Annotated in this window: 95 protein-coding genes and 2 riboswitches; of the genes, 87 read left to right on the top strand and 8 right to left on the bottom strand. The window is 41.7% G+C overall.

All coding sequences use genetic code 11. The annotated features are described in order from the left end of the window. Positions 1 to 239: 239 nt before the first annotated feature. Entirely contained in the window at positions 240 to 770 is a 531-nt protein-coding gene (locus tag CSV80_RS12915) for a helix-turn-helix domain-containing protein (RefSeq protein ID WP_099671061.1), read from the bottom strand. Positions 771 to 1,276: 506 nt separating this feature from the next. Between CSV80_RS12915 and CSV80_RS12920 the strand changes: the two genes are divergently transcribed. After that, positions 1,277 to 2,122 (top strand): VOC family protein, encoded by an 846-nt coding sequence (locus CSV80_RS12920; RefSeq protein WP_099671062.1) that lies wholly within the window; start codon positions 1,277 to 1,279, stop codon positions 2,120 to 2,122. Positions 2,123 to 2,418: 296 nt separating this feature from the next. Here CSV80_RS12920 and CSV80_RS12925 read toward each other — a convergent pair whose 3' ends face one another. Further along, complete coding sequence (locus CSV80_RS12925) at positions 2,419 to 3,648, bottom strand: CynX/NimT family MFS transporter (RefSeq protein WP_099671063.1); 1,230 nt, start codon at positions 3,646 to 3,648, stop codon at positions 2,419 to 2,421. A 116-nt stretch (positions 3,649 to 3,764) separates the two neighbouring features. Here CSV80_RS12925 and CSV80_RS12930 point away from each other — a divergent pair, with 116 nt between their 5' ends. From CSV80_RS12930 to CSV80_RS12940, 3 genes are all read left to right on the top strand, one after another. After that, positions 3,765 to 4,652, top strand: a complete 888-nt coding sequence (locus CSV80_RS12930; RefSeq protein ID WP_369822896.1) for an AEC family transporter — start codon at positions 3,765 to 3,767, stop codon at positions 4,650 to 4,652. A 390-nt stretch (positions 4,653 to 5,042) separates the two neighbouring features. Continuing rightward, positions 5,043 to 5,144: riboswitch (purine riboswitch) on the top strand. Between the two features lie 130 nt (positions 5,145 to 5,274). Further along, positions 5,275 to 5,862, top strand: a complete 588-nt coding sequence (locus tag CSV80_RS12935; protein ID WP_099671065.1) for a xanthine phosphoribosyltransferase — start codon at positions 5,275 to 5,277, stop codon at positions 5,860 to 5,862. Beyond that, positions 5,859 to 7,214 (top strand): nucleobase:cation symporter-2 family protein, encoded by a 1,356-nt coding sequence (locus CSV80_RS12940; protein ID WP_099671066.1) that lies wholly within the window; start codon positions 5,859 to 5,861, stop codon positions 7,212 to 7,214. The genes CSV80_RS12935 and CSV80_RS12940 overlap by 4 nt, the downstream gene beginning before the upstream one ends. Positions 7,215 to 7,255: 41 nt before the next feature. Here CSV80_RS12940 and CSV80_RS12945 read toward each other — a convergent pair whose 3' ends face one another. Next, positions 7,256 to 8,158 (bottom strand): aldo/keto reductase, encoded by a 903-nt coding sequence (locus CSV80_RS12945; RefSeq protein WP_099671067.1) that lies wholly within the window; start codon positions 8,156 to 8,158, stop codon positions 7,256 to 7,258. A gap of 72 nt (positions 8,159 to 8,230) precedes the next feature. Between CSV80_RS12945 and CSV80_RS12950 the strand changes: the two genes are divergently transcribed. From CSV80_RS12950 to CSV80_RS13005, 12 genes are all read left to right on the top strand, one after another. Beyond that, positions 8,231 to 8,764, top strand: a complete 534-nt coding sequence (locus CSV80_RS12950) for an NUDIX hydrolase (RefSeq protein WP_099671068.1) — start codon at positions 8,231 to 8,233, stop codon at positions 8,762 to 8,764. A gap of 64 nt (positions 8,765 to 8,828) precedes the next feature. Then, positions 8,829 to 9,341, top strand: coding sequence for a hypothetical protein (locus CSV80_RS12955; protein ID WP_099671069.1), 513 nt, complete (start codon positions 8,829 to 8,831; stop codon positions 9,339 to 9,341). 96 nt (positions 9,342 to 9,437) lie between these two features. Continuing rightward, a complete protein-coding gene (fur, locus tag CSV80_RS12960; RefSeq protein ID WP_099671070.1) occupies positions 9,438 to 9,914 on the top strand; it encodes a ferric iron uptake transcriptional regulator in 477 nt (158 codons plus the stop codon). 44 nt (positions 9,915 to 9,958) lie between these two features. Continuing rightward, complete coding sequence (xerD, locus tag CSV80_RS12965; RefSeq protein ID WP_099671071.1) at positions 9,959 to 10,849, top strand: site-specific tyrosine recombinase XerD; 891 nt, start codon at positions 9,959 to 9,961, stop codon at positions 10,847 to 10,849. Between the two features lie 23 nt (positions 10,850 to 10,872). Continuing rightward, positions 10,873 to 12,066: a phosphopentomutase gene (deoB, locus tag CSV80_RS12970; protein ID WP_099671072.1), complete on the top strand. Its 1,194-nt coding sequence runs from the start codon at positions 10,873 to 10,875 to the stop codon at positions 12,064 to 12,066. 7 nt (positions 12,067 to 12,073) lie between these two features. Continuing rightward, the gene (locus CSV80_RS12975; protein ID WP_099671131.1) at positions 12,074 to 13,366 is read left to right on the top strand and encodes a pyrimidine-nucleoside phosphorylase; all 1,293 of its coding nucleotides are present in this window, start codon (positions 12,074 to 12,076) and stop codon (positions 13,364 to 13,366) included. 503 nt (positions 13,367 to 13,869) lie between these two features. Beyond that, the gene (locus tag CSV80_RS12980) at positions 13,870 to 14,223 is read left to right on the top strand and encodes an STAS domain-containing protein (RefSeq protein WP_167693452.1); all 354 of its coding nucleotides are present in this window, start codon (positions 13,870 to 13,872) and stop codon (positions 14,221 to 14,223) included. Beyond that, the gene (gene spoIIAB / locus CSV80_RS12985) at positions 14,213 to 14,659 is read left to right on the top strand and encodes an anti-sigma F factor (protein WP_029053083.1); all 447 of its coding nucleotides are present in this window, start codon (positions 14,213 to 14,215) and stop codon (positions 14,657 to 14,659) included. The genes CSV80_RS12980 and spoIIAB overlap by 11 nt, the downstream gene beginning before the upstream one ends. A 3-nt stretch (positions 14,660 to 14,662) precedes the next feature. Beyond that, complete coding sequence (locus CSV80_RS12990) at positions 14,663 to 15,451, top strand: SigF/SigG family RNA polymerase sporulation sigma factor (protein ID WP_029053082.1); 789 nt, start codon at positions 14,663 to 14,665, stop codon at positions 15,449 to 15,451. 1 nt (position 15,452) lies between these two features. Beyond that, positions 15,453 to 16,910 carry a spore germination protein gene (locus CSV80_RS12995; RefSeq protein ID WP_099671073.1) on the top strand — a complete coding sequence of 486 codons (1,458 nt, stop codon included), beginning with the start codon at positions 15,453 to 15,455 and terminating at the stop codon, positions 16,908 to 16,910. Between the two features lie 86 nt (positions 16,911 to 16,996). Beyond that, complete coding sequence (gene lysA, locus CSV80_RS13000) at positions 16,997 to 18,322, top strand: diaminopimelate decarboxylase (RefSeq protein ID WP_099671074.1); 1,326 nt, start codon at positions 16,997 to 16,999, stop codon at positions 18,320 to 18,322. 180 nt (positions 18,323 to 18,502) lie between these two features. Further along, positions 18,503 to 18,877, top strand: a complete 375-nt coding sequence (locus CSV80_RS13005; RefSeq protein WP_099671075.1) for a GNAT family N-acetyltransferase — start codon at positions 18,503 to 18,505, stop codon at positions 18,875 to 18,877. On the opposite strand, the gene CSV80_RS13010 is transcribed toward CSV80_RS13005, so the two are convergent. Continuing rightward, positions 18,874 to 19,392, bottom strand: coding sequence for a DUF309 domain-containing protein (locus CSV80_RS13010; RefSeq protein WP_233208489.1), 519 nt, complete (start codon positions 19,390 to 19,392; stop codon positions 18,874 to 18,876). The two genes, CSV80_RS13005 and CSV80_RS13010, sit on opposite strands and share 4 nt — an antisense overlap. 27 nt (positions 19,393 to 19,419) lie before the next feature. Between CSV80_RS13010 and CSV80_RS13015 the strand changes: the two genes are divergently transcribed. The 12 genes from CSV80_RS13015 (at position 19,420) to CSV80_RS13070 (ending at position 31,482) form a co-directional block, all read left to right on the top strand. Then, positions 19,420 to 20,151 carry a segregation/condensation protein A gene (locus tag CSV80_RS13015; protein ID WP_099671077.1) on the top strand — a complete coding sequence of 244 codons (732 nt, stop codon included), beginning with the start codon at positions 19,420 to 19,422 and terminating at the stop codon, positions 20,149 to 20,151. Positions 20,152 to 20,164: 13 nt separating this feature from the next. Further along, positions 20,165 to 20,776: an SMC-Scp complex subunit ScpB gene (gene scpB, locus CSV80_RS13020; protein ID WP_029053076.1), complete on the top strand. Its 612-nt coding sequence runs from the start codon at positions 20,165 to 20,167 to the stop codon at positions 20,774 to 20,776. Further along, positions 20,773 to 21,777, top strand: coding sequence for a D-alanyl-D-alanine carboxypeptidase family protein (locus tag CSV80_RS13025; RefSeq protein ID WP_233201590.1), 1,005 nt, complete (start codon positions 20,773 to 20,775; stop codon positions 21,775 to 21,777). The genes scpB and CSV80_RS13025 overlap by 4 nt, the downstream gene beginning before the upstream one ends. A gap of 107 nt (positions 21,778 to 21,884) precedes the next feature. After that, positions 21,885 to 22,616, top strand: coding sequence for a pseudouridine synthase (locus tag CSV80_RS13030; RefSeq protein ID WP_029053074.1), 732 nt, complete (start codon positions 21,885 to 21,887; stop codon positions 22,614 to 22,616). A gap of 104 nt (positions 22,617 to 22,720) precedes the next feature. After that, entirely contained in the window at positions 22,721 to 23,257 is a 537-nt protein-coding gene (gene resA, locus CSV80_RS13035) for a thiol-disulfide oxidoreductase ResA (RefSeq protein WP_099671078.1), read from the top strand. Positions 23,258 to 23,272: 15 nt separating this feature from the next. After that, the gene (resB, locus tag CSV80_RS13040) at positions 23,273 to 24,931 is read left to right on the top strand and encodes a cytochrome c biogenesis protein ResB (RefSeq protein WP_099671079.1); all 1,659 of its coding nucleotides are present in this window, start codon (positions 23,273 to 23,275) and stop codon (positions 24,929 to 24,931) included. After that, positions 24,922 to 26,106, top strand: a complete 1,185-nt coding sequence (gene ccsB, locus CSV80_RS13045) for a c-type cytochrome biogenesis protein CcsB (protein WP_099671080.1) — start codon at positions 24,922 to 24,924, stop codon at positions 26,104 to 26,106. Before resB ends, ccsB begins: the two co-directional genes overlap by 10 nt. Before the next feature lie 104 nt (positions 26,107 to 26,210). Then, the gene (locus CSV80_RS13050) at positions 26,211 to 26,930 is read left to right on the top strand and encodes a response regulator transcription factor (protein WP_083035563.1); all 720 of its coding nucleotides are present in this window, start codon (positions 26,211 to 26,213) and stop codon (positions 26,928 to 26,930) included. Beyond that, positions 26,927 to 28,729 (top strand): ATP-binding protein, encoded by a 1,803-nt coding sequence (locus CSV80_RS13055; RefSeq protein WP_099671081.1) that lies wholly within the window; start codon positions 26,927 to 26,929, stop codon positions 28,727 to 28,729. The genes CSV80_RS13050 and CSV80_RS13055 overlap by 4 nt, the downstream gene beginning before the upstream one ends. A 47-nt stretch (positions 28,730 to 28,776) precedes the next feature. Beyond that, complete coding sequence (locus CSV80_RS13060) at positions 28,777 to 29,301, top strand: RNA polymerase sigma factor SigX (protein WP_099671082.1); 525 nt, start codon at positions 28,777 to 28,779, stop codon at positions 29,299 to 29,301. Positions 29,302 to 29,305: 4 nt separating this feature from the next. Further along, the gene (locus tag CSV80_RS13065; protein WP_099671083.1) at positions 29,306 to 30,505 is read left to right on the top strand and encodes a GerMN domain-containing protein; all 1,200 of its coding nucleotides are present in this window, start codon (positions 29,306 to 29,308) and stop codon (positions 30,503 to 30,505) included. 72 nt (positions 30,506 to 30,577) lie between these two features. Beyond that, a riboswitch (FMN riboswitch) is annotated at positions 30,578 to 30,712 on the top strand. Positions 30,713 to 30,900: 188 nt separating this feature from the next. Continuing rightward, on the top strand, positions 30,901 to 31,482 hold the full coding sequence (locus CSV80_RS13070) for an ECF transporter S component (RefSeq protein WP_099671084.1): 582 nt from the start codon (positions 30,901 to 30,903) through the stop codon (positions 31,480 to 31,482). Positions 31,483 to 31,751: 269 nt separating this feature from the next. On the opposite strand, the gene CSV80_RS13075 is transcribed toward CSV80_RS13070, so the two are convergent. Continuing rightward, positions 31,752 to 32,009 carry a ferredoxin gene (locus CSV80_RS13075; RefSeq protein ID WP_029053065.1) on the bottom strand — a complete coding sequence of 86 codons (258 nt, stop codon included), beginning with the start codon at positions 32,007 to 32,009 and terminating at the stop codon, positions 31,752 to 31,754. 114 nt (positions 32,010 to 32,123) lie between these two features. On the opposite strand from CSV80_RS13075, the gene CSV80_RS13080 reads away from it, so the two are divergent. The 39 genes from CSV80_RS13080 (at position 32,124) to CSV80_RS13270 (ending at position 66,224) form a co-directional block, all read left to right on the top strand. Then, positions 32,124 to 33,152: a YpbB family protein gene (locus CSV80_RS13080; RefSeq protein WP_099671085.1), complete on the top strand. Its 1,029-nt coding sequence runs from the start codon at positions 32,124 to 32,126 to the stop codon at positions 33,150 to 33,152. Continuing rightward, on the top strand, positions 33,152 to 34,591 hold the full coding sequence (locus tag CSV80_RS13085) for a RecQ family ATP-dependent DNA helicase (protein WP_099671086.1): 1,440 nt from the start codon (positions 33,152 to 33,154) through the stop codon (positions 34,589 to 34,591). Before CSV80_RS13080 ends, CSV80_RS13085 begins: the two co-directional genes overlap by 1 nt. 148 nt (positions 34,592 to 34,739) lie before the next feature. Then, on the top strand, positions 34,740 to 35,054 hold the full coding sequence (locus CSV80_RS13090) for a hypothetical protein (RefSeq protein WP_099671087.1): 315 nt from the start codon (positions 34,740 to 34,742) through the stop codon (positions 35,052 to 35,054). Positions 35,055 to 35,154: 100 nt separating this feature from the next. Further along, on the top strand, positions 35,155 to 35,919 hold the full coding sequence (locus CSV80_RS13095; protein ID WP_099671088.1) for a metallophosphoesterase: 765 nt from the start codon (positions 35,155 to 35,157) through the stop codon (positions 35,917 to 35,919). Between the two features lie 27 nt (positions 35,920 to 35,946). Next, on the top strand, positions 35,947 to 36,909 hold the full coding sequence (locus CSV80_RS13100; protein ID WP_099671089.1) for a YpdA family putative bacillithiol disulfide reductase: 963 nt from the start codon (positions 35,947 to 35,949) through the stop codon (positions 36,907 to 36,909). A gap of 80 nt (positions 36,910 to 36,989) precedes the next feature. Continuing rightward, positions 36,990 to 37,658, top strand: coding sequence for a glutamic-type intramembrane protease PrsW (gene prsW / locus CSV80_RS13105; protein ID WP_099671090.1), 669 nt, complete (start codon positions 36,990 to 36,992; stop codon positions 37,656 to 37,658). A 109-nt stretch (positions 37,659 to 37,767) separates the two neighbouring features. Further along, positions 37,768 to 38,565 carry a spore cortex-lytic enzyme gene (gene sleB, locus CSV80_RS13110; RefSeq protein WP_099671091.1) on the top strand — a complete coding sequence of 266 codons (798 nt, stop codon included), beginning with the start codon at positions 37,768 to 37,770 and terminating at the stop codon, positions 38,563 to 38,565. Between the two features lie 22 nt (positions 38,566 to 38,587). Continuing rightward, on the top strand, positions 38,588 to 39,871 hold the full coding sequence (locus CSV80_RS13115; RefSeq protein ID WP_099671092.1) for a PepSY1/2 domain-containing protein: 1,284 nt from the start codon (positions 38,588 to 38,590) through the stop codon (positions 39,869 to 39,871). A 66-nt stretch (positions 39,872 to 39,937) separates the two neighbouring features. Beyond that, positions 39,938 to 40,579 carry a flagellar brake protein gene (locus CSV80_RS13120; protein WP_158231901.1) on the top strand — a complete coding sequence of 214 codons (642 nt, stop codon included), beginning with the start codon at positions 39,938 to 39,940 and terminating at the stop codon, positions 40,577 to 40,579. Between the two features lie 76 nt (positions 40,580 to 40,655). Next, positions 40,656 to 41,333, top strand: coding sequence for a (d)CMP kinase (gene cmk, locus CSV80_RS13125; RefSeq protein ID WP_099671094.1), 678 nt, complete (start codon positions 40,656 to 40,658; stop codon positions 41,331 to 41,333). Then, positions 41,330 to 41,914 (top strand): lysophospholipid acyltransferase family protein, encoded by a 585-nt coding sequence (locus tag CSV80_RS13130; protein ID WP_099671095.1) that lies wholly within the window; start codon positions 41,330 to 41,332, stop codon positions 41,912 to 41,914. The genes cmk and CSV80_RS13130 overlap by 4 nt, the downstream gene beginning before the upstream one ends. An 80-nt stretch (positions 41,915 to 41,994) precedes the next feature. Next, positions 41,995 to 43,143, top strand: coding sequence for a 30S ribosomal protein S1 (gene rpsA, locus CSV80_RS13135; RefSeq protein WP_099671096.1), 1,149 nt, complete (start codon positions 41,995 to 41,997; stop codon positions 43,141 to 43,143). 130 nt (positions 43,144 to 43,273) lie between these two features. Then, on the top strand, positions 43,274 to 44,584 hold the full coding sequence (der, locus tag CSV80_RS13140) for a ribosome biogenesis GTPase Der (protein WP_029053052.1): 1,311 nt from the start codon (positions 43,274 to 43,276) through the stop codon (positions 44,582 to 44,584). A gap of 26 nt (positions 44,585 to 44,610) precedes the next feature. Further along, on the top strand, positions 44,611 to 45,630 hold the full coding sequence (locus CSV80_RS13145; protein ID WP_099671097.1) for an NAD(P)H-dependent glycerol-3-phosphate dehydrogenase: 1,020 nt from the start codon (positions 44,611 to 44,613) through the stop codon (positions 45,628 to 45,630). Positions 45,631 to 45,641: 11 nt separating this feature from the next. Beyond that, entirely contained in the window at positions 45,642 to 45,854 is a 213-nt protein-coding gene (locus CSV80_RS13150; RefSeq protein ID WP_369802829.1) for a DUF2768 domain-containing protein, read from the top strand. A 4-nt stretch (positions 45,855 to 45,858) separates the two neighbouring features. Then, positions 45,859 to 46,569, top strand: a complete 711-nt coding sequence (locus CSV80_RS13155) for an LptM family lipoprotein (RefSeq protein ID WP_099671098.1) — start codon at positions 45,859 to 45,861, stop codon at positions 46,567 to 46,569. A gap of 339 nt (positions 46,570 to 46,908) precedes the next feature. Beyond that, positions 46,909 to 48,387, top strand: coding sequence for a stage IV sporulation protein A (gene spoIVA, locus CSV80_RS13160; protein ID WP_051210463.1), 1,479 nt, complete (start codon positions 46,909 to 46,911; stop codon positions 48,385 to 48,387). Between the two features lie 216 nt (positions 48,388 to 48,603). Then, positions 48,604 to 48,876, top strand: coding sequence for an HU family DNA-binding protein (locus CSV80_RS13165; protein WP_037561579.1), 273 nt, complete (start codon positions 48,604 to 48,606; stop codon positions 48,874 to 48,876). 178 nt (positions 48,877 to 49,054) lie between these two features. Then, complete coding sequence (folE, locus tag CSV80_RS13170) at positions 49,055 to 49,624, top strand: GTP cyclohydrolase I FolE (RefSeq protein WP_029053046.1); 570 nt, start codon at positions 49,055 to 49,057, stop codon at positions 49,622 to 49,624. Between the two features lie 65 nt (positions 49,625 to 49,689). Continuing rightward, positions 49,690 to 49,911, top strand: coding sequence for a trp RNA-binding attenuation protein MtrB (gene mtrB / locus CSV80_RS13175; RefSeq protein ID WP_029053045.1), 222 nt, complete (start codon positions 49,690 to 49,692; stop codon positions 49,909 to 49,911). Then, complete coding sequence (locus CSV80_RS13180) at positions 49,908 to 50,654, top strand: heptaprenyl diphosphate synthase component 1 (RefSeq protein WP_099671099.1); 747 nt, start codon at positions 49,908 to 49,910, stop codon at positions 50,652 to 50,654. Before mtrB ends, CSV80_RS13180 begins: the two co-directional genes overlap by 4 nt. 36 nt (positions 50,655 to 50,690) lie before the next feature. Continuing rightward, entirely contained in the window at positions 50,691 to 51,386 is a 696-nt protein-coding gene (locus tag CSV80_RS13185) for a demethylmenaquinone methyltransferase (RefSeq protein ID WP_099671100.1), read from the top strand. Between the two features lie 26 nt (positions 51,387 to 51,412). Next, positions 51,413 to 52,387, top strand: coding sequence for a polyprenyl synthetase family protein (locus CSV80_RS13190; RefSeq protein ID WP_099671133.1), 975 nt, complete (start codon positions 51,413 to 51,415; stop codon positions 52,385 to 52,387). Positions 52,388 to 52,477: 90 nt separating this feature from the next. Further along, on the top strand, positions 52,478 to 52,924 hold the full coding sequence (gene ndk / locus CSV80_RS13195) for a nucleoside-diphosphate kinase (RefSeq protein WP_029053042.1): 447 nt from the start codon (positions 52,478 to 52,480) through the stop codon (positions 52,922 to 52,924). 115 nt (positions 52,925 to 53,039) lie between these two features. Continuing rightward, positions 53,040 to 53,813, top strand: a complete 774-nt coding sequence (locus CSV80_RS13200) for a CheR family methyltransferase (protein ID WP_099671101.1) — start codon at positions 53,040 to 53,042, stop codon at positions 53,811 to 53,813. A 23-nt stretch (positions 53,814 to 53,836) separates the two neighbouring features. Continuing rightward, positions 53,837 to 55,018, top strand: a complete 1,182-nt coding sequence (aroC, locus tag CSV80_RS13205) for a chorismate synthase (protein WP_099671102.1) — start codon at positions 53,837 to 53,839, stop codon at positions 55,016 to 55,018. Between the two features lies 1 nt (position 55,019). After that, complete coding sequence (aroB, locus tag CSV80_RS13210; RefSeq protein ID WP_099671103.1) at positions 55,020 to 56,126, top strand: 3-dehydroquinate synthase; 1,107 nt, start codon at positions 55,020 to 55,022, stop codon at positions 56,124 to 56,126. Next, a complete protein-coding gene (gene aroH / locus CSV80_RS13215; protein ID WP_029053038.1) occupies positions 56,123 to 56,494 on the top strand; it encodes a chorismate mutase in 372 nt (123 codons plus the stop codon). The genes aroB and aroH overlap by 4 nt, the downstream gene beginning before the upstream one ends. Positions 56,495 to 56,508: 14 nt before the next feature. Continuing rightward, on the top strand, positions 56,509 to 57,600 hold the full coding sequence (gene hisC / locus CSV80_RS13220; protein ID WP_099671104.1) for a histidinol-phosphate transaminase: 1,092 nt from the start codon (positions 56,509 to 56,511) through the stop codon (positions 57,598 to 57,600). A gap of 12 nt (positions 57,601 to 57,612) precedes the next feature. Beyond that, the gene (locus CSV80_RS13225) at positions 57,613 to 58,725 is read left to right on the top strand and encodes a prephenate dehydrogenase (RefSeq protein WP_099671105.1); all 1,113 of its coding nucleotides are present in this window, start codon (positions 57,613 to 57,615) and stop codon (positions 58,723 to 58,725) included. Positions 58,726 to 58,740: 15 nt separating this feature from the next. Beyond that, complete coding sequence (gene aroA, locus CSV80_RS13230; protein WP_099671106.1) at positions 58,741 to 60,036, top strand: 3-phosphoshikimate 1-carboxyvinyltransferase; 1,296 nt, start codon at positions 58,741 to 58,743, stop codon at positions 60,034 to 60,036. Between the two features lie 27 nt (positions 60,037 to 60,063). Then, positions 60,064 to 61,326 carry a tetratricopeptide repeat protein gene (locus tag CSV80_RS13235; RefSeq protein ID WP_099671107.1) on the top strand — a complete coding sequence of 421 codons (1,263 nt, stop codon included), beginning with the start codon at positions 60,064 to 60,066 and terminating at the stop codon, positions 61,324 to 61,326. A gap of 1 nt (position 61,327) precedes the next feature. Further along, entirely contained in the window at positions 61,328 to 61,888 is a 561-nt protein-coding gene (locus CSV80_RS13240) for a ReoY family proteolytic degradation factor (protein WP_099671108.1), read from the top strand. An 85-nt stretch (positions 61,889 to 61,973) separates the two neighbouring features. Continuing rightward, entirely contained in the window at positions 61,974 to 62,423 is a 450-nt protein-coding gene (locus tag CSV80_RS13245) for a DUF2487 family protein (protein WP_029053032.1), read from the top strand. A gap of 342 nt (positions 62,424 to 62,765) precedes the next feature. Next, positions 62,766 to 63,269: a Rieske (2Fe-2S) protein gene (locus CSV80_RS13250; protein WP_083035598.1), complete on the top strand. Its 504-nt coding sequence runs from the start codon at positions 62,766 to 62,768 to the stop codon at positions 63,267 to 63,269. Between the two features lie 22 nt (positions 63,270 to 63,291). After that, positions 63,292 to 63,966 (top strand): menaquinol-cytochrome c reductase cytochrome b subunit, encoded by a 675-nt coding sequence (gene qcrB / locus CSV80_RS13255; RefSeq protein ID WP_029053030.1) that lies wholly within the window; start codon positions 63,292 to 63,294, stop codon positions 63,964 to 63,966. A gap of 51 nt (positions 63,967 to 64,017) precedes the next feature. Continuing rightward, entirely contained in the window at positions 64,018 to 64,785 is a 768-nt protein-coding gene (locus CSV80_RS13260; protein ID WP_099671110.1) for a menaquinol-cytochrome c reductase cytochrome b/c subunit, read from the top strand. Positions 64,786 to 64,877: 92 nt separating this feature from the next. Then, positions 64,878 to 65,489, top strand: coding sequence for a lipoprotein heptaprenylglyceryl N-acetyltransferase LhaT (gene lhaT, locus CSV80_RS13265; protein WP_199083973.1), 612 nt, complete (start codon positions 64,878 to 64,880; stop codon positions 65,487 to 65,489). 60 nt (positions 65,490 to 65,549) lie between these two features. Next, positions 65,550 to 66,224: a zinc metallopeptidase gene (locus CSV80_RS13270; RefSeq protein WP_099671111.1), complete on the top strand. Its 675-nt coding sequence runs from the start codon at positions 65,550 to 65,552 to the stop codon at positions 66,222 to 66,224. Positions 66,225 to 66,268: 44 nt separating this feature from the next. Here the strand turns inward: CSV80_RS13270 and CSV80_RS13275 are convergent, their stop codons facing one another. Next, positions 66,269 to 67,141 (bottom strand): YitT family protein, encoded by an 873-nt coding sequence (locus tag CSV80_RS13275; RefSeq protein ID WP_099671112.1) that lies wholly within the window; start codon positions 67,139 to 67,141, stop codon positions 66,269 to 66,271. Positions 67,142 to 67,322: 181 nt separating this feature from the next. Between CSV80_RS13275 and CSV80_RS13280 the strand changes: the two genes are divergently transcribed. The 14 genes from CSV80_RS13280 (at position 67,323) to CSV80_RS13345 (ending at position 80,639) form a co-directional block, all read left to right on the top strand. Next, a complete protein-coding gene (locus tag CSV80_RS13280) occupies positions 67,323 to 67,655 on the top strand; it encodes a nucleotide pyrophosphohydrolase (RefSeq protein ID WP_029053025.1) in 333 nt (110 codons plus the stop codon). Further along, positions 67,652 to 68,452 carry a 4-hydroxy-tetrahydrodipicolinate reductase gene (gene dapB, locus CSV80_RS13285; RefSeq protein WP_099671113.1) on the top strand — a complete coding sequence of 267 codons (801 nt, stop codon included), beginning with the start codon at positions 67,652 to 67,654 and terminating at the stop codon, positions 68,450 to 68,452. Before CSV80_RS13280 ends, dapB begins: the two co-directional genes overlap by 4 nt. A gap of 25 nt (positions 68,453 to 68,477) precedes the next feature. Beyond that, positions 68,478 to 69,617, top strand: a complete 1,140-nt coding sequence (bshA, locus tag CSV80_RS13290; protein WP_099671114.1) for an N-acetyl-alpha-D-glucosaminyl L-malate synthase BshA — start codon at positions 68,478 to 68,480, stop codon at positions 69,615 to 69,617. Further along, complete coding sequence (locus tag CSV80_RS13295; RefSeq protein ID WP_099671115.1) at positions 69,614 to 70,789, top strand: CCA tRNA nucleotidyltransferase; 1,176 nt, start codon at positions 69,614 to 69,616, stop codon at positions 70,787 to 70,789. The genes bshA and CSV80_RS13295 overlap by 4 nt, the downstream gene beginning before the upstream one ends. Next, complete coding sequence (locus CSV80_RS13300; protein WP_029053021.1) at positions 70,767 to 71,750, top strand: biotin--[acetyl-CoA-carboxylase] ligase; 984 nt, start codon at positions 70,767 to 70,769, stop codon at positions 71,748 to 71,750. Before CSV80_RS13295 ends, CSV80_RS13300 begins: the two co-directional genes overlap by 23 nt. 246 nt (positions 71,751 to 71,996) lie before the next feature. Beyond that, positions 71,997 to 72,836 carry a 3-methyl-2-oxobutanoate hydroxymethyltransferase gene (gene panB, locus CSV80_RS13305; RefSeq protein WP_029053020.1) on the top strand — a complete coding sequence of 280 codons (840 nt, stop codon included), beginning with the start codon at positions 71,997 to 71,999 and terminating at the stop codon, positions 72,834 to 72,836. Beyond that, positions 72,833 to 73,714, top strand: a complete 882-nt coding sequence (gene panC, locus CSV80_RS13310) for a pantoate--beta-alanine ligase (RefSeq protein ID WP_369802830.1) — start codon at positions 72,833 to 72,835, stop codon at positions 73,712 to 73,714. Before panB ends, panC begins: the two co-directional genes overlap by 4 nt. Then, a complete protein-coding gene (gene panD / locus CSV80_RS13315; protein ID WP_099671116.1) occupies positions 73,707 to 74,090 on the top strand; it encodes an aspartate 1-decarboxylase in 384 nt (127 codons plus the stop codon). Before panC ends, panD begins: the two co-directional genes overlap by 8 nt. Before the next feature lie 199 nt (positions 74,091 to 74,289). Beyond that, complete coding sequence (gene dinG, locus CSV80_RS13320) at positions 74,290 to 77,115, top strand: ATP-dependent DNA helicase DinG (RefSeq protein WP_099671117.1); 2,826 nt, start codon at positions 74,290 to 74,292, stop codon at positions 77,113 to 77,115. 72 nt (positions 77,116 to 77,187) lie between these two features. Next, the gene (locus CSV80_RS13325) at positions 77,188 to 77,667 is read left to right on the top strand and encodes a cell wall elongation regulator TseB-like domain-containing protein (protein WP_099671118.1); all 480 of its coding nucleotides are present in this window, start codon (positions 77,188 to 77,190) and stop codon (positions 77,665 to 77,667) included. 38 nt (positions 77,668 to 77,705) lie between these two features. After that, a complete protein-coding gene (locus tag CSV80_RS13330; protein ID WP_233201591.1) occupies positions 77,706 to 78,899 on the top strand; it encodes a pyridoxal phosphate-dependent aminotransferase in 1,194 nt (397 codons plus the stop codon). A 44-nt stretch (positions 78,900 to 78,943) separates the two neighbouring features. Next, entirely contained in the window at positions 78,944 to 79,651 is a 708-nt protein-coding gene (locus tag CSV80_RS13335; RefSeq protein WP_099671120.1) for a DnaD domain-containing protein, read from the top strand. Between the two features lie 8 nt (positions 79,652 to 79,659). Beyond that, a complete protein-coding gene (gene nth / locus CSV80_RS13340) occupies positions 79,660 to 80,307 on the top strand; it encodes an endonuclease III (RefSeq protein WP_099671121.1) in 648 nt (215 codons plus the stop codon). Continuing rightward, complete coding sequence (locus CSV80_RS13345; protein WP_099671122.1) at positions 80,304 to 80,639, top strand: YpoC family protein; 336 nt, start codon at positions 80,304 to 80,306, stop codon at positions 80,637 to 80,639. The genes nth and CSV80_RS13345 overlap by 4 nt, the downstream gene beginning before the upstream one ends. Before the next feature lie 44 nt (positions 80,640 to 80,683). Here CSV80_RS13345 and CSV80_RS13350 read toward each other — a convergent pair whose 3' ends face one another. Beyond that, entirely contained in the window at positions 80,684 to 83,380 is a 2,697-nt protein-coding gene (locus tag CSV80_RS13350; protein WP_099671123.1) for a transglycosylase domain-containing protein, read from the bottom strand. 24 nt (positions 83,381 to 83,404) lie between these two features. Continuing rightward, entirely contained in the window at positions 83,405 to 84,016 is a 612-nt protein-coding gene (gene recU, locus CSV80_RS13355; RefSeq protein WP_099671124.1) for a Holliday junction resolvase RecU, read from the bottom strand. Positions 84,017 to 84,217: 201 nt separating this feature from the next. Between recU and CSV80_RS13360 the strand changes: the two genes are divergently transcribed. The 6 genes from CSV80_RS13360 to CSV80_RS13385 all read left to right on the top strand — a co-directional run bounded on the left by CSV80_RS13360 (position 84,218) and on the right by CSV80_RS13385 (position 92,207). Next, the gene (locus tag CSV80_RS13360) at positions 84,218 to 84,595 is read left to right on the top strand and encodes a YppE family protein (protein ID WP_099671125.1); all 378 of its coding nucleotides are present in this window, start codon (positions 84,218 to 84,220) and stop codon (positions 84,593 to 84,595) included. Continuing rightward, complete coding sequence (locus CSV80_RS13365; protein WP_099671126.1) at positions 84,588 to 86,852, top strand: DEAD/DEAH box helicase; 2,265 nt, start codon at positions 84,588 to 84,590, stop codon at positions 86,850 to 86,852. Before CSV80_RS13360 ends, CSV80_RS13365 begins: the two co-directional genes overlap by 8 nt. A gap of 173 nt (positions 86,853 to 87,025) precedes the next feature. Beyond that, positions 87,026 to 89,221 carry a 5'-nucleotidase C-terminal domain-containing protein gene (locus CSV80_RS13370; RefSeq protein WP_158231903.1) on the top strand — a complete coding sequence of 732 codons (2,196 nt, stop codon included), beginning with the start codon at positions 87,026 to 87,028 and terminating at the stop codon, positions 89,219 to 89,221. Between the two features lie 157 nt (positions 89,222 to 89,378). Continuing rightward, on the top strand, positions 89,379 to 89,732 hold the full coding sequence (locus tag CSV80_RS13375; RefSeq protein WP_099671128.1) for a hypothetical protein: 354 nt from the start codon (positions 89,379 to 89,381) through the stop codon (positions 89,730 to 89,732). 231 nt (positions 89,733 to 89,963) lie between these two features. Beyond that, positions 89,964 to 90,332 carry a DUF488 domain-containing protein gene (locus tag CSV80_RS13380; protein ID WP_099671129.1) on the top strand — a complete coding sequence of 123 codons (369 nt, stop codon included), beginning with the start codon at positions 89,964 to 89,966 and terminating at the stop codon, positions 90,330 to 90,332. 579 nt (positions 90,333 to 90,911) lie between these two features. After that, entirely contained in the window at positions 90,912 to 92,207 is a 1,296-nt protein-coding gene (locus CSV80_RS13385) for a DUF2254 domain-containing protein (protein ID WP_099671130.1), read from the top strand. Positions 92,208 to 92,260: the final 53 nt, after the last annotated feature.

A 92,260-nucleotide genomic window follows, 5' to 3' on the forward strand; every position in this document is an offset into this window, starting at 1 on the left:
AGAGTGTACCGGAACGGAGAAAGGCCGACTCCTGAGGGATCAGCGTGCGTCTTGAGACCCTGGACGGAGCAAAGCGAAGGAAGCGGCTCAAGCCACGCCCCTCGGAAAGCGTGCCTTTCGGAGTGCAGGGAAACGAGGTGAGATAGTTATGTCCCAGCCTCTTTATTAATTGAATCCATTCCAGTTGCGAGTACAAGATTGATTTAGGTATAGTGTACCGGAGAGGGAACAGAATGGTGTCATGTACTTTTATCCTCGGAGTAGACGGCGATAAGTAAGACCGCCTCATCTTCTCCGATGTTTTTAACAAAGTGAGGTACGCTTGCATTCCAACTAAATGAATCGCCTTCCGTTGCAATAACAGAATCTTCGCCTTGTTCAGCAAGGACCGTGCCTTTTAGTACGACATGGCTCTCTTCGCCTTCGTGGGCGATCGCTTCACCGGTCGATGTACCAGGTGGTAATTCAACGTGCATCATTCGCAGACCACTTTGCGTAGTAATATGTTCAATTTTTATTCCGTTAAACGTTGTATATACCCGATCAGCTTTCCTAATGACTTTCATATGCTTCTTTTTCTCTAGTAGCAAATAAGGAAGTGGGACGTCTAGAAAGCTAGCGATTTCTTGCAACGTATTAAGGGAGGGGGATGTATTGTCATTTTCGATGTTGCTTATAAACCCTTTTGAAAGTCCTATTTGTTCGCTCATCTGTGCGATGGTTATTTTCTTTCTTTTCCGTATATCTCGTATTTTTGAGCCGATTTCCACATGGATCCCTCCAAGAGTATTGTTGTGTATTTATATAATAGCACAAATATCTTGACGCTATCTTCCGTATAATGTTATCCTATAGAGAATTAATATTCACATATGAATATTAAGTGCTGGATTAAATTTTCACAATAAATATATTGATGTGATTCAAGAAGGAATAGTAACTGATAAGAAGTAAATATATGTTTATGGATATATTTGTTTTAGAGAAGCGAGGAGGTATGTGTAAACCAATTATTTTACGATGCCGAAAGTCAGATGAAATAGGATAGAGAATCATTTTTTTTACAATTAGTGTTCACTTATAGAGATATAATATCTTTAAAGGGATATAGGAGTAACTTGAAATGATGCCAGACAGTTTAAATATAATCTTCAAAGTCCGAAACTCATAGAAGTAAACTTTAGTATTTGATCGAGTGTTATGTAATAAGAAGAGGATAAAAATTTAGACTACGCACATTAGAAACGATACAAGATAGAAGAGGGAGATTATAAAAATGAAAAACTTTCATAAAAAACCTAATACATTTGTTGGACAGGTTAATATAAACGTAATAAATTTGGATGTAGCTCTTGAATTTTACCAGCAGGTTATCGGATTTCAAGTTTTGGAGCAAACAAAACGAAAAGCGGTTTTAACAGTAGACGGAAAAACAGGATTATTAACGATTGAACAGCCGGTTGATGTACTACCTAAGGAGGAAAGGAGATCTGGTTTATTCCACTTTGCACTTTTGTTACCGACAAGAGCTGACTTGTCTGCCTTTTTACGCCATTTATCTAAGACAGGTTATCGATTCGGAGCATCAGATCACCTTGTTAGTGAAGCACTCTACATTACGGATCCAGACGGAAATGGTATTGAAGTGTATATAGATCGGCCATCTTCTGAATGGAGTTGGTTTAATGGAGAAGTCAAGATGGCGTCTGACCCATTAGATGGAGAAAGTCTTCTAGCAGTAAGCGATAAGGAATGGAATGGGTTGCCGACTGATACGATAATGGGCCACATTCATTTGCATGTAGCCGATCTTCAAAAAGCAGAAGAATTTTACACGAAGGGACTTGGTTTTACAGTTGTAAGCCATTATCCTCAAGCTATTTTTATTTCGACGGGCGATTATCATCATCATATTGCCTTAAATACATGGCAAGGAGTAGGTGCTCCTAAACCACAGAAAAATAATGTGGGTATAAATTGGTACTCGCTTGTTTTCCCAGACGAAGCTGAAAGATCGAAAGTAATTGGACAATTACAGAACCTGGGTGTTTCGTATACGGTTGAAGGTGAGTTGTTTGTGATTGAAGATCCATCAGGAAATAAAATTCAATTAACCGTGTAAACCCTCCCACTTATCCTGCCTAAAACGGTAGCATGGGTGTGATTTTACTAATTTTAAGAGTGGATTGGAATTTCAGTTTTTTGAGATTCACTTCGTGCTATAAAAGATTGCGTATGCATAGTACTTGGTTTGCTAATAAGCTTTTGAAACTGTTACATTTTATACCTACAGGGTTATACATGGATAAAACGAAGGACCCCAATTCGCAGATGAATTGGGGTCCTTCGTTTTATTGTTGAAATACGTTTTTATATCTTTATACTAAAAAAGTTCACTTCCAATGCACTTGTTTTTTATTATGCATGCTGGTTTGAGTCAAGCGAAATCAAACGCTTTTTGCCTGCGTACATTCCACTTATAAATAGTATCGTTGCGACAACTATGAAGGTATAAAGCGGTGCCGTCCATGAACCGGTATAGTCATGAAGAATACCGAACAACACTGGACCGATAGCTGCGAGTAAGTAGCCGATCGACTGCGCCATACCGGAAATTGAAGCCGCTTGGTCTGGTGTATTGGTACGTAAAGTGAAGAACATCATAGCGAGTCCGAATGCCGATCCTCCTCCTAGACCAATGAAAATCATCCAAAGTGCAGTCAGGCTTTCGCTTCCAAACTGAACGCCGCCATAACCAATTAAATAACAAGCGAAAACAGCTGCAACCAGGACACGTTGATCACGTACTTTATCAGCGACCACTGGTATAATAAACATCATAGGTAATTGTGCAAGCTGGACAAGAGCTAGCATCCATCCGGCAGCATCAGCCGTCATGCCATTTGTTTGCAACACAATGGGAATCCATGATGCTGTCGTATAAAATAGGAACGATTGTAGTCCCATGAATATCGTGATGCTCCAGGCTAGTGGTGACCGCCAAATAGGCAGAGCAGGTTTCGTCTTCATGTTGTTCTGAACCGATTTGATGACTTCTTTCTTTTTGCGTATCTGAGGAATCCATACAATAATAGCTAACAATGTAATGACTCCCCAAATTCCTAGCGCCCCTTGCCAGCCATATACTGTTTCATTCGCAATTGGAGAAGCTATACCAGAAGCAAGTGTTGCAGATATACTCATAGATACTGAGTATAGTCCTGTCATTAATCCGATATGTAAGGGAAAGCTCAGTTTAAGAAGACTTGGTAATAGGACGTTTGCAAAAGCGATTCCTACCCCAATTAAAAATGTACCGATCAATAGCAATGGACTATTGCCCACAGAACGCATGATAATTCCTAGCAATAAAATAATCATCGCATAGAAAAGTGTTCTCGACATACCAAAACGTTTTGCAATACGTGGTGTAAAAGGTGATACAATAGCAAATGCCAGTAATGGGATGGTTGTTAAAAATCCAGCCAACGAGTTAGAGATTTGCAGTTGATCACGAATGTTTCCGATAATAGGTCCGACAGAAGTTAGTGGGGAACGGATGGTAGCGGCTAAAAATAAAATACCCGCTAATAATATCCACTGACTCTTAGGAAAATGTAAATGTTTACTTGGTCGTTCTTTTTCCATTGTGAAGCCTCCTGTATTACTTGAAGATTGTTCTGAGAAGTATGTAGCTGAAGCAGCAGAAAGGAGATTCCTTTGTGGAGTACTTACTCATAGTCTTTGTAAATGTTATCACACCCATGCTTATTTTATTAGCAATTGGCGTAGTTTTACAAATAAAGTTTACTTTTAATGTTAAGGCGTTAGGGAATATACTAACATACTGTTTAATACCTGCCGCCGTGTTCATGAACTTATACCATACCGTCATTGATATAGAAATCCTACTCGACGTATTAATGTTTGTCGTATTATTTACGACCACTTTAATAATTACTGGACATTTATTTAGTAAACTCTTGCGTCTGAATCGCCAGCAGACCGCTGTTATGAAAAACAGTATTGTTCTGATCAACTCAGGAAACTATGGATTACCTGTCAGTCAGCTAGTCTTTCATGCCAATCCACTCGGAGTGTCCATTCAAATCGTGTTAATTGTCTATCAGAACTTACTGACGTACTCGTATGGATTGTATAATCTCGTGTCTTCCACGCAATCAGGAAAAGACATCGTAAAGCAGTTTCTTCGAATGCCGATTATTCATGCTTTGTGGCTAGGTGCTTTGCTTAACTTAGCAAATATCCAATTGCCACAATTTATCGAGTTGCCGATTAGTCATTTATCAAATGCTTTTATCGCCATTGCGCTCATTACACTAGGCGCGCAGTTAGCGCAGATAAAGGTGAAAACGCTATGGAACCATTTGATCTACCTAAGCGCTATCGGCAGACTCATAATCTCACCAACTGTGGCGTTGCTGTTGATTTTACTGTTGAGGATAGACGGTGTCACGGCTCAATCACTCTGGATCGCCAGCTCATTTCCAACGTCAAGAAATAGCTCCACGTTAGCACTGGAATACGATGTCGAGTCTGAGCTAGCAGCCCAAATTGTCCTGTTCAACACCGTAGCTAGCAGTTTTACAGTAGGCGTAGTAATTTATCTTTCTTCACTATTGTTCGGGTAAGTAATAAAGAAACGAACAGTTGATTACAGAGAAGTTGGCATGGGTGCTGGATAAGGGATTGGCGCTACGGAGGGGACGCTTTCCTTAAGGCTCGCGATGAGCCTATGGGAGTTGCCCCTCCTACGCGCCAATCCCTACAATGTGAGTGGATATTATATTCTGTTGTGCATTTGAACTGAAACAAGAGTTAAAGACAACAATAGTTAACACACTAACTATAGTGAGAGACCTAAGTCCTGGCACCCCCTCTACACCCCCACGAAGCTACGTTTTACCCCAATCTATCGCAACTTCTTGTCAAGAATATGTCCATATGCTTCCTAGCGTAAAGCTATCAAACTAATTGGCGAATTTTCACATTGATAATTTGTCGAATCGTGCTATACTGTTACCATTCAGTTAAATAAGACTCATATAATCACGGGGATATGGCCCGTAAGTTTCTACCGGTCTACCGAAAATAGACTGCCTATGGGGAGAATGGAAAGCAGCTTTCTTTGTCGTTCGACAAGAGAATGCTTTTTCATTTTTAAAAGCGTACATGCCGCTCTCTCATAGTTGTTATATGGGAGTATGGCATATACGCTTTTTTTATTCGAAAAAATGAAGGGAGCATCACAGCGTGGAGTTGCTAAAAAACAAGATTCGACAAGAAGGTAAAGTATTATCGGAAGAGGTACTGAAGGTAGATTCATTTTTGAATCATCAAATCGATCCGTTATTGATGCAAGAAATCGGAAAAGAGTTTGTTAGACGATTTAGCGATCAAAACATTACGAAAATCGTCACGATTGAATCTTCAGGTATTGCTCCAGCTACGATGGCAGGAATGATATTAGGCGTTCCGGTAGTATTTGCCAGAAAGCGTAAATCTCTTACATTGACGGATCATCTTTACTCCGCAAAAGTGTATTCTTTCACTAAGAAAGAATCGAATGATATTTCGGTTTCAAAAGATTTCATTTCAAATGAAGATACGGTATTGCTCATTGATGATTTCCTTGCGAATGGACAAGCCGCACTTGGACTCATAGATATCGCAAAACAAGCAGGCGCAACTATCGCAGGTGTTGGAATTGTTATTGAAAAATGCTTCCAGCCAGGTGGAGATTTGATCCGCAAAGAGGGTGTCCGTTTGGAATCGTTAGCTGAGCTTCAGTCGTTACATAATGGTCAAGTCCAGTTTGTTGGGGAGGAAACGGAACGATGAAAACAACGCTGCTAGGTTTTCAGCATTTACTAGCTATGTATGCCGGCGCAGTATTGGTACCACTCATTGTGGGGAATGCCATTGGGTTAACACCTACACAGTTAACTTATCTTGTTTCGATTGATATTTTGATGTGTGGTGTCGCAACAATATTACAAATTTCACGTAATAAATATTTCGGTATTGGTTTGCCCGTAGTTCTCGGTTGTACGTTCACGGCTGTAGGCCCAATGATTTTGATAGGCAATGATTATGGAATTTCGGCTATTTACGGAGCGGTTATTGCTTCGGGCGTAATCATTTTCTTCATTAGCCACTTCTTCGGAAGTCTCGTGAAATTTTTCCCGCCAATCGTTACCGGTTCTGTCGTAACAATTATTGGAATCACATTGATTCCTGTAGCGATCAATAATATGGGTGGCGGACAAGGTGCAGAAGATTTCGGTTCATTGACAAATATTTTACTTTCATTTGGAACGTTGTTATTTATTATCTTGATGTTCCGATTCACCTCAGGTTTTATGCAGTCTATCGCTATTTTATTAGGATTAGTGGGTGGTACAATTGCAGCAATCTTCCTAGGTATAGTAGATTTTTCGAATGTACATGATGCTTCTTATGTTCATATGGTCATGCCGTTTTATTTAGCTACTCCTACATTCCATATACTGCCGATTGCAATTATGACATTGGTGGCAATGGTATCGCTCGTAGAATCTACGGGGGTATACTTTGCACTCGGTGATATTTGTGAGGAAGAAATTGATCAGAAAATGCTGGAAAAAGGATATCGGGCAGAGGGTTTAGCTTCTGTTATTGGAGGTATTTTCAACGCATTTCCTTATACGACATTTTCGCAAAACGTCGGCTTGATGCAATTGTCTGGTGTGAAGTCACGTCGGGTAATATTCGTTACTGCAATTATGCTAATTTCATTAGGTTTTTTGCCAAAAATAGCAGCTCTTGCAACGATTATCCCTCCAGCAGTACTTGGCGGCGCGATGGTTGCCATGTTCGGCATGGTTGTTTCACAAGGAATTAAAATGTTAAGTCCTGTTATTTCAAAAACTCAAGATAACGCGATGATCGTAGCGTGTTCCATCGGTATCGGCCTTGGTGTTTCAGTTGTACCGGATCTGTTTAAAGAATTGCCAGAAAGTGTACAGATTTTAACAAGTAATGGTATTGTGCTCGGAAGTATCACCGCCATTTTCTTGAATATCATTTTCAATATGATTCCGTCAAAAAAGAAGCAAGCAGCCCAACATGCTGATGAAGCAAAAGCTATGCCGCTTAGCATCAAAGAAGGACCATCTTCTGTCTTAGTAAGTGCAACAGCTGATCATAAATAAGAAAAAGAGCAACTGCTAAAAAGTTGCTCTTTTTCTATATTTTACACTCGATGTTGTTCATACTGATGACGCTCTGTTTTGTTTGTTAATGCCGTAAGCAATTGTGGATCGATTTTTGTATCATATGCATTCAATGTTTCACGAAGTTGCTCTTGTGTTCTTGAACCAATCAAAGCTGAGGCCACTACAGGCTCTTTAAGTGCGAAAGCAAGAGCGTATGCATGTAAGTTGTCCGTGTCCTTTGAAAGCACCTGAATTGTTTGTTGCAACTCAAAAGGTGAATAAGAAACGAAGCCATTCAACTTCTCCGCACGCTCCACGCCTTCATTCGTTAGTAAGCCTTTCGCCAGTGTACCTCTAGTAACGACAGATGCACCTTTTTTTGCAATCATAGAAAAGTATTCTTCAGGACGTCGATCAAGCAAGTTATACTGCATCATGACGGAAACCGCGTTGCTAGTACTCAGGAACCGTTCGATAACAGTGGGGCGGATACTAGATATACCGTATTCACGTATGACCCCTTCAGTTTTTAATGTTTCAAAAGCTTCGATCGTTTCATCTGTATCATCTTCCATCGTACCGCCGTGAAGTTGATACAAGTCGATATAATCGAGTTGTAAACGTCGTAAACTCTGTTTGACAGCGTCCATAATATGCGTTTTGGAAGGATCCCATGTCCAGGAATCTTCCCCTGTTTCCCACTTGTTACCGGCTTTTGTCGCAATGAGCAAATCTTGTCGTTTTTCTTTCAACACTTTTCCGACGAGTTCTTCATTTGTCCCTTTATCATAAAGATCTGCTGTATCGAAATAGTTAATGCCATGATCAACCGCTTCGTCGAGTACAGAACGAGCCGCTTCCAGTTCAGTCGGTAATGACATGCAACCCAATCCAAGTTCGGAAACAAGCAAATTACTAGAACCTATTGTACGCTTCTTCATGTGCCTCACTCCTTTCGTTTCATGGTACAATGAAAACGGGATATAAAACCAATGGAAAGGGTTGAGTGCTGGATGAAGTTTGAAGAAAGAACCCTCTCAACAGAACAGATCTTTACAGGTAAAATCATTTCGGTGCAAGTCGACGAAGTAGAATTGCCTGATGGAAAACTAGCAAAGAGAGAATTAGTAAAACATCCAGGAGCTGTGGCGATTATCGCCTTGACTGAAGATAAAAAAATCGTGTTAGTTGAACAGTACAGAAAGCCTTTGGAACGAACGATGCTAGAAATACCTGCGGGCAAGATCGAGCCGGGCGAAGAACCTAAACTGACGGCAATTCGTGAACTGGAAGAAGAGACAGGGTACCGTGCGAATTCATTCGAATATTTGCAGACTTTCTCAACTTCACCAGGCTTCGCGGATGAAATCATTCACTTATATGTAGCAAAAGAGCTGGAGAAGGTGGAGCAGCCTGCTACAGGCGATGAAGACGAATTCATTGAGGTTCTAGAGGTAACTGTTGAAGAGGCAGAGGAATTCATTGCGAATGAAAGGATTTATGATGCCAAGACGGTTGCTGCTGTCTGGTATGTAAAAAACCTATAAAGGATTGAGCTATTTCTGGACGGACAAGCATATGTTATAAAAACGATGCGGAGGTGTCCTATTTATGGCTCGATCATTGTCTTTTGTCTATTTATTCGTTATACTCGCAATCAGTTACATAGGAGGGGCTTTATTATTCAGGGAGTGGCCGGTCACGTCGCTAGAGCAAATTATTGGCTTATATGACCAACGCGTAGTGAAAGGATCTGAAGCGGCTCTGTGGTCGCCTATTGTGGTGATGTTGAGCTTTATTCTATTAGCCATCATACTGTCTAAATATAAAAGAGTCCGTTTTATCACTATGTTTCTCGGCGCGATTAAATGTGCTTTTTTTGGTTTGTCATCCACCTATTTATTATCGACAGGATTAAAATTGGTATCCTATACGATTTGGTGGTTCCCATTTCAATTAATCAGCTGTTTGTTGTTCCTGATTTTATGTTCGGTGTTAAGCCCGCCATTTTTCGCTACACCGGCTAGTAAGAAAGATCGTCCACTAACTGCTGTGCCACCTTTGATTGCACTGTTGTTGATCACGCAGATACTGGAACTATCGATCTTCTATTTTATAAAATAATGTTTACTACACACTATAATGAAATGAACCTTTCCTTTCTATTGTCATCTGGAACGACAGTTTGGTATAATGGAAACAATTTGAGGGGGGCGTCGTATGGAAAGCCGTATTGAACGAATCAAGAAGCAATTGCACGGGGCCAGCTACAAGTTGACGCCTCAGCGTGAAGCGACTGTAGCAGTTCTTCTGGAAAATGAAGAAGACCATTTAAGTGCAGAAGATGTATTTTTATTAGTAAAAGAAAAAGCGCCAGATATTGGTCTGGCGACTGTATATCGTACATTAGAATTATTAACTGAACTAAAAGTTGTCGATAAAATTAACTTTGGCGATGGTGTAGCACGCTATGACTTGCGAGAAGAAGGCGCTGCGCGGTTCCACCATCACTTAATTTGTCTAGAATGTGGAACGGTTGATGAAATTCAGGAAGACCTGCTTGGCGAAGTAGAAAAAGTCGTAGAAGGTCGTTATGGTTTTACAGTCAAAGATCATTGGCTGACGTTCCATGGTGTTTGTAAACGTTGTAAGGTGAAAGACGAAGAGAAAGAACAGGAAGACAATGGGATGGCCTAAGCGCTGTCCTTTTTTACTTTTTACATAAGAAAGGAGGAAAGTCTATGAAAGATGCGCAATTTGCGTTAGAAGATTATGTGCACTTTTTAACAGTTGAAAGACAATTAGCTCAAAACACGGTGAAATCGTATCAACGCGACCTAACTGCCTATTTACGTTTCATAGAAAGTTTGAATTTGGAAACAGTTAATTCGATTGAACGTGCGATGGTTCTTCAATATTTGCAGAAGTTGAAAGATAGTGGTAAATCCAGTCGTACACTTTCTCGGCATATTTCCTCCATTCGTTCGTTTCATCAATTTTTAGTGAGAGAGCAAGTCACGACACATGATTGCACGATTCACATCGAATTGCCTAAAATCGAACAACAGTTGCCGGATGTGCTCTCTATACCTGAAATAGAACGACTGATTCATGCCGTGGATGGCAATACTTCACAAGGAATGCGTGATATTGCGCTGCTAGAATTGTTATATGGGACGGGAATGAGGGTAAGTGAGTTGATAGCGATTGATTTGGCTGATCTTCATTTGACAATGGGTTTTGTGCGGGTATTCGGAAAAGGCAGTAAGGAACGGATCGTTCCACTTGGACGTTCAGCGATCGATGCCTGTACTGTGTATTTAAATGAAGGGCGTCCTAAATTCATTAGGGATACCGAGGCCTTATTCCTCAACATGCATGGTAGACGTCTGACAAGACAAGGGTGTTGGAAGATCCTAAAAGAGGCAGGCGTGAAGGCGGAAATTCAAAAAGTCATTTCACCGCATTTATTACGTCACTCATTCGCCACACATTTGATCGAAAATGGAGCGGACTTGCGCGCAGTTCAGGAAATGCTCGGCCATGCTGATATTTCCACGACGCAACTTTACACGCATGTCAGCAAAAAACGCTTGAAAGATGTCTATAGTCAATTTCATCCTAGAGCGTAACTACTATTACTGGAGGTTTTCATATGGAGAAATTTCGTTATAATCGTATTCATTTAATCGTACTTGATTCAGTAGGGATCGGCGAAGCGCCGGACGCAGAAGCATTTGGCGATGTTGGATCTAATACACTTGGACATATCGCTGAAGAGATGGATGGATTGAAACTACCAAACTTGGAACGTCTAGGTCTTGCGAATATTGCACCAATTAAAGGTCTTGCACCTCAAAAAGAAGCGCAAGGATATTACACAAAGATGCAAGAGGCGTCTGTTGGTAAAGATACGATGACAGGCCACTGGGAAATCATGGGCTTGCGTATCGATGATGCATTCAAAGTATATCCGAATGGTTTTCCAAAAGAATTAATAGATGAATTGGAATTAAAAACGGGTAGGAAAGTTATCGGAAATAAGCCGGCAAGTGGGACGGAAATTATTGAAGAGCTCGGCGAAGAGCATATGAAGACAGGTGCTCTGATCGTCTACACGTCGGGAGACCCTGTACTGCAAATTGCAGCGCATGAGGAAATCATTCCTATTGAAGAGCAATATCGTATTTGTGAAATCGCACGAGAACTTACGTTGCAACCTGAATTTTTAGTGGGGCGCGTGATTGCACGTCCATTTGTTGGAAAACCCGGTACATTCACACGCACAACCAATCGTCACGATTACGCATTGAAGCCATTTGGTAAAACAGTGATGAATGAATTGCAGGATAAAGGCTATGACGTAATCGCAATCGGTAAAATTGCAGATATTTACAATGGCGAAGGCGTGACAGAAGCAGTCCGTACAACAGGGAACATGGACGGTGTAGATCAGCTTGTCACGGTTATGAAAAAAGAATTTGAAGGCATCAGTTTCGTTAATCTAGTAGACTTTGATGCATTATATGGTCACCGTCGTGATCCGATTGGTTACGGTAATGCACTTGAAGAATTTGATGCACGCTTGCCTGAGATTATGGAAGCACTGCGACCGGATGATCTACTGATTATCACAGCAGATCACGGAAATGACCCGACTCATGAAGGAACGGATCACACAAGAGAATATGTGCCATTACTCGTCTATTCACCTTCGAATAAAGGAGCTGGCGAGTTACCAATCCGTAAAACATTCTCTGATGTCGGTGCGACAATTGCTGTGAATTTCCAAGTAGATCAGCCGGAACATGGTGAAAGTTTCTTGTCTGCATTGGTTAAGGAGGATTAATTCTATGTTGCGCATGGTGGATATCATTGAAAATAAGCGAGACGGAATAGAGCTAAATAAAGAAGAGATAGAGTTTTTCGTGACGGGTTATACGGATGGCTCAATTCCTGACTATCAGGCTAGTGCTTTCTTAATGGCCATTTACTTTAAGGGTATGACAACAGAAGAACAAGGGTATTTAACAATGGCAATGGCGGAATCTGGTGATCAAATTGATTTATCCGCCATTGAAGGAGTGAAGGTAGATAAGCACTCCACAGGTGGAGTAGGAGATACTACGACACTCATCTTAGCTCCGCTAGTCGCAGCATGCGGTGTACCGATTGCTAAAATGAGTGGTCGAGGACTAGGTCACACAGGCGGTACACTGGATAAACTTGAAGCAATTGACGGCTTCCACGTAGAGATTTCTACGGAAAAATTTATTCAACAGGTCAATGATTTGAAAATCGCTGTAATCGGTCAAAGCGGTAATTTGACGCCGGCTGATAAAAAACTGTATGCGTTACGAGACGTCACGGCGACAGTCAATAGCATTCCACTAATCGCAAGCTCTATTATGAGTAAAAAGCTTGCGGCAGGCGCAGACGCTATCGTATTGGACGTCAAGACAGGCGCAGGAGCCTTCATGAAAACATTGGAAGATTCCAAGCGATTGGCAGATGCCATGACTGCGATTGGAAATGAAGTTGGAAGAAACACAAGTGCCGTTATTTCAGATATGAGTCAACCACTCGGGTTTGCGATTGGAAATGCTCTTGAAGTAAAAGAAGCCATTGATACGCTGCAAGGAAAAGGACCGGCCGATCTAACAGAGTTATGCTTTGTCCTTGGTAGCAAGATGTTGCTAGCGGCAAACAAAGCAGAAACTGAAGAAGATGCACGTAAACAACTGCAGAACGTCATAGAAAACGGTGAGGCACTGCGCTTGTTCGGAGAGTTGATCAAAGCACAAGACGGCAACGAAAAAGTTATAGAGAATACAAATCTATTGCCGCAAGCACAGTATAAAATTGAAGTTCCTTCTATCGAAAGTGGCTATGTATCCATGATCGACGCCGACGAAATAGGTGTAGCCGCCATGCTTCTTGGCGCAGGCCGTGCAACAAAAGAAGACGTTATTGATCTTGCAGTCGGGATTGTCTTGCGTAAGAAAATAGGTGACTTTGTAGAAAAAGGAGAAGCGCTCGCGATACTCCATGCAAACACTGAACAAGTTGACGATTCGATTAAACTATTACAATCTCATATGCATATCGCAAAAGAAAAAACAGCAGCACCACCGCTTATACATGCCTAATAATCCATAAAAGCCGTGTGCCTGAAGTACTCCAAGAAATTGGTGCCCTTCAGAGCACATGGCTTTTTTGTTGTTGATGTGTAAAAACAAATTTAACGGTACATACTCTTGTGTAGCTCGAGTGAAGAGCGACAGAAGTGTCGGTATTGTAGCTTCTGCTGCATGTTTGGATGGCTAGCACAATGAGCCAGATAGGAAGTGCGCATAACTGTCTCATTGCTCTGCCTACCATTTGTCATGTTAGAACATTACAGTAATTGATCTTTGGCACAAGCAGCGACTCCCGCGGAATTAGCAATTCTTTGATAGTTAGAGCGAAGTGGCTCAAGCCGTGCCTGTAGGAAAGCGTTCGCCTGGAATGCAGATTAACAGTACCATTTCGTCACCTTTAAACCCTGTCACAACTTAAGAAGTTTTAGGGACAGTTGACTAGTTTTGTCAAAACTAAAGGATAGTGGTTCTAAATGTGCGACAATGCCTTCATGAAGGAGGCGTATCCACACATGGCAACTATTACACAACTGGAAAATGGCATAGTCCTAATCACGCTAGCAGGAGAACTCGACAACCACGAAGCCAATCAAATTAGAGAAGAAGTATCTACCGCTATATTTACAGGAAAGACGCGTGCAATTATCTGGGACCTCTACCAACTAGGCTTCATGGACAGCGCAGGAATCGGACTTATACTCGGCAGAATGCGCGATCTAGTCCCTGTAAACGGAGAAACACTCATATTGAATCCATCTCCGACAATGCAGAAGCTATTCCAATTTTCGGGTCTTGGTGATGTCGTCAGAATATGTACAGTCGAAGAAGCAATCGACGAAATCGGAGGGGTTGTACATGAAAAATGAAATGACCTTGTCGTTTCTAGCGATAGAACAAAATGAAGCACTTGCCAGAATGGCGCTCACCTGTTTTATCGCACCATTGGATCCGACATTGGATGAACTTTCGGAATTTAAAACAATTGTTTCGGAAGCTGTCACTAATGCCATTATCCACGGTTACGAATGCGACGGTAAAAGTATGGTGAAGGTCCATGCGACGATTGATGACCGCTCGGTAAAAATGACGGTAACAGATGAAGGAATGGGAATCTTCGACATAGAGCAAGCGATGGAGCCGATGTTCACAACCAAACCACAAATGGAGCGCTCCGGTATGGGCTTTACAATCATGGAAAGTTTCTCGGACGGTATCCGTGTAGATTCTACCCTTGGAAATGGGACAATCGTGACATTTGAGAAGAATTTTTCTCCGGTCACAGAAGTAAGTAGAATGAGGTGACGTATGGAAGCATCTGTTGAGAAGCAACACGCTCTATTGTCACAAGAAAAAATGCGAGAACTCATCAAAGAATCACAAGCGGGTGACAAAGAAGCTAGACGAATGATGGTAGAAGGCAATACAAGACTCGTGTGGTCCATCGTTCAACGCTTCGCTTCGCGTGGTGCGGATTTAGAAGATTTATTTCAAATAGGCTGCATTGGCTTGATGAAATCAATAGATAAGTTCGATTTATCCTATGAGGTGAAGTTTTCAACGTATGCAGTGCCGATGATTGTAGGAGAAATTCAACGTTATTTACGTGATGATGGAATGGTGAAAGTAGGTCGCACCATTCGTGAGTTAAGCTATAAAATTCGTCACGCAACCGATGACTTCTTTAAGAGAAACGGACGTTCACCTTCCATTTCAGAAATGGCAGAAATATTGGAAGTGAAACAGGAAGATATTATTCTAGCCTCTGATGCGCTTCGTGATCCGGCTTCGCTTCATGAACAGTTGTATGAGAGTGATGGGGATAGCTTGACGCTAATGGATCAGCTGCGGGACGATAGGTCGGAAAGAGTATTCGATCATATTCCGTTACGAGATGTCATTACACGGTTAAATAAACGTGATCAAACGATCATTTATATGCGCTATTATTTGGATTACACACAGAGTGATATTGCGAAACGGATCGGAATATCACAGGTTCAAGTATCACGGTTGGAAAAGAAAATTCTAGCCCAAATGAAAACATGGATGGGCGCAGATGCAGAAGAAGCGCTCGAGAAGGTGAGGAGACCTTAATTTGACCGATACACTATTTACGTCCATACGAGAAGGGGAGAGGTGGTTCATCAATCAGTTTGGCGAAGATGAAACATACGATGCGACTAAACGGTTGATCCACCTATGGGATAAAGAAATACTTCTTCTGTATATGAACGGTTTAGTGGATGGGGAGGTCTTAACTACTTTATTGACGGAAATGCAGTATCGTAATGAGTTATTTACTGGTGAATCTGTTGAGAACATTGACCGCGCAATGATGGATTATTTTCCGTACCATTCGCTGGAAATTGTAAAGGATGAAGATCAACTCGCGAAAGTTATTTTAAGTGGGTTAGCTGTATTCATTATGAAAGACGGTTTCACATTCGCACTTGATGTGCGGTCATATCCAGGCAGAAACCCTGAGGAACCAGATACTGAAAAAGTCATACGTGGCTCAAGGGACGGATTTACGGAAAATATCCTGACGAACACGGCATTAATCCGAAGACGTTTACGTACAACGGAACTACGATTTGAAATGCATGAGACGTCCGTAAAAGGTAAAACGGACATTGCCATTGCCTTTATGAAAGGCGCTGCCAATGAAGAACATTTGAATTTTGTGAGAGAACGACTGGATGCATTAAAAACGGATGGCTTGACGATGACCGATAAATCACTCGAAGAATTTCTATTTAAACAAGGGTTTCACCCGATGCCGTTCGTTCGGTATACGGAACGTGCTGATATTTGTGCGGCGCATTTACTAGAGGGGCATATTGCGATCATCGTCGATACATCTCCATCCGTCATTTTAGTCCCTGTTACACTTGTGCATCATTTACAACACGCGGAAGAATATAGGCAAGCGCCTTTAATCGGTACGTTCATCCGGATGGTACGCTTCATGGGGACATTTTTAAGTTTAGTGATGTTGCCGTTTTGGTATCTGATGTCGACTGAACAACAATTCGTTCCGGAAGCGATCAAATATATTGGTCCGAATGAATGGGGAGAAGTTCCGTTATTTGTCCAACTGGTTGTGGCTGATGTTGGTATAGAAGTATTGCGAATGGCCGCAATTCATACACCTACACCGCTGTCGACCGCTATGGGACTCGTTGCAGCCATTGTCATTGGGCAAGTAGCGATTGACGTAGGCTTATTTTCTTCGGAAGTCGTATTATACGTGGCGGTTAGTGCCATTTTCACATTTGCGATTCCGTCATTTGAATTAAGTATTACGACAAAAGTGTTCCGGATTTTCTTACTGGTCTCAACCGCATTACTAGGAGCTCCAGGCTTCTTCATAGCACTTGCTGTGATTTATTATTATTTATGCTCATTAAAGCCGATGAATGTGCCATATTTGTGGCCGTTCACGCCATTCTTCCCGAAAGCTTTGTTGCGTGTGTTGATTCGTTTCCCTATGACAATCGACGATCCGCGGCCGTTTATTACGAACTCGCCTAACCGTGACAGGATGTCATAAAGGTATTTCGAAATCTTGCATGTCGTTGCCACTTTCCGTCTTCTTGTGATAAAGTTATTTGAGAGAATTCGGAAGGGGTATGGGACATGCATCTTTATGGAACACAGACAGTGAACGAAAACGGTCATCTAACAATTGGTGGAGTGGACGTTTCAGAACTGGCTTCACAATATGGAACACCAGTCATGGTCTATGATACAGAGTTATTCAAAGAGCGTGCGCGGGCATTTAAAGATACGTTTGAGAAAAAAGAAATTAGAGCACAAGTTGCATATGCGAGTAAAGCCTTTTCTTCAATCGCAATTTATCAATTGGCAGAACAGCAAGGGTTGTCTCTTGATGTTGTTTCAGGTGGAGAATTATATACGGCAGTAGCAGCAGGATTCCCACGCGAACGGATTCATTTCCATGGCAATAATAAGAGCAGAGAAGAAATAGTATATGCATTTGAAGAGAACATTGGATGCATCGTAATCGATAATTTCTTGGAAATCGACATGATTAAAGAAATTGCAGATGAACGAAAGCAAACGATGAATGTCTTAGTCCGTGTAACACCAGGAATTGAAGCACATACGCATGACTATATTACAACAGGCCAGGAAGATTCAAAGTTTGGTTTTGATTTGAAAAATGGACAAACGGATCAAGCGTTCCTTGCTTTACATGACCATGGCTATATTAATTTCCTTGGCATGCATTGTCATATAGGTTCACAGATCTTTGAAACCGATGCATTCAAATTCGCAGCAGAAGTGCTAATGGAAAGAATGGTCGAATGGCGGAAGAATTATCAATTTATCTGTCCTGTCTTAAATTTAGGCGGCGGATTTGGTATTCGTTATACTGAGGAAGATACGCCACTTGAGCCAGCTATCTATGTAGAAGAAATGGCAGATGTAGTGAAAGAGATGGCTGAGGAATGTGAGTATCCAATTCCTGAAGTTTGGATTGAACCCGGCCGTTCGCTTGTCGGAGATGCGGGAACGACTATTTATTCTGCAGGCAGTACGAAAGTGGTGCCGGGTGTTCGTACATACGTAGCAGTAGATGGCGGAATGTCTGATAATATTCGTCCGGCTCTATATGATGCACACTATTCCAGTGCGCTTGCTAATCGGATGAACGAGCCACATGACCAGCAATGGACAGTTGCAGGTAAGTGCTGTGAGTCCGGCGATAAATTAATTGAAAAAGCCGATTTGCCCAAAGTGGAAACCGGTGATCTACTAGCTGTTTTTTGTACGGGAGCCTATACGTACTCCATGGCCAGCAATTATAATCGACTGCCTCGACCTGCCGTTGTGTTTGTGGAAAAAGGGCAACATCAGTTAGTCGTAAGACGCGAAACCTACGAAGACATCGTTAAATTAGACCTTCCGTTGCAATCAGATGAGAAGGAGAATTTCTAATGAAAAAGAAAAACATTATTCTTTTCGTTTCGATTGTTGCCATGGCTATAATTTGGGGAGTCATCTATTGGTATTTTGTTGTTCCGATAATCGATCCGCGCTATAAATAATCCGCGAGTTGAAGTAAACGGGATATTGGTGTAAACTGTATAAAGGATTTCTGAAAAGAAGGGGTTACTATTGAATCTTATTCGTTTTAAGAAGGCACAAGAGAAAATTGCTATGGGCTTTTTATCTTATATCCCTAGTGAAAAGATGTTATGCAAATTGCAAGAGACTGTTCAGCAATATCTCTGTGTTGAACAGTGGCAGCTATATCTTTATAAAGAAGCAGAAGATTACATCGGATTAATAGGGGTAGAAGTCAACGACAATGACAAGACCTACACTGTTCAGCATATTTCGGTCAATCCATCGTTTCGTGGAGAAGGAATTGCATCTAAGATGATGAAGGAATTGCAAGAGATCTACCCAGGATACGGCTGTAAAAGTACCGAATTTACTGAACCATTTATACAAAGTTGTTTAAGGAAAGAAGAAGGCGCAGATCTTTAACGGCTGCCCTTCTTCTTTTCTTCACGTTGTAAAAGAATATCTGACCTATCCCGTTGCATATGCTTATGAATAACAGATGCGCTGTTTCTTGGCAGTAATGCAAGTAGAGGCTTGAATTTCTCTGCTTCGATTTGCAACTCTGGAGAGATGGGAAGTGGGAATGCATGGAAATCTTCGCCTGATTTAATGCGGGTAAGACAATGCTCTAGCTGCATGATGATTTCATCAATGGCCACTTCTTCGAGATAGTCGCCAAATTGTACAGGCATTTCGTGGAAGCGTGTGATAGCTTTAGTTAAAGTACGCGAAGCACCTGCTGTATTTCCTCTGCGCCAATGATATAATCCGGTAGCCATGAGAATATAGCCGGTTAGTGGATGATCTTTTGAAAAGTTTTTTTGTTCTTTCCAATATTCTTCCAGCACCTCGTGGCACTCGAAATAATCTTGATTGTCATTGAAATACACAATAAACTGTAGAAAAAGAGGATGGTAGTAAGGGTGCATCCAAATCATTCCTTTCTGGTTAGGTAGGTTGGTAAAATGAGTTATAGTGTAAAACTCGAAGTCTTCGAAGGGCCACTTGATCTGTTGTTACATTTGATCAATCGGCTCGAAATTGATATTTATGACATCCCTATGGCGGAGCTAACACAGCAGTACATAGAACATTTGCATGCCATGCGTGTTCTTCGATTGGATGAATTAAGCGAATACCTTGTACTAGCAGCAACTTTGCTGGAAGTGAAGAGCAAAATGTTGTTGCCGGTCAATGAAGAAGAAGCGTTCATCGAAGAATTCGGTTATGAGGAAGACCCGCGTGAAGAATTGATAGCCCGCTTAATGGAATATCGGAAGTTTAAAGAAGCGGCCAACTCGCTTCGTGAGTCTGCTGCACACCGTGATGAGCATTTCACTAAAGAGCCTGAAGACTTAACAGATTATGGTGAAGCGCTTGTAACAGAGACAGAAGACCCGCTCAATGTTTTTGACTTAATTGGTGCATTTCAAAAAATGCTGCACAGAAAGAAGCTGAAACTGCCTCTTACAGCGAGTATAACAAAATCTGAGCAATCTGTCGGGGATAAGATGTCTTCGATCATGAGTAAGTTGGAACTAAGTGGTGGAGAATGTGATTTCCACGCACTTTTTGAAACGACGACTGTACCCGAGCTCGTATTAACATTTTTATCATTGCTTGAACTGATGAAATTACAAGAAGTTCAAGTGCGACAAAGTAATAATTTTGAAGAATTACGAATCTCGTTGATGTGAAGGGATGATAGGAATGAACATCGAAACACGTTTCGTCGGGATGACGGAAAGTTTTTTATTCGTGGCAGGTGAAGAAGGTTTATCTCTTACACAGTTAGCCGCGCTGTTGGAATGCGAAGAGCAAAAAGCAGAACAAGTACTGATATCGTTGCAAGCAGCGTATGACGAAGATGACACACGTGGCATCACGTTGAAAAGTTACGGCGGGAGTTACCGCTTGGTTACGAAGAGTAAATGGGCAGATGACATCAAAAGAATGCTAGAAGATCCAAAACCGTCTACATTTACACAAGCAGCGCTCGAGGTACTTGCCATCATTGCGTACAAGCAACCTGTAACGCGCGTAGAGATCGATGACTTGCGTGGTGTAAAGTCCGAGCGTGCATTGTCGTCGTTGGCTGGTAAAGGCTTCGTAGAGGAAGTGGGGCGCATGGATGGGCCTGGTAGACCTATTTTATATGGCACGACAACTTTCTTTCTAGATCGTTTTGGACTGGCGTCGCTCGAAGATATGCCGCCACTGTCACTTGACGAAGAACAAGAAACATCGGAAGAAACGGATTTATTCATGACGAAATTCCAAGAAGCATTTTCCATTACAGAAGAAGGAGGACATGATGCTTGAGAAAAATTTCGGTCATCGCTCTACTGATAGTCGGATTATTGATGAATCCCACAAGTAGCCAGGCGGCGGGTACGTCATTTGCAGTGATAGACGGAGAGAATGGCAGATTGCTGATGGGATCAAATGAACATGAACCGCTTCCTATCGCAAGTTTGACTAAAATGTGGACGGCTTATACCTTTTTGGGGTTAAAGCCCAGTGAACAGGAGACGGTCATTTCCTCACAAGCCGCGACAGCAGAAGGATCCTCCATTTATCTCGAAACGGGTCAAGTAATGAAGACAAAGGATTTACTGTATGGCTTAATGCTGCGTTCAGGTAATGATGCAGCGCAGGCGCTCGCTGAACATGCGGGTGGCTCACTTGATGGATTTGTCTATCTGATGAATGAAGTAGCGCAAAGTCATGGCCTGGAGCAAACGCATTTTATGAATCCATCCGGTTTGCACGGCGAGCATCACCTGTCTTCTGCGTATGACACAGCTAAAATGTTGTATTTTGCTATGAAGAATCCAGAATTTCGTAAAATAGCTTCTACAAAGAACTATCCTTTTGAAACAGAACAAGGAAAAAACAGTTGGCAAAATAAACATCGTCTAGTAATATCTGAACCAACTGCCGTTGCGGGGAAAACAGGTTTCACAAAAGCAGCAGGACGTACATTGGCTACCTATTTCGAAAAGGATGGAAAGTCCGTCATTGTCGTTACGTTAAATAACGGAAATGATTGGCAAGTCCATAAACAGTTATCCCAGCAAGTTTTCTCTGAATATCAATCGTATACAGCAGTGAAAAAAGGAAAGTATCAAGTATTTCCACATATGATCGCAAAGCTGGATCAATCTGTTAAGTTACTCGTAACGAAAGAAGAAAAGGAAATGTTGTCCAATGTGTTACAAATTCCACAAGCAGATGAACAACAGAAAAAAGGCTACTGGTCTATTTATTTAGGTACAGAACCAATTAAGACAGTAGCAGTAGATATCGAGTCCGAAAAGTGAGTTAAAAACATACTATTTCGAAGATTGACCTACATAGGTCAGTCTTCTTTTCATTTGCCCGAAAGTATGACATAATTTTTTCAGTATGTAACATCAAGGAGGAACCCATGGAAAGATTACAAAAGGTATTGGCCCAGGCCGGCGTAGCATCAAGAAGAAAGTCAGAAAAACTAATATTGGACGGTTTAGTTAAAGTGAATGGTAAGGTCATAACGGAACTTGGGACAAAAGTTAGCAGAATGGACACAATTGAAGTGGAAGGCGTTCAATTGACGAAAGAAACACCTGTCTACTATCTGCTTTATAAACCACGCGGTTATATCTCAACAGTAGACGATGAAAAAGGTCGTAAAACAGTAATGGATTTAGTACCGGAAGTCAGCCAGAGAATATTCCCGGTTGGTCGACTAGACTATGATACATCAGGTGTATTGTTGATGACGAATGACGGAGACTTCTCATATTTAATGACTCATCCGAAATTCGAAATAAAAAAGAAGTATGTAGCCAAAGTAAAAGGCATTCCTACCCGCGATGATCTTAAAAAGCTGGAGACAGGAATTGAATTAGATGACGGCAGTACTGCTCCTGCTCGTGTGAAAATGACAAGTTCGGATAAGAAAACAAATTCTGCCATTGTCGAGATCACAATCCATGAAGGACGTAACCGTCAAGTACGAAGAATGTTTGATGCGATTAATTGTCCGGTTCAAAAATTGAAACGTGAAGAGTTTGCTAACTTGACTACACGCGGATTGAATGCCGGAGAAGCGCGTGAGCTAACGAGACATGAATTGAAACAATTACGCGTATTAGCAGAAACAGGAAAGATTGGCTAAGAAAGCGTTAAAAGTTCACAATCCTATCACTAGTGCGGTGCCAACTGATTTTATGTTTTGGTATAATAGCCAATGGAACGTAAATTAGACAGGAGGTTACATGATTGGCCAAAAAGAAAAACAAAAAGACTATCAGGCTAATTAGCAGAACAGCTCTTCTATTAATTTTAGCTGCAATTATGATCTACGCAATTACTTCAAAAGATAAAGTAAAAGTCTTGGCGGAAGGTGATACAGCGCCTGATTTCGAGCTTGTAGATTTAGAAGGAAATGAACATCGATTGTCGGATTACAAAGGGAAAGGTGTATTCCTGAATTTCTGGGGTACATGGTGTCCACCTTGTAAAAAGGAAATGCCTCACATGGAGGATCTCTATAAAGACTTTGAAGCGAAGGGTGTACATATCCTGACTGTCAACGTAGGAGAACCAAAAGTGAAAATAGAGCTCTTTAGAGACGACATGAACCTTTCATTCCCCATGTTATGGGATAAGAACAAAACCGTTATGGATTTGTATAATATCAAACCATTACCTACAACTTTCCTCATCAATCCAGAAGGAAAGATTACAAAGGTCATTAAACAGGGGATGACAGAGCAACAAATTTATGAGTATTTAGAAAGCATTCAACCAAAGTAAGGAGATTGTTACTCAATGAGCAAAATCATATGCCAATGTGGGCATGAAAATCCTTATGGTACAGAGCTTTGTGAGAAGTGTGGTCGTCCCTTATCTGAGAAAGCAAAGAAAAGTGACATTGTAGATATGCGTTACGAGGGATCTTCTAGAAGATCCCAAACCTATAAGAGTTCCATTATCGATAAAATATGGAACTTCTTCTCCAGTGTTAAGATTGGCGTTGGTATTATTGCAGCGGTATTAATCGCGTCCGCTTTTGGAACAATCTTTCCGCAGAAGTTCTATGTACCTGCCACTACGCCGGAAGGCTACTTGGAATATTATGAACGCCTGTACGGTACGGTAGGGAAACTTTATTACCAACTCGGCTTTTATGATATGTATAATAGCTGGTGGTTTAAAATCTTAGTCGGTATGCTTGCAACATCTATTATTATTGCGAGTATTGACCGTGTCATCCCGCTTTACAAATCTCTTAAAAAGCAACGTACACGTCGTCACCCATCCTTTATGAAGCGTCAGCGAATTTTTGGAGAAGGCGATGTCCAAAATACGGAACAATCCCTTGCGAAAGCAGAAGAGAAACTAAAAGCAATGCGCTACAATGTGAAAACAGAGAATGGTGCAATATTAGCTGAAAAGTATCGATTTTCACGCTGGGGCCCGTATGTCAACCACGTCGGGTTAATCATTTTCATTTCGGGTGTTCTGCTTAGAGGAATTCCTGGTTTTTACGTTGACGAGGCGATGTGGCTCCGTGAAGGGGAAACTCGTAATATCGTTGGAGCACCGGGTTATGTGCTTGAAAATAAAAAGTTCACATTAGAGAACTATACAAAAGAAGAAGCAGAAGAAGTATTCGGTGAGGCGTTAGAGAAGAATGGTGCAATCGTTAAGTCGTACACGACAGATGTTACGTTGTATAAACAAGATGAGGAAGCACTACCTGGTAGCGACAGTCTAGAAAAAGTGAAAGATTACGCCATCAATGTCAACAAACCTTTGAAATTTGATGGCTATAATGTTTTCCAGATGGATTATAAACTGGACGAGCTTAAAAACATGACATTTCATTTGGTAAATAAATCTTCTGAAGAATCTTTGGGAGAATTCACGGTAGATTTAAGTGATCCAGAAAAGGAATATGATCTTGGAAATGGCTCAACTGTCAATATGCTAGGTTTCTATCCAGACTATGATGGAATTAAAGACGGGGAACCCTATTCGAAGTCACCCGTTCCGAATAATCCAGCATTCATTTTTCAGATGAACACACCAGATAAGCCAGAAGGTGAAAAGAGTTTCGTGGCCATTCGTCAAACGTTGGAAGTAGAAGAGAACGACTATGCAATTAAGTTTGCAGCTGCCGAGACTCGTAATATTTCAGGTTTAACGATTCGTAAAGATAAAACACTATATATCCTCTTACTCGGTGGCCTAGTATTTATGATTGGTGTTATTCAAGGTATGTACTGGCAACACCGCAGAGTATGGATTCAAGAAGATACAGATGGACATCTATTGATTGCTGCACATACGAATAAAAACTGGTTCTCTTTACGTAAAGAGCTGGATACATTACGAGAAACTGCAGACTTGCCTACTTATATAGATCGTCAGGATCCTGAGTTGGACAAGCCAGAACAGGAAGGGGACGAGGAAATATGGACTTAGTAGCCATCAGTAGTAATTTATTGTTAGTTTCATTTATTGCATATTTAGTGGCCACATTGTTTTTCGGGGGCGCTATCAAAAAATCAAAATCAGAAAAAGCGTATCATAATAGTAAGTGGGGAACGATCGGTTTAGTTATTACAATCATCGGATTCCTTACTCACTTAGGCTATTTCTTTACAAGATGGGCTGCGTCAGGCCACGCGCCACTTAGTAATATGTTTGAGTTTACGACTGCATTCGGCATGATGCTCGTAGGGGCATTCATCATGCTGTATATTATTTATCGAACACCGTCACTTGGATTGTTCGCGTTACCCGTTGCAATTATCATTATTTCGTATGCAACGATGTTTCCGACAGAAGTTACTCCACTAATTCCTGCACTTCAAAGTAAATGGTTGTTTATTCACGTAATCACAACGGTTATTGGTGAATCTATACTTGCAATCAGTGCGATAGCAGGGCTTGTATTCTTAGTAAAGAATATTGATATGACGAAAAAATCTAAATCACGTTTTTGGATAGAAGCAGTTATGTATACGTTAATTCTTGTTCTTGGTTTTGTCGTATCTTCTACGACATTCAAAGTGATGGACTATGAAGCAGAATTCACGTATATAAATAAAGATGAAGTACCAGCTGAAATTACGTATCACGTTCCTCCGCTATTCGGGATGAATGAGTATGAAGCGATGACACCGGATAAAATGACACCTTGGGTTGAATTGCCTCCGATCATCAATGCGCAAAAAATGTCTTCGCTTGTTTGGTCTATAGCTGTAGGTTCAGTGCTTTACGTATTATTACGGTTGATCGCACGGAAACCTCTCGCCGCGGTATTCCAACCATTAGCGAAGAAGGCCAATTCCCAGCTGATGGATGAAATCGGCTATCGTGCTGTATTGATCGGTTTCCCGGTCTTCACGCTCGGTGCTTTGATTTTCGCCATGATTTGGGCACATGAAGCCTGGTCACGATTCTGGGGCTGGGATCCGAAAGAAGTGTGGGCACTCATTACGTGGTTGTTCTACGCTGCATTCCTTCACCTGCGTTTATCAAAAGGTTGGGAAGGTAAAAAGTCCGCATGGCTTGCTGTCATCGGATTTGTTATCATCATGTTCAACTTAATTGCCGTAAACTTAATTATTGCAGGTTTACACTCATACGCATAATCTTCGACTGCATGACAATAATTGTCATGCAGTCTTTTTATTTCTTTTTATAGGTCAGTAATTGTACAATGGAGATAGAAGGTTGTCGAAAGGGGTAATGAATTGTGGAAGAAACAGTGAAGCTCTTAGTGGTGGATGATGAAGATCGCATTCGTCGCCTATTGAATATGTATTTATCTAGAGAAGGCTATGAAATTGAAGAAGCGGTCGATGGAGCAGATGCGTTAGAAAAAGTGTTTGCTGGACAATATGATTGTATATTGCTCGACGTGATGATGCCTGAAAAAGATGGTATGGAAGTATTAGCTGAACTACGTGAAAATAAAATTATGACACCTGTCATTTTATTGACAGCAAAAGGTGAAGAAGCAGACCGTGTAAGCGGATTTGAAAGTGGTGCAGACGATTACATCGTCAAGCCGTTCAGTCCGAGAGAAGTAGTCTTACGCGTAAAAGCTATGCTCAGACGTTCAGTTGCATTCCCGAATGTGTCGTCTAACACAACGTCAAAAGATTTAGTAGTATTTCCACAGCTGACAATAGATCATGATGCACATCGTGTAACAGCTGAAGGGAAAGAAGTTAATTTGACACCGAAGGAATATGAGTTATTGTATTTCTTGGCAAAATCACCGGATAAAGTATTCGATCGTGAACAATTGCTGAAAGAAGTATGGCATTACGAATTCTTTGGAGATTTACGTACAGTGGATACACATGTCAAACGGCTGCGTGAAAAACTGAGCCGTGTTTCAGACCGCGCAGCGAAAATGATCGTGACTGTTTGGGGTGTCGGCTATAAGTTCGAGGTTCCAAACGAATGATTAGAATATGGAATTCAATTGTCGGGAAGCTATGGGCCACCATATTGCTTCTCGTTTCCTTTGTCTTGTTTATTGTGACACTGTTCCTGCTCGAATTTCTTGATAACTTCCACACGAAACAAGCGGAAGAGTCTTTGCAGAGAGAAGCTACCACCATCAGTAAAATTGTCAATGATTATAACGAACAAACGACAAGTTCCATGACTCAATCCATGAACCAAATTGTAGATGATATCCTCGATTTAGAGACCAATGCAATTGTTGTTGATCAACAGGGGAACGTGTTGTATTCATTCCATACTTCTTCAAGTAAAAAGGAAATTGAAGATCAACTTCTTTCGGAAGGCAGTTTGTTTAATACGCCTGAATCAGGTAAGCATAAAATGAAAGAAATGATATTGCCTTCATTGACAGAACAAGACGTCATGGAGCAATTTTTGATTCTTTCTTATCCATTTGAACAAACAAATGGTGAACAAGCGAGTGTACTCATGTACCAAAGCTTAGATGCTGTGCACCGTACGACGAAAAGCACGACGAACATTGTCTTCCTATCCGCATTCATCGCATTTATCTTAACTACATTCTTTGCATTTTTCCTATCTACGCGCATCACATTGCCATTGCGTAAGATGAAGCAAGCAGCGTTTGAGTTGTCTAAAGGGAATTTTGATACACATTTACCTGTGGCGCAAAACGATGAAATTGGTCAGTTAGCAACTGCTTTTAATCAGATGGGACGTCAGTTGAAATATAATATTGAATTGATTAAGCAGGAGAAAGAACAACTTTCTAGCATTCTTACATCTATGACAGATGCAGTCGTAACGTTTAATCAAGATTATTCAATCCTCCTGAAAAATCCGCAAGCCGAGTTATTGTTGAAAAAATGGTATGGATACAATCAGAAAAATCATCATCCGTTGCCTAAAGAAGTTTTCCATATGCTAAAGCATGCCATTTCATTCGCTGAGGAAGTGGAAGATGAGTTGGAATTGGGTGGACAGTTTTATGTCATTTCCATCAGCCCATTGTACAGTGAAAATAGTATCCGTGGAGCGGTGGCGGTATTCCGTGATATGACGGAACAGCATAAATTGGATAAACTACGTTCGGATTTCATTGCCAACGTCTCACACGAATTGCGAACACCGATCTCGATGTTGCAAGGATATAGTGAAGCCATCATAGATGATGTAGTGAGCAGTGAAGAAGAACGTATGGAAATGGTTCAGATCATCCATGATGAATCCAAGCGAATGAGTCGCCTCGTTACAGACTTGCTGAATCTGGCAAGAATGGAATCCGGCTACATTCAACTGAATAAAAACCCTCTTTCGATTGTGGAGTTTCTAGAACGTATGGTGACAAAGTTCTCACAAGTGGCAAGAGATGCAAAAGTGGACTTGTCTTTGGAGACGGAAGAATTGAATACACTACTCGTAACGGCAGATGAAGACCGTCTTGAGCAAGTGTTTACTAATTTGATCGATAACGCCATCCGCCATACGCCAGACGGTGGAGCGGTGACGCTAGGTGTCTACCGGTCTACCGGAATACTTGATATTACAGTAGCCGATACAGGTGTCGGGATTCCAGAAAAAGACTTACCTTACATCTTTGAGCGTTTCTATAAGGCAGATAAAGCAAGAACAAGAGGAAAAGGTGGTACAGGACTTGGTTTGGCTATTGCGAAAAATATTATGGAAGCACATAACGGTTCAATTTTAGCAACCCTTGGTGAAGAAAAAGGTACCATCTTTATTTGTTCACTTCCATTTGAGGCAATTAATAAATGAAACCTCTCCTATACTGAAACGACTACTACTAGAGAACGGGGGATTGAATGGATGATTCCGTTTTTCAACGATTATATGAAGACTATAACCGTGACGTATTCAACTTCCTCACTTATTTGACTCGCAATCGGGGGGTAGCCGAAGATTTGATGCACGAGGTATATGTGCGGGTACTCAAATCATATGGCCGTTTTGAAGGGAAAAGCACCGAGAAAACTTGGCTGTTTGCGATTGCGAAAAATGTCTCGATTGACTATTTCCGAAAACAATCCACAATCAACAAGCATGCAAACATTCATTTCGATTGGGAAACAGAGCAATTAGCTTCAACTGACCGCTTGCCTGAACATTTGATTGAAGCAGATGAGGAGCAGAAGCAAGTGCTTGAAGCGTTGCACACCTGTACGGGTGATCAGAAAATGGTCATCCTTATGCGCTTCTTTCAGGATCTTTCAGTCGCTGAAACGGCTGAAGTTCTGGGCTGGACTGAAAGCAAAGTAAAAACGACGCAGCATCGTGCAATCAAAGCATTACAAGTGAGGTTGGAAGCGCGTTCCGCGAGGGAGGGGTGATGAGATGAGCAATGACAAGTGGAATGAAGATACTATCGAGAAACGTTTACGTAATATGCCCGTCGTGAAAGATCAGCGTTCCAAAGACGAGATTATGCAACGATTAAAAGAAGATGCGAGACTTTCTGAGCCAAACGGACCGAAGAAGAGACCGTCGAAATCCAAGTGGCCATCAATTATTGCAGCTGTTGCGGCGATTGTATTGCTCACCATCATCGTGCCGACATTCATTCAGCAAAACAATGAAGTATCGATGGATAAAGCAACGACAGAGGAATCGGCTGATCCTATCGTGATGGAGGATAGTGAAGAAATGCAGTCGAATGAAGCGAGTGATGCATCCGTGTTTACAAAGCAGGTTTCAGCGCCGCTCTCATACGCCGCTTATCCTGCCGACATCTTGGATCACACAGCGTTTCATATTGGCTTGGCTACCGATCAGGCAACCATTGTCCCCGTAACATTCCTAATACCGAATGAACGTCTCCCTGAAGGCGTAGAGACATCACCGGATGCAGTCGCGCTGTATAATGAGTATGCGAATACAATAGATGAAGAGGCGCTCGGTTTTACAGAGTATCATCCGTATAAAGCGATGATATCTTCGAACGGTAATCAAGTTCAAATGAAGTTCACTGCGGACCATACCTATGATAGATCGAGTGCGACACTTGAAATGTTGAATCTGTCCGTGCAAAATACGTTTCAAGGATACGATGAAATACAGTTTTTACAAGAAGATGCATCGCCAATGACGTTTGATCAAATAGGTCAAGTGGATGAACCGATCGGCTTGTCAGGAGTGGCTTCGCGTCAAGCGTATTATCGATTTGTAAAATCAGATGGAGAAGCGGTACTCTCCACTAATTTTGGTAAGACTTCCGAAACGGTGGAGCAAGCTTTGAATGATATGAAGAAGTCACCGAATGATATCTATTCAACTGTGGTCCCTGAAGGAATAGACTTCACGGTTAAAGAAGTTAAAGGTATTGTCAACGTGAAATTTACTGAAGTGCTTGATTTAGATAAGTTGCAATCAGAAGAAGCAATGCAACTACTAGACGGCATCTTGTTGACGGCGGCAAGTTTCGATAAACAGGTAGAATTTGATCAAGTCGCGCAGGAACAATGGAATAAATTTGACTTCACTCGGCCATTGGAAAAGCCGTTTGGGGCAAATCCAAAGTATCTAATTAACGAATAATTCTGTTTTGTAAACTTGTGAAGTTTACAAAACAGTTTTTTTACGCTATAATAGGTTCATAATTAAATATTGATTCATCTTCGGGGCAGGGTGTAATTCCCGACCGGCGGAAATGAAGTAGAATTCTACTTTTAGCCCGCGAGCTTAACGGCTGATTCTGGTGAGATTCCGGAGCCGACAGTATAGTCTGGATGGGAGAAGGTGAAGGTGCAGCCATCTTTTTGTGTACGCAAAAGTGGTGCTTGTTTCCTGACGGATAAGTTTGTAAATTATCTGTTCTTAACAGTGCATTTTACTCTCCCTAAAGCATATTTTGCTTTAGGGATTTTTAGCGGAACAATAGATGAGCCAGCCTTTCCTCTTTTGAAGTGAATCGCAAAAGGAGAGAGGAACAAGTGAATAACAAGAAGTTACGTAAGCTAATTTTGGTGGCAATATTGGGAAGTATTTCAACTGTATTAATGCAGTTCAACTTTCCGATCCCGGCAATGCCTGGATTTTTAAAGATTGATTTTAGTGAGATCCCTGCTGTTATGGCAATCATGACGATGGGACCTGTTGCAGGTATAGGCGTAGAGCTATTGAAGAACGTCATGCACTGGTTCTTATCAGGAAGCCCGACAGGAGTACCGGTAGGAGAAGTCGCAAACTTTGTGACAGGTGTATTATTCATAATGCCAATCTACTGGATTTTCACGAAGTATCGTTCAGCTAAAGGTCTTGCATCAGGTTTGATCGCAGGTACAGTAGCAATGGCAATAGGTATGAGCGTATTAAATTACTTAGTGTTCTTGCCAATGTACACATATTTCCTAGGTATGCCAGCAGTTACAGGCGACTCGCTGTATCAGATGATCATATTGGGAATCTTACCGTTCAACCTGATCAAAGGTGTCATGCTATTAGCCATCACGTTGATGTTATATAGAAGCATGGAGAAGTGGATTCTCCAGCAACAAAAGAAGTTATCATTCTAAACAAATATGCGCCAGTCTTCCAGAATATTAGGGAGACTGGCGTTTTTTATGCTAGAAGAGAAATTGATATAGTAACGTCAGTAGATTTCCACACCAGCTGGGGAGCGCGGCCATCTTCTGTTGCAATCCTTACATAAAAGGTGGATACATCTAGTTCACTCACATATCAAATGCAAATCCCCATGCCAATACTAATGCCAACCTTATTAATTAATTCAACGCATTAAAAAACAACACATCCAATAGTAGGAAGTGTTGTCGGGATTGAATCAATCTTCATATTTTAATGGATCGCCTTCGAAGGCCTCATCCGCAATTTTAATTGAATCGGTAGGGCAGCCATCATATGCATCCTCGAGATCCTCCATCAGTTCTTCTGGAACTTCAGTGTTTCCCGTGTTATCATCTAAAATAACAAATGCAATCCCCTCATCGTCATAATCATAAATATCCGGCGCAGCAGCCCCGCACGCCCCGCAGGCTATACATGTATCCTGATCGACAATCGTATACTTTTTGCTAGACATTTGTCTTTCTCCCTTCTTCCATTCACTCAACCTATTTTGTATCTACTCTATTCTAAAGCTGTTTTCATCACTTTTCAACAAAAAAACGTTATTTCTTCAGGGGGGGTAGCTCAAATGAGTTTCGATTCCATCTTATTAACGATCTTCCAACGTCTCCATGGTGAGCGTTCAGCGCAAGGTGTCTACCATATACTTCGTGGAAAACGATCGGGACAGACGTTACAGGACGTTGAATATTATCAAGTCAAATCATACTATGCATTGTTGCCACAATTGACAGCAAGCGAATTCCAGCAAGCGTTAGAGCGGATGCAAGCGGATGACCTAATATATATAAATGAACTCGTCTATGTGACAGCAAAAGGTCAGATGGCGACAGGTAGCGAAATGTGGCGATTTAATGGCTGGAATTACCGCGGGCGAGAAAGAGAGTTCGCCAGACGGTTGGCGTTGCTAGTTCAGACATTGTCCAATTTACGCAGTAGTGAAACAATGTTCATGCCAATCCAGAAGGAGTTGCCTACGCAGCAATTTGTCAAAGGGTTCTTACGTAATCAATCAAGTAGCATGATCAGCCTATCCACGTCACTGCGAAAAGAATTGGAACATGTGCTAACTAATTCCTCATTAACAGATTTACAACGTATGATAGTGAGCAGTCGATTAACGGGGTACCGGCTCACTGCGTCTACTTGGGAACAGATGACGGATAGTGTAAATCTACCGGTTAAGACTATACAATTGTACTATATAGAAGCATTACATATTATGCTCGATTTCATACAACAGCGACCCAACTTGTCGTTGCTGACAGAATTAGCGGCAGGTTGTAAAGTGGACACATATTTGACTCAATCTGCAGAACGGACACGGAAACTATTCGAGCGGGGCTATTCGGTAGAGCAAATTGCTTCTTTACGAAATTTGAAATTAAGTACAATAGAAGATCATTTCATTGAAATGGCAGCGAATATGGATGGCTTTCCATATAAAGATTTTGTAACGGAAGAACAAATAGATGCAGTTTGGCGTCATGTTGAACAGTTGCAGACTAAACGTTTGCGTTTGTTGAAACAGCAGTGCCCAGAATTATCGTATTTCCAACTGCGATTAATCATCATGATCGGAAGGAGGGAGAGTTGATGGAACTTCAAGACGTGTTGCGTCAAAAGTTTGGTTATGAATCATTTCGACCTGGACAACAAGAAGTCATGACCGAGTTGCTAGCTGGACGAGATGCCGTGGCAATTTTTCCGACGGGTACGGGGAAGTCACTTTGCTATCAATTACCTGCATACATGCTCAATGGTGCAGTGATTATCATCTCTCCTCTCGTTGCGTTGATGGAAGATCAAGTGGCTAACTTGCGAAAACATAAAGAGAAGCGGGTTGTCGCTATCAATTCATTTTTATCGAGGCAGGAAAAGGAATTGGCGCTTTCTACTTTAGCGCAGTATAAATTCATTTTCTTATCGCCTGAAATGGTGATGCAGCAACATGTTCGACAGCTTGTTCAACAATTGCCTATTGCTTTCTTTGTAGTAGATGAAGCCCATTGTATTTCAGAGTGGGGATTTGATTTCAGGCCAGACTATTTACGATTAAAGGAATTATTCTCAGTATTAGAAAGAGCACCAGTACTGGCATTAACTGCTACTGCGAATGAGAAAGTAGTGGAAGATATTACAACTTACTTACACATGAGAAATCCTCACATCGAACGACAGTCGATCGATCGTCCGAATATATCATATCGAGTTATGCATATGGATAATGAATGGGTAAAAACAGAGTGGATTATACAAAGGCTTGCTACGACAATCGGTCCTGGTGTTATTTATGTAGCTTCACGGAAACGTGCGGATGAACTCGCGGCAATGATCCGAGAAACTGGAATTCCGACAGCCAGCTATCACGGTGGCAAGGAGCAGGATGAACGATCCATAATTCAACAACAATTTGTACAAGGTGAACTCGAGTGGATTTGTGCTACCAATGCATTTGGCATGGGAATTCACAAAGATGATATTCGGCAAGTTATTCATGAGCATTTACCTGCTACGCCAAGCGCTTATATCCAGGAAGTAGGACGTGCAGGCCGTGACGGGGAAAAAGCCGCGGCCACTCTTCTGTATAGTGAGCGGGATATTCAGAAAGTGAAGTTCATAGTCTATGAAGATCTGCCAGATGAACAGCAAACTCTTTATTATCATTCTTTACTGCAATCAGGTACTGGGAGTCAATTGGCTGCTGAACAAGCTGGACTATCCGAAGTTGCCGGTCGTTTACTTGATTATTATTTGGAGCAATCTGATGTTGAAAATGTCATTCGACAAATTCACCAAATATATCAAGTGAAAGAGAAACAAATTGCGGAGATGGAGTGCTATGTAAAAAGTGATAGCTGTTTGCGAGAAATATTAGTGCAGTTTTTTGGTGAAAACACCTCACCTGCAGAAGCGGATTGCTGTTCAAACTGTCAAAATCTTGATGACGACTGGCTGATTAAGTCGGAAACATCGACTGAACAAGTAGTTGAAGTGTTACAATGGCGCGAACGACTGCATCAATTATTAGGTTGATGCAATCTGTCTGTATTTACTTTTTAGACAAAATTCGGCATAATAGAGATAGAAGAGTTTGTAAGCGGACGTACTTTTCACGGATGAACAAAGGAATTACATCATATAATAGCAACAGACATTATGCGGTGTGAAGGAGAAATTAGACATGTTAAACGAACAGTATAAAATGGATTTTGAACAGCAGCGAAGAGAGATTAAAGAAAAAGTGCCTTTCGATAAACTTCCTTCTCGTGCTGAAGTACACGGAAAGAAGAAAGAGGAGCAATATGGTCGTGTGAAAGTCATCAATATTTTTCTGGCGATTTTTACTTTAATACCTATTGTTATACTACTCTATGTATTATCGGATCTCTATTCTCCTGACGTTCCCGATCAAGTGCCTGTTGAAAAAGTCGAGTTATCGGTTGGGTTTTACCCGGCCATGACAGATTACATGCATGCCGTTTCCTACGTGCAGTAAAATGGTTAGGGATTTTATTGGATTCTTGCTATACTACTAATGAAAATTACTACTACAAAAGCAAAGTAGACGCTTTGCTTTTTTCTATGGGAGTTGACTAATGAAAAAGGTTCGAATAGCGGGATTATCAGTTTTTTTGTCAGCGACAACTATGCTGACGTATATGTATGCCTTAGCCCATCGGAATCGTGTGCTTACACATATGTTACATATTAATTCCACTCCAACTAATAAATTGAACGTGTTCTTTATTTCGGATATTCACAGGCGCAGTATTCCTCAGTGGCTGATTAATGATTTACGTACGCGTTCTATTGATGCAGTGATCGTCGGTGGAGACGTGGCAGAAGGTGGCGTGCCAATTGAGCGAATTGAACGCAACATGCGCTTACTCGCTTCGATAGGACCAATTTTTTATATTTTCGGCAATAATGACCAAGAAGTAGGTACAGAAAATATACTACGTGTAATGGAACAAGTTGGTGGGAAAGTGCTGGTTAACAGTACTGCATCGATACCGAACCATCCATGTTTCGGTATATGTGGGCTGCAAGATCCAAATAACGGGAAAGTAGAGATTGATCAGGCCGTGGATTCTGCAAAAGGATATGATCATCTAATCCTGGCTGTACATAATCCTTCCTATTTTCGAAAGTTTGAAGAAAAGTTGCAACCGGAATTATCTCTTGCCGGCCATACACATGGAGGCCAGATTAGACTGGGACCTTGGGGTATGCAAGACCTTGGTCGTTTCGAGACGACGGGAAACAGCGCGAAATTAATTAGTAATGGCTATGGAACGACGATGGTGCCGTTGCGTTTCGGTGCAAAACCCGAATGTCATGTCGTGGAAGTTCATTACTAGAACGCAAAAAATAGGAGAGAAGATATCATGAATTCTGTAGATGCAGTAATTGTCGGTGGCGGTCCATGTGGCTTGTCGGCGGCAATTGAATTACAAAATATAGGTTTGTCGGTAGTGGTGATCGAAAAAGGAAATATCGTGCATTCTATTTATAATTATCCGACTCACCAAACATTTTTTAGTTCCAGTATGAAATTATCGATAGGCAAGACGCCGTTCATTACAGCTATCGATAAACCAAAGCGTAATGATGCTCTAGTCTATTATAGAACTGTTGCGCAAATCGAAAACTTGCAGATTAACAGTCATGAGCGAGTAGAAGATATAGATCAACAGCATGGTCGATTTGTCGTGACAACGAATAAAGCGGTTTATGATGCGAAATATGTCGTAGTGGCAACAGGATATTATGATCAACCGAATCGTTTACATGTCGAAGGAGAGAATTTGCCTACTGTCTACCATTACTTCAAAGAAGCACATCCGTACTTCAATAAAAAAGTGACAGTCATTGGTGGGAAAAACTCCGCTGTCGACGCAGCGCTGGAATTACAGCGTGCAGGTGCGCATGTAACTGTCGTCTATCGAAATGAAACGTATTCGAAAAGTGTGAAGCCTTGGATATTGCCGGGCTTTGATAGTTTAGTGCGTAACGGTCAAATCGATATGCATTTTAACGCGTGTGTAACGAAGATTACTGAAAAAGCGGTTACCGTCAATCAGCAAGGAACTACATTTAATCTTGAAAGCGATTATGTCTTTGCAATGATCGGTTATCATCCAGATCATGCATTTTTACGTAAAATAGGTATTGATGTTGATGAACAATCAGGACGGCCTGTTTTCAATGAAGATACGATGGAAACGAACGTTACTAATTTATTCATCGCAGGTGTCATTGCAGCAGGTAATAATGCTAATGAAATTTTCATCGAAAATGGTCGTTTCCATGGCGGAATGATTGCGCAATGTATTGCACAAAATAAGTGAATGGATGAGTCGCTTGCCTTTTAAGTCAGGCGGCTTTCATCGTATAGGATGTGATATACTAGCGACATGAGGAGGCGCCTATGTTTATTTTACTGACAGTCGCAATAGCGCCGGCGCTGGCACTTTTCAGTTATTTGTATTTACGTAAACAAATTGCCAAGGAGCCATCCAAGACGCTATTCCATGCATTCATTTACGGTGCAATCATGACATTTCCCATTTTGTTTATCCAGCATGTATTTGAAGAAGAGCACGTATTTACTAATGATTTTTTTCGCAATGTGTTATTTACGAGCAGTTTAGAAGAATTTTTTAAATGGATTATTATTTTTATTCTTGTATATAAAACAACCGAATTTGAAGATGCCTATGATGGAATTTTATATGGAGCAAGTGTGTCGCTCGGCTTCGCTACAGTGGAGAATATCTTATATTTACTGTCTTTCGGTTTGGATACAGCTTTTATTCGTGCGTTATTACCAGTTTCAAGTCACGCGTTATTTGGTGTCGTCATGGGATATTACTTTGGTAAAGCTAAGTTTTCTGCAGTGTCAGAAAAAGCGAAATGGATCACCGTTGCATTTTTGGCGCCATTCTTGCTTCATGTACTCTACAATTCGATTTTATTTACCTATGATTATTGGCTTTATTTAATAATCCCTTTCATGTTGTTCCTTTGGTGGTTCGGGCTGACGCGAGTGAAGTACGCGCACACTTTTGCGATGCAACAATTTAGAAAAAGAAATTAATCAAACTTTTAGAAATCCGTCTGAGGAAATCAGACGGATTTTTTGCCTTATAAAATACTGAATATTGGACAAACTACAAGGAAGCATAATTTATTGGAGGTGGATGTCGATGAAGCGAATTACAAAACGCTTCCTATTTTTATTACTGGCAGGCATCATGATGTTTTCTTTCTTTGCGAGTCATAGTGAAGCATTCAGTGGACGTGATTTGGCTAAAGGTGCAAAAGGAGACGATGTCATTGAGTTGCAAGCAAGGCTTCAATATATCGGTTTCTATCATGGAGAAATCGATGGTAATTTCGGATTTGGAACTTACTGGGCATTACGCAATTTCCAAGAGCAATACGGATTACCGCTTGACGGAATTGCAGGTAAAGGAACCCAGAAGAAGTTGAAAGGAATTTCTGATTACGATGAAAAATATGTAAAAGGACAGATAGCTAAAGGACACCAATTTACTTATTACGGTGGTCAGTCGCTGGAATCGCAAGTGAAAAAGGGAAGTGCGCCACATAAGCAGTCGCAAACCCAAATGCAAGCACCACCTAAATATACCGATCAAGATATTAATTTATTGGCCAATGCAGTATATGGTGAATCTCGTGGAGAGCCATATGAAGGACAAGTGGCGGTAGCAGCGGTTATTTTAAACCGGGTCGAACATGCAGATTTTCCTGATTCAATTGGTGGCGTCATTTTTCAACCAGGAGCGTTTACTGCGGTTGCGGATGGACAGATTTGGCTGACTCCGAATGAGCGCGCGAAAGAAGCGGTCATCGATGCAATCAACGGCTGGGATCCTTCAGAAAACGCAATTTACTATTTCAATCCAATAACGGCTACTAGTAAATGGATTTGGTCGAGACCGCAAATAAAGAAAATCGGTCTACACATATTTTGTGACTAAAGAAAGGAGGACCTAGCTTATTATGAAGCAAATGATTTTCATACTGACCTATGCATTTATTGTATTGGGGATATATACGTTTGGAACGGTGCGTGAAAATGAAGATTTATCGATTGCGTTAAATGGTCAATACTCTAAAAGTATGACAGATGCCTCGCAAAAACTTGGCGAGTTGGAAGAAGCAGTAAATAAGTCGTTACTCTTTGAAGATCAGAAAAGTTCTGCAAAAGAACGGGAAGATATTTGGCGTTTATCTTCAGACATCAAATCATCTATTTCCTCACTTCCTGTAGATGAAAGTTTCTCTACTTCTTGGATGAATTACTTAGGACGGTTAGGGAATTTTGCAAAGGAATCTACAGAACAAGGTGACCCAGATGAATATTATGGTGTGATGAAGCGTGCTTCAGAAAATTTGAATGAACTGACAAGTGAATGGCAGTTGGCGACAAAAAATATGTTTTCAAGAAGAATGTCCATGAGCAACTGGGAGAAAAAATTGCGTGACTCACCCGATGGTCAGGCGAATTGGTCGAAAATGGGCGAGTCAGTTATGGAATATACAGAAGCAGTATTTCCTTTAACAGCAAGTGAGTCTGATGCAGAAAAGAAAAAAGAGTTGCGTAATATTAAAGAAAAGAAAATTACCGAGGACGAGGCGATTCAAAAATTCAAAAAGCTTCTCCCGAGTGTGTCAAATGATATCATTGCAGCGGAAAAAAGTAGAAAAGGTGCGCCATATCCGTTTTACCATATTCGTTTTGCGGAAAACTCTTCAATCGGCTATTTAGATTTAACTGAAAAAGGTGGACATGTTCTGTCGTATCTCGTGGAGCGTCGCATGGGCAAGCCGACAGTATCATATGAAGAGTTAGAGAAAATGGCTGATGAATTTTTACAGAAGGCGGATTATAAGGATCTGGTTTTAGAAGAGGCTAGAGAAAATGATAACGCATGGCACTTTGTTTACGTTCGGGTGTCTCCTGAAAATGATGCCAAAGTATTCTCAGACCCGATTCATATCAAATTAGCAAAAGACAACGGTGAAGTGATCGGTCTGAATGCGTCTGAATACATTCGTAAAGAACAGCCGAAACCACAGCCTATTCGTACAGCGGAGTGGCACACGTTCTTTAGACCGGATGTTACAGTAATGGCTCAGGAGCTTGCGTACGTGGAAAATAGTCAAAAGGAGCAACGCTTGGCGCATTATTTAACAATCGTTTCTGGAGAAGAAAATTTGGAGACGTACAAGATTCTCGTTGACACGGAGACGTTAGAAGTCATTACGACAGAAAAACAATAAAAAAGGATTGGAAAAATTTACTCCACATGACATAATGAAAGTATAGGACGAATGGCAGGTGGAGAAATGAGACTAAGTATCGGGACGGTATTAACATTAGAAAAAGATTATACCGAGGAATCGGAGAAATTTAAATGTCGAGTAGTGGATATCGAAGGTGAAGAGCACTTCATGATGGATTACCCTATCAACATGATGACGGGCAAAACAGCATTCTTCATAGATGGTACACAGCTTCTCGTTACATTCGTAGATCAGTATAAGATGTCGTACGCATTTCGTACCGAGGTGCATAGTCGAGTCAACCAAACGATACCGATGCTTAAGCTGAAATATCCTGGTGATCAGAACTTGATGAAGATCCAAAGAAGAGAATTTGTTCGTGTCGATACGTCGTTGGACGTGGCGTTACAGGCAGACTCCACGTCGTTGCAATTGGTATCGTTGGATCTCAGCGCTGGCGGATTAGCAGTCAATATGAAAGATCATGATTATTTCACACAAAATACAGAAGTGAAATTACTGATCGTATTGTATTTCTCGAAGACAGAAATCAAATATGTTTCATGTAAAGCGAGAGTAGTCAGAAACTGGGAAAGCGAGAAGCGCAGACTAAGCTCTTTCACGTTTGATGAGATAGACGACAAAGATCGACAACACATTATTCGCTATTGCTTTGAACGACAGTTAGAATTACGAAATAGCTAAAGGAAAAGTCTGTCAAGAGCAGACTTTTCCTTTTTGCTTATGGTACAATAAAGGCGTAAATGGAGGGGTTTTCATCATGACAGGTGGAATGAGAATCGCAATTGACGGACCGGCAGCGGCAGGTAAAAGTACAATTGCTAAATTAGTAGCTAAAAAATTAGGATATACGTATATCGATACAGGAGCCATGTATCGTGCCATTACTTACAAAGTACTTCAAAGCGCCATAGATCCATGCAATGAGGAAGAAATCACACGATTGATTGCGCAAACAGAAATTGAATTGCAACCGGATGAACAAGTGCAAAAAGTTTTGCTAGACGGTATAGAGGTAACCGATGCGATACGTTCGCACGAAGTAACGACCAATGTCTCAGCGATAGCGGCTTTGACATCTGTCCGTGATCTCTTGGTCGCTAAACAGCAAAATCTTGCAGCAGAATCCTCCGTTGTAATGGATGGCAGGGACATAGGTACTGCCGTCTTACCTGAAGCGGAATTAAAAATTTTCATGACAGCTTCTGTAGAAGAGCGTGCAGAGCGTCGTTTACTAGAAGAACAGAAGCGTGGAATGAAGTCGGATTATGAAACATTGAAAAGGGAAATTAGCGAGAGAGACCAAGCGGACAGCGAACGTAAAATTTCTCCATTAAAAAAAGCAGAAGATGCGATTACAATTGACACAACAGGGAAGACAATAGAAGAAGTGACGAATAGTATTGTCGAATATGCCGAAAAGAGGTTATCTCAATGAATTTATATCCACTTGGCAAATTTTTGATTAGTACTGTTTGCTATCCGCTTTATCGAATTAAGGTAATCGGCAAAGAAAACTTCCCAAAACAAGGCGGCGTGCTCTTATGTACGAATCATATAGATAATTTAGATCCGCCTATAGTCGGTATTACATGTCCGAGAACGGTGCATTTTATGGCCAAAGAAGAGCTATTTGATAAGCCAGTTTTGAAAACGTTGTTGCCAAAAGTACAGGCATATCCTGTAAAACGTGGCATGAGTGACCGAGAAGCATTCCGTAAAACCATTAAACTATTACGCGAAGACAAAGTGGTAGGCCTTTTCCCTGAAGGAACTAGAAGCAAAACGGGAGAGATTGGAAAAGGTTTGGCAGGCGCAGGATTCTTTGCGTTAAAAGGTGGAGACGCGAAAGTCGTACCTTGTGCAATCATCGGACCGTATAAAGCCTTTTCGCAACTAAAAGTCGTGTATGGAGAAGCTATGGATATGACGGCTTATCGTGAAAGAAAAGCATCTGCTGAAGAAGTAACAGAGGCGATTATGGCAGAGATATCTAAGTTGATAGAACAGTACAAATAAAAGAATAAGTGTAATTTTTTGTTTTTAAGTCTCAATTCGCATAATATAGAGATAGGATTCATTATGGAGGAGGGCTACATATGACTGAAGAGATGAATATGGATGAAGTTAAAGAATACGGTGAAGGTGCACACGTAACGGGTGTAGTGACAAAGGTTGAAGAGAAATCGGTGACGGTTGAAATCGCTGGTGCTCCTTTTGACGGCGTGATTCCGATCAGTGAACTTTCTAGCTTGCATATTGAAAAAGCAGCAGATGCAGTCTCAGTCGGTGACGAATTAGAATTGGCGATTACTAAAGTGGAAGACGAGGCGTACGTCTTGTCCAAGCGCCAAGTAGATGCAGAAAATGCATGGGATTCATTAGAAGAGAAGTTTGAAAGCGGTGAAATCATCGAAACAGAAGTAAAGGACGTAGTGAAAGGCGGACTGGTTGTCGACCTTGGCGTTCGCGGATTTATTCCCGCTTCTTTAGTAGAAGATCACTTCGTTGAATCATTTGATAATTATAAAGGACGTACGATGACATTTAAAATCGTGGAAATGGAAAAAGAAAAGAATCGATTGATCTTGTCTCACCGTGCGGTTGTCCAAGCGCAGAACGAGCAGAAAAAAGAAGCTGCACTTTCTGAGATTCAAGAAGGTGACATTTTAGATGGTACAGTACAACGTATCGCTTCTTTCGGCGCATTCGTTGATATCGGTGGTGTAGATGGTTTGGTGCACATTTCTCAAATTTCACACGGACATATTGAAAGCGTGTCTGACGTGTTGAAAGAAGGAGACGAAATCCAAGTCAAAGTATTGTCTGTTGACCGTGATGCAGAACGTGTATCTTTATCCATTAAAGATACATTGCCTGGACCATGGGAAAACATCGAAGAAAAGGCAGAAGTCGGCTCTGTACTGGATGGTACGGTAAAACGACTTGTAGCATATGGCGCATTCGTTGAGATTTTGCCTGGCGTGGAAGGACTCGTACACATTTCACGTATTGCACATGAGCATATAGGTACACCACAAGAAGTCTTGGAAGAAGGACAGTCTATACAAGTAAAAGTATTAGACGTAAATCCACAGGAAAAACGTATTTCATTGAGCATTAAAGATCTTATCGAAAAGCCTCAAGAAGCACGTGAAGAAAACTTTAGTTATGAAATGCCTGAAGAAACAACTGGCTTCTCTTTAGCGGATGTCATCGGCGATCAACTGAAGAAATTCCAAAAATAATCTTCAGAATGTGATAAACTAGCCACAAATGATAAATTAGCGTAACGGGAATGATGATGCTTTCATATGCATCATCATTCTTTTTGTGTATAATATTCAAAGATAGGTCGGAAGGGTGTAATGAAAGAAAATGAAAAAACCAACAGTAGCAATAGTAGGAAGACCAAACGTCGGTAAGTCGACAATCTTTAACCGGATCGTAGGCGAACGTATTTCTATCGTAGAAGACGTTGCCGGTGTAACGCGAGATCGTATATACAGCGCAGCAGATTGGTTGAATTATGAATTTAACTTAATTGATACAGGCGGTATTGAACTGAGTAATGAGCCATTACTTGACCAAATCCGTATGCAGGCTGAAATCGCCATTGAAGAAGCGGACGTCATCATATTTTTGACGAATGGTAGAGATGGTGTGACAGATTCAGATGAACAGGTTGCACGTATGCTGTATAAAACGAATAAGCCTGTCGTATTGGCAGTGAATAAAGTAGATAATCCAGAAATGAGAGATATGATTTACGATTTCTACTCACTTGGATTTGGCGAGCCATATCCACTATCCGGATCACACGGGCTAGGTCTTGGTGATTTATTGGACGCAGTCGCAGAGAGCTTTAAAGATATGAACTTAGAGGAAGAGGAAGATGATTCCATCAAGTTCTGTTTAATTGGACGTCCGAATGTTGGAAAATCGTCACTTGTTAACGCGTTACTTGGTGAAGATCGAGTGATCGTTAGCGATATCGCTGGAACGACAACAGATGCGATTGACTCTACAAAAGTAGTAGAAGGGCAAGAATTTAAAATTATCGATACTGCCGGAATGCGTAAAAAAGGGAAAGTATACGAAAACACAGAGAAGTATAGTGTGTTACGTGCCTTAAAAGCGATTGATCGCTCTGACGTTGTATTGATTGTCATGAACGCAGAAGAAGGTATTCGTGAGCAGGACAAACGTGTAGCTGGCTTTGCGGAAGAAGCAGGAAAAGGTGTCATGTTTGTCGTCAACAAGTGGGATACGCTTGAAAAAGATGATAAGACGATGAATAACTTCATCGATGATATTCGTGATCAGTTTAGATTCCTTGATTATGCGCCTATTTTCTTTGTTTCAGCTAAAACGAAGCAACGTGTGCATACATTATTCTCCAATATCCAATTGATCAGCGAAAATCATGCAATGCGCATTCAGTCAAGTGTCTTAAACGAGGTAGTAGAAGATGCAGTAGCTAGAAATCCTGCACCTTCAGACAAAGGACGTCGTTTGCGGATTTACTATGCAACACAAGTTGCTGTGAAGCCACCGACATTCGTGGTCTTTGTCAACGAACCAGAACTTATGCACTTTTCTTATGAACGCTTTTTACAAAACAGATTACGTGAAGCTTTTGGATTTGAAGGTACACCAATCCGCTTAATCACAAGAGCAAGAAGCTAACTACGCAAACAGAAAGGGTGGAGGTAATGGAAAAAGTCTCTATATTTGGGGCAGGCAGTTGGGGAACCGCACTCGCTGTTGTGCTGGCTGAAAATGGACATGACAGCTTAATTTGGACAAGACGTGCAGAACAAGCGGATGAAATTCATAATCAGCACACGAACAATCGGTATTTGCCAGATGTGAAGCTGCCCGAAAACCTTAACTCTACTAGTGAACTAAACGTGGCGGTTCAGCATGCGAAAACGATCATACTGGCTGTACCGACCGTTGCGATGCGCGAGACGTGTCGCCATATACAGGAATTACTAACTGAACCGGCTATATTTGTCCATGTCTCCAAGGGAATTGATCCGGATTCATTGGAACGGATTTCTGAAATTATTGCAGAGGAAATTGATGAAACACTACGCGAAGCTATTGTAGTGCTGTCTGGACCGAGCCACGCGGAGGAAGTCGTACTTCGACATCCAACAACGGTGGCGGTGGCTTCAAGCAACATGGAAGCAGCAGAACAGATACAAGATTTATTCATGAGCAATTATTTCCGTGTCTATACGAATAAAGATGTAATCGGCGTGGAGCTTGGCGGGGCATTGAAAAATGTCATTGCTTTGGCTGCTGGAATTTCCGATGGTCTTGGTTACGGTGATAATGCAAAGGCTGCTCTTATTACAAGAGGTCTAGCAGAAATCACGCGTCTAGGTGTCAAAATGGGTGCGGATCAACAAACATTTTCCGGATTAACGGGACTTGGTGACTTGGTCGTTACATGTACAAGTGTTCACTCAAGAAACTGGCGCGCAGGAAACTTACTTGGAAAAGGTCAGTCTCTAGAAAGAGTGACCGAAGAAATGGGTATGGTGATAGAAGGTGTGCGTACTACAAAGGCTTCGTTTCAGTTGGCACAGCAGTTTGATGTCAACATGCCATTGACAGAAGCTTTATATTCCATACTATTTGGTGGGGTTCCACCTAAACAAGCTGTGGATCAATTAATGACCCGTGGTAAGAAACAAGAAATCGATACATTTTTCGGTATTTAAACAGTAGGAGGGTGACAATTTTGTCCTCGTTAGATAAAATGTGGCTATCTTTTTACGCAATGGGATTCATGGTCATTTCAATGGGCTTGATTTATTTGAGCCGATATAAAATGAAAAACCGTGTAGTAAAAATTCTATTTGCAATTATTGCCTATACACTATTAATTTCGTCGTTCTTCGCAATGGTCTATTTAGTATTCAACGGACCGACAGGAGGCGCGTAAACTTATGAATAAACGATTACTTTTACTTTCAGTCATGATCTGCGGACTCATACTGTCTGCTTGTGGCGGTCGACCGCCTGAAGAAAAGCAAGCAAGTGAAACACCGTATCCTGAACTGCAAGAAACAATTCAAAAAGCTGTAGAGCGCTACCAAGAACAATCAGGCGGCCTATTACCAATTAAAACACGCGATCAAGAAACCGATCAATTTATCAAATATCCAATCGAGTTCTCGAAAATCGTTCCGGACTTTACTGAAAAGATTCCGTCTAACGCATTCGAAAACGGTGGCATCTTCCAGTACGTTCTTATAGATGTAGAAGAAAATCCTACAGTTAAGTTAGTCGACTTGCGTACTACTGAAAAACTGCGTGACTTAAACTTGCGCAAATTTATCAATGGAGAACTTCCATTCCTAGATCCAGTTGGCGACAACGTCTATGCAGTAGACTTCAAGAAAATGGGCTTCAAAGAACCATTAACCGTCCAAAGCCCATACTCTGACGCCCACCTGCCTATCGTAGTAGGCGGCGACGGAAACTTCTACGTAGACTACTCCATCGACCTCAACAAGATCTTGATGGAACAAAAGCCAGAAATAGAACCAGGCACAGACATCCGTTACCTACTATACGAAGACTCCCTAGTCCTCCCGGCATACTCCTTGCCATACACTGTAGACGAAAACAATGAACCTGTGTTTATGAAGAAATAACGTTCGCTAATTTGCGGGTGACCTCATGTATTAGCATTTGAATTTTACATATTTCAAAGAATGATACAAACTGTCACCATAATATAACTAGGATTGGTACGGAAGATGGGACGACTCTGGGAGGATCAGCCTGACAGGTGAGACCGCTAAAGGAACGCAGTGACTAGCGGGCTCACCGCGGGCCCTCCAGAAAGCGTTCCCATCTGGAGTAACAATCCCGAACCGTTACAAAGTTTATTAACTAAATTAGTAGCATTACCCAAAAACGTTTCATGCATCTATGCATGAAACGTTTTTCTATTTCATAAGCTACAATGCGGAGAAAAAGGAGGGCTAATGATGAAAGAAGAACTATACGAAAACTTAGCTAGAAGAACAGACGGCGATATTTATATAGGCGTGGTAGGCCCTGTTCGAGTAGGGAAATCCACATTTGTCAAACGAGTCATGGAGGAAGTTGTAATCCCCAACATGACGGATGCCAACGATCGGATACGCGCACAAGACGAACTTCCCCAAAGTTCACCAGGTCCCGTAATTATGACTGCAGAACCTAAATTCGTACCTGCCCAAGGCACAAGCGTATCAATCGGGGATGGCGAACTGGAATTCCAAATTCGCCTAGCGGACTGTGTAGGCTACGTCATAGACGGCGTTAAAGGATATGAGGATGAGGATGGACCGAAGTACGTCCATACACCATGGCACAATGAGCCGATCCCGTTCCAGGAAGCGGCGCGCATCGGAACGGACAAAGTCATTCGTGATCACTCCACAATTGGAATTTTGCTGACGACGGACGGCACGGTGAACAATATTTCACGCGCAGCCGCTGAAGCCGCTGAGAAAGAAATTGTTTCGAAACTGCAAGAAATTGGCAAGCCGTTCGTCATTGTATTAAATTCTAAAATGCCTGCCCATGAAAAAGCATTGGAACTGAAACAGCAATTACATGAAAAGTATGGTGTTCCCGTAATTGCTATTAGTGCGGACCAGCTCAATGCAGCGGAGATTCAGCTTATTCTTAAAGAGGCGCTCTATGAATTCCCTATCACGGATATTGAGCTACAACGTCCTGACTGGATGGAGGAACTAGGGGATAGCCACAAGCTGAATGCACGGATCGATCAGCTAATTACAGACGGATTCCTCGGTGTCTCTAAGATTCGTAAAGTTCAGGAAATTGCAGAGTTATTGCAAGAAGAAGAGTTTGTTAGACAAGCGGAAGTAGTAGAAGTTGATGCAGGTAAAGGGCGTGCGATCGTCAAAATTGATATGGATGAGCAAGCTTTTGTTAATGTGTGTGAAGAGTTCATGGGGACGGAAATGCGCTCGAAAAAAGATTGGCTTGTTTTCATTCAAGAAGCAGTTAAGGCGAAAAAATCGTATGATATGTATGCAGAAGCAATCGATACTGCGAAAAAATCAGGGTATGGCGTAGCGTTGCCATCGATTGAAGATTTCCAGCCAACTGCTCCTGAATTAATTAAACAAGATACGTTTTATGGTGTGAAAATGAAAGCGAAAGCACCTTCACTTCATATTATACGAATCGATATGGAAGCGGAATTTGCTCCATTGATCGGCTCTGAATTCCATAGTCATCACTTGTTAAAAGAATTGAAAAATGCCTATTTACATGATCGGGAAGCATTATGGGAAACACAATTATTTGGCACACCACTTCATGAAGTCATGAAAGAAAGTATCCGATATAAGACCGCGGCAGTTCCAGATCGAGCAAGAAAACGCTTGCGTGAAACGATTGAACAGATGGTGAATGATGGAAATAAAGGTATGATTACCTTTATTGTGTAAGGTGAAATAGCTAGAGAATAACGAAAAAATGTAGATTGGAATGATGAAAGATCCGTCAAAAACGGGTCTTTTTTCTATGCTTTTCAATCAAAATCGCTTGAAATGCCGTGAATAAAGGAAAAGCACGATAATATTGTTGCACCGCAGTTTTTCTTATGTTACTCTTTTTACAGTGTTAACAGCAATAGCATCCCCCTTTGAGAGGAGGTGAACGGTGTGAATAAAACAGAATTAATTAACTCTGTGGCAGAAGCGGCAGGTCTAACAAAAAAAGACGCAACTAAAGCTGTTGAAGCTGTATTCGATACAATTCAATCGACTCTTGCTAACGGTGATAAAGTTCAATTGATTGGTTTCGGAAACTTCGAAGTACGCGAGCGTGCTGCACGTAAAGGACGTAACCCACAATCAGGTGAAGAAATCGAAATCGCTGCAAGTAAAGTTCCAGCTTTCAAAGCAGGTAAAGCACTTAAAGACGCAGTAAAATAATTTGAGATTTTACATAGGAGTCCGTCCAGCGAATCTGTTCATCAGATGGCCATGGATGGACTCCTTTCCGTTTTTTTAATGGTATACATAAGGAAGTACAAGTAACTATACGGAATGAATGGAATGTGCTAGTATTTTGGGGAAATAGGTTTTGTTCCAACAAGGAGGACATGCTGTTATGAAAGAGCAAGATATAAATAAATTAGAGCAGGCTGTTACGATGATCTTGGAAGCAATCGGTGAAGACCCGACTCGTGAAGGATTACTTGATACGCCAAAACGTGTGGCCAAAATGTACCAAGAAGTATTTGAAGGTTTAAATAAAGATCCAAGAGAATATTTCGATACAGTATTCCATGAGAATCATGACGAAGTCGTCTTGGTGAAAGATATTCCATTTTATTCTATGTGCGAGCATCACTTAGTGCCATTTTTCGGTGTAGCCCATGTAGCCTATATTCCGCGTAATGGAGTAGTTGCTGGTTTGAGTAAGTTGGCAAGAGCTGTTGAAACGGCAGCGCGTCGTCCACAATTGCAAGAACGCATCACATCCAGTGTGGCAGATGCCATGATGGAAAAGTTGAATCCCCATGGTGTTTATATCATCATCGAAGCTGAGCATATGTGTATGACGATGAGAGGCATTAAGAAGCCGGGAGCTAAAACTATCACGACCGTTGCTAGAGGAATCTATGAACATGATGACGTGAAGCGTGCTGAAATTTTATCTCTTATTAGAACGAACTAAGGTCTTTGCCGAGCGCTTGCTGTATATGCTATCATTAGGATTATATATAGACTGGAGATGCGAAAATGACACAACCAGATTATCTGATTATCAAGGCGAAAAAAGATGGAGTGAATGTCATTGGGCTCACGAGAGGCAATGACACCAAGTTTCACCATACCGAAAAGCTAGATAGAGGAGAAGTCATGATCGCGCAGTTTACCGAGCATACCTCCGCTATTAAGATTCGGGGAGAAGCTGAAATTCATACAGCTCACGGCGTAATTGCGAGCGAAGAAAAAGAATGACCGTATCCTTACGGGAATGGAGCTTACTGATGGAAACAAAAGGGTTCACTGACCAAGTCGACAATTATATACACCATTTGCGACGCGCTATTTATCAGCCAGTGGTCGAACGAGATGTCGGACATGCTCCGATTGACAGGCGAAAAGCTTCGTTGCTCCTATTGCCTTTGCTTAACGGAGAGCAGTGGACAGATGAGATGCAAACCGCAGCGTTGGCCATCGGTGCCATCCATACGGCTTTTGACGTCCATGATCAAATCGATATCGTCGATGCTTCATCCAAAGAACAGCAGTTGATGGTCCTTGCGGGCGATCACTTCAGCGGTATTCACTATAAGCTATTGGCGTCGATTCCGAACTTCCATCTCATTCGTTCTTTGTCATCAGCTATCGGCAGAGTCAATGAATGCAAGACGACATTGCTTCAAGCACCGCCGACAACTGTTGAAGAGCGGTTGCAGTTAATCGCTGATGTGGAAAGTGCGTGTATTGTGAAGTTCTTCGAATCATTTGGTTTTAGTCGCTACGTACACATTGTAGAGACGGTCTTTCCTTTCGTCTGGTTGCTTGACAGCAGACGGCATGATTTGAATCGGATGAAATTTCCGCATCTAGTGCCGAATACGCATGATACACAAGATTGGATCGATCAGTTACAACAACAGCTGAACGACAGATTAGAGAACAGCTTTTATTTACATACTGAAGTAATAGCCGAGTTGCAGAAAATGACGAAACAATGAGGAAGTAAATTGAAGTGAGGAAAGAAGGGACGAACTGTGGCGGTCTCAAAAGAAGAAAAAGTTCATAACGTCTTTGAAAAAATTTCGACAGACTATGATAAAATGAATTCCGTGATCAGTTTTAATCAACATATAAAATGGCGGAACGATATCATGGAACGCATGAATGTACAGCCGGGTGCTAAAGCACTTGACGTTTGCTGTGGTACTGCAGATTGGACTGTCGCATTGGCTCAAGCTACAGGACCTACTGGTGAAGTTGTCGGTTTAGACTTCAGTGCCAACATGCTGGATTCCGGCAGAGACAAAGTAGCACCTTATCCGCATCTTACGTTGGTTCAAGGTAACGCAATGTCACTTCCATTTCCGGACAATTCATTTGATTATGTGACGATCGGGTTTGGTCTTCGCAATGTTCCTGATTACTTGACTGTATTAAAAGAAATGCGACGCGTGTTAAAGCCCGGTGGAATGGCAGTATGTTTGGAAACATCTCAACCTAAAATACCTGTCTATCGTCAAGGGTTTCGCTTCTATTTCAAATACATTATGCCGTTATTCGGTAAACTGTTTGCAAAGAGCTATAAAGAATATTCTTGGCTTCAAGAATCAGCAAATGATTTCCCAGGCATGAAAGAGCTAGCACAGCTTTTTGTCGATGCAGGATATCAAGAAGTTTCGTATAAGTCTTACAGTGGCGGTGCGGCGGCAGGCCATATCGCTTACAAATAATGAATACACGGGAGAAGGTAATGGGGTTGGAAAAAATTAAGTTGATGTCGCTTTATACGGATTTCCGCAAAGATATGTCCTATATTGAAAAAGAGCTTGAGCGTTCCGTGCAATCCTCTTCTCCCATTGTTCGTCAGGCTTCCTTGCATTTATTAAAAGCAGGTGGAAAAAGAATCCGGCCGATTTTCGTTATAATGGCTGCTCAATTCGGAACGTATTCGCTGGAAAACGCTGCGAAAATTGCAGTATCCCTTGAATTGATCCATATGGCATCTCTTGTCCATGATGATGTAATTGATGATTCTGATATGCGGCGCGGTTTAGAAACTGTTAAAGCGAAGTGGAACAATCGGGTAGCCATGTATGCAGGGGACTTCATCTTTTCACGAGCGCTGACATCTATTGGTAATATCGAGAAAGCACCTGTTCATCAGATTCTCGCAGAAACGATGCTTGAGATATGTAAAGGGGAAATCATCCAAATTGATTTCCAACAACAAACCGATCAAGATCTGCGCGACTATTTGAAACGTATTAAGCGAAAAACAGCTTTACTGCTATCCTCCAGTTGTGAACTCGGCGCACTTAGTGCGGATGCGGATGCGCAAACTGTACGAAAACTCAAGAGATATGGGTATTTCACTGGAATGGCATTTCAAATCGTCGACGATATCTTGGATATCACTTCAACAGATGCAGAACTTGGGAAACCGGCAGGAAGCGACTTATTAAATGGTCATATTACATTGCCTGTTTTATACATAAAAGATGATGAACAATTCAAGCCCTACATGAAACGTGCGTTTACTGGGGTGATGGAAGAATCGGATAGACAAGCGATGCTTCGCTATATTCGACAAAGTGGTGCTATCGAAAAAGCACAGCATGTAAGTGATTTGTACTTGATCAAAGCACTGAAGGAATTGGAAAGTCTGCCGAATGGAAAGTCGAAGAAAGCTTTGACTCAAATTGCTGATTTTATCGGTCAACGAAAATATTGACGATGTTTGTTAATAGTTGAAAGAAAAAGGCGTCAATGTTACGATTTAAAAGGGATTATCCCTATAGAAGATCGAAGGAGTGTTTAAGAGATGGAAAGAACATTTTTAATGGTAAAGCCTGACGGCGTACAACGTAACCTTGTAGGTGAAATCGTTGGTCGTTTCGAAGACAAAGGATATCAATTAGTTGGCGGGAAATTAATGAACATTTCTCAAGAACTTGCTGAACAACATTACGGAGAACATAAAGAACGTCCATTCTTCGGAGAACTTGTAGAATTCATCACTTCTGGACCAGTTTTCGCAATGGTATGGGAAGGCGAGAACGTAATCTCTACTGCTCGCTTAATGATGGGTGCAACGAATCCAAAAGAATCAGCTCCTGGAACTATTCGTGGAGATTTCGCTGTAACAGTAGGCAAGAATATTATTCATGGTTCAGACTCAGCTGAGTCAGCAAGCCGCGAGATTAACTTGTTCTTTAAAGAAGAAGAGCTTGTGACTTATGACAAAACAGTGAACAACTGGATTAATTAATCGCCAAAAACAGCCGAGCGAATTTCGCATGGCTGTTTTTCTTATACATACAACATACTTTTTCCGCTATAATGAGAACGTACATAAGAAAGAAAAGGCAACAGGGGGTTGTGAAATGTCTGATTATTCGATGTTAATTCAAGGGGTCAAAAAGAAAACCGGGATTGATTTGTCTTTGTATAAAGAAGCCCAGATGAAGAGGAGACTCACTTCACTATATGAAAAGAAAGGCTTTCGTAATTTTAAAGATTACTCTGTAGCTATTCAAACGGACAAAGACTTATTGGAAGAATTCTTGGACCGCATGACGATTAATGTTTCAGAATTTTACCGCAACGCCATACGTTGGAACGTCTTGGAGAAGAAAATCTTTCCTCAATTACTGGAAAAGAATACTCGATTAAAAATTTGGAGCGCAGCTTGTTCTACCGGAGAAGAGCCATACTCACTTGCTATGGTTCTATCATCCTACCTTCCGTTGCGTGATATCTCCATTTACGCCACAGATCTAGATATGGGCGTATTGAATCGTGCCAAAGTTGGTCTTTACAATGAGCGTGCATTAAAAGAGGTGCCGAAGCCAATCGTCGATAAGTTCTTCATAAAAGAAGGTGCTTCCTATCAAGTGGTAGAAGATATTAAGAAGACCGTTACATTCAAACAGCAAAACTTGCTGGAAGATCGCTATGATACGAACTATGACTTGATCGTTTGCCGTAATGTGATGATCTACTTCACGGAAGAAGCGAAAGATCAGATTTACACCAACTTCTCCAAAGCACTTAAACCTGGTGGTGTTCTGTTCGTTGGAAGCACAGAACAAATATTCAATCCTGAAAAATATAACTTTGAATCAGTAGATACATTCTTTTATAGAAAAAAACAATAAACCACGTTACGGAGGAATGGAATATGCGCTATATTACAGCTGGAGAATCACATGGTCCACAGCTTACTGCTATCATTGAAGGATTACCTGCACAGATGGAGCTTACTGCTGAGATGATCAATAAAGAATTGAAGAGAAGACAAGGTGGGCACGGTAGAGGCCGTAGGATGCAAATAGAGAAGGATCGTGTGGAAATCTCATCAGGTGTACGTCATGGTAAAACAATGGGCTCGCCAGTCACGCTGACAGTTGTTAATGATGATTGGAAACATTGGACAGGCATCATGGGTGTAGAACCACTGCCTGAAGACGTAAATCCGGAAGATGTGAAGCGTCAGATCACTCGTCCTCGTCCTGGACATGCAGATCTAGTCGGCGGCATGAAATATGGCCACCGTGACTTGCGAAATGTTTTGGAGCGTTCATCAGCACGTGAGACGACGATGCGTGTTGCAATCGGTGCAGTAGCAAAACAATTCTTGCGTCAGCTTGGGATTGAAACTGTAGCGCATGTGACGGAAATTGGTGGCATCGAAACAGATCCTGCCGCTTATGCCGATCTTTCCATAGAAGAACTGCGTGCCATCGTAGAAGAAGATGCAGTATATTGTGCGGATACAGACGCGTCTGTCAAAATGACGGCAGCTATAGATGATATTAAAAAGCGTGGCGATACACTCGGTGGTGTAGTGGAAGTCATCATTGAAGGATGTCCTCCGGGAATTGGTAGTTACGTGCAATTCGATCGCAAAATGGATGGCAAGCTTGCAGGCGCTATGATGAGCATCAACGCTTTTAAAGGGGTTGAAGTTGGTTTAGGGTTTGATATGGCCAAAATGCCAGGCAGTGAAGTGCATGATGAAATCAGTTGGAATGAAGAGCTGGGATATTACCGAAAATCCAATCGTTTAGGTGGACTTGAAGGTGGAATGACGACAGGTATGCCAATCGTAGTTCGCGGTGTAATGAAACCCATTCCGACGCTATATAAACCACTGGAAAGCGTAGATATTGATACAAAGGAACCTTTCGTAGCAACAATTGAGCGTTCCGATCCTTGTGCGGTACCTGCTGCATCCGTTGTAGCTGAACATGTCATCGCTACAGAGATGGCTAAAGCGATTATGGAAGAATTCCGTTCGGATACAATGGATGGCTTACAGAAAGATATTGAACAATATAGACAATATGTAAAGGAGTTTTAAGATGGATAAGTTAACTGTTTCCGTCCGTGATCACCAATACGATGTCTATGTAGGTTCGAACACTTATGAATTATTTTCGACTGAATATGCAGAATTGCTACGTACTACAGATAAAATTGGAATTATTTCCGATGCAGATGTAGCAGAGCTACATCTGCCTTTATTGCAAAAAGCGCTAGCACATTCTGGTCGCGAGGTATCGGTGAAAATCGTACCTGGCGGCGAGAAGTGTAAAATGCCAGAAGTCTACGTGGAGTGTCAGTCTTTCTTACTGACTGAAGGTTTTACGCGGAATTCACTCCTGATCGCATTTGGGGGAGGCGCGTGTGGGGATTTAACAGGCTTTGTAGCAGCTACGTTTATGCGGGGTATTCGCTTTATCCAATGTCCGACAACTGTGCTTGCGCATGACAGTGCGGTCGGTGGTAAAACAGCCATCAATATGCCGGAAGGGAAAAACATGGTGGGATCATTCCATCAACCTTCAGCTGTATTGTTTGATACGGATGTATTCAAGACGTTGCCTGCATCAGAAATGCGTTCAGGCTTGGCGGAATTGGTCAAGCACGCCTTTATTTCGGATCCATTATGGACAGAGCAATTACTGGAAAAGGAACAGTTTTCTACCCCTCCCATAGAGTGGCTTGAACAAGAATTACTGCAAGGCATCAAGGTGAAAGCAGAGATCGTGGGAGAAGATGAGTTTGAGAATTCTACACGCAAGTTTCTAAATTTCGGCCACACATTTGGACATGCAGTGGAAGCGGCTTCTGGATTCGGTAGCCTCAGTCATGGTGAATGTGTCATGATTGGTATGGGTTATGCCTTCTTGCTAAGTGAAAAATACGGTAATATACCAGAAGGATTCACGAATCGCTATCTTCACTTCGCTAACAATAATGGCTATACATTTGGGCCGGTATTCTCTTATAGTTTCGAAGAGTTACTATCCTATATGCAAAAGGATAAAAAAGCTTCATTCGGCAAGATGAATTTTGTTTTATTACAAAAAATTGGTGAACCTTTTGTAAAAGAAATTAGTTCCGAAGAGTGTCAGACCGCATTTGAGGAATTTAAAGAAAAATTGAAAAGCGAGGGAATTGTATGAGTGTAAGAGGAATTAGGGGTGCGACAACAGTTGAACATGATGACGCAAAAGAAGTGTTACAAGCGACAGAATCTCTTGTACTCGAAATGGCAGAGTCGAATCAATTCAAACCGGAAGATATCGTTTCTATAATTGTTTCAACGACAGTAGATGTCAAAGCGGCATTTCCCGCAAAAGCGATCCGCTCAATTGAAGGCTGGACGTATGTACCGGTCATGTGTACACATGAAATTGATGTACCTGGCTCTATGCGCAAGTGTATTCGCGTCATGATGAATGTCAATACATCTAAAAAGCAGGAAGAAATACAACATATCTATCAAAATAATGCCGTTCAATTACGACCTGATTTACAAAAACAACAATAAGGGAGGGCTATCCAATGAAGTGGAAACCAATTTTACGCACGATGAAAGCTTATACACCCGGACGTTCATTAGAAGATATAAAGCGTACATATGACCTGCAAGAAGTACATAAGCTCGCTTCAAACGAAAACCCTTATGGTTCATCACCTGAAGTCGCAGAATATTTACGTTCAAAGGCAGCTCAATTTGAAATGTATCCAGATGCTTACACTGCTGGAATACGTGGAAAGCTTGCGGAATTCCATCAAATCGATTCGAATGAAATTCTTTTCGGGAATGGTTCAGATGAGATTGTCTCAATTATTTCCCGTGCAATACTACAACCGGGGACTAATACGGTCATGGCTTCTACGACTTTCCCGCAATACGCACATAATGCAAAAATAGAAGGTGCTGAACTTCGTGAAGTGGCTATGCTCGAAAGTGGTGATCATGATTTAGAGGGCTTTTTGAAAGTGGTTGATGAAGAAACAGCCGTCATCTGGGTGTGTAATCCAAATAACCCGACAGGTAATTTATTATCGAGTGAATCCATAAAAAGCTTCTTAGATCAAGTACCTGAAACGGCGCTTGTTGTTCTCGATGAAGCATATATTGAATTTGTGACGGATCCAGCACAGCAAGATACTATACAGTGGATTCATGATTATACTAACTTAATAATTCTTCGGACATTCTCTAAAGCATACGGCTTGGCAAGTTTCCGCATAGGGTATGGCGTGGCTAATGCAAGTATTGTATCCGAACTTAATAAAGTACGGAATCCTTTTAACAATAGCTCACTCGCATTAGCGGTGGCTGAAGTTGCTCTTGCGGATCAGCAATTCCTTCAAGCGTGTGTAACTAAAAATGATGAAGAACGAAAACGCTTTGTAGACTATGCGAAACAGCATGCATTGGCGATCTATCCGTCAGCTACTAATTTTGTATTAATTGCTGTACCTGGAGATGCAGATGTTGCATGCGAAGTGTTATTGCAAAACGGTTATATTGTCCGCAGCGGAAATCTGCTGGGCACACCAGGATTTGTTCGCGTGACGATTGGAACGCAAGAGCAAAATACAGGTTTCTTTAAAGCATTTGATCAACTATTAACTAACCAATAAGGATAGATGACAATGAAAACGACGGTAAGTATAATTGGACTTGGCTTGATCGGCGGATCACTTGGTCTAGCATTAAAACGAAATCCAGAAATTCATATTGTAGGTTTTGACCGTTCTTATGCAACTGCTGACGAAGCATTTCGTAGAGGAATCATTGATACGGTTGCCCCTTCCGCAAAATCAGCCTGTGAACAGGCTGACTTTGTTGTTTTTGCGACGCCTGTCAATACGACTGTTGCTCTATTTGAAGAAGCAGTAGACTGGGACTTCAAAGAACATGTCATTGTCTCGGATACAGGAAGTACGAAAAAACCAATTATGGATGCTGCGAAGATTTTACAAGAAAAAGGAATCACCTTCATAGGTGGTCATCCAATGGCAGGCTCTCATAAAAGTGGTGTATCCGCTGCGATGGAACATCTTTTTGAAAACGCGTATTACATTCTTACACCGAATGAATCAACGACTGAAGAACAAATCGATGTCATTGAAAAATTGTTATCTTCAACAAAAGCCAAACTGATTGTCCTCCAAGCGGAAGAACACGACCGTATGACGGCGATCATCAGCCATTTCCCACACATTGTAGCCTCTTCATTAGTCGGCCGCTTGGCTGCTCAGGAAGAACAACAACCATTTGTAAAAAAGCTGGCTGCAGGTGGATTCCGTGATTTAACACGTATCGCTTCGGCAGATCCTGTCATGTGGCGTGATATTACGATCCAAAACCGAGAAGAATTATTGTCACAAGTGGACGGTTGGCTCGACGAGATGAATACCATTCGCGCTATGCTCGAAGACAATAATCCTGAGCATATTTTTGATTTCTTTGCGCAGGCGAAAACTTACCGTGATCAACTTCCTTCTACAAATGAAGGGGCAGTTCAAGGGGCGCTCTATATGACGTTTGATTTACACATCGATGTACCGGATCATCCGGGTGTCATTTCTGAAATCACAAAAATTCTTGCAGAGGCCAATATTAGTTTAACCAATATACGTATCGTGGAAACACGTACAGATGTGTACGGTATTTTAGTTGTCAGCTTCCAGTCAGCTACTGAACGTAAGAGAGCTCGTCAAGTATTGACAGCAGAAACTGACTACTCGATGCACGTACTTTAAGAGGGGGAGAGCGTAATGTCAGAACAACAGACGGTTTCATTTGAAAAGCCGGTTCTTCGCGGCGCTTTACAAGTACCTGGAGATAAATCAATTTCCCACCGTGCGGTTATGTTGGGATCCATTGCGAAAGGCAAAACAACCATCAGTGGATTTTTGCATGGTGAAGATTGTTTGAGCACAATTGAAATGTTTAAACAGCTAGGGGTAAAGATTACTCGTAACGGAACAGATGTGACTGTAGAAAGTCCTGGCATCGCGAACTGGCAGACGCCCACTGAAGCACTTGACGCGGGTAACTCGGGAACGACTGCGCGTTTAATGCTAGGCATTTTATCCGGTTCTTCCGTAACGTCTGAAATGTGCGGAGATCAATATTTGTCTAAGCGTCCAATGAAACGCGTGACGAACCCTTTAGAACAAATGGGTGCAGACATCACGAGCAATGGACCAGCTGATTATTTACCACTGACAGTCACCGGGAAAACGTTGCATGCAATCGACTATTTAATGCCGGTTGCTAGTGCTCAAGTAAAGTCTGCTGTATTACTTGCCGGTCTTCAAGCGCAGGGCACTACGTCCGTTACAGAAATAGCTGTATCGCGGGATCACACGGAACGTATGCTTATACAGTTTGGTGCGAAGCTAGAACAACAAGATCAAGTAATCCGGATCGAAGGCGGTCAGCAACTGACTGGAACAGATGTTGTCGTACCAGGAGACATTTCCTCTGCTGCATTTTTCATGGTAGCGACGGCATTAGTTGAAAACAGCGATGTGTCGTTCCTGAAAGTTGGATTGAACCCTACTCGAACAGGTATACTAGATGTACTAGAAGCGATGGGTGTAGAAACTGAAATTTCAGATGAACAAGGGTTTTCGGGTGAGCGTTATGGCACTGTACGAATAAGGCATTCGAAATTGCGAGGAACCGAAATCGGCGGTGATGTGATTCCAAGATTGATCGATGAACTTCCTGTGCTTGCTTTATTGGCAACACAAGCAGATGGAAAGACCATCATTAAAGATGCAGAAGAACTTCGTGTCAAAGAGACGGATCGTATTGAGGCAGTCGCTACGGAATTACGGAAACTCGGAGCGGATATCGAGACCACACCGGATGGCATGATTATTAATGGGCCGACACCACTAACGGGTGCCACACTTCAATCATACGGTGACCACCGTTTAGGCATGATGGCTGCGGTAGCGGGATTGATTACATCAAGTCCTGTTCAAATCGACAATCCATCTTGTATCGCGATTTCTTATCCACACTTTTTCGAAGATCTATCGGAGCTAGTCAATCAATAAAGTAGAATAGAAAGCTCAGGTGAAAAAATGAATGTATTGCAGGAATTAGAGCAAATCGTACTCGATGGAGATGTAGATGCTCTACAAGATAAAATACAGAAACTGCAAGCTGCTAACGACTATGACGCATTGTACAATGTCGCAAATCTATTGATCGACTATGGATTCATTGGACAAGCTGACGAGATATTCTCTCAGTTGATGCAAGTATTCCCTGATGAAGCCCAGTTGAAAATAGATCGCGCCGCAGCTTTACTGGAACTTGGTGAAGAGGACGAAGCCTTATTATTACTGACGGATGTTTCACCGGACGAAGAAGAGTATGTACAAGCTTTGCTTGCACAAGCGGATTATTATCAAATGCTCGGACTTGCCGAAACAGCATTATCTAAAGTGCGTGAAGCAGCAACATTGGCTCCACACGAACCCGTCATCCAACTTGCACAAGCAGAACTGCTATTGGAGTCAGGAAGATACAGTGAGGCTGTGAGGATTTATGAGAAGCTTCACGAGACAACTGAAGAGATCGCAGGCGTTCGACTGTCCTCACGACTTGCGGAAGCGTACAGTGCAGGAGCCGCGTATGAGGAAGCCATTCCTTTCTATGAGGCATTACTTGAGAAAGAAGCGAACCCTGAAGAATTGTTTGGATTAGGATTGGCATACTATCAAACTGCACGCTACTCGGAAGCGGTCACACGTCTTGAGCAATTGTTAGAAATGGATCCAGATTATTTCTCCGCTTATATGCTTGCAGGACAAAGCTATGCGCAACAAAATGAAGACGACAAAGCGTTAGAGCTTTTCAAAAAAGGTATTGAACGTGATGAGTTCGATAAAGAATTACAGCTAGCGGCAGGGAAATCTGCTTTGAAACTGCAAATGCCACAACAAGCAGAAGAACACTTAAAAGAAGCGCTCGTTTTAGATCCGGAGTATATCGATGCACTTATAACGCTTGCTTCGGTGTATGAAAAACAAGAAGAAGACGAAGCGTTAATTGATTTGCTGACGTACTCTGAAGTAGATCAATTAGAAATCCCTTTACTTCATGCTTTTCTTGCATACGCCTATGAACGTGTAGAAGATTACGAAAAAGCGTATGAAATGTATTTCAAAGCATATGATGGGATGAACGAGGATGCTGCGTTCTTAGATCAATATGCACGATTCTTGCTAGAAGAAGGTAAGCGCGATGAAGCGTTATCAATCATTCAGCAATTAGTAAGAATCGCCCCGCATGAAGAGGAATGGACAGCATTCATCGCGCAATCTGAAGAGGAGGGGTAAGATGAAGGCCATGGTTCCTGTAGCTGCCAAGAAAGAATTTTTAAGGTGGTTTTTAAAGCGCTATCGATTAAAGCGGCGGGAATGTGTATGGATTTTAAATTATCTTCTCAGCAACGAACATTTATTAACGAATGTTCATTTTACAAATGAAGCTCATCACTGTCCGCGCTCCATGATCATTTCAACTACAGAGGTCGACAGTATACCTTTTCGTTTCTACAAGGGTAATTTGATGACAGCTGATGCGGAAAAGTCATTTCATGATCTCAGACTGCATCCTGACGAGGATATGTTCATCCAACTGAATTTCAAACACAGCAACAAATGTCCTGAGTACGCGAGTGTGGCGGAAGAGAATCCCTATTTGCCGGAAGATCTGTTGAAGAAAAAGAAAGATCAACAAATAGCGGAAAAGCTATTGGAAGAGAGCTTCACATTAACGACGAATGACATGTTGCTGAAGAGGATTGATGAAGCGCTGGATAACGGTGACCGTGAGCTGTTCATTAGCCTGACAGCTATGTTGAATGAGATGAAAAAAGATAAGGACATTAGCCAATGATTTCGCCCTTCGCGGTGGAATCATTGGTTTGCGTTGTGCGAAAATATAGGATAAACTTTATTGAATGACGCAAGGAGGAATGACAATGAACTGGGTTCCGAAAGATGTTGATACGTATATAAATCAGAAAGAATATATTGATACTGTCGTTGTGCCTTTAATAGCTATAGACACACGACCTGAAACGATGAAAAACAGCGCTTCCTCTTCTGAGTTTTTGATGAATCTGTCGATGTTCATAGAAAAGCAATTTAAAGGGCGTATGATGTTCATGCCGCCTGTTTCCTACACGCAGTCAACAGACTTGCAGCAAATGGCGGACACGTTGTCAGAGGATCTGAAGAAGTCCTCCTTTACGCATGTCTTCTATCTTACGACGGATGCTAAGTGGACGAGCGTGACGGTGGAAGGTAAAGTCGTCTGGCTGCCGTCGATCCCTCTAGAAACGATGGACAACCATCTACGCCAGACCATCATGGAAGACCAGCTACGGCAAGTCCTAACACACTTTATGGAAAGTTGGAACGTGCAGTAAAATGTTGATTCGTATTGGGTAGGTGATTGGCGCTACGGAAGTTCCTGTTGACATAAGAGCCCCATTACGTCATAGAACTTGAAGTTAATCGAGTTTCATGTCATTATCGTTACAGACGCTTTCTAAACACCGTCCGTAAAAGGGTACAAGCACTAGTTGAAACGTATTTAAAGGGAGATCGTCGTTTGTCACCAAATCTTAATATTTGTCGACAAACTTAAGTGCCTACTAAAAGCATTATTGAATTTAGCTTCATATTGATATATCATAGATATGTCCTAGTATTACAATTAGCAAAAGAATGTCCGTGGGACTGACTTTGGAGTAAGAGGAGGGAAATTACTGATGAGCAATAAAGTGTCAAGACGCACGTTCCTAAGTTATACACTAATGGGAACTGGTGGGTTCATGGCCTCTGCAATGCTGATGCCGATGATTCGTTTCGCAATTGATCCTGTACTGGCTAGTGCCGGCGGTTCGGATATGATTCCAACACCGCAAAAAGCAGCCGATCTTACAGAAACACCGGTTCGTGTAGACTATACAATCAAAGATCGACAAGATGCATGGTATACTTCTGACGAATCTAACACGGCTTGGGTCTACAAAGAAGGCGACAAAGTCATAGCACTTTCTCCGGTCTGTAAACACTTAGGGTGTACAGTAAACTGGGAAGGCGACGAGCATAAAAACGAGTTTTTCTGCCCTTGTCACGCTGGACGTTACAAAAAAAATGGTGATAACATTCCAGGAACACCACCGCTTGGACCGCTTGATGAGTATGAAGTAGAAGTCATCGACGGATTTGTCTATCTTGGTGCAGTAATACCGAACACATTAGTCTAAAGGGTAAGGGGGTACGAACGCAGTGTTAAATAAAATTTATGATTGGGTGGATGAACGGTTAGATATCACTCCAATTTGGCGAGATATCGCTGACCACGAAGTACCTGAGCACGTAAACCCTGCACATCATTTTTCTGCATTCATCTATTGTTTCGGAGGTTTGACGTTTTTCGTAACGGTTATCCAAATCTTGTCTGGTATGTTCCTGACAATGTATTACACACCGGATATTGAAAACGCATGGAAATCAGTTTTCTACCTTCAAAACGATGTTGCATTCGGTGAACTTGTGCGAGGGATGCACCACTGGGGAGCTTCGTTAGTTATCGTAATGATGTTCCTACATACTTTACGTGTATTCTTCACAGGGTCTTATAAGAAGCCTCGTGAATTGAACTGGATCGTCGGCGTATTGATCTTCGGCGTCATGCTAGGTCTAGGTTTCACAGGCTATCTATTACCTTGGGATATGAAAGCTCTATTTGCAACAAAAGTTGGGATTGAGATTGCCGCGTCAGTACCTTTCATCGGAGAGCAGATTAAAATTCTTCTCGCGGGTGATTCTACGATTCTAGGTGCACAGACGTTAACGAGATTCTTCGCGATTCATGTATTTTTCCTACCGGCTGCTTTGCTTGGGTTGCTCGCAGCACACTTTATCATGATCAGAAGACAAGGTATTTCCGGACCACTATAAGAACCAATTTTTTGGTTAGGGTCATCTGAAATTTAAGAAGGAGGGAATAACATGCACCGCGGAAAAGGGATGAAATTTGTCGGGGATTCGCGCATCAAGGCTTCAGGCAAGATGTCGAATACACCCAAAGATTACTCAGAATATCCGGGTAAAACCGAAGCGTTCTGGCCAAACTTTCTATTGAAAGAGTGGATGGTTGGAGCGGTCTTCTTGATCGGTTACCTAATTGTCACACTTGCACACCCGTCACCGCTTGAGCGTCAAGCGGACCCGACGGATACAATGTATATACCGATACCAGACTGGTATTTCTTATTCATGTATCAATTATTAAAATATGAATTCGCATCCGGTCCTTATAACGTGATTGGTGCGATCGTCATTCCAGGATTGGCATTTATGGCATTAATGCTAGTTCCTTTCATGGATACAACAAAGGAAAGACGTCCGTTTAAACGTCCGTTGCCAACAGGCTTCATGATTCTTTCATTCTTAGCGATCTTCTACTTGACTTGGGAATCAGTCGAAAATCACGACTGGGAAGCAGCAAAAGTTCAAGGTGCTATTGTGGACGAAGTAGAATATGATGAAACAGCTGAAGGGTATGAGATTTATCAGGGCTCTTCCTGTATTGGTTGTCACGGTGACTCCTTCCAAGGTGGACTGGGATTACCGTTAACTAACACAGGTATGACACCTGAAGAAATCATCGAAATCGCTCATGATGGCCGAGGTACAATGCCTGCTGGTACATGGGAAGGTTCAGATGAGGATCTTCAAGTACTTGCTGAATTTATAGCTGAGCTAGAAACGAAGTAAGAAAAAAGAGTCAGGAAACTGACTCTTTTTTTCTATATATTTATCTATAACTAAACTATACATAAAAGTAGTATATTCCGATGGAAGTGGTGATGTTTTTGCGAATGTTATGGGCACAAATCTGGATAATCCTTTCACATAAATCATTCTTATGGATTCTTCTTTTTATAAATATAGTAGGCTCGGTCTACGGATATGATTGGTATATGTGGCAACTGGAAATCACCGAACCGAAATTCTGGATTTTCGTACCGGATAGTCCTACAGCTACTTTGTTCTTTTGTATCGCTATAATAGGATGGCTACTCAATCGAAACTTCAAATTGATGGAAGCTCTTGCACTCATCACGTTAGTAAAGTATGGCTTATGGGCTGTTGCTATGAATGTATTGACACTCGTTGTAACGGGTTCAATCGGCTGGGTAGGCTGGATGTTGATTGGCTCTCACTTCGCGATGGCATTGCAAGGAATCTTGTACTTGCCAAAGTATAAGTTCACAGCTTGGCATATTACGATTGCCGCAATTTGGACACTTCATAACGATGTCATCGATTATGTTTTCGGACAAATGCCGATCTACCATGACCTGACGCAATTCAGTCCCCAAATCGGTTATTTCACATTTTGGTTATCCATTGCTTGTATTGCCATTGCCATGTGGAATTATAGGTCAAGACGGGATGTACGGGCGTTAAAAGCGTAGTTATTAGTTGCAGTTAGTAAGTAAACATTATAAAATTAAGGGTAGAGAGAAAGGGGAGAGATAGACGTGTTCTGGATTTACTTTGGTGTGATTTTATTGCTTCCTATCTATGCGCAATTTAAAGTGAAAAGCACATATAAAAAGTATTCAAAGATTCGTTCTACTTCTGGGATGACCGGCGCTCAAGTAGCGAGACTCATTCTGGATCAAAATGGTTTACACGATGTAAAAGTTGTGGAAAGCCAAGGATTCTTAACGGATCACTACAATCCATTGACAAAAATCGTGGCATTGTCCACAAGTAACTACCACGAATCATCTGTAGCAGGTACAGCAGTAGCGGCGCACGAAGTTGGCCACGCTATTCAAGACAAAGAAGCATATTCATTCTTGCGTTTCCGCCACAGATTGGCGCCCGTCGCAAGTATAACTTCTAACGCATCATGGGTATTCATCATGATCGGGATCATTTTCTCTAGCATGAACTCTTTGCTAGGTATCGGGATTCTGTTGATGGCGGTTGGGGTACTATTCCAAATAGTTACATTGCCAGTAGAGTTTAACGCATCATCACGTGCGATGGATCAAATCGTTCAACTAGGCATTATCCGTAACGATGAAGAACCACAAGCGAAAAAAGTATTGAGTGCAGCCGCGATGACATATGTTGCCGCAACTGCAGTAGCTGTACTTGAACTAGTTCGTTTGATTTTAATCTTTACAAACCGCGACTAATAAAGAAGAAAAATCCTTCTGCTCACATGGGCAGAAGGATTTTTTTAATCAACGATAGGCCGCTTTTGTTCATCCAATGTAAATCCTTCACCCATTACATCATGTACTTCCATCATGGAGACGAATGCTTCGGGATCTACAGAGGTGATGAGATTTTTCAATCGAATCATTTCATTTTTTCCGACTACGCAATAAAGTATTTCGCGATCTTCTTTAGAAAAATGCCCGTATCCTTTGAATACAGTCACGCCTCTTTCCATTGAATCTGCAATTTTACTAGCGATTTCATCCGGGGAGTTCGTAACGATGAATGCACCTCTCGCAGAGTAGGCTCCTTCCTGTACGAAATCAATGACACGTGCGCCGACGAATAACGCTACCAATGTATACATCATCGAGCGGTAATCCAAATAGACAGCCCATGATAATAAAATGATCGCGGCATCAAACACAAACATCGTTTTCCCCATCGTAACTCCATATTTCTTATGCACGAGTCTCGCAATAATATCAGAGCCGCCTGTCGTCCCGCCGCTTCTAAATATAATACCTAATCCGACACCAATGAATACGCCGGCAAACAATGCCACTAGGAACAAATCGCCTTCCATATGGATATTCGCTTGATACTTCATGAAGAGTTTAATGAAAATCGACACGGCCACAGTACCAATGACGGTATATATGAAAGAGCGTCTGCCAAGCATCTTCCATCCTATTAAAAACATTGGGATATTCAGCAATAAGTTCAGTAAAGCAGGGTCCCAATTAAAAGCAAACAGCAAGATTAAGGTAATCCCAGTAAACCCGCCTTCTGCCAGTTCATGCTGAATCGTAAAGTTCACGAGTCCGAAACTAAATAACGCAGCACCGAACATAATCAATAAAATATTACGTACACGAATTCCAGCGAACAAACACAAAACTCCTCCCGTTAATCAATTCTTGATGTAATTGAGCTTCTCGTTCTATGTAGCATGTCCCATGTATGCGCGTATTATCATTCAACGATACGTGCAATATACATAGTATGTGCTAAATATTATATTTTGACAATAGCCAGAAGAATGCATACGATAGGAAGGGGAGTTGATTGCGATGACTAAAACGATGGAACAATTGCAACAAGATGTGGACACATACATAACTGGCTTTAAAGAAGGATACTTTCCTCCGATGGAACTTATCGCACGGCTGACAGAAGAGTTAGGGGAACTATCCCGTGAAGTGCAGGATCGCTACGGTATGAAGAAGAAAAAATCTACTGAAGCCGTACGAACTTTGGAGGAAGAGACGGGTGATCTATTATTTGTCCTCATCTGTTTTGCTAACTCACAACAAATCGATTTATCGGAAGCGCTTGATACTGTATTGACTAAATTCAACACAAGAGATAAAGACCGCTGGACGAAAAAGGAGGAAAAAGAATGACGATTAAATTAGCGATAGCAGGTGCACGTGGAAGAATGGGTGGGACTGCTATAGTGGCAGGCACGGAAGCAGCAGATATTGAGATTGTAGCAGTACTTGATTATAAACATGACGGAGAATATCTACATAATGGAACCATAACGGATACAAAAGAAGGGATACCAATTTATACATCACTGGCAGCGTTGCATGCTGCACACCACCCGAATGTATTACTCGATGTGACAGATCCTGATGCGGTATTCGCTAACGCAAGCGAAGCATTGTCACTAGGTATGAACGTAGTGGTCGGAACGTCGGGATTGACTGCCGAAATGCTCACAGATTTAGAGAACCTTTCTAATGAACAGCAGAAAAGCTGTATCATTGCACCGAACTTCTCGATAGGTGCCGTTCTTATGATGAAATTTGCTCAACAAGCTGCTCGTTATTTGGGAGACGTTGAAATACTTGAAATGCACCATGATCGGAAATTAGATGCACCGTCCGGAACAGCTGTCAAAACGGCTGAGATGATCCGTGAAGTACGTGCAGCTCACATCCAAGGTCACCCAGAAGAACAAGAGACACTTAAAGGTGCACGCGGGGCAGATATTGAAGGTATGAAAATACACAGTATTCGTTTACCAGGATTACTCGCACATCAAGAAGTACTACTTGGTGGTGAAGGGGAGCTGCTCAAGATCCGTCATGATTCATTCGACCGGAAGTCCTTTATGCCGGGTATACTATTGGCGGTTCGTGAATCTGTTTCTACTCCACGATTCATCTACGGCCTTGAAAAAATTATAGATTAAACTTTTGCAGTGAGGCGGTTAATGTATGCAACAAAGAAAATTAAAAGTAGGTGTCATTTGTTATCCTTCACTCGGAGGATCAGGTGTAGTGGCAACGGAGTTAGGGCTTAAAATGGCAGCTAAAGGTCATGAGATGCATTATATTACATCGAGTAAACCATTTCGATTTTTAGATATCCATCCGAATATCCAGTTTCATGAAGTGACGATTGAAGGATATGCAGTATTCAAGTATCCTCCGTATGACATTGCCCTTGCTAACCGCATCGCACAAGTCATCCAATCGGAACAGCTGGATTTGCTGCATGTCCACTACGCAGTGCCACACGCAATTTCTGCTATTCTGGCGAAAGATATGGCGCAATCATCTATTGGTATCATCACGACCCTACATGGCACCGATGTGACGATTCTCGGTCACGACCCTGCATTAAAAAATACATTGTCCTATGGTATTAATAAATCCGATCGTGTAACGGCTGTATCTCGTTCGTTACGCAATGAAACGATCGAGTTGTTGCAACCGACGACAGAAATTCGAACAATTTATAACTTCATCGATGAAGAAAAGTATTTTCCACGTGAAGTGGGACACCTTCGGGAAGAACTCGGCATTGCCCCAGATGAAAAAGTCCTAATCCATATATCTAATTTTCGTAAAGTCAAACGTATTCCCGATATTATTGAAAGCTTCCGTTTGCTGGATCAGCGACATAAAGCGAAATTGTTGTTAGTGGGTGAAGGCCCGGAGAAATTTTATTTGGAGAAATATGTTAAGGATAATGGATTGCAAGACCATATTTTTTTCTTAGGGAAACGTGATGACCTACCTGAATTATTATCGATCAGTGATGTAATGTTGCTGCTTTCTGAAAAAGAAGCATTCGGTCTCGTGTTGCTTGAAGCTTTTGCTTGTGGAGTGCCAGCTGTAGCAAATGCGATCGGTGGGATTCCAGAAGTTGTGGAAGACGGGGTCAACGGATTTTTAGTAGAACTAGGCGATGTACAAGCCGTCGCTGATCGTGTGACACAGCTGCTGAATGATTCCCATTTGCATCAACAAATGAAAAAAAATGCTATGCGAACGGTACAAAAAGAATTCAGTTCCGAATCAATCGTAGCGCAATATGAAGAATTATATTATGAAGTGGCGGCGATGAAATGACAACTTCATTCGGTTCAGCAGCGAGCCGGCAAGTAATTATAGAATTGCACGCGGCAGGCTATGAAGCCGTCTTTGTTGGCGGTGCAGTTCGTGACGCTAAGCTTGGTAAAAAACCGTTGGATATAGACATTGCAACTTCCGCCACACCACCTCAAGTCAAAGAAGTGTTTAGACACACAATTGATATAGGCATTGAACACGGTACGATTCTTGTGCTGATGCATGGTGAGCCGATTGAAGTGACGACATACCGTACAGAAGCTACATACAGCGACCTTCGTCATCCCGTCGTACCATCATTACAAGCGGATTTGCCACACCGTGACTTTACGATCAATGCACTCGCTATGACCGTGGACGGAGAATTGATTGATGTATTTGATGGACTGAAAGATTTGAGGCAAAAGATCATTCGCTCCGTCGGAAACCCTGGAGAACGTTTGAAGGAAGATCCACTGCGTATTTTCCGTGCTTTGCGTTTTTCCTCTGTCCTGAATTTTGAAATTGAGTCAGAGACATTGCATACGATGGAAACATTGGCTCCTTCGTTGCGTCATGTTGCGATTGAACGGATCAAAACAGAAATGGATAAATTGTTTCAAGGGCAGAATCCTTCTCGAGCGTTTCATTACGGACGTGAAATTGGTTTGCCAGAACGGTTTCCCAAGTTATTTGCAGCATTTGATTCACTGGATCGCTATACACCATTTCTTCACGCGCGCCATGGCTTCGCGGCGATGCTAGCAGTAACGGATACGACAGCAACAGAACTGGCTAGGTACTTCAAATTATCTAATGAGGAAAAACGTTTTCTGAAACAGTGTGAAGAAGCCCTCGCTATACGTACACAACGGGCGTTTGATCCATGGGATTTCTATAGCTATCCAACCGACGTACTGGAAGTAGTGGGAAAAATCTATTGCACGAATCATGAAGGTCATGATATAAGCACTCAGCAAATTGAACAATATAAAAACCAATTACCGATTTTGCAACGCACAGACTTGGCTTTCACTGGGAACGACTTATTGAAATGGTCAGGAAAAAGTGGTGGCAAATGGACAAGTGATTGGATTATGAAAATTGAACGAGCAGTTGTCTACGGACAAATTGAAAATGACGCACTGGCGATAAAGGAATGGTTTATAAATGAAATCTCCCGTGAAAAGTGAATTATTGAAACGGTTGTTTGCCGCACAAGGTGAGCCTATATCTGGACAAGATATTGCCGATGAATTCGGTCTCTCGCGCACAGCGATCTGGAAATATATTAAAGAACTTGAAGAAGAGGGCTATGAAATCGGATCGCAGCGTAAAAAAGGTTATTACTTAATCGATGCACCTGATTTAGTGAATCAAGGGAATATCACTGAATATTTAACGACCGAACGCTATGGTCGGATCATTAAATATTTCACAACTGTGCCTACTACACAGACCATTGCACATGAAGACGCGCAAAACGGAGCGCAGGATGGCACCTTGGTTATTGCAGAAGAACAGACAGCCGGCAAAGGACGTTTGGCTAGACCTTGGACGTCAAAAGCAAATCGAGGAATTTGGATGAGTCTAATCATTCGCCCTGATTTGGCACCTCAATATGCACCGCAACTGACTTTAGTTGCAGCGGTTGCAATTGTTCGAGCGATTGAAGAAGTGGCGGATATTCAACCAGTTATTAAGTGGCCAAATGATATTTTAATCAATGGCAAAAAGGTGACAGGTATCCTAACAGAGCTTCAGTCCGATCCCGACCGCGTCAAAGCAATTATCTTAGGGATGGGGATCAACGCCAATCAGCAGCAGTCTGATTTCCCTGAAGAACTACAAATGATTGCGACTTCATTACGCATTGAAAAAGGGGAAATGATTGACCGTGCACAATTAGTGGCAGCCATTCTTAAGTATCTTGAACAATATACAGATTTATATGTCGAAAAAGGATTTGCGCCGATTAAAATTTTATGGGAGAGCTATGCTGCGATAACGGGTAAGAACATCAAGGCGAGCATGGTCCATGAAACGGTTGAAGGTATTGCACTTGGTATTTCCCATGATGGTATGCTAGAACTACAACTTGCAGACGGCACTGTACGTGGAATTTATTCCGCAGACATTGAAATTAAGAATTAAAACTATACATAAACTTACTGTTTTGATATAGTGTACGCATAGGGCGGTATCGACTTGAGAGCTGCACCTGTTTGGCAAATGAATAATATACAAGTTCTGCCTTGATCTATTTAGACAGGGACGGAGGAAGCATGATGAAACGCTTACGCAACCCTTCTGTCCAAATTTGGATCAGTAGGGTTTTATTTTTGGTTTTTTTGCCTACCAAACGCCTGCTGAAATCAGACGTAAAGGAGAAGATGAACAATGAAATCTACAACAGATTTTTCGAAAATGAAAGCAAACGGTGAAAAAATCAGTATGTTGACCGCGTATGATTATCCGACAGCGCAAATTGCAGAACAAGCGGAAATTGATGTACTTCTTGTCGGAGATTCTCTTGGTATGGTGGTGCTAGGCTATGATTCTACAGCACATGTAACGCTTGATGAAATGAGTCACCACGGTAAAGCGGTTCGACGAGGCGCGAAAGATACTTTCGTTATCGTAGACATGCCATTTGGTACGTATCACGGATCTGCTGATACCACGTTACAGAATGCTCTACGTTTATTCCAGGAAACTTCTGCGAATGCACTGAAAGTCGAAGGCAGTGGAGCAGTTATCGATAAAATCAAGTTGATGACGACAGCTGGCATGCCGGTATGTGCCCACTTAGGATTGCTTCCGCAGTCAGCTGGAGTTAGTGGCGGATATAAAGTACAAGGGAAAACGGCAGCTGCAGCTAAACAGTTGATTGAAGATGCTAAAGCTTGTGAAGCGGCGGGTGCGTTTATGATTGTACTGGAATGTATTCCTTTCCAATTGGCGAGAGAAGTTGCGGAGGCGGTATCTATTCCTATCATCGGAATCGGTGCGGGTGCTGAAGCAGACGGCCAAGTACTTGTATTCCACGATATGGTGCGCTACGGCAATCATAAACTACCGAAATTCGTCGAAAGCTACGCGGAAGTAGGTAAAGATATTGAAGGTGCGATGAGACTTTATAATTTGGCAGTTAAGGACGGATCGTTCCCTTCTGAAAGCCATCGCTTTACGATGAAGGAAGAAGAACTCGAAGCATTGTACGGAGGCAAGACGCTATGAATGCTAGTGCCACCATGCAAATTGTCCGGTCGATCGCCGAATTGAAAAATATTCTAAATCCAAGAAAACGTGAAGGACGCACTGTAGGTTTCGTACCGACAATGGGCTTCCTTCATGAAGGTCATATGGAATTGGTAGAAGAAGCTAGAAGAGACCATGATATTGTCGTCATGAGTATTTTCGTCAATCCTGCACAGTTCGGCCCGGGAGAAGATTACGAAGCATATCCACGCGATGAGCAACATGACGCAGAATTGGCTTCCACAGCAGGAGTCGACTATTTATTTATCCCTTCTGTCGATGAAATGTATCCTCGCAAGAGCGGCATTAGTATTTTGCCTGGCGAACAAGCAGCACGTCTTTGCGGAGCTTCAAGACCAGGGCATTTCGACGGAGTGTTGAAAGTGCTGTTGAAGTTATTCAGCATTGTTGATCCGGATGAATCGTATTTTGGAATGAAAGACGCGCAGCAACTAGCGATTATTGAAACGTTTGTACAAGACTTTAATCTCCGCACATCCATCGCACGTGTACCTACTGTGCGTGAAGAAGACGGGCTTGCGAAAAGCTCACGTAATGTGCGATTACTTGAACATGAACGAAATGAAGCGAGTGCAATCTATCGTGCACTCTCTCAGGGGAAACGCAGTTATTATGAAGGCGTTCCACTGCAAGAAGTAGCGAAGATTGTGCGCAAAGCGATTGAAGAAGAAACATCCGGTACAATTGATTATGTCGACGTACTTGCGTATCCGTCATTGGAAGAGAGTATCGATGATACTGATGAAGTAATCTTGGCAGCAGCAGTACAATTTACTCACGCAAGATTGATAGATAATATTATTATGTCAACTATAAAGGATGAGAAAAATGTTTAGAATGATGATGAATGGAAAATTACACCGTGCTACTGTTACGGAAGCCAATTTGAATTACGTAGGGAGCATTACAATCGACGGAGCGCTATTAGAGGCTGCCGGAATGTTGCCGAATGAGAAGGTGCAGATCGTCAATAATAATAACGGTGCACGCTTCGAAACGTATATTATCGAAGGAGATCCAGGCAGTGGAGTAATTTGTGTCAATGGAGCTGCAGCACGTCTCGTGCAGCCGGGTGACATTGTTATCATTCTTTCTTATGCGTACGTGTCAGATGAAGAGGCTCGTACTCATCAGCCGACTGTGTTGATCATGGATGAGCAGAATGGTGTGAAGGAAGTTATCACGGAAAAGCCAGGCGTCGCTATATTCTAAAGAGTACTGAACCCCCATTTGAGAGTTATTCAAATGGGGGTTTGTTTATTGAAAACATGGAATAGGCTGTTGGGGTGGGAATTGGCGCATCGGAGGGGACGCAAAAGTGTCTCCAGCTGGTGCTTCGATCCCGAACCACTTTCCAACTAGCCCTTTCTTTTTTTCTTCCCATTAACGCCGATGCAAGACGTGAGTCGTCATGGTAAGTGTGATACAATTTGCATTAGAAACCAAAGAGGAAGTTGATGATGGTATGTCTACAAGCAAATATGCAGTTGTCGATTTGGAAACAACTGGTCATTCGCCTTCAAATGGGGATCGGATCATTCAAATTGCGATTGTTTTTATTGAGAATAATAAAATAATAGATACATATATGCGTTACGTGCATCCGCAGCGCCCGATTCCGCCTTTTATTCACCAACTGACATCCATTGGTGATGAAGAGGTGAAGGATGCTGCTCCTTTTGAAAAGATTGCAGAAGAAGTGGCGGATTTGCTTGCGGGATGTATTTTTGTCGCGCACAATACAGATTTTGACGTATCATTTCTACAAAAAGAATTGGTTCGTTGTGGTGTGTCAAAATGGCATGGCAAGACAATTGATACGGTAGAACTGGCAAAGATTATGTATCCTACTTTATCTGGCTATCGTTTGCAGGATATTGCCGAATCATTAAATATTTCGCTAAAGCAGGCACACCGAGCGGACGATGATGCAGAAGCGACCGCGTTATTTTTGTTGAAGGCTATTGAGAAAATCAAAACCTTACCTAAAGAAACGCTAAATCGTATGCATGAGCGTTCATTCGCAATGAAATCGGATGTATCGACATTATTTTATGAAGCGCTTAAGCATGTACGTGGAAAGGAAACGTCCAATGACTATGCGCTATTTCGTGGAATCCCGTATTTGAAATCAAAACCAACCACTACATCATGGCCGGAACCGATAGAATTTCCTGCAGATAATATGGCGAAAGATCGCATCATGCAGAAAATTCATCCGTCTTATCACGTTAGAGAAGGCCAAGCACAGTTAATGGATTTGACATGGCAAGCTTTTGTTGAGAAGAAGCAAATCGCTGTGGAGATTCCAACAGGCGCTGGCAAGACGATCGGTTATTTAGTGCCTGCTTTAATTCGCGCATATGAAACGAAGCAGCCTGTTGTCATTAGTACGTATACGAACCACTTGGTCGACACACTTGCAGAAGAAGTCCAGAAGCTTGAAAAAGCTTTGCAAATGACCATTCCAACGACTGTTGTTAAAGGCATGGCGAATTATATTTCATTCGGGAAATTTGAGGAACTCTTGCATTTTAATGATGAAGTGTATGACGATTCGATCACCATCATGCAGTTATTGGTTTGGTTAACAGAAACGACTACGGGTGATTTAGACGAGGTCAATGTATCAGGTGGCGGTCAGCTGTTTATCGACCGCATTCGTAAGCGTTCGATGCGGGTGAAGAAGGACGAACGAGTGGCGGACTTTTATACGCATACATTAAAGAACTGTCAGCAGTCGATGGTGCTATTAACGAATCATTCGATGTTGGTGAACGACCAGCAACGTTATGATCCGTTGTTTCATTCGATCAGTGGGTTAGTGATCGATGAAGCCCACCAAATGAATCAAGCGGCAATTCGGACGCACCAACAAGTGTTTTCCTATACAAAATGGAAATATGTAATGAGTCAGTTGAACGGCTTAAGTAGCTGCCAACTATTGTTTGATATTCAGGATATCTTAAAACGATTTCGTTTCAATCATAAAATTTCTACTGAACGGCTTCAACAGTCATTCAATGAATTCATGTTCGCATTCGATGAGTCAATGCTTGTACTGATGAATTCCAACTCAAATTATGACAATAAGCAGTCGACAAGAACGGTGAAGCCATTGTCCAAACGTCTGCGGTCGAATGAAATCTTCGACAAAGTGTTACGTAAGATGAATGAATATATCAGTGTAACCGAAAACTATGCAATGCCCATTCAAAATTTGTCGAATGAATTGACATTACATGAGCAAGCAGCACTAAATGAATGGTTTTATTGGGTCAATGAAATGAAAATCAAAGCTGGCGAGTGGATTGAATTATTTTTGGAACAGCCAAAATCAAACACGACCATTTGGATGGAGAAAGACAGCCGAAGTTTGCCTGGCAGTTTACAGATCAAGAAAAGTCCGGTAAACGGTTCAGAAGTGATCCGTGATTTTGTGGATACGTTTGAGGAAGAGGCAGGCATCGTCTGGACGTCGGGGACGTTAACCGCAGTGCAACAGGACCGCTTCGTACTAGACCAGGCAGGGCTACCTTCCAGCGTGCCGCTGTACACATTTGATGCTCCAGCAAACTTTTATGAAGGTGCTCATACTTTGATCGTGGAAGATATGCCTGATATTCAGCAAGTTTCAAATGAAGAGTACATCGAAGCGGTGGCAGACGCGTTAATACAAACAGCGGTTGCGATTGAAGGACGCGTGTTTGCATTGTTCTTGTCTCACGACATGTTGAAGAAAACGCATCAAGCGGTAATCGACAGCGAGTCATTACAAGAGGAATACATGCTCATTGCACAAGGTGTCAGCTCCGGCAGCCGTCATAAGTTGCTGAAGACGTTTAAACAGCAAAAGAAAGCCGTATTATTCGGCACGACAAGTTTCTGGGAAGGTGTCGATGTACCGAGTGAACAATTATCAGCAGTGGTAATCGTTCGTTTACCGTTTACTTCACCTGAGGAACCTTTATTTAAAGCTCGTTCAAAGGCTTTAGTAGCGGAGCATAAAAATGCATTCATCCATCTGGGTTTACCGGAAGCTATACTGCGTTTCAGACAGGGATTTGGTAGATTGATCCGTTCATCAGATGAACAAGGATTCTTCATCATATTGGATCGCCGCATAGATACGAAATCCTACGGTACATCCTTTTTACAGGCTTTACCTACGTCGTCAGTAAAAAAAGTATCTTTGGAAGGTCTAGTTAACGAGATCGAAAATTGTTATAATGATTGATGTACAAAAAGAAAGCAGGTTAGAAAATGAATCGAAAAAAATCAGCGGTTCATTCGATAGGAAGTGGCACTTATGCTCAATTGGATTAAGTTTCTATTCCTATTTTTACTCGCGCTCGGATTCACGATTACGTGTATCGTTTTCTATCAAGCAGAGAAACCGTTTGCTGCATCTGAAAAAGTAGCGAAAGAAGCCGTATTGGCAAATAACGTTCTTGAAAAAGTTGATAAGATGGATCATTTTCATGGGAAGACGTCATGGATTACCGTCTATGGTACAGATAAAAATAACCATGAAAAAATCATCTTTGTGGAAGAAAAGACGACGAAAATTCTGAAAGCTGTATCAATTAAAGATGGTATTACTAAGCCGAAAGCCACGGACATCGTAAAAAAAGAGAAGAACGTTAAAAAAGTCCTCAATGCCTCATTGGGTATGGAAAATGACACCCCGTTTTGGGAAGTCAGTTATCTGGATGAAGAGGATTTGTTAAACTACGCGTATCTGAATTTTGCAGATGGAAAATGGTTAAAGCGAATTTCAAAATTATAGAGAAAAATGGAATTAGGACTAAAAGGAGAGCGGTCAATTTGAAAAAGCAATTAGCGTCCAGAGTAAATACTTTATCACCATCTACAACATTAGCGATTACAGCGAAGGCAAAAGAAATGAAGGCAGCCGGTATCGATGTGATCGGACTCGGAGCTGGCGAACCGGATTATAATACGCCTAAAAACATCTTAGAAGCAGCGTATCAATCAATGCAGGATGGGAAGACGAAATATACTCCGGCGGGTGGTCTTCCGCAACTAAAGGATGCCATAATTGACAAATTGAAAAGAGACCAAGGATTGACTTATACGCGCAAGGAAGTGTTAGTCGGTATTGGAGCGAAGCACGTGCTCTATACACTTTTCCAAGTGCTGCTTAATAAAGGTGATGAAGTGATCATCCCTTCGCCATTCTGGGTCAGTTATCCTGAACAAGTGAAACTTGCAGAAGGTACTCCTGTGTTCGTTGAAGGGACAGCTGCAGAGCAGTTCAAAGTATCAGCCAAGCAAATTAGAGATGCGATCACGGATCAAACAAAAGCCATCATCATCAACTCACCGGGTAATCCAACAGGTATGATTTATTCGAAGGAAGAACTCACGGCGATTGCGGAAGTTTGCCGTGAAAAAGATGTATGGATCATTTCAGATGAAATTTATGAGAAGCTTGTTTATGATGGGAAAGAACATGTATCGATTGCGCAGCTTTCAGACGATGCAAAAGATCGCACATTCATTATTAATGGTGTTTCGAAATCCCATTCAATGACAGGCTGGAGAATAGGATATATCGCAGGTGATGAAGAAGTAGTCGGCGCGATGACGAATCTTGCAAGCCATTCTACATCCAATCCGACGACGACTTCGCAATATGCAGCAATTGAAGCATATAACGGATCTCAAGACACTGTAGAAGTCATGCGAAAAGATTTTGAATCCCGTTTAAATCAGGCGTACCCTAAACTTTCTGCTGTCCCAGGTTTTGATGTATTGAAGCCACAAGGTGCATTTTATCTATTGCCTGACGTACAGGAAGCAGTTAAGAGAACGGGCTATGCAAACGTAGATGATTTTGCACAAGCATTATTGACAGAAGCTAAAGTAGCGGTCATTCCAGGTACTGGATTTGGTTCTGATACGACAATCCGTCTTTCTTACGCAACATCAATCGATCAGTTGGAAGAAGGTATTGCACGTATCGATCAATTTGTAAGAGATCATTGGAAAGCGTAAAACAGAAGCAACCGATAAGTTGCTGATGAGAGGAAGTTTCAAATATGCAACAAGATGAGCGGCTGAAAATTTGGATGGAGCAGGGAAATGTTTCTATTTCTCAGCTCTTTTTTCAACATTATAAACAACTGCTGATTTCAGATAGTGACGCCATGGTATTATTGCATTTAATCGCATTTCAAGAAGCGGGGAACTATTTTCCAACCCCTACCGATATCGCGAATCGTATGCAACTGCAAGAGAAAGAGGTAACGAATTGTCTGCAACGTATGATGCAAAAAGGATTGTTTTCAATTGAGCAAAGTACCGATGAAAATAAAGTATTGCATGAGCAATTTTCTTTTTATCCTTTATGGAAACGATTGATAGATGAAGTCGAAAAACAATCGATGGAAACCGAGGAAGAAGTAGTCAAGCAAGAAGAGGGAGAAATCTTCTCGTTGTTCGAGCAAGAATTCGGCCGCTTCTTGTCCCCTATGGAATTTGAAACAATCGGTATGTGGATTGATAAAGATGGTCATTCAACTGAAATTATTCGCGCAGCATTAAGAGAAGCCGTATTAGCACAGAAAATGAGTTTGCGCTATATAGATCGAATTTTATTTGAATGGAAAAAGAAAAATGTTAAAACGATGCGTGATGTTGAAAAACAAACGAAAGCGTTTCGTCCAACAACGATAGCAACAACACCGCAAGTGAAAACAGCGGTTAAAGATGTGCCTTTCTATAATTGGCTCGAAGAACGGGAGTAGGTGAAACGATGCTGACAAAAACACAGTGGCAAACATGCCTGCAAACATTCGACGAGATGTTTCCTGAAGCGCATTGTGAACTCGTTCATAAGAACGCTTTTGAATTGCTGATTGCGACACTTTTATCTGCACAATGTACGGACGTGTTAGTCAACCGAGTGACTGCAGAGCTGTTTAAGAAATATGAGACACCAGAAGATTATCTGGCCGTTCCCATTGAGGAATTACAGCAAGATATTCGTTCAATTGGTTTGTTTCGTAATAAATCAAAAAATATCCAAGCACTTAGCCTTCGGTTGATTGAAGAGTTTGGTGGGGAAGTACCTCCTAATCGAGATATCATGATGACGTTGCCGGGTGTGGGTAGGAAAACAGCCAATGTCGTCGTGTCGAATGCGTTCGGCGTGCCGGCATTAGCCGTCGATACACATGTCGAACGCGTAGCGAAGAGACTAGGTATGAATCGCTGGAAAGATCGACCGATTGATGTAGAAGAAAAAATCATGCGTTGGACACCGATGGAACTGTGGACTCAGACTCATCATCAAGTGATTTTCTTTGGTCGCTATCATTGCAAAGCGCAAAATCCCAACTGTCCAGAATGTCCGTTATTGGATTTATGCCGCGAAGGCCAAAAAAGGATGAAAGTGAAATGACGTATGAACAATTAAAGGAAAACGTACAACAAGTACTCGATATATGGGAACAGCAACAACCTGAATTAGAAAAAACATACGCTGTAAATGATCCACGTAAATTAGAATTAATACAACCGGCCATCGATAAGCTCGAATGGTTAGTTGAGAAAAGTGAGCGGTTGGAAAATCCACACACGGGTAAACTGCATCACGCACTTGCGCCAAATAATTACGAGGAACGAATAGAGTTCATCAAGCGTCAAAAAAGCAGTCATTATGCTTTAATTCAATTGACTATGCTATATGATGAAATGAAAAAGAAAGCAGCGCGATTACGCGTTCAACAATAAAAAGAGCGATTCTACACGTACTTTGCGTGTAAAATCGCTCTTTTTTAATTGGAAGAGGAGTCAGATGACGTTTCACCGGCATCGTTAGGGTTTTGTCCTTGATTCCCTTGATTCCCTTGGTTCCCCTGATTTCCTTGTCCTTGGTTAGGCTGACCTTGATTTTGGTCCTGATTCTGGTCCTGGTTGTTCTGGTCATTAGCGGAGTTATTGCCATCTTGATTGTTCGAGCCGTCTTGTTCCGATTGATTTGGATCTTCATTATCGGAGTCATTGCCGTCACCTGAGTCAGTGTCTGATGGATCATCTTCGATATTATTTTGATCATCTTGGTTTTCATCGGGCTCAACAATTGGCTGATCTTCAATAACCGGTTCATCAGCGCCTTTTATCAAAAGGGAAGCTGTAGCTGAACCACTTGTATAGCCACCCATGTTGGCACTGACTTGGAATGTGTAATTCTTACCGTATTCCACACCAGAGTATGTCGTTTGCTTATCGGAGGTCGTCGTGATACTTTGTGCTGCACCACCATCAACAGAGACACTGACGTTGAATGTAGGACTTCCGAGACTGTTGTATTTTTCTGGCACATCATAATTCCATTGTAATTGAATCGTATTAGAATTCGCATCGAATTGTGCAGTTAATCCATCAGGACTTGGAATGGAAATTTTTTCAGGAATCGATGTTTTTTTGGGTAATGTACCTCTGACAAATAATTCATTACTGACGAGATTACTATAAGTGAATGAACTGGCAAGCATGATCGGGTCGCTACCTTTGACAATTGCCGCTTCTTCGACTGAGTCCGGTTGAACGAATGTACCCGGATCTTTTGCGATGCTACTCATCACAGTTCTGAATAGATTTTGTGGTACGTAGCGTCCTTGGTCATAGGTCTTAATCGGTGTGGAATATTTTGCATATCCGCCCCATGTAGAGATCGTATACTCTGTCGTATAACCTGTGAACCATGTATCCGGAACATAATGATCTTCCCAATTATTCTTTTTCAGAGTCTCTGCAGGGTAATTCGTTGTGCCTGTTTTTCCTGCAATATCCATATTGTCGATATTTGCTCGTCTTCCTGTCGCTTTATACTCGGTAAGTACATCACGCAATACATCTGTAATCATGTAAGCTGTGGAATCTTTCATTGCGGTTACAGGGTCCGGACGTAAATTCTTTTCCGTTTTGCCGTCACGCAAGATCAGCTTATTTACAGTATGGGGCTTTGTGTAAATACCGCCATTACCGAAAGCGGCATATGCGCCTGCCATTTGCACTGTGGAGAATTCCTCTCCGCCACCAAGCGCATTATTTGAATTTATCCCATCATACGTAAACCCAAGTTTCTTAGCAAAGGCTTCGGCTTTCTTCGGTCCTACTTTTTCAAAGGTCTTCACTGCAGGTATGTTTCTGGACCAATACAGTGCCTGCCGCATAGTCAATGTTCCAAGGAAATCACCATCTGCGTTACCGATCGTTTTACCAGAATCTGTATAGCTGTAAGGTTCATCTACTACCTTTTGACCTGTGGACCAATCTAGTTCTTCAATTGCTGGGCCATACGATAAAATGGGCTTAATACTAGAACCTGGCGCACGTTTGACTTCAGCAAAATTCAAGTTTCGCCCCGAATAATTCCGTCCGCCGCCAATAGCCACGATCGCACTTGTTTTCGTATCCAACACTGTCATACCGGCTTGCATTTCATCCGATTCATAATAGCTTGGATCATTGATTGCCGCTTCTACTGTTTCTTGTACTTTCGGGTCTAAAGCGGTTTGCACTGTGACACCTTCAGATAGAAGATCGGTGAAACCAGCCGCCTCGATTTCATCAAGTACAGCATCTACATAAGCTGGGTATTTACCGAACACTTCACGATCTTCTTCTGCCAATAAAGTGGAAGTGACTGGAACTTTTTTCGCTTCATTCATTTCAGCAGTGGAGATTTTGCCATGACGTTCCATAAGTGTGAGGACAATATTACGACGCTTTTCTGCACGTTCTGGATGTTTAAACGGATTATAGCCGTTTGGAGACTGTGGCATACCCGCTAGCATGGCCATTTCAGGTAAGTCCAGTTCGCCTACTTTTTTACCGTAGAAGAAATTCGCGCCTGTGCCGATGCCGTAGCGAGTACCAGACATGAGAACTTTATTAAAGTACATCTCGAAAATTTCTTCTTTTGTATATTCTTTTTCTAATTTGTGCGCAAGCCAAGCTTCCTGTGCTTTACGCTTCAACGTTTTTTCATTCTTCAAGAATGAGTTTTTGATGACTTGCTGTGTTAATGTCGAAGCACCTTGTGATCCAAAACCGCTGCGGAAGTTGGCAATTACCGCTCCTCCAAGACGATAAAAATCGATTCCACCATGCTTGAAGAAACGAACGTCTTCCGTAGCCAGAATCGCATCTTTCATTTGCTCGGGGATTTCATCATATGGCACGAATTCCCGTTTCTCTGCACCGAACTTCATGAATATATCGCCATCTTTTGTTAGGAAGTTAGAGGTGAGGGGATCTTTCAACAACTCTTCATCTAAGTCGGGTGCTGTACTTGCATAATAGGCAAATAAAGAAGCCCCGCCAACTAGCACTAAAAGGAAAAGCGCCGCAATTCCTAGAAGTATTTTCTTCCATAATTCAGTAGGGAGCTTTTTTTGCGGACGCTTTGGTTGCTCCGTCACTTGTTTCTTCCTTCTTGCCGTTCTCGAGTTTATGTTATCACTCATAATATTTCCTGCCTTTCGCTTTCATTAATCTGTCTTGCGCTTGATCCAATCCGCCACGGCTTGTATATAATCTAACCGTGGATGAAAACCGGTATTGATTTCGATAGATCGTTCTTCTATTTCAGAAAGCGTAATGGACTTTCTTCCGCCTTCTTCCATGCGCTGCCACAAAGGATAAAATTCCTCGAATGGCAGTAAGAAATATCGATCTAACAATGTAAAGTTCACAATAAAAAAAGCAAGTCCGGATTGGTCGATTACTTGCTTCATGTGCTGCACTTGATGCATATGAATATTTTGCAGTGGCAATGAAGTTTTATTTTTGGTTTCCTTCGCTTCAAAGTCCACATAATATCCATTCCACACACCATTATAGTCCGTTGTCGAAGGCGTACGGAAATACGCTTCAGTGATCACTGCAGCACTTCTTGCAGGATAGCGAACATTGACGATTTGTATGGGGACCGGCTTTTTATGGATGACGGCAAGACCATGTGCCAAATAGTATTCATTTGTGTCGTTGAGTTCGTCTTCTAATGATTTACCCCGATTACTGAAGGAGTAGTCATATGTTTTCTTTTTCGTAGAAGACACGGAAGGATTGAACTTTTTTCCGTTTGGATAACGTATCGCCAATGTGACCACCTCGTACTCTACATCATATCATACCGACTATTAGACGAGTTACCAAAAAGAAAGTTTCCAACGAGTTAAAAGTAGTCAAATTCGTGACGGCTTGGAATGTTTGTTCGTAGAAAGTGGAGCTGTAGTTGAATATCTGATAAAATAAAGGATAAGATGTTTTATCACAATGAATACTAAAGGAGTTTTATATAAATGAGCAAGATAGAAGACACAAAGTTATTGCTGACAATTTGTGATGAATGTGAACAGCGGTTTTATCATATGAGAGAGACGGATCATGAACCAGATTTCTTTGAAGAAGTGAAGCCGTATGCCGATGTTAGTCACCAGGCAATCGCGCAATGGGCCGAAGAGATGAAGGTGTGGATACAGAAGGAAAAGCCACGGTATGTGCATGAAGTGCAAGTGGATTCGTTAAAAGATTCCATGACTCAATTCGTCGTACAGTCTTTCTATAAAGCGACTGGAAAAAAGCGTTTTATTCTATCTATCCGTGCAGCACGCTATACTTTGCAAACGGTTTTGGACGCAATGAGCGCAGACCGAGGAGAGGACCATGTGAATGAATAAACATAGTATACCCGATACCATTCAAGAACTATTCGCTGACTCACGCTTTGGTCCGAATATCGCCTATATCGAAACGCTTAAAGAGCAAGAGGCTGTCATGGCGGAGTTTCCTCCCGTATTGCATACGTCGATTCGTAAAGCGCTAGCAACGAAGGGAATCTCGCGGTTATACAGTCATCAGCGACAAGCATTTGACAAAGTGCGTGAAGGTCACTCGATTACGGCCATAACTCCGACTGCTTCAGGGAAATCATTATGCTATCACTTGCCGGTATTGCAGTCGATTTTGGATGATCCATCTTCGCGTGCACTGTATTTATTTCCAACGAAAGCATTGGCTCAGGACCAGCTAGCAGATTTGCATGATTTGATTGAAGCGAGTGGCGAAACGATTTTAAGTCACACCTATGACGGAGATACCGCACCTGGCTTGCGGACTAAAGTTAGAAAATCTGGACATATTATTTTAACGAATCCTGATATGCTTCACTCTGCCATATTGCCTCACCATACTAAATGGATTTCATTGTTTGAGAACTTGAAATATATTGTGGTAGATGAACTCCATACGTATAAAGGTGTTTTTGGCAGTCACGTGGCGCATGTGTTAAGAAGATTACAGCGTATTTGTCGATTTTATGGCAGTGATCCAATTTTTATTTGTACGTCCGCAACGATTTCAAATGCTAAGGAATTGGCAGATAATCTGACGAATAAAGATATGGTGTTGATTGACCAAAATGGAGCACCACGCGGCAAGAAACATTTTGTTTTTTATAACCCGCCAATTGTCCACGATGTGTTTGGCATACGGAGAAGTGCAGTGCTTGAGGTTCGTGATTTAGGCGCATTTTTATATCAAAAGCATATTCAAACGATTATTTTTGCGCGAAGTCGAGTGCGTGTAGAAATGCTCGTAACGTATATGAAAGAACTAACAAAGAAAAAATTATTCGATAAGACTGTAATGGGCTATCGTGGAGGCTATTTACCATCAGAACGTAGAACCATCGAGAGTGGACTAAAAAATGGTGATATTCGCACTGTCGTCAGTACAAATGCACTGGAACTTGGTATTGATATAGGCCAATTACAAGCATGTATCATGACAGGTTACCCGGGAAATATTGCGAGTGCACTGCAACAAGCAGGTCGGGCGGGTAGACGCCAGGAAGACGCTCTAATCATTTACGTAGCACAATCGATGCCGCTTGATCAATATATTATTCAACACCCGCAATACTTGCTCGGACGGCAGCCGGAAGAAATTCATATTCATCCGGACAATATGCTGATATTGATGGATCATCTGAAATGCGCTTCATTTGAACTACCATTTAGCTCTACTGAGACGTATGGTGAATTTGAAGTACAAGAATTACTAGCGTTTTTACAAAGTGAAGGTGTGTTGTTACAAACATCGGATAAATGGCATTGGATGACGGATCGTTTTCCTGCTGGAGAAATCAGTTTACGTTCGGCTTCTCAAGAAAATGTCATCATCATTGACCAATCATTTCCGAAAGAAACGCGTGTCATTGGCGAGATGGACCGCTTCAGTGCGATGACGTTGTTGCATGAAGAAGCGATCTATTTGCATCAAGGAACGCAGTATCAAGTAGAGGAACTGGATTGGGAAGAAAAGAAAGCGTACGTGACCGTCGTCGATGTCGATTATTTCACCGATGCAAATCTCGCAGTTGAACTGAAAGTCATCAGTGAAGACAAGCGAATGGAAGATGGGGAGCGTACGCTAGCTTATGGAGACTTAGCGGTGCTCGCCATTCCGACAATCTTTAAGAAAATTAAATTTGATACGCATGACAATATTGGTTCAGGTCCGATCTCGTTGCCTGCTGAAGAAATGCATACGTCAGGCACGTGGTTAACGTTCGATGTACCTGAAGGTTGGGAGAAATCCGATTTGACCGACGCGATGACAGCTGCAGCGTATGCAATTCAATCACTGGTACCGTTATTCATCAAATGTGATCGAAGTGATATCCATGTCGTACCGCAAGTGAAAGCCATTCATATGGAGCGGCCGACATTCTTTATTTACGATAGCTATCCAGGTGGGATTGGTTTGAGTGAAAATATTTACAGCCGCTGGAAAGATTTATTAATGCTTGCAGCCGATCATGTAGCGGAATGTCGTTGTGAATACGGCTGTCCCGTTTGTATTGGAGCGCAGGAAGCAGGCCAGACGAATAATAAACATCGTGCACATAGCTTACTAGCAGAGTTGGCAAAGTGAAAACGAGTCGAAGCGAATCACTTCGACTCGTTTTTTTGTATGCATAAAAATAAAATGGCAAGTACATTCATTGAAAACTTCCAAAAAAATACTGACACTCTATTAAAATAGGTGTATATTCTGGTAGTATGAATATGTACAACTATCAGACTATTACAGTGGGGGGTAAAAAGATGAATAAAAGAAAAGTGCATAGGTTTGGTGCAACATTTGCTGTCGCTAGTGCCATTGTATTGGCGGGAGGCTCTGTCAGTGCGGCGGAGCAATGGTATACCGATGTATCAAAGGACAACACCCATTATGTAGCCATTAAAGCGTTGACGGAACAACAAATCATTCGTGGCTACTCGGAAAATCAGTTCAAACCTGGGCATTCAATTGAGCGTCGTCACGCAGCGTTAATCTTGGCAAAGTTAGGGGACTTTGAAGAACCAACTAATGTGGCGGATGTATTAAAAAAGTTTAAGGATATTTCAGCAGACAGTTTCTATGCGAAAGAAATGGCAACTCTAGCGAATGCCAATGTATTTAAAGGGGACTCAAATGGGAATTTCAAACCAACAGCCGCCCTGACACGTCAGCAAATGGCAAACGTACTAGTGAATGCATTAGATCTTGAGAAATACGATACAGGCAAGAAAGTGGAAATTAACTTATCGAATGTAGGAGAGTCACACAGAAGAGGTGTGCAAATCCTTGCGAATCTCGGTTTGACGGATCAACTGAGTAATTTTAGGCCGAATGAGCCCGTTACACGAGGTGCCTTCTCATCATTCATTCATCGTGCCAATCAGCTACAGCAAGGGGATTTCACATTATCGTTAATGCATATGAATGACACGCATGCGCGCGTTGCGGAAATGCCGAAAGCTGTTACTGCTATTAAAGAAGTACGAAATGAAAAGCCGGATGCTTTGCTTCTTCATGGGGGAGATGTTTTCTCGGGAACATTGTATTTCTCAGAGTTTGAAGGACAAGCTGATCTAGAACTGATGAACTTAATGGGTCTGGATGCAATGGTATTTGGTAATCATGAATTTGATTTAGGTGATAGTAAAAACGGACACCAATCACTGGCGAATTTTGTGAAAGGCGCTAATTTCCCTGTAATCGGCACCAACATTGATTTCTCTAAAGATCCAGCTCTGAAAAACCTAGTAAGCGAAACAGAATTTACGAGCACACCGGCATTGGGAGAAATTCATAAAGGCTTAATCAAAGAAGTGAATGGGGAAAAGGTTGGTATCTTCGGATTGACGACTGAAAGCACAGCGTTTGTGGCTAGTCCAGGAGCAGTAGAGTTTTTGGGTTATAAAGAGTCAGCTGAAAAAGCCGTAGCCTACTTTGAGAGCCAAGGAGTCAATAAAGTTATTTCGATAAATCATCTTGGATTCGATAGTGATCCATCTGTAGGAAATGATTTGCTTCTAGCTCAAGCAGTTGAAGGCATCGATATTATCGTCGGCGGGCATTCACATACGAAACTGTCAGAACCGGTCATTGTCGACAAAAATGCAAATGGAGAAAGCAAAGATCCTACAGTCATAGTTCAAGCTGATCAATACTTGACTCATCTAGGAACGTTAGACGTAGAATTTGATGATCAAGGCGTCATTACAGGACATGCTGGCGAATTAATCAGCTTAAAAGACAAAGTGAATGATGCAGAAGCAGCGGAAGCACTTCTAAAATATTCTGGAAAAATTGATGAAACGTTTGGTAAAGAAATTGGCGCAACGTTAGAAGTGGATCTACCGAACCCAAGAAGTCGTGGAGAAGAGAATCCAACGGAAAGTGTCCGTGCGAATGAAACAGCACTAGGTAACTTAATAACGGATGGAATGCTAGAAAAAGCAAAAGAATACGATCCTAAAGCGGTAATTGCTCTGCAAAACGGTGGGGGAATCCGTAACCATTTGGATAAAGGACAAGTCACGGTCGGAGCAGTAATTGAAGTACTACCATTTGGAAATACATTATCTCTTGTTACGCTCACGGGTGAAGAAATTAAAAATACGCTTGAGCATAGTGTGCGAAACTCACCTAATGAAGAGGGCGGTTTCTTGCATATGTCAGGAATGAAAATAACATTCGATAGCAGTAAAGAAGTGGGCAACCGCATTCAGACTATGCAAGTAAAAATGAATGGCGAGTTCGTTGATGTGGAAATGGATAAAGAATACGTGATCACGACAAATGCCTTTACAGCAAGAGGCGGAGATGGTTTTAAAGTACTTGAAGAAGCATATGAAAATGGTCGAGTGACTGATCTTGGTTTGGATGACTGGGTTAACCTACGCGATCACATGATCAAGCTTGGAACAGTCAAGCCTGAAATTGAAGGTCGAATTATTGACGTGAATAAGTAATGTATTTTCACTAAAAAAGAGTTGGAGCTTAAACGCTTCGACTCTTTTTTAATGAAATATTTTTAGTAGATGTATCCTTTCTACAATATGCCTCTATATAGCATGTGAGGAGATAAAAATATATCTCCTACATTCGATTCTATTAGGAGGAAATACTATGTATTTATTACTCGACGAACCATCATTTAGATTGCAAACGACTTTAGTTATGGAAATTGGGCTTAATGAGGCTTTTTTACTGCAGCATCTACATTATCGTTCGCTCATCTCAAAAAATGAACGGGATGGATATAAGTGGGTGTACAAAACGTATGAGGACTGGAAGGAAGAGATTCCATTTTGGTCACTCAATAAAATCCGGCGTACTATTTACAGTTTAGAATCACAAGGCTATCTGATCTCTAATTCTTCGTATAATAAAATGAAAATTGACAGAACAAAATGGTATCGCGTTGATTATACGAAGCCGATCTTCCACATCCAAAAAGGTACGGTGGACATTTCAGATTGAAACGAGGACGGTACAAATGGAAACGACGGATATACTCGAAATGGTCAAATGGAATGATCCGAACTGGGCAAGCCAATAACCAATGTACTATAAATAACTTAAGAATAAAGATATTGTCGAGATGAATCTCGACGTTGCAATTTTTATGTACTACTTTTCAAAACGAATAACATGTTAATTTATAGAATTTAGGGTAAAAGAAATAAGAGAGGCGAATAGGAGGAGATCTATATGCCAGTTCAGATTAAACGGGTTTATGAAGATGCAAAAAAAGCAGATGGAATGCGAGTTCTAGTTGATCGTATGTGGCCACGTGGAGTAAGTAAGGAAGATGCGCAAGTGGATGAATGGTTGAAAGAAATAGGACCGAGCGAAGAACTTCGCCAATGGTTTAATCATGATCCCGATAAATTTGATGAATTTAAAGAAAAGTATAAAGAAGAATTGAAGAACAATGAAGAACAGCAGGAAGAGTTGGAGAAGTTGAAGGACTATACTAAGGAACATAAGAAGGACATAACGCTAGTGTTTGGAGCAAAGGATGAAAAGAATAATCAAGCTGTAGTATTAAAAGAAATCTTGGATCATCAGCAAGTATAATGATTGAATATAAAAATCGCTGTTCAAAGCAACAAGCACTTGAATAGCGATTATCCATATATTGAACTAGCTATCATTTATTTCTACTGGTTAGCAAATACTGTGCGTTCATTACAATTAGCATGAGTCCTACAATGGAAATAGAGAATAACTGGGAATCAACGTTGCCTACGGAGTAGAGAAATAACATTAATGCGAAGATCAATGACAAATTCATCGTGTTAAACGTTTTATAATAGCCTTGAAGCATGACGAATCTCTAGCCTTCATCCGAAGCCGATATTAGCTCACGATCAGGATAAACAGTTTTCATTAAACCGGGCAACAACATGGAAAATATGGTGGATAGTACTAACGTACCGCCGGAAGTCAGGAATAACCATGTCGGCTCTCTTTTTTATCTGTGTAGCACTGACAGTAATGGAAACAATAGCAATAAAGGATAGCAACACATACAATATTTACCTCAAATGCAACATAAGTCGTTTATGTAATTAAAAAATATCGTTACGGTTTTCAATCTGCAATACAGAGTCTAATAAAAATGGTTACCATGTAGCTGTTAGGGGAAGGGAGAAGATGTCCATGCTTAAACGGGTAGTAGTGAGAATGCGTGAAAGTATTTGGCTTATTCCGAGCGTTTATACAGTTCTTGCATCCATTTTTGCACTTGCCACGGTATTAGTCGACACAAAGTATAACAACGCCCTGAAAGAATACATACCTAGTTATTTCAGGACAACAGTGGATTTAGCACAAACCATTTTGGGTACATTATCAGGTGCATTGCTGACCATGACAACCGTCACGTTCTCGACAATTATGGTCGTGCTGACGATGTACTCTTCACAATTTTCACCTCGAGCACTTCAGAATTTCTTGAATAAATCATCTACTCAGCGTGTGTTAGGAATCTTTATGGGAGGCTTTGTCTACACCATTTTATCGTTATTATTCATGCGCAAAGCATCCATCAACCATGAAGTGATTTCTGCTTCTGTCGGAGTCGCGCTTGCAGTGATCTGTCTAGTATTCTTCGCGTTTTTTATACATAATGTCGGTACTTCGGTTCAAGTAAGTCGACTTATTCGTGAATTAACCGATGATGTACTCATCGCGCTCAACAGTGAAAAAAATGGAATGAAAGAAAATCACGTAGTCTGGAGCAATGAAAAACCTTTTTTCGCACAGAGTTTTTCTTTTGTTACTGAAGTGAAGAGTGAAAACTTTGGTTACATACAATATATCGAGTATAAGAAATTGACGAAATGGGCGATTGAACACCAAGCAATGGTGGATGTAGTAAAGCCAATTGGCGCTTTTTGTGGAACACATACGAGTATTGCCACTGTATATTCTCAGAAAGAACTTTCTACTGACGACCTTTCATCGCATTTTGTATTAGGTGAAGAACGTTCAATTTTACAAGATGTAGAGTATGGTATTGAAAAAATTGTGGAAATTGCGTTACGTGCATTGTCTCCAGGAATCAATGACCCTAATACCGCAATCCGTTGTATTCATTCGATAGGGGAAGTGTTGCAACGAGCTACTCTCTTACCAGGAGGTACCGCGGTGACATACACAGAGGAGAACAAGCCGTGTGTTGTGGCAGTGTATCCAAGTTCGGAAGACTATTTCTATGCAGCGTTCAGCCAAATTAGTTATTACGGTAAAGAAGATACAAGTATTCTCAATGCTTTGTTAGATGCTCTTCTGTATATTGCACGTAATTTGGAAGATGAAAAAACGAAAAAACTCGTTTTGCTGATGACCAATTATGCGTGGAACCATTTCACTCATTCAGTACTTGAGCCCTTGGATAGCTTGCGGTTGCAAGAGAAACGTCAAGTGATAGACGAACTGACGAAGTAAAACATACTAACATTAGTAGTACAAACCAAGGCCATGGTTTGTACTACTAATGT

This window comes from Sporosarcina sp. P12(2017) (assembly GCF_002743035.1).
Classification (GTDB): domain Bacteria; phylum Bacillota; class Bacilli; order Bacillales_A; family Planococcaceae; genus Sporosarcina; species Sporosarcina ureae.

Coding starts and splice junctions, on each gene's coding strand:
- CSV80_RS13080 (WP_099671085.1), top strand. CDS start 32,124: ATGAGTTTCGATTCCATCTTATTAACGATCTTCCAACGTCTCCATGGT.
- ccsB (WP_099671080.1), top strand. CDS start 24,922: ATGGACTTAGTAGCCATCAGTAGTAATTTATTGTTAGTTTCATTTATT.
- panD (WP_099671116.1), top strand. CDS start 73,707: ATGTTTAGAATGATGATGAATGGAAAATTACACCGTGCTACTGTTACG.
- CSV80_RS13280 (WP_029053025.1), top strand. CDS start 67,323: ATGACTAAAACGATGGAACAATTGCAACAAGATGTGGACACATACATA.
- CSV80_RS12945 (WP_099671067.1), bottom strand. CDS start 8,158: ATGAAGAAGCGTACAATAGGTTCTAGTAATTTGCTTGTTTCCGAACTT.
- CSV80_RS13060 (WP_099671082.1), top strand. CDS start 28,777: ATGGATGATTCCGTTTTTCAACGATTATATGAAGACTATAACCGTGAC.
- CSV80_RS13055 (WP_099671081.1), top strand. CDS start 26,927: ATGATTAGAATATGGAATTCAATTGTCGGGAAGCTATGGGCCACCATA.
- aroA (WP_099671106.1), top strand. CDS start 58,741: ATGTCAGAACAACAGACGGTTTCATTTGAAAAGCCGGTTCTTCGCGGC.
- CSV80_RS13365 (WP_099671126.1), top strand. CDS start 84,588: ATGAATAAACATAGTATACCCGATACCATTCAAGAACTATTCGCTGAC.
- CSV80_RS12990 (WP_029053082.1), top strand. CDS start 14,663: ATGGAAGCATCTGTTGAGAAGCAACACGCTCTATTGTCACAAGAAAAA.
- xerD (WP_099671071.1), top strand. CDS start 9,959: ATGAAAGATGCGCAATTTGCGTTAGAAGATTATGTGCACTTTTTAACA.
- CSV80_RS13120 (WP_158231901.1), top strand. CDS start 39,938: ATGAGACTAAGTATCGGGACGGTATTAACATTAGAAAAAGATTATACC.
- CSV80_RS13300 (WP_029053021.1), top strand. CDS start 70,767: ATGAAATCTCCCGTGAAAAGTGAATTATTGAAACGGTTGTTTGCCGCA.
- CSV80_RS13335 (WP_099671120.1), top strand. CDS start 78,944: ATGCAACAAGATGAGCGGCTGAAAATTTGGATGGAGCAGGGAAATGTT.
- dinG (WP_099671117.1), top strand. CDS start 74,290: ATGGTAAGTGTGATACAATTTGCATTAGAAACCAAAGAGGAAGTTGAT.
- CSV80_RS13100 (WP_099671089.1), top strand. CDS start 35,947: ATGAATTCTGTAGATGCAGTAATTGTCGGTGGCGGTCCATGTGGCTTG.
- scpB (WP_029053076.1), top strand. CDS start 20,165: ATGAACATCGAAACACGTTTCGTCGGGATGACGGAAAGTTTTTTATTC.
- CSV80_RS12920 (WP_099671062.1), top strand. CDS start 1,277: ATGAAAAACTTTCATAAAAAACCTAATACATTTGTTGGACAGGTTAAT.
- CSV80_RS13095 (WP_099671088.1), top strand. CDS start 35,155: ATGAAAAAGGTTCGAATAGCGGGATTATCAGTTTTTTTGTCAGCGACA.
- folE (WP_029053046.1), top strand. CDS start 49,055: ATGAAAGAGCAAGATATAAATAAATTAGAGCAGGCTGTTACGATGATC.
- panC (WP_369802830.1), top strand. CDS start 72,833: ATGAATGCTAGTGCCACCATGCAAATTGTCCGGTCGATCGCCGAATTG.
- CSV80_RS12955 (WP_099671069.1), top strand. CDS start 8,829: ATGGCTCGATCATTGTCTTTTGTCTATTTATTCGTTATACTCGCAATC.
- fur (WP_099671070.1), top strand. CDS start 9,438: ATGGAAAGCCGTATTGAACGAATCAAGAAGCAATTGCACGGGGCCAGC.
- CSV80_RS12950 (WP_099671068.1), top strand. CDS start 8,231: ATGAAGTTTGAAGAAAGAACCCTCTCAACAGAACAGATCTTTACAGGT.
- CSV80_RS13065 (WP_099671083.1), top strand. CDS start 29,306: ATGAGCAATGACAAGTGGAATGAAGATACTATCGAGAAACGTTTACGT.
- CSV80_RS13360 (WP_099671125.1), top strand. CDS start 84,218: ATGAGCAAGATAGAAGACACAAAGTTATTGCTGACAATTTGTGATGAA.
- CSV80_RS13115 (WP_099671092.1), top strand. CDS start 38,588: ATGAAGCAAATGATTTTCATACTGACCTATGCATTTATTGTATTGGGG.
- CSV80_RS13245 (WP_029053032.1), top strand. CDS start 61,974: ATGAACTGGGTTCCGAAAGATGTTGATACGTATATAAATCAGAAAGAA.
- cmk (WP_099671094.1), top strand. CDS start 40,656: ATGACAGGTGGAATGAGAATCGCAATTGACGGACCGGCAGCGGCAGGT.
- CSV80_RS13350 (WP_099671123.1), bottom strand. CDS start 83,380: ATGAGTGATAACATAAACTCGAGAACGGCAAGAAGGAAGAAACAAGTG.
- sleB (WP_099671091.1), top strand. CDS start 37,768: ATGAAGCGAATTACAAAACGCTTCCTATTTTTATTACTGGCAGGCATC.
- panB (WP_029053020.1), top strand. CDS start 71,997: ATGAAATCTACAACAGATTTTTCGAAAATGAAAGCAAACGGTGAAAAA.
- CSV80_RS13295 (WP_099671115.1), top strand. CDS start 69,614: ATGACAACTTCATTCGGTTCAGCAGCGAGCCGGCAAGTAATTATAGAA.
- rpsA (WP_099671096.1), top strand. CDS start 41,995: ATGACTGAAGAGATGAATATGGATGAAGTTAAAGAATACGGTGAAGGT.
- CSV80_RS13030 (WP_029053074.1), top strand. CDS start 21,885: ATGGAAAGATTACAAAAGGTATTGGCCCAGGCCGGCGTAGCATCAAGA.
- CSV80_RS13075 (WP_029053065.1), bottom strand. CDS start 32,009: ATGTCTAGCAAAAAGTATACGATTGTCGATCAGGATACATGTATAGCC.
- CSV80_RS13225 (WP_099671105.1), top strand. CDS start 57,613: ATGAAAACGACGGTAAGTATAATTGGACTTGGCTTGATCGGCGGATCA.
- CSV80_RS13260 (WP_099671110.1), top strand. CDS start 64,018: ATGCACCGCGGAAAAGGGATGAAATTTGTCGGGGATTCGCGCATCAAG.
- hisC (WP_099671104.1), top strand. CDS start 56,509: ATGAAGTGGAAACCAATTTTACGCACGATGAAAGCTTATACACCCGGA.
- spoIIAB (WP_029053083.1), top strand. CDS start 14,213: ATGAAAAATGAAATGACCTTGTCGTTTCTAGCGATAGAACAAAATGAA.
- aroH (WP_029053038.1), top strand. CDS start 56,123: ATGAGTGTAAGAGGAATTAGGGGTGCGACAACAGTTGAACATGATGAC.
- CSV80_RS13385 (WP_099671130.1), top strand. CDS start 90,912: ATGTCCATGCTTAAACGGGTAGTAGTGAGAATGCGTGAAAGTATTTGG.
- CSV80_RS13375 (WP_099671128.1), top strand. CDS start 89,379: ATGTATTTATTACTCGACGAACCATCATTTAGATTGCAAACGACTTTA.
- CSV80_RS13325 (WP_099671118.1), top strand. CDS start 77,188: ATGCTCAATTGGATTAAGTTTCTATTCCTATTTTTACTCGCGCTCGGA.
- prsW (WP_099671090.1), top strand. CDS start 36,990: ATGTTTATTTTACTGACAGTCGCAATAGCGCCGGCGCTGGCACTTTTC.
- CSV80_RS13130 (WP_099671095.1), top strand. CDS start 41,330: ATGAATTTATATCCACTTGGCAAATTTTTGATTAGTACTGTTTGCTAT.
- CSV80_RS13380 (WP_099671129.1), top strand. CDS start 89,964: ATGCCAGTTCAGATTAAACGGGTTTATGAAGATGCAAAAAAAGCAGAT.
- lhaT (WP_199083973.1), top strand. CDS start 64,878: ATGTTTTTGCGAATGTTATGGGCACAAATCTGGATAATCCTTTCACAT.
- deoB (WP_099671072.1), top strand. CDS start 10,873: ATGGAGAAATTTCGTTATAATCGTATTCATTTAATCGTACTTGATTCA.
- lysA (WP_099671074.1), top strand. CDS start 16,997: ATGCATCTTTATGGAACACAGACAGTGAACGAAAACGGTCATCTAACA.
- CSV80_RS13085 (WP_099671086.1), top strand. CDS start 33,152: ATGGAACTTCAAGACGTGTTGCGTCAAAAGTTTGGTTATGAATCATTT.
- CSV80_RS12940 (WP_099671066.1), top strand. CDS start 5,859: ATGAAAACAACGCTGCTAGGTTTTCAGCATTTACTAGCTATGTATGCC.
- ndk (WP_029053042.1), top strand. CDS start 52,478: ATGGAAAGAACATTTTTAATGGTAAAGCCTGACGGCGTACAACGTAAC.
- CSV80_RS13090 (WP_099671087.1), top strand. CDS start 34,740: ATGTTAAACGAACAGTATAAAATGGATTTTGAACAGCAGCGAAGAGAG.
- CSV80_RS12980 (WP_167693452.1), top strand. CDS start 13,870: ATGGCAACTATTACACAACTGGAAAATGGCATAGTCCTAATCACGCTA.
- bshA (WP_099671114.1), top strand. CDS start 68,478: ATGCAACAAAGAAAATTAAAAGTAGGTGTCATTTGTTATCCTTCACTC.
- CSV80_RS13155 (WP_099671098.1), top strand. CDS start 45,859: ATGAATAAACGATTACTTTTACTTTCAGTCATGATCTGCGGACTCATA.
- CSV80_RS13010 (WP_233208489.1), bottom strand. CDS start 19,392: ATGATTTGGATGCACCCTTACTACCATCCTCTTTTTCTACAGTTTATT.
- der (WP_029053052.1), top strand. CDS start 43,274: ATGAAAAAACCAACAGTAGCAATAGTAGGAAGACCAAACGTCGGTAAG.
- nth (WP_099671121.1), top strand. CDS start 79,660: ATGCTGACAAAAACACAGTGGCAAACATGCCTGCAAACATTCGACGAG.
- resB (WP_099671079.1), top strand. CDS start 23,273: ATGAGCAAAATCATATGCCAATGTGGGCATGAAAATCCTTATGGTACA.
- dapB (WP_099671113.1), top strand. CDS start 67,652: ATGACGATTAAATTAGCGATAGCAGGTGCACGTGGAAGAATGGGTGGG.
- CSV80_RS12925 (WP_099671063.1), bottom strand. CDS start 3,648: ATGGAAAAAGAACGACCAAGTAAACATTTACATTTTCCTAAGAGTCAG.
- CSV80_RS13180 (WP_099671099.1), top strand. CDS start 49,908: ATGACCGTATCCTTACGGGAATGGAGCTTACTGATGGAAACAAAAGGG.
- CSV80_RS13240 (WP_099671108.1), top strand. CDS start 61,328: ATGAAGGCCATGGTTCCTGTAGCTGCCAAGAAAGAATTTTTAAGGTGG.
- aroB (WP_099671103.1), top strand. CDS start 55,020: ATGGATAAGTTAACTGTTTCCGTCCGTGATCACCAATACGATGTCTAT.
- CSV80_RS13235 (WP_099671107.1), top strand. CDS start 60,064: ATGAATGTATTGCAGGAATTAGAGCAAATCGTACTCGATGGAGATGTA.
- mtrB (WP_029053045.1), top strand. CDS start 49,690: ATGACACAACCAGATTATCTGATTATCAAGGCGAAAAAAGATGGAGTG.
- CSV80_RS12930 (WP_369822896.1), top strand. CDS start 3,765: ATGCTTATTTTATTAGCAATTGGCGTAGTTTTACAAATAAAGTTTACT.
- CSV80_RS13015 (WP_099671077.1), top strand. CDS start 19,420: ATGAGTTATAGTGTAAAACTCGAAGTCTTCGAAGGGCCACTTGATCTG.
- CSV80_RS13145 (WP_099671097.1), top strand. CDS start 44,611: ATGGAAAAAGTCTCTATATTTGGGGCAGGCAGTTGGGGAACCGCACTC.
- CSV80_RS13200 (WP_099671101.1), top strand. CDS start 53,040: ATGTCTGATTATTCGATGTTAATTCAAGGGGTCAAAAAGAAAACCGGG.
- CSV80_RS13345 (WP_099671122.1), top strand. CDS start 80,304: ATGACGTATGAACAATTAAAGGAAAACGTACAACAAGTACTCGATATA.
- aroC (WP_099671102.1), top strand. CDS start 53,837: ATGCGCTATATTACAGCTGGAGAATCACATGGTCCACAGCTTACTGCT.
- spoIVA (WP_051210463.1), top strand. CDS start 46,909: ATGAAAGAAGAACTATACGAAAACTTAGCTAGAAGAACAGACGGCGAT.
- CSV80_RS13370 (WP_158231903.1), top strand. CDS start 87,026: ATGAATAAAAGAAAAGTGCATAGGTTTGGTGCAACATTTGCTGTCGCT.